The sequence below is a fragment of the Flavobacterium sp. KMS genome (assembly GCF_000813005.1).
Taxonomy (GTDB): Bacteria; Bacteroidota; Bacteroidia; order Flavobacteriales; family Flavobacteriaceae; genus Flavobacterium.
Genome location: NZ_JSYP01000008.1, coordinates 1 through 115,343 on the forward strand (window position 1 = coordinate 1; position 115,343 = coordinate 115,343).

At 32.5% G+C, this 115,343-nt stretch carries 102 protein-coding genes; 56 read left to right on the forward strand and 46 right to left on the reverse strand.

Going from position 1 to position 115,343, the window contains the following annotated elements:
* The 3 genes from OA93_RS09485 to dnaK form a co-directional block, all read right to left on the reverse strand.
* On the reverse strand, positions 1-410 hold a 410-nt coding region (locus OA93_RS09485; RefSeq protein ID WP_039112952.1), incomplete at its 3' end, for a zeta toxin family protein.
* A gap of 100 nt (positions 411-510) precedes the next feature.
* Entirely contained in the window at positions 511-1,176 is a 666-nt protein-coding gene (locus OA93_RS09490; RefSeq protein WP_039112953.1) for an IS6 family transposase, read from the reverse strand.
* A gap of 376 nt (positions 1,177-1,552) precedes the next feature.
* The gene (gene dnaK / locus OA93_RS09495; protein WP_039112954.1) at positions 1,553-3,436 is read right to left on the reverse strand and encodes a molecular chaperone DnaK; all 1,884 of its coding nucleotides are present in this window, start codon (positions 3,434-3,436) and stop codon (positions 1,553-1,555) included.
* Positions 3,437-4,086: 650 nt separating this feature from the next.
* On the opposite strand from dnaK, the gene OA93_RS09500 reads away from it, so the two are divergent.
* The 11 genes from OA93_RS09500 (at position 4,087) to OA93_RS09550 (ending at position 13,019) form a co-directional block, all read left to right on the forward strand.
* Positions 4,087-4,824, forward strand: a complete 738-nt coding sequence (locus OA93_RS09500; RefSeq protein WP_039112955.1) for an ATP-grasp domain-containing protein — start codon at positions 4,087-4,089, stop codon at positions 4,822-4,824.
* Positions 4,825-4,871: 47 nt separating this feature from the next.
* Complete coding sequence (locus OA93_RS09505) at positions 4,872-5,495, forward strand: hypothetical protein (RefSeq protein WP_131474471.1); 624 nt, start codon at positions 4,872-4,874, stop codon at positions 5,493-5,495.
* 56 nt (positions 5,496-5,551) lie between these two features.
* Positions 5,552-6,811 carry a Na+/H+ antiporter gene (locus OA93_RS09510; RefSeq protein ID WP_039112957.1) on the forward strand — a complete coding sequence of 420 codons (1,260 nt, stop codon included), beginning with the start codon at positions 5,552-5,554 and terminating at the stop codon, positions 6,809-6,811.
* A gap of 184 nt (positions 6,812-6,995) precedes the next feature.
* On the forward strand, positions 6,996-7,637 hold the full coding sequence (locus OA93_RS09515; protein WP_039112958.1) for a hypothetical protein: 642 nt from the start codon (positions 6,996-6,998) through the stop codon (positions 7,635-7,637).
* A gap of 36 nt (positions 7,638-7,673) precedes the next feature.
* Complete coding sequence (locus OA93_RS09520; RefSeq protein WP_039112959.1) at positions 7,674-8,387, forward strand: hypothetical protein; 714 nt, start codon at positions 7,674-7,676, stop codon at positions 8,385-8,387.
* A 56-nt stretch (positions 8,388-8,443) separates the two neighbouring features.
* Entirely contained in the window at positions 8,444-9,241 is a 798-nt protein-coding gene (locus OA93_RS24085; protein WP_052259419.1) for a hypothetical protein, read from the forward strand.
* Between the two features lie 153 nt (positions 9,242-9,394).
* Positions 9,395-9,997: a hypothetical protein gene (locus tag OA93_RS09530; RefSeq protein WP_039112960.1), complete on the forward strand. Its 603-nt coding sequence runs from the start codon at positions 9,395-9,397 to the stop codon at positions 9,995-9,997.
* 255 nt (positions 9,998-10,252) lie between these two features.
* On the forward strand, positions 10,253-10,690 hold the full coding sequence (locus OA93_RS09535) for an acyl-CoA thioesterase (protein ID WP_039112961.1): 438 nt from the start codon (positions 10,253-10,255) through the stop codon (positions 10,688-10,690).
* 104 nt (positions 10,691-10,794) lie between these two features.
* A complete protein-coding gene (locus tag OA93_RS09540; protein WP_039112962.1) occupies positions 10,795-11,244 on the forward strand; it encodes a nuclear transport factor 2 family protein in 450 nt (149 codons plus the stop codon).
* Between the two features lie 190 nt (positions 11,245-11,434).
* The gene (locus OA93_RS09545) at positions 11,435-11,824 is read left to right on the forward strand and encodes a GxxExxY protein (protein WP_039112963.1); all 390 of its coding nucleotides are present in this window, start codon (positions 11,435-11,437) and stop codon (positions 11,822-11,824) included.
* 352 nt (positions 11,825-12,176) lie between these two features.
* A complete protein-coding gene (locus OA93_RS09550) occupies positions 12,177-13,019 on the forward strand; it encodes a mechanosensitive ion channel family protein (protein WP_039112964.1) in 843 nt (280 codons plus the stop codon).
* Positions 13,020-13,022: 3 nt separating this feature from the next.
* Here OA93_RS09550 and OA93_RS09555 read toward each other — a convergent pair whose 3' ends face one another.
* The gene (locus tag OA93_RS09555; RefSeq protein WP_039112965.1) at positions 13,023-13,715 is read right to left on the reverse strand and encodes a hypothetical protein; all 693 of its coding nucleotides are present in this window, start codon (positions 13,713-13,715) and stop codon (positions 13,023-13,025) included.
* Between the two features lie 321 nt (positions 13,716-14,036).
* On the opposite strand from OA93_RS09555, the gene OA93_RS09560 reads away from it, so the two are divergent.
* The 4 genes from OA93_RS09560 to OA93_RS09575 are packed head-to-tail and all read left to right on the forward strand — an operon-like array spanning position 14,037 to position 17,462.
* The gene (locus OA93_RS09560) at positions 14,037-14,426 is read left to right on the forward strand and encodes a DUF1398 family protein (protein WP_039112966.1); all 390 of its coding nucleotides are present in this window, start codon (positions 14,037-14,039) and stop codon (positions 14,424-14,426) included.
* 32 nt (positions 14,427-14,458) lie between these two features.
* Complete coding sequence (locus OA93_RS09565; protein WP_205625776.1) at positions 14,459-15,319, forward strand: ThuA domain-containing protein; 861 nt, start codon at positions 14,459-14,461, stop codon at positions 15,317-15,319.
* A gap of 28 nt (positions 15,320-15,347) precedes the next feature.
* Positions 15,348-16,202 (forward strand): sulfurtransferase, encoded by an 855-nt coding sequence (locus OA93_RS09570; RefSeq protein ID WP_039112967.1) that lies wholly within the window; start codon positions 15,348-15,350, stop codon positions 16,200-16,202.
* Between the two features lie 18 nt (positions 16,203-16,220).
* Positions 16,221-17,462 (forward strand): ATP-binding cassette domain-containing protein, encoded by a 1,242-nt coding sequence (locus OA93_RS09575; RefSeq protein ID WP_240474715.1) that lies wholly within the window; start codon positions 16,221-16,223, stop codon positions 17,460-17,462.
* Between the two features lie 43 nt (positions 17,463-17,505).
* Here OA93_RS09575 and OA93_RS09580 read toward each other — a convergent pair whose 3' ends face one another.
* The gene (locus OA93_RS09580) at positions 17,506-19,032 is read right to left on the reverse strand and encodes a SulP family inorganic anion transporter (protein WP_039112968.1); all 1,527 of its coding nucleotides are present in this window, start codon (positions 19,030-19,032) and stop codon (positions 17,506-17,508) included.
* Between the two features lie 277 nt (positions 19,033-19,309).
* On the opposite strand from OA93_RS09580, the gene OA93_RS09585 reads away from it, so the two are divergent.
* Positions 19,310-20,515 (forward strand): sodium:proton antiporter, encoded by a 1,206-nt coding sequence (locus OA93_RS09585; protein ID WP_039112969.1) that lies wholly within the window; start codon positions 19,310-19,312, stop codon positions 20,513-20,515.
* A 362-nt stretch (positions 20,516-20,877) separates the two neighbouring features.
* Here OA93_RS09585 and OA93_RS09590 read toward each other — a convergent pair whose 3' ends face one another.
* Together OA93_RS09590 and OA93_RS09595 are read right to left on the reverse strand one after the other, a co-directional pair.
* Positions 20,878-21,924, reverse strand: a complete 1,047-nt coding sequence (locus OA93_RS09590; protein ID WP_039112970.1) for an RluA family pseudouridine synthase — start codon at positions 21,922-21,924, stop codon at positions 20,878-20,880.
* The gene (locus tag OA93_RS09595; protein ID WP_039112971.1) at positions 21,914-22,537 is read right to left on the reverse strand and encodes a PASTA domain-containing protein; all 624 of its coding nucleotides are present in this window, start codon (positions 22,535-22,537) and stop codon (positions 21,914-21,916) included. Before OA93_RS09595 ends, OA93_RS09590 begins: the two co-directional genes overlap by 11 nt.
* 319 nt (positions 22,538-22,856) lie before the next feature.
* On the opposite strand from OA93_RS09595, the gene OA93_RS09600 reads away from it, so the two are divergent.
* The 3 genes from OA93_RS09600 (at position 22,857) to OA93_RS09610 (ending at position 25,196) form a co-directional block, all read left to right on the forward strand.
* Positions 22,857-23,828, forward strand: coding sequence for a D-alanine--D-alanine ligase (locus OA93_RS09600; protein WP_039112972.1), 972 nt, complete (start codon positions 22,857-22,859; stop codon positions 23,826-23,828).
* 111 nt (positions 23,829-23,939) lie between these two features.
* Positions 23,940-24,398, forward strand: a complete 459-nt coding sequence (gene coaD, locus OA93_RS09605; protein WP_035622952.1) for a pantetheine-phosphate adenylyltransferase — start codon at positions 23,940-23,942, stop codon at positions 24,396-24,398.
* Between the two features lie 219 nt (positions 24,399-24,617).
* Positions 24,618-25,196, forward strand: a complete 579-nt coding sequence (locus OA93_RS09610; protein ID WP_039112973.1) for an alkylphosphonate utilization protein — start codon at positions 24,618-24,620, stop codon at positions 25,194-25,196.
* A gap of 128 nt (positions 25,197-25,324) precedes the next feature.
* Here the strand turns inward: OA93_RS09610 and OA93_RS09615 are convergent, their stop codons facing one another.
* The 4 genes from OA93_RS09615 to OA93_RS09630 all read right to left on the reverse strand — a co-directional run bounded on the left by OA93_RS09615 (position 25,325) and on the right by OA93_RS09630 (position 28,846).
* Positions 25,325-25,759, reverse strand: a complete 435-nt coding sequence (locus OA93_RS09615; protein ID WP_039112974.1) for a hypothetical protein — start codon at positions 25,757-25,759, stop codon at positions 25,325-25,327.
* A 161-nt stretch (positions 25,760-25,920) separates the two neighbouring features.
* On the reverse strand, positions 25,921-27,267 hold the full coding sequence (locus OA93_RS09620; protein ID WP_039113086.1) for a DEAD/DEAH box helicase: 1,347 nt from the start codon (positions 27,265-27,267) through the stop codon (positions 25,921-25,923).
* Between the two features lie 214 nt (positions 27,268-27,481).
* Positions 27,482-28,366 (reverse strand): dihydrodipicolinate synthase family protein, encoded by an 885-nt coding sequence (locus OA93_RS09625; RefSeq protein WP_039112975.1) that lies wholly within the window; start codon positions 28,364-28,366, stop codon positions 27,482-27,484.
* 15 nt (positions 28,367-28,381) lie between these two features.
* Positions 28,382-28,846 carry a cupin domain-containing protein gene (locus tag OA93_RS09630; protein WP_205625777.1) on the reverse strand — a complete coding sequence of 155 codons (465 nt, stop codon included), beginning with the start codon at positions 28,844-28,846 and terminating at the stop codon, positions 28,382-28,384.
* Positions 28,847-28,939: 93 nt separating this feature from the next.
* Here OA93_RS09630 and OA93_RS09635 point away from each other — a divergent pair, with 93 nt between their 5' ends.
* On the forward strand, positions 28,940-30,352 hold the full coding sequence (locus OA93_RS09635; RefSeq protein ID WP_039112976.1) for a PLP-dependent aminotransferase family protein: 1,413 nt from the start codon (positions 28,940-28,942) through the stop codon (positions 30,350-30,352).
* A gap of 222 nt (positions 30,353-30,574) precedes the next feature.
* On the opposite strand, the gene OA93_RS09640 is transcribed toward OA93_RS09635, so the two are convergent.
* On the reverse strand, positions 30,575-31,801 hold the full coding sequence (locus OA93_RS09640) for a PQQ-dependent sugar dehydrogenase (protein WP_039112977.1): 1,227 nt from the start codon (positions 31,799-31,801) through the stop codon (positions 30,575-30,577).
* A gap of 368 nt (positions 31,802-32,169) precedes the next feature.
* Here OA93_RS09640 and OA93_RS09645 point away from each other — a divergent pair, with 368 nt between their 5' ends.
* The 4 genes from OA93_RS09645 to OA93_RS09660 all read left to right on the forward strand — a co-directional run bounded on the left by OA93_RS09645 (position 32,170) and on the right by OA93_RS09660 (position 36,459).
* Positions 32,170-33,897: a M14 family metallopeptidase gene (locus tag OA93_RS09645; protein ID WP_039112978.1), complete on the forward strand. Its 1,728-nt coding sequence runs from the start codon at positions 32,170-32,172 to the stop codon at positions 33,895-33,897.
* A 155-nt stretch (positions 33,898-34,052) separates the two neighbouring features.
* Entirely contained in the window at positions 34,053-34,397 is a 345-nt protein-coding gene (locus tag OA93_RS09650; RefSeq protein WP_039112979.1) for a cyclic-phosphate processing receiver domain-containing protein, read from the forward strand.
* Positions 34,398-34,573: 176 nt separating this feature from the next.
* Complete coding sequence (locus tag OA93_RS09655) at positions 34,574-35,698, forward strand: DUF4236 domain-containing protein (protein WP_039112980.1); 1,125 nt, start codon at positions 34,574-34,576, stop codon at positions 35,696-35,698.
* 311 nt (positions 35,699-36,009) lie between these two features.
* Complete coding sequence (locus OA93_RS09660; protein ID WP_039112981.1) at positions 36,010-36,459, forward strand: hypothetical protein; 450 nt, start codon at positions 36,010-36,012, stop codon at positions 36,457-36,459.
* A gap of 265 nt (positions 36,460-36,724) precedes the next feature.
* On the opposite strand, the gene OA93_RS09665 is transcribed toward OA93_RS09660, so the two are convergent.
* A complete protein-coding gene (locus tag OA93_RS09665; protein ID WP_039112982.1) occupies positions 36,725-37,327 on the reverse strand; it encodes an NUDIX domain-containing protein in 603 nt (200 codons plus the stop codon).
* A gap of 7 nt (positions 37,328-37,334) precedes the next feature.
* On the opposite strand from OA93_RS09665, the gene pyrE reads away from it, so the two are divergent.
* From pyrE to OA93_RS09680, 3 genes are all read left to right on the forward strand, one after another.
* Positions 37,335-37,982, forward strand: coding sequence for an orotate phosphoribosyltransferase (gene pyrE, locus OA93_RS09670; protein ID WP_039112983.1), 648 nt, complete (start codon positions 37,335-37,337; stop codon positions 37,980-37,982).
* A gap of 133 nt (positions 37,983-38,115) precedes the next feature.
* Positions 38,116-38,508 (forward strand): SRPBCC family protein, encoded by a 393-nt coding sequence (locus tag OA93_RS09675; protein WP_039112984.1) that lies wholly within the window; start codon positions 38,116-38,118, stop codon positions 38,506-38,508.
* Positions 38,509-38,743: 235 nt separating this feature from the next.
* Positions 38,744-39,406, forward strand: coding sequence for a hypothetical protein (locus OA93_RS09680; RefSeq protein ID WP_039112985.1), 663 nt, complete (start codon positions 38,744-38,746; stop codon positions 39,404-39,406).
* Positions 39,407-39,543: 137 nt separating this feature from the next.
* On the opposite strand, the gene OA93_RS09685 is transcribed toward OA93_RS09680, so the two are convergent.
* On the reverse strand, positions 39,544-40,272 hold the full coding sequence (locus OA93_RS09685; protein ID WP_039112986.1) for a biotin--[acetyl-CoA-carboxylase] ligase: 729 nt from the start codon (positions 40,270-40,272) through the stop codon (positions 39,544-39,546).
* A gap of 93 nt (positions 40,273-40,365) precedes the next feature.
* On the opposite strand from OA93_RS09685, the gene rsfS reads away from it, so the two are divergent.
* The 7 genes from rsfS (at position 40,366) to OA93_RS09720 (ending at position 45,994) form a co-directional block, all read left to right on the forward strand.
* Complete coding sequence (rsfS, locus tag OA93_RS09690; protein WP_039112987.1) at positions 40,366-40,737, forward strand: ribosome silencing factor; 372 nt, start codon at positions 40,366-40,368, stop codon at positions 40,735-40,737.
* A gap of 15 nt (positions 40,738-40,752) precedes the next feature.
* Positions 40,753-42,678 (forward strand): ATP-dependent zinc metalloprotease FtsH, encoded by a 1,926-nt coding sequence (gene ftsH, locus OA93_RS09695; protein ID WP_039112988.1) that lies wholly within the window; start codon positions 40,753-40,755, stop codon positions 42,676-42,678.
* A gap of 113 nt (positions 42,679-42,791) precedes the next feature.
* Entirely contained in the window at positions 42,792-43,394 is a 603-nt protein-coding gene (locus OA93_RS09700) for a lactate utilization protein B/C (RefSeq protein ID WP_039112989.1), read from the forward strand.
* Between the two features lies 1 nt (position 43,395).
* Positions 43,396-44,283, forward strand: coding sequence for a phosphatidate cytidylyltransferase (locus OA93_RS09705; protein ID WP_039112990.1), 888 nt, complete (start codon positions 43,396-43,398; stop codon positions 44,281-44,283).
* Entirely contained in the window at positions 44,273-44,926 is a 654-nt protein-coding gene (locus OA93_RS09710; RefSeq protein ID WP_039112991.1) for a phosphatidylserine decarboxylase family protein, read from the forward strand. The genes OA93_RS09705 and OA93_RS09710 overlap by 11 nt, the downstream gene beginning before the upstream one ends.
* Positions 44,926-45,195, forward strand: a complete 270-nt coding sequence (locus OA93_RS09715) for an acyl-CoA-binding protein (protein ID WP_039112992.1) — start codon at positions 44,926-44,928, stop codon at positions 45,193-45,195. The genes OA93_RS09710 and OA93_RS09715 overlap by 1 nt, the downstream gene beginning before the upstream one ends.
* A 7-nt stretch (positions 45,196-45,202) precedes the next feature.
* Complete coding sequence (locus OA93_RS09720) at positions 45,203-45,994, forward strand: superoxide dismutase (RefSeq protein WP_039112993.1); 792 nt, start codon at positions 45,203-45,205, stop codon at positions 45,992-45,994.
* Positions 45,995-46,050: 56 nt separating this feature from the next.
* Here the strand turns inward: OA93_RS09720 and OA93_RS09725 are convergent, their stop codons facing one another.
* The gene (locus OA93_RS09725; RefSeq protein ID WP_039112994.1) at positions 46,051-47,922 is read right to left on the reverse strand and encodes an alpha-amylase family glycosyl hydrolase; all 1,872 of its coding nucleotides are present in this window, start codon (positions 47,920-47,922) and stop codon (positions 46,051-46,053) included.
* 860 nt (positions 47,923-48,782) lie between these two features.
* Between OA93_RS09725 and OA93_RS09730 the strand changes: the two genes are divergently transcribed.
* The 6 genes from OA93_RS09730 (at position 48,783) to OA93_RS09755 (ending at position 58,129) form a co-directional block, all read left to right on the forward strand.
* Positions 48,783-50,384, forward strand: coding sequence for an OstA-like protein (locus OA93_RS09730; protein ID WP_052259422.1), 1,602 nt, complete (start codon positions 48,783-48,785; stop codon positions 50,382-50,384).
* A gap of 156 nt (positions 50,385-50,540) precedes the next feature.
* Positions 50,541-51,731 (forward strand): aspartate aminotransferase family protein, encoded by a 1,191-nt coding sequence (locus OA93_RS09735; protein WP_039112996.1) that lies wholly within the window; start codon positions 50,541-50,543, stop codon positions 51,729-51,731.
* Between the two features lie 271 nt (positions 51,732-52,002).
* Positions 52,003-53,400, forward strand: a complete 1,398-nt coding sequence (locus OA93_RS09740) for a tetratricopeptide repeat protein (protein ID WP_039112997.1) — start codon at positions 52,003-52,005, stop codon at positions 53,398-53,400.
* Positions 53,400-54,149 (forward strand): shikimate dehydrogenase, encoded by a 750-nt coding sequence (locus tag OA93_RS09745; RefSeq protein WP_039112998.1) that lies wholly within the window; start codon positions 53,400-53,402, stop codon positions 54,147-54,149. Before OA93_RS09740 ends, OA93_RS09745 begins: the two co-directional genes overlap by 1 nt.
* Before the next feature lie 355 nt (positions 54,150-54,504).
* Positions 54,505-55,908: a glycoside hydrolase family 1 protein gene (locus OA93_RS09750; RefSeq protein WP_052259420.1), complete on the forward strand. Its 1,404-nt coding sequence runs from the start codon at positions 54,505-54,507 to the stop codon at positions 55,906-55,908.
* 205 nt (positions 55,909-56,113) lie between these two features.
* A complete protein-coding gene (locus OA93_RS09755; RefSeq protein WP_039112999.1) occupies positions 56,114-58,129 on the forward strand; it encodes a DUF349 domain-containing protein in 2,016 nt (671 codons plus the stop codon).
* A 202-nt stretch (positions 58,130-58,331) separates the two neighbouring features.
* Here the strand turns inward: OA93_RS09755 and OA93_RS09760 are convergent, their stop codons facing one another.
* Both OA93_RS09760 and OA93_RS09765 read right to left on the reverse strand, forming a co-directional pair.
* On the reverse strand, positions 58,332-60,677 hold the full coding sequence (locus OA93_RS09760) for a hypothetical protein (protein ID WP_039113000.1): 2,346 nt from the start codon (positions 60,675-60,677) through the stop codon (positions 58,332-58,334).
* On the reverse strand, positions 60,634-61,776 hold the full coding sequence (locus OA93_RS09765; protein WP_039113001.1) for a hypothetical protein: 1,143 nt from the start codon (positions 61,774-61,776) through the stop codon (positions 60,634-60,636). Before OA93_RS09765 ends, OA93_RS09760 begins: the two co-directional genes overlap by 44 nt.
* A 113-nt stretch (positions 61,777-61,889) precedes the next feature.
* Between OA93_RS09765 and prmA the strand changes: the two genes are divergently transcribed.
* The 13 genes from prmA to creD all read left to right on the forward strand — a co-directional run bounded on the left by prmA (position 61,890) and on the right by creD (position 72,529).
* Positions 61,890-62,726, forward strand: coding sequence for a 50S ribosomal protein L11 methyltransferase (gene prmA, locus OA93_RS09770; RefSeq protein WP_039113002.1), 837 nt, complete (start codon positions 61,890-61,892; stop codon positions 62,724-62,726).
* Between the two features lie 35 nt (positions 62,727-62,761).
* The gene (locus tag OA93_RS09775; protein WP_035625878.1) at positions 62,762-63,037 is read left to right on the forward strand and encodes an ATP-dependent Clp protease adaptor ClpS; all 276 of its coding nucleotides are present in this window, start codon (positions 62,762-62,764) and stop codon (positions 63,035-63,037) included.
* Between the two features lie 69 nt (positions 63,038-63,106).
* Positions 63,107-64,378 carry a sterol desaturase family protein gene (locus OA93_RS09780; protein WP_039113003.1) on the forward strand — a complete coding sequence of 424 codons (1,272 nt, stop codon included), beginning with the start codon at positions 63,107-63,109 and terminating at the stop codon, positions 64,376-64,378.
* 10 nt (positions 64,379-64,388) lie between these two features.
* The gene (locus OA93_RS09785; RefSeq protein WP_039113004.1) at positions 64,389-65,066 is read left to right on the forward strand and encodes a lysoplasmalogenase; all 678 of its coding nucleotides are present in this window, start codon (positions 64,389-64,391) and stop codon (positions 65,064-65,066) included.
* Between the two features lie 135 nt (positions 65,067-65,201).
* Positions 65,202-65,651 (forward strand): hypothetical protein, encoded by a 450-nt coding sequence (locus tag OA93_RS09790; RefSeq protein WP_039113005.1) that lies wholly within the window; start codon positions 65,202-65,204, stop codon positions 65,649-65,651.
* Positions 65,652-66,862: 1,211 nt separating this feature from the next.
* On the forward strand, positions 66,863-67,681 hold the full coding sequence (kdsA, locus tag OA93_RS09805; RefSeq protein WP_039113008.1) for a 3-deoxy-8-phosphooctulonate synthase: 819 nt from the start codon (positions 66,863-66,865) through the stop codon (positions 67,679-67,681).
* Between the two features lie 18 nt (positions 67,682-67,699).
* A complete protein-coding gene (locus OA93_RS09810; RefSeq protein ID WP_039113009.1) occupies positions 67,700-68,605 on the forward strand; it encodes a hypothetical protein in 906 nt (301 codons plus the stop codon).
* Positions 68,606-68,688: 83 nt separating this feature from the next.
* A complete protein-coding gene (locus tag OA93_RS09815; protein ID WP_039113010.1) occupies positions 68,689-69,294 on the forward strand; it encodes a hypothetical protein in 606 nt (201 codons plus the stop codon).
* Between the two features lie 32 nt (positions 69,295-69,326).
* A complete protein-coding gene (locus OA93_RS09820; protein WP_039113011.1) occupies positions 69,327-70,016 on the forward strand; it encodes a YiiX family permuted papain-like enzyme in 690 nt (229 codons plus the stop codon).
* 3 nt (positions 70,017-70,019) lie between these two features.
* Positions 70,020-70,316 (forward strand): transcriptional regulator, encoded by a 297-nt coding sequence (locus OA93_RS09825; RefSeq protein WP_039113012.1) that lies wholly within the window; start codon positions 70,020-70,022, stop codon positions 70,314-70,316.
* A 62-nt stretch (positions 70,317-70,378) separates the two neighbouring features.
* A complete protein-coding gene (locus OA93_RS09830; protein WP_039113089.1) occupies positions 70,379-70,831 on the forward strand; it encodes a hypothetical protein in 453 nt (150 codons plus the stop codon).
* 4 nt (positions 70,832-70,835) lie between these two features.
* Entirely contained in the window at positions 70,836-71,156 is a 321-nt protein-coding gene (locus tag OA93_RS09835; protein WP_039113013.1) for a hypothetical protein, read from the forward strand.
* Positions 71,157-71,176: 20 nt separating this feature from the next.
* Positions 71,177-72,529, forward strand: coding sequence for a cell envelope integrity protein CreD (creD, locus tag OA93_RS09840; RefSeq protein ID WP_039113014.1), 1,353 nt, complete (start codon positions 71,177-71,179; stop codon positions 72,527-72,529).
* Positions 72,530-72,600: 71 nt separating this feature from the next.
* Here creD and OA93_RS09845 read toward each other — a convergent pair whose 3' ends face one another.
* From OA93_RS09845 to glyA, 15 genes are all read right to left on the reverse strand, one after another.
* Positions 72,601-73,983 carry a M20/M25/M40 family metallo-hydrolase gene (locus tag OA93_RS09845; RefSeq protein WP_039113015.1) on the reverse strand — a complete coding sequence of 461 codons (1,383 nt, stop codon included), beginning with the start codon at positions 73,981-73,983 and terminating at the stop codon, positions 72,601-72,603.
* Positions 73,984-74,112: 129 nt separating this feature from the next.
* Positions 74,113-76,050, reverse strand: a complete 1,938-nt coding sequence (locus tag OA93_RS09850) for a discoidin domain-containing protein (RefSeq protein WP_240474720.1) — start codon at positions 76,048-76,050, stop codon at positions 74,113-74,115.
* 51 nt (positions 76,051-76,101) lie between these two features.
* Positions 76,102-76,884 (reverse strand): glycerophosphodiester phosphodiesterase family protein, encoded by a 783-nt coding sequence (locus OA93_RS09855; RefSeq protein ID WP_039113017.1) that lies wholly within the window; start codon positions 76,882-76,884, stop codon positions 76,102-76,104.
* Between the two features lie 133 nt (positions 76,885-77,017).
* Positions 77,018-79,318: a beta-glucosidase BglX gene (gene bglX / locus OA93_RS09860; protein ID WP_039113018.1), complete on the reverse strand. Its 2,301-nt coding sequence runs from the start codon at positions 79,316-79,318 to the stop codon at positions 77,018-77,020.
* Between the two features lie 10 nt (positions 79,319-79,328).
* The gene (locus OA93_RS09865; protein WP_039113019.1) at positions 79,329-80,030 is read right to left on the reverse strand and encodes a prolyl oligopeptidase family serine peptidase; all 702 of its coding nucleotides are present in this window, start codon (positions 80,028-80,030) and stop codon (positions 79,329-79,331) included.
* A 14-nt stretch (positions 80,031-80,044) separates the two neighbouring features.
* On the reverse strand, positions 80,045-81,415 hold the full coding sequence (locus tag OA93_RS09870) for a glucoamylase family protein (RefSeq protein WP_039113020.1): 1,371 nt from the start codon (positions 81,413-81,415) through the stop codon (positions 80,045-80,047).
* Positions 81,416-81,483: 68 nt separating this feature from the next.
* Positions 81,484-82,965, reverse strand: a complete 1,482-nt coding sequence (locus OA93_RS09875) for a RagB/SusD family nutrient uptake outer membrane protein (protein ID WP_039113021.1) — start codon at positions 82,963-82,965, stop codon at positions 81,484-81,486.
* Positions 82,966-82,969: 4 nt separating this feature from the next.
* Positions 82,970-85,966 (reverse strand): SusC/RagA family TonB-linked outer membrane protein, encoded by a 2,997-nt coding sequence (locus OA93_RS09880; RefSeq protein ID WP_039113022.1) that lies wholly within the window; start codon positions 85,964-85,966, stop codon positions 82,970-82,972.
* 243 nt (positions 85,967-86,209) lie between these two features.
* Complete coding sequence (locus OA93_RS09885; RefSeq protein WP_039113090.1) at positions 86,210-88,954, reverse strand: histidine kinase; 2,745 nt, start codon at positions 88,952-88,954, stop codon at positions 86,210-86,212.
* 101 nt (positions 88,955-89,055) lie between these two features.
* Positions 89,056-90,255 carry an acetate kinase gene (locus OA93_RS09890; RefSeq protein WP_039113023.1) on the reverse strand — a complete coding sequence of 400 codons (1,200 nt, stop codon included), beginning with the start codon at positions 90,253-90,255 and terminating at the stop codon, positions 89,056-89,058.
* Between the two features lie 83 nt (positions 90,256-90,338).
* Positions 90,339-92,432, reverse strand: a complete 2,094-nt coding sequence (pta, locus tag OA93_RS09895; protein WP_039113024.1) for a phosphate acetyltransferase — start codon at positions 92,430-92,432, stop codon at positions 90,339-90,341.
* Between the two features lie 246 nt (positions 92,433-92,678).
* Positions 92,679-93,749, reverse strand: a complete 1,071-nt coding sequence (corA, locus tag OA93_RS09900) for a magnesium/cobalt transporter CorA (protein WP_039113025.1) — start codon at positions 93,747-93,749, stop codon at positions 92,679-92,681.
* 121 nt (positions 93,750-93,870) lie between these two features.
* Positions 93,871-94,368 carry a GNAT family N-acetyltransferase gene (locus tag OA93_RS09905; protein WP_039113026.1) on the reverse strand — a complete coding sequence of 166 codons (498 nt, stop codon included), beginning with the start codon at positions 94,366-94,368 and terminating at the stop codon, positions 93,871-93,873.
* A 247-nt stretch (positions 94,369-94,615) separates the two neighbouring features.
* A complete protein-coding gene (locus OA93_RS09910; protein ID WP_039113027.1) occupies positions 94,616-95,209 on the reverse strand; it encodes a tRNA-(ms[2]io[6]A)-hydroxylase in 594 nt (197 codons plus the stop codon).
* Between the two features lie 142 nt (positions 95,210-95,351).
* Complete coding sequence (gene glyA / locus OA93_RS09915) at positions 95,352-96,626, reverse strand: serine hydroxymethyltransferase (protein WP_039113028.1); 1,275 nt, start codon at positions 96,624-96,626, stop codon at positions 95,352-95,354.
* A gap of 108 nt (positions 96,627-96,734) precedes the next feature.
* Between glyA and fahA the strand changes: the two genes are divergently transcribed.
* Entirely contained in the window at positions 96,735-98,018 is a 1,284-nt protein-coding gene (gene fahA, locus OA93_RS09920) for a fumarylacetoacetase (protein WP_039113091.1), read from the forward strand.
* Positions 98,019-98,093: 75 nt separating this feature from the next.
* Here fahA and OA93_RS09925 read toward each other — a convergent pair whose 3' ends face one another.
* Positions 98,094-98,465, reverse strand: a complete 372-nt coding sequence (locus OA93_RS09925) for a hypothetical protein (protein ID WP_131474472.1) — start codon at positions 98,463-98,465, stop codon at positions 98,094-98,096.
* Positions 98,466-98,543: 78 nt separating this feature from the next.
* Positions 98,544-99,584 carry an agmatine deiminase family protein gene (locus tag OA93_RS09930; protein ID WP_039113030.1) on the reverse strand — a complete coding sequence of 347 codons (1,041 nt, stop codon included), beginning with the start codon at positions 99,582-99,584 and terminating at the stop codon, positions 98,544-98,546.
* A gap of 266 nt (positions 99,585-99,850) precedes the next feature.
* On the opposite strand from OA93_RS09930, the gene OA93_RS09935 reads away from it, so the two are divergent.
* On the forward strand, positions 99,851-101,113 hold the full coding sequence (locus OA93_RS09935; RefSeq protein ID WP_039113031.1) for an OmpA family protein: 1,263 nt from the start codon (positions 99,851-99,853) through the stop codon (positions 101,111-101,113).
* A 78-nt stretch (positions 101,114-101,191) separates the two neighbouring features.
* Here the strand turns inward: OA93_RS09935 and OA93_RS09940 are convergent, their stop codons facing one another.
* From OA93_RS09940 to clpB, 6 genes are all read right to left on the reverse strand, one after another.
* A complete protein-coding gene (locus tag OA93_RS09940; RefSeq protein ID WP_035620980.1) occupies positions 101,192-102,079 on the reverse strand; it encodes a carbon-nitrogen hydrolase in 888 nt (295 codons plus the stop codon).
* 108 nt (positions 102,080-102,187) lie between these two features.
* A complete protein-coding gene (locus OA93_RS09945; protein WP_039113032.1) occupies positions 102,188-102,472 on the reverse strand; it encodes a type II toxin-antitoxin system RelE/ParE family toxin in 285 nt (94 codons plus the stop codon).
* Positions 102,473-102,718: a hypothetical protein gene (locus OA93_RS09950; protein WP_052250026.1), complete on the reverse strand. Its 246-nt coding sequence runs from the start codon at positions 102,716-102,718 to the stop codon at positions 102,473-102,475.
* A 250-nt stretch (positions 102,719-102,968) separates the two neighbouring features.
* The gene (locus tag OA93_RS09955; RefSeq protein ID WP_039113034.1) at positions 102,969-103,394 is read right to left on the reverse strand and encodes a hypothetical protein; all 426 of its coding nucleotides are present in this window, start codon (positions 103,392-103,394) and stop codon (positions 102,969-102,971) included.
* A gap of 193 nt (positions 103,395-103,587) precedes the next feature.
* The gene (locus OA93_RS09960) at positions 103,588-104,469 is read right to left on the reverse strand and encodes a DUF808 domain-containing protein (RefSeq protein WP_039113035.1); all 882 of its coding nucleotides are present in this window, start codon (positions 104,467-104,469) and stop codon (positions 103,588-103,590) included.
* A gap of 453 nt (positions 104,470-104,922) precedes the next feature.
* Positions 104,923-107,529 (reverse strand): ATP-dependent chaperone ClpB, encoded by a 2,607-nt coding sequence (clpB, locus tag OA93_RS09965; protein ID WP_039113036.1) that lies wholly within the window; start codon positions 107,527-107,529, stop codon positions 104,923-104,925.
* A gap of 156 nt (positions 107,530-107,685) precedes the next feature.
* Here clpB and ytxJ point away from each other — a divergent pair, with 156 nt between their 5' ends.
* Positions 107,686-108,075 carry a bacillithiol system redox-active protein YtxJ gene (ytxJ, locus tag OA93_RS09970; protein ID WP_039113037.1) on the forward strand — a complete coding sequence of 130 codons (390 nt, stop codon included), beginning with the start codon at positions 107,686-107,688 and terminating at the stop codon, positions 108,073-108,075.
* 138 nt (positions 108,076-108,213) lie between these two features.
* Here the strand turns inward: ytxJ and OA93_RS09975 are convergent, their stop codons facing one another.
* The 6 genes from OA93_RS09975 to OA93_RS10000 form a co-directional block, all read right to left on the reverse strand.
* Complete coding sequence (locus OA93_RS09975) at positions 108,214-109,404, reverse strand: hypothetical protein (RefSeq protein WP_039113038.1); 1,191 nt, start codon at positions 109,402-109,404, stop codon at positions 108,214-108,216.
* On the reverse strand, positions 109,388-110,386 hold the full coding sequence (locus OA93_RS09980; RefSeq protein ID WP_039113039.1) for a DUF2157 domain-containing protein: 999 nt from the start codon (positions 110,384-110,386) through the stop codon (positions 109,388-109,390). The genes OA93_RS09975 and OA93_RS09980 overlap by 17 nt, the downstream gene beginning before the upstream one ends.
* Before the next feature lie 119 nt (positions 110,387-110,505).
* Positions 110,506-111,786: an argininosuccinate lyase gene (gene argH, locus OA93_RS09985; RefSeq protein WP_039113040.1), complete on the reverse strand. Its 1,281-nt coding sequence runs from the start codon at positions 111,784-111,786 to the stop codon at positions 110,506-110,508.
* Positions 111,787-112,004: 218 nt separating this feature from the next.
* A complete protein-coding gene (locus OA93_RS09990; RefSeq protein WP_039113041.1) occupies positions 112,005-113,075 on the reverse strand; it encodes a M20 family metallo-hydrolase in 1,071 nt (356 codons plus the stop codon).
* 97 nt (positions 113,076-113,172) lie between these two features.
* On the reverse strand, positions 113,173-113,946 hold the full coding sequence (gene argB / locus OA93_RS09995) for an acetylglutamate kinase (protein WP_039113042.1): 774 nt from the start codon (positions 113,944-113,946) through the stop codon (positions 113,173-113,175).
* Positions 113,947-114,028: 82 nt separating this feature from the next.
* Positions 114,029-114,976: an N-acetylornithine carbamoyltransferase gene (locus tag OA93_RS10000; protein ID WP_039113043.1), complete on the reverse strand. Its 948-nt coding sequence runs from the start codon at positions 114,974-114,976 to the stop codon at positions 114,029-114,031.
* Positions 114,977-115,343 lie beyond the last annotated feature (367 nt).

The window sequence follows — 115,343 nt, forward strand, 5'->3', positions numbered from 1 at the left end:
TTGGCATATCGGCGTCTGATAACATCATTTTCAATATTATGACCACCTTCCTGGACTCTGGTTCTTACTCGTTCAATAGCCAGATTAACATCTTGAAGCCAAAAAAACAAAAGTATAACCTTATATCCTTTTTCCTGCGCCAGAATTACTTTTGATTTATAACTTTTTGTGGCTAATGTTGTCTCAAAAGCAAATACTTCATTGTTAGATAATAGCTCATTTATCCTATGTAACATTATTCTGCCAGCTTCAAAAGCAACTTTTTCTGGCTGAAAGGGTGATAGACCTTTCGCAATCTCATCTGCATTTACAAACTCCTTACAATTTAATATTTCTGGAAGTATTGTAAATGAAGCGGTTGTTTTACCTGCTCCATTACACCCTGCTATTATATAAAGATTTTTACTCATTTGAGCAAAGATAAGCAATTTCACATTTAATATAAATAGTTTATATTAGGTTCTGTCGCATCTATCAGAATCAAATATAAGAATTTAAGTGATTTAAAATTTAGCATGCCAGTTTACAGAATGATTTAAACATAGATTTCCCTGGTTTGACCATCTGATTCTTTCTAAGCATATGCACAACTTCAATTCCACTCAATGTTCGCCTAGCCGATTCAAAACTTTTAAAACCTAACCCGTTTTGTATTCGCCATTTTATAAATCGATGGTCCTGTTCTACAATATTGTTGAGATATTTACACTGCCGGATTTTAATCTTTGAGCATAAACGCTTGTTATAGACTTTGATAGGGGCAGTATTAGAACCACTTTTATCAATGTTTATTACTCTTGGCCTGTAGTTATCACTAATTGCTTTAATTAGAAATGACTGCGCACTCATTCTCTGTCTTTTTCTGGTCAAAAGAAAGTCTACTGTATTGCCTAATTTATCTACTGCTCTATATAAATAACACCAAATACCATTTACTTTGATATAGGTCTCATCTAATCTCCAGCTCCCTCCCACGCTACCTTTTCTCTTCTTCATCGCTGACTCAAGCAAAGGTGTAAACTTATAAACCCAGCGCTGAATCGTAGCATGATCCACAAGCACTCCTCTAATTTTCATTATTTCCTCAACATCACGGTAACTAAGTGTAAATCTTAGCTTGAAATATACTGCCTGAAGAATTATATATTTTGGATAACAATGACCTTTAGTATTCATCTTTTGATCGGTTTAAAATTCTAAAGATAAAAGTTATTCCCAGATGCGACAGAACCGTATCTTCTGTTTGTATGCTTTTTTACTGCATAAATGTGAGCAGTAAACAGAAGCCACAGTTTTAGGCAGAAATTCCTCCCCGCAGTTAAGACATTGTTTATTTATTCTTTTCATCATCTTTGTCTCCTCATTAAGGTACCATAAGTAGACATAAGTGCCACTTCGTCTCCTTTTAAGTGCCGGTACAAATATGGTACAAATATATGATAAAAAACGATTAAAAAAGAGCAGAAACAAAAATGCATAAAAAAGAAAAACCGCTGTAAACTTTACGTTTACAGCGGTTTAACACTTATTATTAACTGATGTTAATCAGTAATTATTTGACTTCTTCGAATTCAACGTCTTCAACATTGTCTCCTTGAGCTTGCTCTTGTTGTGGAGCAGCTTGTTGACCTTGTTCACCTTGAGCGTACATTGCTTCTGTAGCTGTTTTCCAAGCTGCATTAATGTTGTCAAGAGCAGTTTGAATAGCTGGAATGTCTTGAGATTGGTGAGCCATTCTCAATTCAGTTAAAGCGTACTCAACAGCAACTTTATGATCGTCAGCTAATTTGCTTCCTAACTCTTTTAATTGAGTTTCAGTTTGGAAAATCATGCTGTCAGCTTCGTTTAATTTCTCAGCTCTTTCTTTTGCTATTTTATCAGCGTCAGCGTTAGCTTCAGCATCTTTTTTCATTTTTTCGATTTCTTCAGCTGTTAATCCAGAAGAAGCTTCGATACGGATATCATGAGATTTTCCTGTTCCTTTATCAGTTGCAGAAACTTTGATGATACCATTAGCATCGATATCAAAAGTAACCTCGATTTGAGGAACTCCTCTTGGTGCTGGTGGAATACCATCTAAGTGAAAACGACCGATAGTTTTGTTATCAGCAGCCATCGCTCTTTCTCCTTGCAATACATGAATTTCAACAGATGGTTGAGAATCAGCAGCAGTAGAGAAAACTTGAGATTTTTTAGTTGGAATAGTAGTATTAGACTCAATTAATTTAGTCAATACACCACCCATAGTTTCGATACCTAAAGATAAAGGTGTAACGTCAAGTAACAATACATCTTTTACATCTCCAGATAAAACTCCACCTTGAATAGCTGCTCCAATTGCAACAACCTCATCAGGGTTAACACCTTTAGATGCTTTTTTACCAAAGAATTTTTCAACTTCGTCAGCGATTCTTGGCATACGAGTAGAACCTCCTACAAGAATAACTTCGTCGATATCAGCAGTAGTTAAACCTGCATCTTTTAATGCTTTAGCAACTGGCTCCATAGAACGTTTAACTAATGAATCAGTTAATTTTTCGAACTGAGCTCTAGACAATTTTTTCACTAAGTGTTTTGGTCCAGAAGCCGTAGCAGTTACGTATGGCAAGTTGATTTCAGTTTCAGAAGAAGAAGACAATTCAATTTTTGCTTTCTCAGCAGCTTCTTTCAAACGCTGTAATGACATTGGGTCAAGACGTAAGTCAATACCTTCTTCAGCTTTAAATTCGTCAGCTAACCAGTCAATAATTTCGTGGTCAAAATCATCTCCACCTAAGTGAGTATCACCGTTTGTAGATAATACTTCAAAAACTCCGTCTCCTAATTCAAGAACAGAGATATCAAATGTACCTCCACCTAAATCGTAAACAGCAATTTTTTGATCAGTTCCTTTTTTATCTAATCCGTAAGCCAAAGCTGCTGCTGTAGGCTCATTGATGATACGCATAACTTTAAGACCTGCAATTTCACCAGCTTCTTTCGTAGCTTGACGTTGTGCATCATTAAAGTAAGCAGGAACAGTAATAACCGCTTCAGTTACAGTTTGACCTAAATAGTCTTCAGCAGTTTTTTTCATTTTTTGAAGAGTCATTGCAGACAATTCTTGAGCAGTATATAAACGACCATCAATATCCACACGTGGAGTATTGTTGTCACCTTTTACTACTTTGTAAGATACTCTTTTTGCTTCGTTTGTAGTCTCAGCAAAAGTGTGTCCCATAAAACGTTTAATAGAAGCAATCGTTTTTGTAGGATTCGTTACCGCTTGTCTTTTTGCAGGATCACCCACTTTAATTTCTCCACCTTCAACAAAAGCGATGATAGATGGCGTTGTTCTTTTTCCTTCTGCGTTAGGAATAACAACTGCTTCGTTACCTTCCATTACAGAAACACAAGAGTTCGTAGTCCCTAAATCAATTCCGATTATTTTACCCATTTTTTTATATATTTAATTTTGATGTATACTTATTTTAACAACTCATGGTGCTTAAGTCAATCTTTGTGCCAATACAAAAAAACCATATAAATTGTCAGTTTTCCATACTGGCACACCAAATATTATATGACAACATGACATTTTTTCCTACTGACATTTACGTCACAACCCAATATACAATGTCATTATCAGGAGCTATTCCTGCTGTACACTATATCTTTTTCTGTCTAAAGGAGCCAGAAAAAGGATGCCGTTTCCATCAGGGCTAGAACAACCATTACGCTACCCTACTTTAATACTTCCCTAAAAATATAAAATTACAAATCTTATATAAAATACTATATTTCAAAAAGTTATTAAAAACATAAATTTAAACATAAATATCCAAAAGACAATGAATTTTAAGGTCACGATAAAAAAACATAACCGATACGAAACTTAATCTTAACTTTATTATCAAAAAAAAATTAGCATAATCTAATAGCATAATACCCTACAGGATTTAAATAATTTTAAGGAAATAGCTACATTAGCACCATTTTTAAATTACTTATATTCACAGGAACAGCAACAAAACAAATAGAATTGATGAACAACTGCTGTTCTAGATTAAAAATACTTTCCAAAATAGTAACAGATAAGAACATTCAATGAAAGCATACATTCAAACAGACAAATCCGGAAACTACTACAATGTAAACGCTTATGTTGCCAATGAAGGCTTTCAATCTTTAGGTTGGGAAACAAAAAAATACTTTTTAATAGATGACATCACAGACAACAACCCCGAAAGTTTAGTTGTTGGCGGTATTGGAAACGTGAGAAAACGATTGGAAAAATTCGGAATAGAGCGCCCTACAAATGAAATAGATTATCCTCAAGAATTAGAAAAATATTTAGGCAGGAAGGTTTGGGTTTCTACAATTGAAGAAATATTTGCAGACGAAAAAAATTGGAATGTTTTTATAAAACCAAAAAAAGACACCAAAAAGTTTGCAGGAAAAGTCGTTAAGGATTATAAAGACTTTATTGGAATTGTTGACAACGACAATCCAACGCAAATTTGGTGTTCTGAAATAGTAAATTTTAAAACTGAATGGAGATGTTTTATAAGATACGGTCAAATTTTAGATATTAGACAGTATAAAGGTGCTTGGGATTCTAAACTCGACTTGTCTATAATTGAAAATGCTGTTAAAGATTTTAAAAGTGCTCCAGCTTCATACGCTTTAGATTTTGGTATAGATGAAAATGACACTATGAAATTAGTCGAAATAAATGATGGACATTCGTTGGGAACTTATGGAATAAGCCCTACAAATTATGCTAAGTTTTTATCTGCAAGATGGTCAGAGTTAACAAAAACAAAAGATTATACTCGATTTTAAAAATACGATTACCAACAAGTAGATTCGGAATATTAACCCACAAAAAAATGAAACTAAAACTAACTTTACTCTTTTTGACTTTGTCTATTTCGGCATTTGCACAAACCAATTTAGGAATTGGTTTAATTGCTATTAAATTTAATGACAAAACAGTTTTGCCCTTTTATTCTTCAATTAATGATAAACAACCTATAAAAACAATTCGTTTTTTTAATGATGAAACGATCAACAGCTGGAACATTCAAGATCTCAAAAATCAACAAAAATGGTTAAAACCAGAAATACTATGGTTAGATTATAACTTCTTTATTTTCCGCTGCGAGAAACAAGAAAAAGACTGGTTTAAGATAATTGTAGACAATGAGTCTGGAAAATCACTCTGGATTAAGAAAAGTAAAAATACCGAATTTAGAGATTGGGAAAAGTACCTTCAGGATATGTTTAGAATTTCAAGAAAATCGAAAGCTGACAAAATTTATAAATTGCCAAATACAAATTCCGGAACAATTAAATATTTAGGAGAAGAGTGTTTTCAGGTTAAATCGATGAAAGGCGATTGGATTCAGATTTTCACATCTGAATGTGATGACGTAAGAAGTGAAATAAAATCAGGATGGATAAAATGGAAGAATGGAAACACTTTACTAATAGAATGTTTTCCAACAAGTTAAAATAATCAAAAAACAAATACAGCAATATTACATTAGCATTTTTCAAAATTACGTAAATGGAAAATTACAGCATCATCATATTTATACTCGCAATAGTAATAGGGCTTTCGGTACTTGCAGAACAAATAAAATTGCCCTACCCTATCTTACTGGTAATCGTAGGTATAGCCATAGGATTTATTCCCGGAATTCCTGAGATAGAAATTAATCCCGAGATAATCTTCCTACTCTTCCTGCCACCATTATTATACGACGCCTCATTTAATATTTCCCCAAAAGATTTTAAGACCAATCTTAGTACAATAGGCACACTAGCAATACCTTTAGTATTTCTTACCACGTTTTGGATAGCCGTAGTAGCGCGTTATATGATACCAGGAATGACATGGCCACTAGCATTTGTATTAGGCTCCATACTCTCTGCAACCGATGCTGTTGCTGCCATGAGCATTACCAAAGGATTAGGACTATCACACAAAACCATAACAATCCTAGAAGGCGAAAGCCTTATTAACGATGCTTCAGCATTAGTAGCATATCGCTTTGCAGTTGCAGCAGCATTAGGATATTCATTTGTAATATGGGAAGCAACATTACAATTTATACTATTATTAGGAGGTGGATTTCTGGTAGGTTTTACAATGGGAAAAATTTTAGCGTTTGTACTCCAGAGAGTACATAAAAACCCAATAGTCACAATAAGCTTCATGCTCCTTATGCCTTTTGTAACCTATTTGGTTGCCGAACACCTGCATGTTTCAGGAGTTATCGCCGTAGTAATATTAGGACTAGCAATAGCACGTTTTAGCAACAAGATTTTCCCCGAAAGTTTAAAGAACCAATCCAAAGGATTATGGGATATTATTATCTTCCTCCTAAACGGATTAATCTTTATCCTAATCGGACTCAATTTTCCGTACATCCTAAAAAATATCGACAACAGTCTTATACTACCTTATATTGGTTATGCAGTAATAATAACAATTGTAGCATTATTGATACGAATGACAAGGGTATTTCTTCAGAAAATAAAACTTCAGAAAGCATTTCAAAAAAATGACACGAAAAAAAGAAAAGTTAGCGAGCACACACTTCTGGATTCCAAGAATAGTTTCATAATAAGTTGGTCTGGAATGCGCGGTATTGTTTCGCTAGCCATTGCCATGGGATTACCCAAAACACTCGAAGACGGAAGTCCATTTCCCCAACGAAGCGCAATAATATTCATATCCGTTGCAGTAGTATTACTAACTCTCATCGGGCAAGGACTTACATTACCGTGGATAGTTAAAAAACTTAATCCAAAAAAGGAATAATTATTTTCAGGAGCTAATCCTGCTCCCGAAACTTCGGGACGCTATATCTTTTCCTGTCTAAAAAAGCCAGAAAAAGGATGTCGCTATTATCAGGTCTAAGAATTTTGTGACAGCTTATATATTTTAATTAATTTAGATAAAGCATTTAAATTTGTAAACAACTACCTTAGCAATAAAATAATAAATGGTAAAACTTAACTATAAAAATTATCAAATCGAAGTCATAAACGACAGCAATTACACGATAAACTCGGCTGATAATTTAAAAGTTTACGATACAGTTTTCTTTCCTGGAAAAAATAATGAAGATCGGTTTTACCCAACAAGTAAATGCGGAATTATTATTAAAGAATCCGATAATGAAATTGCAAGTGCCATAATTTGCGAAAGCGGTGGAGCAACAGCAATAACCGAAAAATCATTTGTAATCGAAGAAGACAAAATCTGGATTTGCGTTTGCAACAAAGTATATTGTCTTGAAATTCCAACATTAGATTTAATATGGCGCAAAGAAATAGATTTTATAACCAATTTTTCAATTCATAAAGTCGAAGATGATTTTATTATCCACGGAGAACTCGACATCAAAAGAATAACCAAGAGCGGAGAGATAATATGGAGTTTTGGAGGGAGAAATATCTGGGTAAATCAAGAAGGGAAAACAGAATTTAGTATAGAAAATAATCAAATTCATTTATTCGACTTCGAATCAAATGAATACATTTTAGACTTTAACGGAGAAACTATTTTAGACAATCCAAAACCAAGCTCTGAGAAAAAATGGTGGGACATTCTTAAAATAGCCCAAGAAATCAAGAAAAAATAAAACAATAGTCATTTTATAAAAAACATTGATAAAACAATGAAAAATACCGCATACCTCCTACTAGCATCAATATTACTTTTCTCTTGCAATCACGCCACAAAAGAAAAAACAATCGATAAGTTAGAGAATAACACTGACTCTATTCAAAAAGAAGAAATTAAATCCGATTCGATAGAAAAGCATCAAACTTTTAATGACTCCATTGATAGTTTAGATCAAGATTTAAAAGCTTTTGTGCCAAAAGAATATAGTGTTATAAGCATAGAATCAGGAAATCTTAATTTTGACCCATATACCGATGCTATCTTAGTCTTACGCAAAACCAGCGAAGCATCTACATCTAACTATGCCGAAAACAAACCCGATAAAAGACCATTACTTATCTTGTTAGGTCAAAAAGACGGTACTTACAAACTAGCGTATCAAAATGATAATGCCGTGTATTGCATAGATTGCGGCGGACTTTTTGGAGATCCATTTACAGGAATAACAATAAAAAATGGTTATTTCTCTATAGAACATGGCGTTTCAGGAGGACATCATTGGGAAAATGTTACTACATTTAAATATAATAAAGTCAAAAACAATTGGTTTCTGTACAAAGACCATTATATAAACTACAAACTTAATGACGGTAATGATAAAAATGCCGAAGCCTTAGTTGTTGATTATGAGAAACTAAAAACAGTAAAAGACTTTGGAGAAGTTTCGTTTGAAAAATTCAATATCTATAATGATAAAGGATATTAAAAATAGTATTAAATTCGAATTATTAAAAGCCAAGTTTTATATTTAATTATTACCCAATGAAACAAACCCTATTATTATTCTTAAGTTCAATACTCTTATTATCTTGCTCCGATAAGCAAAAAAAACAAACAGAAGAAACAGAACAAGAAACCACAACCTCTACTACAGAAAACAGTACCACTAGCGGCAAAACTGCCGTTTTTAAATGGGATACCGAACTATGTGCCAATACAGGAACATATGACTCAGAAAAATACACCGAAGAAGAATTAAAGAACACCTACGATTTATGGTTTTCTAATTCAGGCGGCAGTTTAAGTACCAATTCAAGCCCGAGTTCTCAAGCCGAAATCGATAAACTAAGCCTTTCTGATTTAACCGCAGAATACAATGAGAAAAAAGCTTTTTATAACAAAAAAATGATTTCATCACCGTATTGGGAAAAAATAAAAGCGGAGAAGTTACATGAATTAAAGGACACATACGAACTAACAAGAATAGCTATCGAGGCCTATTCCAATCCTTCAGTCTTACTTAACAATCGATTCTCTAAAAATTGTACAGAATATACAAAAGCATTAACTTCTAATGATTCCATTTTAATGCTGAAAACCTGGAATAATTTGGCTGAAAAGCAAAAAAAGAATAATGGTAGTCCAGAAGATTTTATGAAAAGACATCTGGAGAAATACAATTCTAAAGACAGAGTTCTAAATGCTAAAATAGAATTAATGACCTATGGCTGGTGGAATTGCGCTAATGCCGCAACATTCAAGATAAATGATGATGGTACTATGGCAAAAGAATTTGCCAAACTGTTTATAAAAGTAACTTCAGAGTGTGACGAACCATAAATAATTCGAGAACATTTTTACTATAAACCGTTGAGTATAACTCGCAAAAATGACATTTACAAATAGAAACATAGATAAATATTTATGTTTCTATTTGTTTAAACTAATCTCAACCAACAGGTTATTACAATAAAACCATTCTACAAAAACACTATGAACAAAATAGTATTACTTCTTTTTATTTTCATTTCATCATCATTGATAGCTCAAAAAAGGAGTCAAAAAGATAACTATGTTGTTCAAATAAAAAAAGTAAAAGGAGATTTAAACAAAGATAATTTACCCGATTTGGTTGTAGTTACTCAAGATACCATAAACCCAAAAGCTCCTTATAAACTAAGCATATTCTTTGCTCAACCCAACGGTACTTTTAAGTTAATAGTTTCAACAATAAAAGCCATTGACCCACAATATCCAGAAGGCAAAAATGGATATTACAATGGGAATTCTTTTTATGATATCACTATCGAAAAAGGAATCTTAACTATTAAAAACGAGCTAACAAGAGGCAATTTCGAACATAAATTTCGCTATCAGAATACTAATTTCGAATTAATCGGTTTTTCAGAAGTATATTCAGATGGACAAGGAACAATGGGAATGGTCGATTTTAATTTATCAACCGGAATACGAGTAAGCACAAACGAGCGTTACGATGATAGCAATGAAAAACCTACCAAAAGCCAAAAGAAAATCCTAATACGCCCTTTGCCAAAATTACAGGATTTCAAACCATTTACTACCGAATTTTACTAAAAACAGAATACTACATTAATAAAATTAATTCGTAGAAATTCGTACAATTTGTGACAAAAAACTGTTTAGTATTAGCAATAAACAGCTCTTAAAATAATATCACAAAATCATTTTCCTTTAATTATACTTTAACTACCATAGCAATAGCTATTCAATTTTTATTCGTATTTTCGATTCTCAAAAAAATTGTATTTCCTCAAATAATCGATTGATTATTAGCAATACATCGTAAATAACTATAAATATAGAATTAAAATGGTTTCATTTAGCAAAGAATTGTCTTTCCGTTGGTCTGATCTAGACCCTAATTTTCACTTACGCCATAGTGCTTATTATGATTTTGGAGCACAACACCGTATCGAAATTTTAGAACAACTAGGCTTGACTTTAAAAGTAATGCAACAACAAAGCTTTGGTCCTGTGCTTTTTAGAGAAGAATGTATTTTTAGAAAAGAAATAAAACTTTCGGATAAAATATTCATCCATACCAAAACATCAAAGATGAAACCTGATGGATCACGCTGGTCAATTATACATGAATTTATCAATGAAGAAGGAAAACTTTGTGCAACCATTACTGTCGATGGTGCATGGATGGACACCAAACTAAGAAAACTAGCTTCTCCTACTCCATCAATCGCAATAGAAGCATTGAGTATCTTCCCGAAAAGTGAAGACTTTGTAGGGCTTTAAACTCCCTAATAATACCTCATCAATACGCATAGGTAAGTCCATATTTTGTGTGGAATTATTATAAGGTTCTTTGTAAAATAATAACAATTTAAAAAAACATAATTATGAAAAAAGTAATCATAGTTCTAATAACAATTGTATCATTAATATCATGTAACAACCAAAACCCACAAAATATGGATTCTAAAAACACCGAATTAGTCAAACAGTATTTTACCCATTTCAACAATCACGATTGGAAAAAAATGTCCGAAATGTATATTCCAACCGCCGAGTTTAAAGACCCGTCTTTAGGGCCTGGAATTGTAAAACAAACTCGTGCAGAGATAGAAAAAAAATACAGCGAGTTAAACCAGATTTTTCCAGACTTAAAAGATAAAGTGATTCAAGTATATCCATCAGGAGAAAAACACGTAATCATAGAATTTGTTTCTAGCGGAACAGCTGAAGATGATTCGACTTTCGAATTACCAATTTGTACCATCTTTACCATCGAAAACGGACTAATAACCAAGGATTTCACGTACTACGACAACTTCGAAGATCAAGAATAAAGATTGTCTAAAAAAGTAACGCGGATGATGCGGATTTGCTGAAGCAAAAACGCGGATAAAAACAGATTTTATATGAATATGATTGTTATATAAAACTTACATAATCTCTTTTTAAAAATTTCATTTTTAAATCTTACAATTAATAAATTCGTACTATATTTCATTCAAATAATAGCGAATTTATTAAAACATGAAATTACTGCATCAACAGTTAACAGATTCCATAATTAAAACTTTTTATGAAGTTTATAATGAATTGGGACATGGCTTTTTGGAGAAAGTTTATCAAAATTCTTTGTATTTAGAATTAAAAAACAAAGGATTTAAAGTTGAAGCTCAGAAGAAAATTAGTGTTTATTACAAAGGAATAGAAGTTGGAGAATATTATGCTGACTTAATTGTAGAAGATTTAATTATATTAGAACTAAAAGCTGCTGATTGTTTAGTAAAAGATTTTGAAAATCAAGTTCTAAATTATTTAAGAGGCACAAACTGCGAGGTAGGATTACTTTTAAACTTTGGAAAAAAACCTGAATTTAAAAGAAAAATTTTCGAAAATACCAGAAAAGCAAAACAATAAAATCCATTTTATTCATCTTTTAACACGCATCAAAATAATAAATCCGTTTTTATCCGCGTCTTCGCTTTAGCAAATCCGTATAATCCGCGTCCAAACACGCTATCAAACATAAAAAAGAAGGTGTTTTTCGAAATAATTATATCGATGCTGACGGAAAAAGCAAAGACGATGTTTATTATAGCATTATTAAAGAAGATTGGAGCGAATTAAAAGCTTCCAATTTCTCTGAATTTAATTAAATTTGTGTTTCCATTAGAAACATACAATAAAACTTTAGCCATTCAGATATCAAGAAAATTAAGCTTTCACTACTTAATGACACTTAATACCTTAGTGGTAAAAAAATCAACCAATGATAAACCTTTTAAAAGACTTTAGATTAATTGTTGCTATAGTAATAATACTGATTATAACAATCCTATTGGCTACTATTATCGATAAGCTTTTTATTCGTTTTATTCGCCGCCGATTAGGCGTTAACGATTTTGATAGTACAGGATATAAATTCTTGAAACATTTAGTAATCACTATAGTTTATATTCTAGGGATTGCATTTGCATTAATACAAATTCCAGAATTTAAACTCATAGGACATTCATTACTTGCTGGTGCAGGAGTACTTTCGGTTATTGCAGGACTTGCTTCGCAACAAGCTTTAAGTAATATTATGAGCGGGATATTCTTAGTGATTTTTAAACCTTTCAAGATAAATGATAAAATAACAATCAATAATTTTAGCGGTGTAGTCGAAGATATCAATTTAAGACAAGTGGTTTTAAAAGACATGGAAAACAACCGTATTATTATTCCAAACTCCGTTATAAGCAATCAGATTATTCTAAACACAAATATGAATGATTCTAAATGCTGCAAAATAATCGAAATAGGAATAGGTTACGACTCAGATATTGATAAAGCCTTAGCGATAATGAAAGATGAAGTTGCTAAACATCCTCTTTTTATAGATACACGAACTGCTGCAAACAAAAAAAATAATGCTCCACTAGTTGTAGCAAGAGTTGTGGCGCTTAACGATTCGAGCGTAAACTTAAAAGTTTGGGCTTGGGCCAAAGATGCGACCGATGGTTTTGTTATGTATTGCGATTTATTACACAGTATAAAAAATCGTTTTGATGCCGATAAAATAGAAATTCCATTCCCACAACAAGTTGTTACGCTAAAAAAAGAACTCTAGTTATTACTGAAACTTCAGTCCGAAATTTACTTTATCAAAAGTTGTACTGCATGAAAGAGCAAATCTCCCAATATTTAAGGTTCCAAAAATACCCTCAACTCCATGACCCGAGTAAAATCCTCCAAGAGAAAAACGGTCAATCTGATATTTTAATGCAATATCATTAACCCGACTGCTCAATTGCCCGAAGGCTATTATTCTAGGAACAATTTCGTAGCTTGCAAATACTTTTGGAGCCATTTTTTGATAATAATCAAAACTTTCATCTGTTTCATAGTCAACACTTGTAGAATGCAAATTTTCTAAACTTCCACCAATAAAAGTATTATTTTTTGGATGCCAGGAAATATTAAGCCCAGTAAATGTTCCATCATAACCACTGCGCGATTCTACATAACCAACACCAATTGTTGCTCTGAAATTCTCAAATATTTTACCAACATAACCTATGTAAGTTCGGTCAATTTCTGATTTATCAATTCCAGCTCCAAGAATGATATCATCCGAACGCATTCCAAAAGCATATTGAAAATAAGTTGAATATTCGTTGTTATTCCCCGCAACAACGCTTCGCCCTTTATCAAGATCGATATTTGGCGATATTAAAGTCGAGTTTATAACTGCAAAATCAAATGTATTGACTTCTTGAGCAAATGTGGGCATAACAAATAAGAGTAAAAGTATAGTTATTTTCATAATTCCAGTTTTAGCTTACAACATTATATATCTAATTTACATATATTTTTCTTGTTAATAAAAGAAGTCCTATGAAGTGCATCATTATTCGTCAAAATGCAATATTTTTACAATTATATCTTACAAAATATTAACAATCAAACACATACTTACATATTCTCAAAACGAGGATATTCTTAAAGTAACATCTTAACCATAAATTATAAAACAATTATCTCTGCACATCTGCTATGCAATTTTTTGTTTTCATAAAAAGAAAACGTATTGCCATTAATCGTATTTTTGAAACAATAAATAATTCTAACATCAATACAAATTAATATGTTTACAATAGAGCAAATTAAAGAAGCACACTCAAAAGTGAAAACTGGAGCTGATTTTCCTAATTATATTCAAGATTTAATAATCTTAGGAGTAAAAGGATATGACACCAATGTAAATGATGGTACTGTAGAATATTATGGTGTAAACAATTATAGAGTTGCCACTGATGATAAATACGATGAAATTAAAGTAACATCAAATGTTAATAAAGAACGTTTTTTAGAATTCTTATTACAACACCAAGACGGACAAACAGATTATATAACATTTTGCAAACAAGCAGGAGAATGTGGAATTGCTAAATGGAGAGTAGATATTATCGAAATGACTTGTACGTACTACGATAAATCTGGAAATGAAATATTAATAGAAAAGATTCCTGATTAATTAAATAAAATCATCAATTCAAAATTTATTCAATGCTATTTTCTGGTCAAAAAATCTATTCGATTGCCCAAAAAAGTATGTTGTTATTACTTTTTATAACTGCTTTTTCAGGATTTTCTCAAAACAGTAAAAGCAATTCAAAATTTAAGGTAATTGCATTTTATACTGCCAAAAATGACCAAGCTCATATCAGTTTTGTGCATGAAGCCAACAAATGGTTTCCTAAGATGGCAGAGAAATATAATTTTGAATATGATTCAACCAATAATTGGGATAATCTAAATGCTAAGTTCTTAGCAAAATATCAGGTCGTTATATTCTTGGATACTCGTCCCGAAGAAACCAAGCAAAGAGAAGCGTTTAAAAAGTATATGGAAAATGGTGGTGCATGGATTGGGTTTCACTTTGCTGCATTTGCCTTAAACGATTCTCAATACCCACAAAACTGGGATTGGTACCACAATCAATTTTTAGGATCTGGCGAATACGGAAGCAATACATGGAAACCAACATCGGCAATACTACGACTTGAAAGCAAATTTATTATAACCAAAGATGTTCCTCAAACATTTAAATCATCGTCAAACGAATGGTACAAATGGCAAAATGACCTTAGGGATAATCCTGATATCAATATACTCTTAGCAATAGATGATACTAGTTTTCCTTTAGGTACTGGACCAAAACCAAGCGAGATATGGCATAGTGGTTATTATCCCGTAGTTTGGACAAATAAGAAGTATAAAATGGTCTATTTTAATATGGGACATAATGATATAGATTATGAGAATAACACCAATAAAACGCTTTCGTACACATTCGAAAACGAACCACAAAGTCAGCTGGTTATAAACACGTTATTGTGGCTAAAAAGCAATACAGGAAATCTTTAATTTTTTTTAATTTTTAATTCATAAAAAAATGTCAGAACAAGTATCACCCATCATAAATACAGAAGATTTAATAGCTTTACAAAAATCAGATATTGTAATTGTTGATGCCAGAACAGGAATCAATGCCAAAGAAAACTATAAAGCATCTCATTTACAAAATGCTCGTTATGTTGATTTAAATCTCGATTTGGCAACTGTTCCTACTGATGCGGCAAATGGCGGCAGACATCCATTACCTTCATTATCAAAATTTTCCGAAGTGTTATCAAAACTCGGAATATCGCCATCAAGTCATATAATTATATATGATGATAAAAATAGTTCGAATGCTGCAGCACGTTTCTGGTGGATGCTTAGAGCAATTGGACACAAAAAAGTACAGGTTATAAATGGTGGCTTACAAGCAGCTGTAAAAGCAGGTTTTCCTGTAAGTTCTGGAATTGAAACTTTTGCCGAAGCAGCATTATATCCAATCTCTAACTGGGAATTATCTCAGGCAGATATTACCGAAATTGACAAAGCAAGCAAGAACCAAGATACCATAATCATTGATGTTCGGGATAAAGACCGTTTTGATGGCTTAACAGAACCTATCGATTTAATTGCAGGACATATTCCCGGAGCAACAAATGTTCCTTTTACGAGCAATTTAAACGAAGATGGTACTTATTTATCTCCAGAAGTTTTAAAAGCTAAATATCAAGATATAATAGGCAATACAAAACCTGAAAACGTAATTGTACATTGCGGTTCGGGCGTAACAGCATGTCATACGCTACTTGCAATAGATTATGCGGGGTTACCAATTCCTAAACTTTATGTTGGTTCCTGGAGCGAATGGTCAAGAAATAATCGCCCAATGATTACTGCCGAAACAAAATAGAATTCTTAAATTGCGCAAATGAACACTATAGAACATTGGGATATCCTTTTATCTAATACAGTTAATAAAAAAGCTTTTATTGAAACGGTACTTGACGGAAATGCCGAAGGAGAATTAGCGGCTTTTAATTCCCTAAACGGAATTCTATTTTCGGACATTGCAATTGATAAATTTATAGAAAAAGAATACCAATATGATCTGATTGAAGCTGCTGCAGAATCAAATAGAAAACTACGAACATTCTCCTCGGGCGAACGTAAAAAAGAGTTTTTAAACTATTGCGTAAAGCAAAATCCAGATTATATTATTTTTGATAATCCGCTAGACCATTTAGATCATGCCTCACGTATTACATTGGCGAATTCTCTGGAACAATTGGCGAAATCAGTTCGAATTATTCAATTGGTAAATCGTGCTGCCGATTTGTTTCCTTTTATACAGAATAAAGCTCAGATTACAGATAATTCTTTTGTTTTAAACGAAATAAAAACTACCGAAAATAGTTCAAATTCAGTAAAAGTCTCTATTCCTAAACCTGCAGAACCTACAGATTACGATGAAGAAGTATTGATACACATGAATGCCGTTTCTGTAAGTTACGACGAAAGAAAAATCGTTGATGCTATTACGTGGACAATTAAAAAGAATGAATTTTGGCAACTTATTGGACCTAACGGTTCTGGAAAAAGTACAATCCTATCCTTAATTTCTGGTGATAACCCAAAAGGTTACGGACAAGATTTATTCCTTTTTGGAAAGAAGAAAGGAAGCGGAGAAAGTGTTTGGGATATCAAGAAGAGAATTGGTTATTTTTCGACTTCCATGACTGATTTATTTCAGAAAAAACACAGCTTAGAACACATGATTCTATCTGGTTTTTTTGATTCAATTGGATTATATACGGAACCAACATCTTTACAAAGACAAATTGTATCGCAATGGCTTGATGTGATTAAAATGAGCCATTTAAAGAATAAAACATTTACACAACTTTCTATCGGACAGCAAAGAGTTGCATTAATCGTTAGAGCCGTATTAAAACATCCTCCATTAGTAATTTTAGACGAACCTGTAGAAGGTTTGGATGATGAAAATGTAGCTTTAGTAATTGAACTAGTTAATCTTTTGGTCAAAGAAACTAGTATGACAATCTTATACGTTTCTCATCGCATAGAACCAGGTCTAACACCTACATCTATATTCGAATTAATTCCATCAGAAACTGGGTCAATTGGAAATATCAAATCAAAATCCCTATAATTAAAAAGAGCCTGAAAATATTTTCAGGCTCTTTTTAATATTCTTAATCAGCAGTAACTTTATAAGTAGGATCTTCGAGAATATCTACAATAATATTAGCATTTTTAAGTAGCAATCGGCAATCGTCACTTAAATGATATAACCGAACCGTTTTATTGATTTTTGCATACCGTTCTGTAATTTTATTTACAGCATCAATGGCGCTCATATCTACTATTTTACTTTCTTTAAAATCGATTATTATTTCTTTCGGATCATCCTGAACATCAAATTTCTCCATAAACCCCATTGTAGAACCAAAAAAGAGCGGTCCAAATATCTCATAATGCTTTACTCCATTATCATCAATATATTTTCTGGCACGAATACGTTTGGCACTTTCCCAAGCAAAAACCAAAGCCGAAATAATAACGCCTATTAAAACTGCCAAAGCCAGATTATGCATAAAAACAGTAATCACCGCAACGATAATTCCAACAAAAATATCGTGTTTAGGCATTTTATTAATAATCCTGAAACTAGCCCACTCAAACGTTCCTATTGCAACCATAAACATAACGCCAACCAAAGCTGCCATAGGTAATTTTTCGATTACAGGTGCTCCAAACAAGATAATAACAAGAATAGTTAGTGATGCAATAATACCCGATAAACGAGCTCTGGAACCAGCCGAGATATTTACCAGCGTTTGAGCAATCATTGGGCAACCACCCATCCCAAAGAAAAATCCATTTACAATATTGGCACTTCCCTGAGCAATACATTCCCGATTTCCGTTTCCTTTAGTTCCTGTAAGTTCATCGACCAAGTTTAATGTTAGTAACCCCTCCGTTAACCCTACAGAAGCCATAATTAAAGAATACGGAAAAATTAATTGCAGCGTTTCGAGATTCCAATTAATATTAGGCAAATGAAAAGGAGGAAAACCACCACTTATTGAGGCGATATCGGCAACAGTTTTTGTCTGAATACCTAAACCAAGAACCAAACCAAAAACAACAATAATCGCTACTAACGAAGCCGGAATTGCTTTAGTAATTTTAGGAAACAAAATTACTATTGCTATTGTTAAAGCAACCAAACCTAACATAATAAACATAGGATTTCCCGATAACCAAACTAACTCGCCATTAACAACCGTTTTAAATTGCTTTAATTGCGACATAAAAATTACAATTGCCAAACCATTTACAAAACCAAACATTACAGGTTGAGGAACTAATCGAATAAATTTACCCCATTTAAACAAACCTACCAGAATTTGCAAAACACCAGCCAAAGCCACAGCAGCAAAAACATATTCTAAACCGTGCGATTTCATTAAAGCAATCAATACAATCACTGTTGCTCCTGCTCCACCCGATACCATACCTGGGCGACCACCAAAAACAGCCGTAATTAATCCCATGATAAATGCAGCATATAAACCAACCAAAGGCGGAAAACCGGCAAGAATGGCAAACGAAAGCGATTCGGGAATCATAGTCATAGCCACCGTAAAACCTGCTAGAATTTCGGTTTTATAATCTACTTTTTGTGTGAAATCAAATAAGTTAAAATATTGCTTCATTATTTAAATATAAATCTGAAAAGATGAGAACTAATAAAAAACAGTTTTTTCCTACTATTAATATTTCAACAATAGCAAAATAACTTTTTTATAAGCGCAACAAAAGTAACTATTTTACAGCGTATATCGTTACAAATCCAACTTTACAAATGAGATAAAAGTCATTATTTCTTTAACAAAATCTATGATTTATTAGCGATATTTGGTAAATTACATCAATATTCCCTTTCGTTCCGTATAATAACAATAGCTAAGAGTAATTAAAAAAGAATCAAAAATGACAATAATAATTACATTTTGTGTCTTATTGCTTATCGCCTACTTATTCGATTTAACCTCATCGAAAACAAGAATTCCATCCGTAATATTATTACTCCTTTTGGGCTGGACAGTAAGGCAAATAACTAAATTCCTTGATATCGAGCTTCCTAAATTCACCCATCTTCTTCCTATTTTAGGAACCATAGGACTTATATTAATTGTACTCGAGGGAGCACTAGAACTCGAACTTGACAAATCCAAGTTGCCATTAATAAAAAAATCAGCAATAGGTGCATTTCTTTCCTTTATAGCATTTGCCTTTGTACTGGCTTATTTATTCCATTATTATGGAGGATACCCGCTTCAAGCCTGCTTAATAAATGCAATACCATTTTGTGTAATTAGTAGTGCCATTGCAATTCCAAGTGTTCAAAATCTAAACCTGAGCCAACGAGAATTTGTAACTTACGAGAGTAGCTTATCGGATATCTTTGGCGTAGTATTTTTCAATTTCATATATTATAATACCACTTTTGGATTCTCAACTTTTAGCTACTTTTTTCTGCAGATTTTAATTATGATAGTAATCTCCTTTTTAGCAACCATGCTATTATCATTAATCCTTAATAGAATTGAACATCATATTAAGTTTGTGCCTATTATTTTATTAATGATTTTAATTTATGAAATTTCAAAAAAACACCATTTACCAGCACTACTTTTCATCTTGATATTTGGTCTCTCAATTAATAATTTTAATCAGTTAAAAAACTATAAATGGAGTGAACGCCTTCGCTCAGAATCACTAGCTAAAGAGGTCCAGAAATTTAAAGAACTCACCGCCGAAGGTGCTTTTATAGTAAGAGCATTATTTTTTCTGTTATTTGGCTATTCACTCAGAAGAGCCGAAATACTTAACCCAGACACTATCTTTTGGGCAATTGGAATTGTAATACTTATTTTTATAATTAGAACGATTCAATTACATCTATCTAAAGTTCCCTTATTACCCTTACTTTTCGTAGCACCACGCGGACTAATAACCATATTATTATTCATTGGTATAACTGTCGAAAATCAAATCGGTTTAGTAAACGAATCCCTTATTATTCAAGTAATCTTAATCTGTGCCTTCTTGATGATGTTTGGTGTAATGATAACTTCCAAAAAAGAAGAACCCAAAGTCGTGAAAGAAGAAAAGCTAGATTCTGGCTTACAATAAAGTTTTTCACCATTAAGAGATTAAGGCAAATTAAGAAAAAAAAATCAGCCCCAGATTTTTTTTTCTTTTTAATTTGATCTAACTCTTTGCGAAAGGAACGCGGATAATACGGATTCGCTAAGGCGAAAACACGGATAAACACGGATTTTCTCTCATTCCGAAGCTTCGGAATTTATGATTGTTTTAAAAAATCCGTTTTTATCCGCGTCTTTACTTTTTGTAAATCCGCATCATCCGCGTTCCTTTATAGACAATCTAACAGCAAATAAAAAGTAAAACCTTAATTAATCTTAATCTCTTAATGGTTCAAAATTTTATTCCAGATAAAGCATAAAAAAGCCCCAAATTGGGGCTTTATATTTTTAACTTTCTTCTTCGTCAGTATTATGCGATTTCGAGTAATTGCGCCATTTATCGATACAATCAAGAAAATCCTGTGGAAGTTCAGTATCAAAACGCATCATTTCACCTGTTGTAGGATGAACGAAACCTAATGTTTTAGCATGCAAAGCTTGTCTTGGCAAAGCTTTAAAACAATTATCTATAAACTGTTTGTATTTTGTAAACGTAGTTCCCTTTAAAATCAAGTGACCACCATAACGCTCATCATTAAAAAGCGGATGACCAATATGTTTCATGTGCGCACGAATCTGGTGTGTTCTACCTGTTTCAAGCTGGCAAGAAATCAAAGTAACATAACCAAACCGTTCTAAAACTTTATAATGCGTTACAGCAGGTTTTCCTATTTCTGGATCAGCAAAAACAGCCATTTGCATTCTGTCTTTCAAGTGTCTTGCTAGATTCCCTTCGATAGTTCCTTGCTCCTCAACAACATTTCCCCAAACAAGAGCAATATATTCTCTTTCAGAAGTTTTAGCTTCAAATTGTTTGGCAAGATGCGTCATAGCAGCTTCTGTTTTGGCAATAACCAAAAGTCCTGAAGTATCCTTATCGATTCTATGAACCAATCCCGGACGCTCGCTACTATTCATTGGCAAATTATCAAAATGATGTGCCAAAGCATGAACAAGTGTTCCTGTATAATTACCATGTCCCGGATGCACAACCATTCCTGGCTCCTTATTGATCAACAATAAAGCGTCATCTTCGTAAACAATGTTTAACGGAATATCTTCTGGAATAATATGATTTTCATACGGAGGGTGTGATAACATCACCGTAACAACATCAAACGCTTTTACTTTGTAATTCGACTTTACAATAACGTCATTTACAAAGATATTACCCTCTGTTGCAGCATTCTGAATCTTATTTCTTGTAGCATTTTGTATTAAACCCATTAAGTATTTGTCGATTCTTAAAGGCGCTTGACCCTTAGGAACTTCAAATCTAAAATGCTCATATAACTCTTCTTCTAAATCTAAACTATCGGTATTATTATTGTTCATTTGCTGTTTTTTCGTCTCCTGGCACTGCTAGAGAATCTGCTGGTTGACTTTCGTCTAAATAACTTGCTTTTCCATCGCCCAAAACCAAATCAATTTTTGATGATTTCAGTACGCGATCTCCCACTTTTAAGTTTCTTCCTTTTAAACGCATCTCCAAAACCATATCTTTTCCAAGATTAGGAATATACGTAATTGTACCTTCTTCAAGCCCTAAAGCCTTCAATGTTGGTATAGCCTCACGATATGTTTTCTCTATCAAATCCGGAATACGAACTGATGAAAAACCAGATGCATTTATCTTAATATAAATCTTTCTACCCACTTTTACCTTCGTTCCTGGCAAAGGATCTTGCTCAACAACGCTAAATTTCGGGAATCCACTTCTATAATCCACACTATCCAAAAGTACGTAATCCAGATCCAGTCCGTCCAGTTTTGCCTCCACTTGTTCTTCGGTCAATTTTCTTAAATCTGGTACTTCGATTTCATGTCCGTGATCAGTTGTAAATGTTAACCAATGCATAAACAAATAACCTAAAACTGCAATAATTGCAACAGCAATTAGTATTTGCGTAAAAAATACTCGGCTAGTTAGATACTTACGTAAACTCATAAATTTATTTTTATTTGTGGCAAAGATAAAGATTTCGTTCCAAAAAAAATGATAATTTTGTTTAATACAAGAAAGCAGCTTTATAGTCGCCCTGAGCGGAGTGTAATAGTGTTATTAGATCAGTAAATCATACATTTCCTCACCCAGAGCCAAGCCTAAGATTTAGGAGCTATTTCCCGCTATACGCTATATCTTTTTCCATGCAAAAAAAGCATGAAAAAAGGATACCGCTACTATCGGGGCTAGAAACACAAAACGTTTTCATAATAACATTGACGATTAAACAAATAAACGATTAAACATAAAAACATATAGATCGATGAAAAACATTGCCATCATCATGGGAGGATATTCTAGCGAATATCAAATATCACTAATCAGCGGAAATGTAGTATACCAATACCTTGATAAAACCAAATATAATGGTTTCCGAATTCATATTTTTAAAGAAAAATGGGTTTATGTAGATGAAAAAGATGCCGAATTCCCGATAGATAAAAATGATTTTTCAGTAACCGTAGATGGAACAAAAATCACTTTTGATTGCGTGTTCAATGCCATTCACGGAACTCCGGGCGAAGACGGATTAATGCAAGCCTATTTTGAGTTATTGCACATACCGCAAACTTCATGCGATTATTACCAAGCCGCACTTACCTTCAACAAACGTGATTTACTTTCAGTTCTAAAACCATACGGAATAAAAACTGCTATCTCTTACTACCTAAATAAAGGAGATATTATCAATACCGACGAGATTGTAAAAAAAGTAGGTTTGCCATGTTTCGTAAAACCGAATAAAGCAGGTTCTAGCTTCGGAATCTCAAAAGTAAAAACTGCAGCCGAACTTCCTATTGCAATAGAAATTGCTTATAAAGAAGATAACGAAATCATCATCGAAAGCTTCCTTGACGGAACCGAAGTTTCTGTTGGTGTAATCAATTACCAAGGAAAAGTTATCGTATTACCAATTACTGAAATTGTTTCCGATAATGATTTCTTCGATTACGAAGCAAAATATGAAGGAAAATCACAAGAAATCACACCAGCGAGAATAACCGACGAAATGACTCAAAAAGTAAGCGAAGTTGCAAAACGTGCTTACGAAGTCTTAAAAATGAAAGGATTCTCAAGAAGCGAATTCATCATTGTAGACAACGAACCATATATGCTCGAAATGAACACAATCCCTGGCTTAACAACCGAAAGTTTGATTCCACAACAAGCAAAAGCAGCAGGAATTTCACTAGAAGATTTGTTTACAAATTCAATTGAGTTGGCTCTTTCATAAAGATGCTAAGAAACTAAGGTGCTAAGAATCTAAGATTTTAGCACCTTAATTTTTAAAACTCAAAAAACCGTTGAACCTTTGCCTCTCTGAACCTTTTGAACCTTAAAAAAAATGAGAAAAGCCATATTCCCAGGATCCTTTGATCCAATTACACTTGGACACGAAGATATCATCAAACGAGGAATTTCACTATTTGATGAAATCGTAATTGCAATAGGTGTAAATGCCGAAAAAAAATACATGTTTTCGCTCGAAGAAAGAAAGCGATTTATCGAAGAAACTTTCAAAGACGAGCCCAAAGTAACCGTAATAACCTATGAAGGTCTTACGATAGATTTATGCCATAAATTAAAGGCACATTTTATATTAAGAGGATTGCGCAACCCAGCCGATTTTGAATTCGAAAAAGCAATCGCACATACCAACAGACGTTTATCCAAAATCGAAACTGTATTTTTATTAACAGCAGCAAGAACATCATATATAAGTTCAAGCATCGTTCGTGATGTATTACGAAATGGCGGAGAATACGAAATGCTGGTTCCAGACGCGGTTAGGGTGAAAAAGTAAATATTTTGCGTAAGTCATTGCGAGGAACGAAGCAAACACACTAAAATGATAAATCACTGGAACGAACATACTAAATAAGATTGCTTCGTTCCTCGCAAAAACAAAACGAAAAAATCCTTTTTAATCTTTTTAATCTGTGGCAAAAAACCATCAAAAATATAAATTTGTCCCCCTCCTAAATTATAAGTAAATTCGCATTTTCAAATAAACTATTAAAAAATGAGCATAGAAAGAGAATTAAACAAACGTAGCGGATCTAAATGTGAACTTTGTGGCGCAACCGAAAACCTAAAAGTATATCAAGTTTTACCAACTCAAAAAGGCGGAATTGATGAAAGCGTAATGGCTTGTAGCACATGTGTAGATCAGATAGAAAATCCAGATAACGTAGATTTAAATCATTGGAGATGTTTAAACGACAGTATGTGGAACGAGAATGTTGCTGTACAAGTTGTTGCCTGGAGAATGTTGAGCAGAATGCGTGCTGCAGGATGGCCACAAGAATTGCTAGACATGATGTATCTAGACGAAGATACTCTAGCATGGGCACAAGCAACTGGAGAAGGTGAAGAAGACGAAAACAAAATTATTCACCGTGATAGTAATGGCGTAATTTTAGAACACGGAGATTCTGTAGTTTTAATTAAAGACTTAAAAGTAAAAGGATCTAGTATGGTTGCCAAACAAGGAACTGCTGTGCGTAACATTCGTTTAGACCATGAAAACGCCGAATACATAGAAGGAAAAGTAGATGGTCAGCAAATTGTAATTATCACACAATACGTGAAGAAAATATAGTTTTTTTTAGTCTCAGTTTTCAGTCACAGTATTCAATACTGAAATGAAAACTGAGACTGAAACTGAAAACTAAAAAAGGAGGCTATTCAAATCATGAATAGCCTCCTTTTTTATAGTAGATAATCTAATTATTTTTGAAACAATTTACTCACTTGATCTTTTGTTAAAGCCTCAGAAACATTGTTTGCATTACCTTCTTTGTTCGAAACCATAAATTGAACAGTCGGTTTATCAACACTTGCCGTATAATGCAACCAAACATAATTGTTAGGTAATTCTAGTTTGATATCATACAAAGGAGTTGCTGTAAATCCGTTTACGATAATATTGTAAAGATTTAGGTAATCGTTATCAATATTCTTGAAAGTGAATTTTCTTAAAGTATTGTTTTCATCATCACTTTGAATACAGTTATAAAATACAGTGTATTCGTCTCCAATTTTTTGGATATAATTATTATTCACTTTACCTAATTTCTCAACTGGCACAGTTTCAATAACTTTAATTTGAGCAAAAGATGCAAAACTTAAAAACAAAACAGCAATAGTAATAATTTTTTTCATAATATTCTTTGGGGTTTATTTATTTTATGGGGCAAACATAATAATAAAAAAAATTAACTCCTTTCTTAGACAGTTAATTTATTGACATTAAATATAATTTATTGTTTATAATTACTTGTCACCACAAACAATAACACAGTAACTAATTGTGTATAAATAAATTACTCCTCTTCCTTCTTAATTACTTTTCTAGCTACTTCTATTTTAAATTTTTTGCCTTTCATCTTCTCTTCTTTGATGTTTTGAAGCAAATCTTTTACTTTATTGAATTTTACTGCAGCAAACGAAATAAAATCTTTCACCTCAATTAATCCCAAGTCACCTTTTTCTAGTTTTCCTTTTTGAGAAAAGAACCCTACTATATCAATTTTATTAAGTTTGTTTTTCTTTCCACCACTTATATATATAGTCTGAAATTCTGGAGGTTTAGGCAAAGTCGTAGCATTATCGACCTTTAAAACATCCATATCATAATTAATATAATCCAGTTTCTTTTCACTTTCATGAACTAGGATATAAGCCGTTCCCGATGCAAGCATACGAGCAGTACGTCCGTTACGGTGCGTAAACTCATCTTCTTTAGATGGCAAATGATAATGAATAACATGATTCATCTCAGGAATATCAAGACCACGAGCAGCAAGATCCGTTGTGATTAAATAACTCACACTTCCGTTTCTAAACTGAATCAAAGCACGTTCACGCTCATCCTGATCCATTCCTCCATGATAATAAGTAGCGTAGATCCCTTTTTCATTTAGCGTATCACTAATACGTTCAGCAGCATCACGATGGTTACAGAAAATAATAGCCGATTGCGATTTTAAAGAACAAATAAGATTAAATAAACTTCCTATTTTATCCTTAGATGGAGAAACCACCATTTTCATCGAAAGATTCGATTTATCTTCCTCCTCAGGTATAAAATCCAAAATCGTTGGATTAATTACTCTGGTATATTTTGGAATCTCAATATCCGATGTAGCCGAAACCAACACACGTTTATTCAATTTTGGTAGTTTACCAATGATAAAAGACATTTGCTCATGGAAACCCAATTGCAATGATTTATCAAATTCATCAAGGATTAAAGTCTGAACTTTATCTAAACGGAAAGTACCTCTGTCGATATGGTCAGCAATTCTTCCCGGAGTTCCTATTAAAACTGCTGGCGGATTACTTAGATTCTTAATTTCTGTATCGATAGAATGGCCTCCGTAACAAATATTAACTTTGTAATCGGTTCCCATTTTTTTCCAAACCTGCTCTATTTGCAATCCTAATTCTCTCGAAGGAACAAGGATTAAACATTGTACAGAAAGGATTTCGGGTTGTAATAATTCTAAAACTGGCAGTAAAAAAGCTAGAGTTTTTCCTGATCCAGTTGGAGAAAGTAGTAAAACATTATTATCATTCAGGATTGCGTCCTGAGCAACTTCTTGCATTTCGTTTAGGCTTTCGATACCTAAATTCAAAAGTATATTATTCGAATGGTGTTTCTTATTCATTTTGCAAAAGTAGTCAAAATACTGTTTGTTTAAAGTTTCAGGCTTGAAATGAGAACAGAAATACATGAAATTTAACCGCAAAGCACGCAAAGTTTTTAATAAGCCGGATTTATTAAAATCGCAAAGTTCGCAAAGCTACATGTTTTATAAACCTTACGAACTTTGCGAAAATCTTTGCGCTCCTTGCGGTTAAATACTTAAAAGACTCAATACCCTACTGTTCTAATTCTTTAAAAATCAACTCCAATTCAGCTATTTCATCTTCTGTTAATGGTTTCAACGGACTTCTTAAAAAACCTCCGTCTATTCCCTTAATTTTCAAACCAGCTTTAATAGTTCTTGGCAAACCTTTGTTTACAATAAATTTTAAAAGATTTAATTGCTTGTAAAACACTTTTTGAGCTTCCTGCAAATCATTTTTCTGAATAGCATTATATAAATCAACATTCAGTTCGGGAATTAAGTTTGGCGCAGCTGTGCACCATCCCGTTGCTCCTGCAGAAAATGCTGCCAATGCCAACGGATTTGATCCATTAAAAAATGCAACATCATCACCAAGTTCTCTTTTCAAATAATGCATTCTTTGTACATCTCCACTACTTTCCTTAATCATAGTAACATTAGGGATCTCCAAAAGCCTTTTTAACAATGCTGGCGACATATCTACTCCACCCGTTGCAGGATTGTTATACGCCATTATTGGTATCGAAATTTGCTTCGCAACAGCATCATAATGTTGTACAATTTCATCATCAGTAAGTTTCCAATAACTCATCGGAATAATCATGACTGCATCTGCACCCGCTTTTTCAGCAAACTTCGCGTGGTAAATTGTTTTTTCGGTTGTTAAATTTGATACACCTACCAAAACTGGAACTCTACCATTAACTTGTTCTATTGTAGCTTCGGTAATTGCTTCTTTTTCTTCATCAGTCAAATACGGCATAACTCCCGTACTTCCTAACGGAGCAACGCCATGAGAGCCAGAAACAATCAATCTTTCTAATAGCTTTTTATACAATACAATATCTACTTTTTCGTCTTTGTCAAACGGAGTAATCGGATAGGCAATTATACCTTTAAACAATGTGTTTTTCATTTACTTTTTTTTAAATTAAAGATCTCTTCCTTCTTCTTCACGTAATGCAACACCTAAATTTTGTAGCTGAGGTGCATTTTCACAAGCTATATATTTAGCCGAAACTACATTACTTAAATTCTTGTGTCTGTGCCAAGCCCAACTCGGTATATAAACAGCGTCGCCTGCCTTCCACTCTACTTTTACATCTTCAACTTCAGTATATCCGTGCCCTTCAATTACGTACAATACTGTTTCATAAGTATGCCTGTGTCTGTTTGTCATTTGGTCAGGTAATAATCCTCCAATAGTCATACTCACGTTTTTACTCGGAAGATCAATAAAGAAAACAGGATGCTTTCTTTCAGTAGAAAATTGATTGTGAACTCCGGCTTGTTCAACATCTCTGTGTATTAATTTTTCTGGCATCACAAAAGTTGGTCGTGCAAATGTTTCGTGAAAGTCTTTTGATGAAAATTGTTTCTTAGTTTCCATAATCATATAATTTATTTGTTTTTGCATTATTGCGTTACAAAATTACCGTAACTTTGGACTACCCATATAACACAGTTTAAACACAAATACCTAGTCCAGATGTTAAGACCTTGGCAATTAGAGATTCAGATAAATAACAATTCCGATAAAGCAATTTATCTACAAATTGCCGATGCTATTATCGATGCCATTAAAACAGGAATCCTTAATAGCGGAAACGCTTTACCAGGAAGCAGGCAACTTGCGGGACTACTTAAAGTGAACAGAAATACAGTTATTGAAGCGCTAGATGTACTCATAGCCGAAGGTTGGCTTATTACAATGGAACGAAAAGGAACTTTTGTTGCCGATGTTTTACCTATTATTTCTGAATCTACAAATCATAAAAGGAAAACTGAATCTACAACTAAAGAAGTAAAACCTCTTTTAGTTTTTGATGATGGTATTCCCGACAGCCGAATTGCTCCAATGAATGAACTCGCAAGAGCATACAGACAGATTTTTAATCGAAAATCGCGCTGGCAAATAATGGGTTATAGCAACGGACTTGGAAATTTAGAATTTAGAAAAGCCATTGTTCAAATGCTAAATTTTAAAAGAGGAATGAATATTACTCCAGATGAAATATGCATTACCCGAGGAAGCCAAATGGCAATGTATCTTGCCTCTCATTGTTTATTTACCAAGGGAGATTACATAATGATTGAAAATCCTGGATATAAACCCGCTTGGGATACATTTGAAAATGCAGGAGCTCAATTACTCCCAATATCTGTTGACAAAGACGGATTAGTAGTTGATGAGGTTGAGGAATACGTAAAGAAATACGAGAATATTAAAGCTATTTACGTTACACCGCACCATCAATTCCCAACGACAGTAACACTGAGTTTAAAAAGAAGATTAAAGCTCGTAGAATTATCCAATACTTACGGTTTTACCATTATTGAAGATGATTATGACAATGAATTCCATTTCGGACAAAGACCAATCCTGCCAATTTCGAGTTATAGCAATGCCAAAAATACGATTTACATAGGCACATTAAGTAAAATAGTCGCGCCAGCATTAAGAATTGGCTACCTAGTAACCAATACAGAAACCATAGAAAAAGTAGCCAAACACAGGAAAATAATCGATGTGCAAGGCGATAATATTATGGAAGAAGCAGTTTTACAACTTATAAATGAAGGCGTAATAAAAAGACATATCAAAAGAACTACAATCATTTACAAAGCCAAAAGAGATTACTTTGAAACCATTTGTAATAAATACCTAAAAGACAAAACAACATTCGTAAAACCCGAAGGCGGTTTAGCATTTTGGATTATACCAAATTCACCTGTAAACATCTCTGAAATTGCAGATAAACTTCTTTTAAAAGGGATAAAAATTATGACTCCCGAGAAGTTTAGTTTTAACAAACCAATATCAGGATTCAGACTTGGCTATGCCTCCCTTACTGAACAACAAATAGAAGAAGGAATTATAGAATTAGCAAAATATTTGTAATGGGTAATTTGTTTCAGGTTTCAAGTTAATACTGTGTGTGTGTGTTTATTTAACCGCAAAGAGAGCGCAAAGTTTTTTATATTGAATGTGTTGACAAACGTAAAGTTCGCAAAGCTATGTGAATATAGCTTTGCGAACTTTGTGAAAATCTTTACTCTCTTTGCGGTTAATCCTCACAGGATATTAGACTTCGAAAAATAGGATATACAAAGAAATTGATTGTTATTTTTTGTCAATCTTATAAAGTCTTCCTCCATCAGTAATAGCGTATAATGCTCCGTCTTTTCCTTGAGTTACATCTCTAAAACGTTGGTTTTCTGAAACCAAAAGTCTTTCCTCTCCAACAACTTTATTGTCTTTTATAGCAAGACGTACGATATGCATTCCGCTTAAAGCCCCTATGAAAAGATTATTTTGCCATTCTGGAACACGATTTCCTGTATAGAAAGTCATTCCGCTTGGTGAAACCACTGGATCCCAATAGTAAACCGGCTGCTCCAAACCATCTTGTTGCTGAATTCCCGCTCCAATTTTTTCACCGCTGTATTCTATTCCGTATGTAATGGTTGGCCATCCATAATTTGCACCTGCCTTTATACGATTGATTTCATCTCCTCCACGTGGCCCGTGCTCAGCAACCCAAATTTCATTAGTAACAGGATTAAGTGCTAGACCCTGTGGATTTCTATGACCAATACTATATAATTCTGGCAAAGCTCCAGTTTGCGTAAAAGTGGGATTTCCAGTTGCGGGTTGCCCTTCTTTTGTTATTCTAACTACTTTACCCAAACCTGTTGCAACTGATTGTGCTAATGATCTGGTTTCAAGCACAGATCTTTCTCCGGTAGTTACAACAAGAAAACCTGTTTTATCGAAAAGAATACGTCCGCCATAATGAAGTGTACTTGCATTGGCTGGTTTGGCTCTGTAAATAACGGTTGCGCCTTCGATTGTTTTTTCATCAACTGATAATTTCCCTTTGGCTACTGCTGTATTGTTTCCACCAGTTGTAGCTTCTGCAAAAACCCAGTAAATCATACGATTAGTTGCAAATTCAGGGTCAATACATAGTCCTAATAAACCACCCTGTCCGGCAGAATTAACGGCAGGAATACCTGTAATTGTACTACTTACAACTCCTGTAGTCGTAGCGATACGCATCGTTCCTGTTTTTTCGGTGATTAATAATCTACCATCAGGAAGACTTGTAATTCCCCATGGGCTTGTTAATGTTGTAGCAATAACAACTCCCTCATAAGGTGTATTGGTTTGCACACCACTAATTCGGGTCTGTCCTTCAAATGCTGGTTTGTAAGTTGTATTGGCAGCATTTCCTTCTACAGGATTTGTTATTGTACCTGGATTTACATCGACATCTTTATCACTAGAGCAGCTCAATAAACTTATTAGCATACTCGAAACAATAGCAATTTGGTTAATATTTCTCATAGTTTTGGGGTTTTATAATTAAAACATAACGAAAGTCATAATTATAAAATAAAAAAAGTTATATAATTTATGAGAAAAGTTATATGATTATAAGTTTCAAAATGATGGCTTTATTTTAACGCCAAGTTATTTTACCATAAAGTTCGCAAAGCTTCTTGGCACTTTTATCTACCTTGCACTCTTTGCGTAAAACCGTGCCTCTTTTGCGGTTAATCTTTACTATAGTCAAAACAAAACTTTGTATTCTTTATAGTTAATCGTTGCATAATATTAGACAATCAAGCAACCTTTGCAACTTAGTCCCGAAGCTTCGGGATAGTACCTTAAAAGAAAATAATTATATTTGATTTCTATTAAAAAACCAAACCATGAGAATTTTTACTTTATGCTTTTTATTGTTAAGCTTCACAGCATTTGCTCAGAAAAACAATAAATACGAGACTTATTTCGAAAAAGGAAACGGAAACCAATCGGCTAATTATCAGGAAACCATAAAATACTACACGCTTCTTGCACATGATTTTCCGACTATCAAAATGGAAGAAATGGGACTCACAGATAGTGGATATCCTCTACACATGATTACTTTTAATTCTGACAAACAATTTGATTTTGAGGCAATCAAAAAGAATAAAGCTGTAATACTTCTTAATAATGGAATCCATGCTGGCGAACCTGACGGAATTGACGCAACTATGCAACTGTTTAGAGATTTGGCTTTAGGAAAGATAAAAGCACCAAAAAACACCGTAATAGTAACAATTCCTGTTTATAATATTGGCGGTGCTTTAAACAGAAACTCCACAACAAGAGCCAATCAGGATGGACCAGAAGAATATGGCTTTCGCGGAAATGCAAGAAACTATGACTTAAACCGTGATTTAATTAAATCGGATACTCGCAACACGAAAAGCTTTGTGGAGATTTTCCATAAAACAAACCCAGATGTGTTTATCGATAACCATGTAAGCAACGGGTCTGATTATCAATATAAGCTGACTTATATTATGACACAACATAATAAACTAGGAACTGTTTTAGGAGATTATCTAAATCAGGAAATGATGCCAGCATTGGTAAAAGATTTACAGAAAAAAAATCTGGAAACAACACCTTATGTCAATGCATTTGAAGAAACTCCTGATAATGGTTTTATACAATTTTCGGATAGTCCACGTTACACAACTGGCTATACTTCTCTTTTTAATACAATCGGTTTTGTGGTCGAAACACATATGCTTAAAAACTATGCCGATCGTGTAAAAGCTACTTACGAATACATGACATCTACAATTGATTTTACAGATGCTAATTATAAAAAAATAAAGGAAATGCGTTTAAAAAACGAAGCGCAATATGCACCTAAAAAACCTTATACCATTAAGTGGGAAATTGATAGCACAAAAATGACAACCTTTTCATTTTTAGGATATGAAGCAACTCATAAAAAGAGCGAAGTTACAACTGGTAATAGATTATTTTATGACAGAACTAAACCATACAAAAAAGACATTCCTTATATAAAAGAATTCAAATCGGTTAAGGATATTATTGTTCCTACGGCGTATATTATTCCTAAAGGATTTTGGAATGTTATCGATTTACTCAAAAGTAATGGCGTAACTTATACGCAACTAAAAAAAGATACAATTATAGAAGTTGAAAGTTATAAAATTGCTGATTTTAAAACGACAAATTCGGCTTACGAAGGACATTATTTGCACCGAAATACTAAAGTAACTTCTCAGTTAACAAAAGTACCTTTTTATAAAGGCGATTATGTATTCTCGACCCAACAAAAGGCAATTAAATACCTATTAGAAACATTAGAACCCGAAGGCGTTGATTCATTTTTTAACTGGAATTTCTTCGATACTATGTTACAACAAAAAGAAGGTTACTCAGAGTATGTTTTTGAAGATACTGCGTCTAAACTTCTAAGAGACAACCCAAAATTAAAAGCAGATTTGGAACAAGCAAAACTCAACGATCCGAAACTTGCCAAAGATCCCGAAGCGCAACTGGATTGGGTTTACAAACATTCTGCTTATTATGAAAAGGCGCATATGCAATATCCGATATATCGTGTTTTGTGAATTTAACCGCAATCCCGAGGCTTCGGGAGCAAAGGTTTTTTATATTGATTCTCTTGTAAAATGTTAAGGTCGCAAGGCTGTTTCGCTAATCCTTTGTCAAAGTTTTTCAACTTTGACAAAGGTAAATAGCACATTAATTCACAAAAACTAAATAAATGCCGTACAAACTTTTTCTTGACGATATTAGAGATGTAAAAATGGTTTACAAAAACTTAACTGATGCTGATTTTGTAATAGTTAGAAATTTTCACGATTTTAAAAAAGTAATAATCGAAAACGGACTTCCAGAATTAATTAGTTTTGATAATGATTTAGGATTAGATGAAAACGATAATGTTGCCGAAGATGGTTATGCTGCTGCAAAATGGTTAGTTTATGAATCTGGGCTTGATTTACTAAATTTAAAATTTAATGTTCATTCTGCCAATCCTGTAGCATCAATACAAATTCAAAGCTTACTTGATAATTATATTAAACATTTGAAAAATCAAAATAACTGACGCGAAAACAAATTCAGCCCAATAGCACAGATTGCGAATGCCTATTGGATATCGGACACAGTTCGTAAAGCAGGCAAAACTCGTGTTTAATAAATTTTAAGTAGATTATGGATTTCCGTAATATTCTATTTACTTATGCTCATATTTTTGATAAACAATAATTTAAAAATAAAAATATGGCTTGGAGTTTTCGCAAACGAATTAAAATTATCCCAGGTGTTCATTTGAATTTTAGCAAGAGTGGTATAACTACTTCTATAGGTGTCAAAGGAGCAAATATGACTTTTGGAAAATCTGGAAGTTATTTAAATACAAGTGTACCTATTTTAGGTATCCACAATCGACAAAAAATCTTTAATTCAAATAATAATTCAGAATCCGAGATTTATAATGAGCAACCAATTATAGAAATCTCTGATAATATTTTCAGTTCCGATATTCAAGAAATCACAAGTCAGAATATGCAAGGAATAAAAGAAGCGATTATTTTGGCTAATGAACAAAGAAAAGACTTAAAAAAAGATGTTTTAAAAATACAAACTACCTTAAGTTCATCGAAATTAAAATTAGGTTTGAGTTATTTTTTAATTTATGGATTAGTAAAGAAAACTATTCCTGAAAATATCAAAATTGATATTGAAGCACAGAAAGAAGCAATAGCCCAAACTAAAAAACAAATAGAAAATTGCTTTGTCAAACTTGATGTTGATTTTGAATTAGAAATAAAAGAAAAATACGAAACACTTGTAGAAACATTTAAAAAGTTATCCTCTTCGCAAAAAATTTGGGATGTAACAAGTGCACATTATCAAGATAGAGTTGCAGCTAGATCGTCAGCAAGTACTTTAGTGCAAAAAAGAGATGTTCGATTTGCTTTAAAGTCTCTTCCTGATATCAAATCAGAATTTAATGCTCTTTATTTCCAGAATGCAAATGGTGCAGACTTATATTTTTATCCAAGTTTTATTGTTATGTATTCAAATAATACAAATTTTGCTTTAATTGGAATCGATGAAATAATTTTAAATCAGAGTTTTGTAAGGTTTACAGAAACAGGATCTATTCCTAAAGATTCAAAAATAATAGATAGAACTTGGGCAAAGGTTAACAAAAATGGTTCTCCAGACAAAAGATTTAAAGGCAATTATCAAATTCCAGTTGTTCGTTATGGTGAAATTAGTTTAAAGACAAATACTGGTCTAAATGAAGAATATGAATTTAGTAATTATGAATTTACTGAAGAATTTGGAAAGGCATTTAGAGAATACCAAACCATAATTAAATCATTAAAAAAATTATAAAATCTAACCTTCTGTCTCAACGAAGTGTTCACATGTGTGTGGAGAAGTCTCCCGACTTCTTACCCGCTCTAATAATCTACAAAGAGAATCAAAAAAATAAATTTGGAACAGCATATTGGAGCGGGGATTTCTCCTTCGTCGAAATAAAATGATTGCGGTTACTTTGTGTAAAACCAAAGTTGCTTACGCCCTTGATTGTAATCTTAGACTAAAGACGAATCCTTTTCTGCATTCAGCCAATTATGATTTTCCGTAATATTACTATGTTCTAAATTTTTATTTTTGAAAAACAAACTTAAAACCTAACTATAATGAATAAAATAATTCTTTTACTATTAATTTTAATTGTTTCAATCTCATGTCAAAAAAGCAAAATTGAAAATCTACAAAATGAAATAGAAAGCATCATTAAACCAAATCTAAATGATCCTAGTAGCTATGAATTCAATTCTATGCATTTAGATTCTGTGGAATACCTTACAAGTAAACTAGAAATACAAACGATTTTAAAAGACATTCGCAACTTACAAAAAGAAAATAATAAAATTTCTCAAGAACAAATCAGTTTTCTTAAAAGAAAAATCCATTTTTATTCATCTCTAGATAAATATAAATTTAAAGGAAATTTCTCATTTAGGGGAAATAATAAATTTGGAGCAAAAATTCTAGCAGAATATATTTTTGAAGCAGATAGTACTTACAAACTTATATATATAAGAGATAATAATGGAGACACAATTTATAAGAATATAAGAATGTAGAACTAATAATAAGCTGATTAAAAAAACTGAAAAACTTATTAATAACTTACTAGACTTTTTTTTTATGCCTTTCCATAATTTTACACTTTTGTGTAAACCTATTTCAGGACAAGACAACCATTTAACCACAAACAGAATCCCGCGTGAGGGATAGAAGCTAGCTACCAAAGTAGCGCGTATAGCCCGACAGCATATAAAAAAAGACCCAATGAACGTAATGCTCATTGGGTCTTTTTTTATATGGTGGCACGCCCAAATGTTTATTCTAAGCGATTTTACTTTCTTCTTCGAATAGTAATTTGATGTTTTCGTAGGAGTTTTTAAGTGCTTCTTTTATTTGTACGGGACTTAACCAGGCTACTTTTTCGATTCCTTCTTCTAATTGTCCTTGTGGCGTTCCTTTAAAATCGGATTGCATTTCGAACCAATGCGTTATTTTTAATTTGTATTTTCCGTTGCGTTTAAAAACGTGATATGTCTTTTGTAATTTATTGATAATTCGTAATTTACCAACTCCTGTTTCCTCTTCTACCTCACGCATGGCGGTGTCTTCGATCTCCTCCCCTTTTTCTATTCCGCCTTTTGGTAAGTCCCATTTTCCATTTCTGAAGATGAATAACACCTCTCCTTTTTTATTATAAACTAGTCCTCCTCCCGCTTTATTTACAGGAATTTTTGACTTTAACGTTTTCATAATTTCCTTTTCGTCAGGATGATATAAATACGCCGCTTGAATTTTATTTTGGAACATTTTGACTATAATTTGCTCTATGTCAATACTTTCTAACAAGAACAATTGAAAATTAGTCTCTTTGGAGATTTCATTTGTCAAAAAAAGTGGTTTGTCGTTCACAAAAACTTTATACATTTGTACTATGATTTTTAATAAAGATACTGCCGAAAAAACAGCCGAATTGCTTTTGCAAATAAATGCAATTAAATTGAATCCAGGAAATCCTTTTACATGGGCTTCGGGATGGAAATCACCTATTTATTGTGATAACAGGCTAATTCTCTCATTTCCAAGCATCAGAAATTATGTTAGAGATGAGTTTGCTAAGAACATTGAAAAACAATTTGGTAAGCCAGATGTAATCGCTGGAGTTGCAACAGGAGCCATAGGTATTGGTATTCTTGTTGCCGAAAGCTTAGGATTGCCATTTGTATATGTTAGACCAGAACCTAAAAAACACGGAAGACAAAATCAAGTTGAAGGTTTTTTACAAAAGGGACAAAATGTTGTTGTTGTCGAAGATTTAATAAGCACAGGAAATAGTAGTTTGCTTGCTGTTGAGGCTTTACGTAATGCTGGAGCCAATATTAAGGGTATGGCTGCTATATTTACTTATGGCTTTGATGTTGCTGAGAAAAACTTTCAGGATGCAAAAATCGACTTATACACACTAAGTAACTATTCGAATTTATTAAATCTTGCTGTCGCTAAAAAATATATTCCTGAAGAAGATTTGGTTACCTTGCAGGAATGGAGCGTAAATCCTTCGGTTTGGAGACAAGAAGAATAATTTTAAATTCTAGATTTTAGAAATTTAGTTCCGACACAGCTTTGAAACCTGGACTTTATAAAGTTTAATAACATAAAGAACTTATGTACTTTGCTGCAAAAATTTACGATATTATTTAAATAAAATATAAAACATGAACTTAGAAAGTCCAAAAGTTACCGTTCAGAAATCGGCTCAAGAATTATTTGATTTATTGAGTGATGTGAAAAATTTTGAAAAATTAATGCCAGATAACATTGCTAAATTTGAAGTAATTGGCGAAGATGCTTTTATTTTTGGATTAAAAGGTATGCCGGAAATAAAATTAAAAATGAAAGAAAAAACAGCTCCAAGCAAAATTGTTTTGGGTGCTGCAAGCGATAAATTACCATTTACATTGGTTTCTAACATCGAAACTGTTTCAGACACTTCTAGTGCTGTAAAGCTTGATTTTGAAGGAGAATTCAACCCAATGATGGCAATGATGATAAAAGGACCTATTGGTAAATTTATTGAAACTCTAGCCAATAATATGACTAAACTATAATTAACAATGGATAATTGTTAATTCATAATTATAAAATTCAAAAGTCCGATTTAGCTTTGCTAAATCGGACTTTTTGTTTGAATACGTCGCTAAAAGCCTCTGAACCTTTGTCGCTTAAAACCTTAGTACCTTAAAAAAACCAATTCATCATTAAAAAGAAACAGTTCGGTAATGTATTTTATGTAATACATAAATATTGTTAGAAGTTTGAATCATCAAACTAAATAACATCAAAATGGAACTAACTATCAAGATTTTAATTTATATCCACGCTTTTTTCGGAGGAATTGGATTAATTACCGGAATTGGAAGCGTAATTGTAAAAAAAGGAAAGCCTTTACATCGAAAAATGGGAAAACTATTCTCTATCGGAATGCTAACTAGTTCGATTCTTTCACTTATAGTTTGTTGTTTTCCAAAACACCACAATATTTTTTTATTCTTAATTGGTTTATTTACAATATACCTTGTTATTTCAGGAAATAGAGCTTTGACTTTTAAAAACAAGGCAAAAGCTGATTTAACTGATAAGATAACTTCGGGAACTATGCTATTTTTCTCTGTAATAATGATTTCACTTGGAATATATTGTCAATTAAACAGCATTGAAAACGGAATCTTATTTACTTTCTTTGGTGGATTTGGGTTTTATATGACTGTGAAAGATTTTATTTATTTTAGAAATCTTTCGGAGAAAAATAAAGGTTGGTTATCCAAACATATCGGAAAGATGATTGGTGCTCTGATCGCTTCAATAACAGCTTTTATCGTTGCTGGATTGGGTATCGGAAATATAATTACATGGATAACACCATCAATCATAGGAACGCTCTATATAATATACTGGAATAGAAAATTAAAATCTAAAACCGTAAAAACAATAAAAGTTCAAGTTTAAAAACTTTTGAACTTTATTTAAGTCTATGATTAAAAAAATCAAAGTGATTTTATTTTTTCACAGAGTTACTAAGAGCTATGAAAAACAATAAAAATAAAACCTTTGAGCCTTTGCCTCTCAGAACCTTAGTACCTCTTTTAATAAAGCATCTTAATCTCTTTAATCTCAAATTCCGAAACTGAATCATCTTCTAGTAAAACTTGCAATTTTCCTATTGGAGAAACTCCCTGAATAATCCCCATGAAATTTTTATTATTTACATTTTTAAAGGGCATTGGAACTCCTTTTCTAAATAACTTATTAAAATATTCTCCCCAAAAGAAGCTAGATTGTTTGTTCCAAAGGAGAATATTCTCTTTCATTATCTCTACAATCGAAACAACTAGATTTTCTTTGTTAAATTGGGCGTTACAAATCACTGCTAGTGAAGATGCTTTTGGCAGATTTTCGAAATTTGTCTGATTTACATTTAAGCCTAAGCCAACTACTGACACGATAGTGCCATCACTTTTGAGCGTATTTTCTATCAAAATACCACCAATCTTTTTATTATATGACATAATGTCGTTTGGCCATTTTATACTTAAATCAGGAATATTTAATTCTTCTAAAGCTTTTATTACTGATAATGAAAAGATAATATTTAAATTAAAAAACTGCTCGCTATCAAGCAAGAAATCCTTAACCAACACACTCATTATTAAATTCTTACCTATGTCAGAACGCCAAACCTCCCCCATTTGTCCTTTCCCTTTTGTTTGGTTTTCGGCAGTAACAACGGTAAAATTCTCCGACTCCTGTTGGCTACTTAATAATTTTAAGAACTCATTTGTTGAATCTATGGCATCGAGTTTGATTAGTTTCATCTAAATAATTTATATAACTTAATTTAATATTTTGTTAAGGTTCAAAAATAATCACAAAAATTGGTAACTTTACAAACTCATATAAAATAATTCATGGCGAAAAAGACTGTTAATAATGATGTTCTGTTAGCGAACATAATCAAAGGAATCGAAGAAGTAAAAGGAAATGATATTAGTATCCTAGACCTAAGGGAAATAGACGCAGCAGTTTGCGATTATTTTATCGTTTGCAACGGAAATTCGAATACCCAAGTTAACGCCATCGTAGGCTCAATACAAAAAACTGTATCAAAAGAATTAAAAGACAAACCATGGCATATAGAAGGAACCGATAACGCAGAGTGGGTTCTTATGGATTATGTGCACATTGTTGTTCACGTATTTCAAAAACACATTCGAGAATATTATAATATCGAGAGTCTTTGGGGAGATGCCAAAATAACTACAATCGAAAACAAATACTAAAGAAACATTCTTCAAATGGCTAAAGATAATAATCCAACCCCGAGTAAATTTAAAATAAGTCCTTGGTTAATTTATACCGCAATACTTTTAATATTTTTATTTATCAGTTTTGCAACCGGAGGATCAAGTTTACAAGAGCCTGCCCAATTAACCTCTTCTAAATTCAATGATTTTTTAGAAAAAGGACAAATTGATAAAGTAATTGTATACAATAAAGCTGAAGCTGAAGTGTATCTTAATGCTGCTGCACTTAAGGATCCAGCGCAAAAAAAAGTATCTAAAGACATTTTTGACAGACCTAACAAAGGTCCTCACTATACTTTAGAAATTGGTAACGATCAAATTTTTCAAACTAAATTAGAAAAAGCAGTTAGCGAAGGCAAACTGAAAGATTTTAATTTCCTTCAAAAAAATAACTGGAGTGACATATTAATTAGTTTACTTCCTATTATTATTATTATTGGAGTTTGGATTTTCATTATGAGAAAAATGTCAGGCGGCGCTGGTGGCGGTGGCGGACAAATTTTCAACATTGGAAAATCAAAAGCTAAACTTTTTGACGAGAAAACTGATATCAAAACTACATTTAAAGATGTAGCTGGTTTAGAAGGTGCTAAAGAAGAAATACAAGAAATTGTAGAATTCTTGAAAAACCCAGAAAAATACACCAACTTAGGAGGTAAGATACCAAAAGGTGCCTTACTTGTAGGACCTCCTGGAACTGGTAAAACATTATTAGCAAAAGCTGTAGCTGGCGAAGCACAAGTACCATTCTTCTCATTATCAGGTTCTGATTTTGTTGAAATGTTTGTAGGTGTTGGAGCTTCACGTGTACGTGATTTGTTTAAACAAGCAAAAGAAAAATCTCCTGCAATCATTTTTATTGATGAAATTGATGCTGTAGGTAGAGCTCGTGGAAAAAGCAATATGTCTGGCGGTAATGACGAAAGAGAAAATACACTGAACCAATTACTTACAGAAATGGACGGTTTTGGAACAAACTCTAACGTAATTGTATTAGCTGCAACAAATAGAGCCGATGTTCTTGACAAAGCTTTAATGCGTGCTGGTCGTTTTGACAGACAGATTTTTGTAGACTTACCAGACATTCGTGAAAGAGCAGAAATTTTTCAAGTACACTTAGCTCCTTTGAAAAAAGTAGAAGGTCTTGATTTAGATTTCCTTGCAAAACAAACTCCAGGATTCTCTGGAGCAGATATTGCTAACGTATGTAACGAAGCTGCATTAATTGCTGCAAGAAACAACAAAACTGCTGTAGATAGACAAGATTTCCTTGATGCTGTAGACAGAATTGTAGGTGGTCTAGAAAAGAAAAACAAAATTATTACTCCAGACGAGAAAAAAGCAATTGCAATTCACGAAGCTGGACACGCAACTGTAAGCTGGATGCTGGAACATGCTGCACCACTTATTAAGGTAACTATTGTACCTCGTGGACAAAGTTTAGGAGCTGCATGGTACTTACCAGAAGAGAGACAAATCGTAAGAACAGACCAAATGTTAGACGAAATGTGTGCAACTATGGGTGGAAGAGCTGCTGAAAAAGTAACTTTTGACAGAATTTCGACTGGTGCATTAAGCGATTTAGAAAAAGTTACACGTCAAGCTCGTGCTATGGTAACGATTTACGGACTGAATGACAAAATCGGAAATGTTACATATTACGATTCAACAGGACAAAGCGAATACAACTTTTCAAAACCGTATTCTGATGAAACTGCAAAAGTTATCGACCGAGAAATTTCAGAATTAATTGAAGGTCAATACCAAAGAGCAATAAAAATATTAGAAGACAACAAAGATAAGTTAAATCAACTTGCTGAAATCTTAATTGAAAAAGAGGTTATTTTTAAAGATGACCTAGAAGCAATTTTCGGAAAACGTACTTTTGATAAAAACCTAGAAGAAGTTGTTTCGTAATACTATTCAAATAATTTAATTATTTTTAAAATCTTAATTCAAAAGCCACTTTTGAATTAAGATTTTTTTATCTTTGAACGTTTTCAATTAACACGTAAAGCATTTCAACAATAATGAGCTTTTTTAAAAAATTATTTGGTTCAAGCCATGACGCATCTGATGAAGAGAATCAAAGTGAATATAGCAATTCACTTTCTGAGAATCCTCTTTCTATAGATGAACAATTCATTTTCAATTTTAAAAAAAATGGAGGTAAATTTTTATACTGCGAAAATATTCAGGAAGTAACTGAACAGTTTGAAAATATCCTAGAAGAAAATGATTGGTTTGAAAGTGAAGCCGCATGTTATGAGCCCGCCTTATTTCATTTGCTAGAAGAGAATAAATTAATTTACCAAAGACCAACTAATCCTAAATTCTTATTAGCTAGTTGTGAAAATCTAATTGCAGAAGAAGGTTCTATATTGTTTTCATCAAAACAAATTAAACAGAACAAACCTAACGAGTTGCCTATAAATATTGTTATTCTTGCAACTACAAGTCAAATTCTTACTGCTAAAAGTGATGGTCTTAGTGCCATAAAACGTAAGTACGAAAGAGATTACCCTACCAATATTACCACTATAAAATATTTCGAAAAAGCAAAAGAAGAAGACTTTACGCAATACGGAAGTGTAGCGAAGAACTTGTATTTATTGCTCTTAGAAGACCTGTAAGATGAATGAAACCCTCAAGAGAGCTCTATCTGGTGCCGTTTATATAGTATTACTACTAACGTCTATCCTATATTCAACGGAAAGTTTTATTTTACTTTTCGGTGTTTTTCTAATTATTGCAACTTACGAATTTTGTAATCTGGCTCACATTAATAAAATATTTTCAATTTTATTTGTTTCTGTATTTTACTCAACCATATCACTCCTAAGTTTTTATAAAAGCGAAACTGAAAATTACATCAATAAATTTTTAAAAGAAGATATTAAATTCACCATTAATGTTGATCAATTAAACACTGTATTATTAGTAATCACTTTATTGATATCAGTAAAATGCATTGTATTTTTATTTGATGATACTCAAACAATAAGTCGAGCATCTAAATATCTTTACTTATTAGGATACATTACATTGCCTTTTATTTTTATTACCAAAATTTCGTTTGGAATAAAAGATTATAATCCAAAAATCATTATTGGATTATTTATTCTTATCTGGACAAACGACACCTTTGCCTACTTGGTAGGAAAATCTATTGGGAAAAATAAATTATTTGAACGTATTTCACCAAAAAAAACCATCGAAGGGTTTCTTGGCGGAGTTGTTTTTGCCTGTTTTGCAGGTTATTTAATTTCAAAATTATATATCAAACCTAACGCTAACTTTAGTGATATGTCTATTTTAATATGGACAATCATCGCTTTAATCGTTGGTGTTTTTGGTACTATCGGCGATTTAATTGAATCAAAATTTAAAAGAATAGCCGGAGTCAAAGATAGCGGAACAATAATGCCTGGACACGGAGGCGTTCTAGATCGATTAGATAGTGTTATATTTGTAGCACCAATTGTATTTTTATTTTACCAAATTTTAAATTATGTTTCATAAAGAAGGAACCCAATCCATTTTATTAGGCACTATATTCGTTAGTGTTGTACTTTTATTAACTGATCATTTTATTGATATCAATTGGCTTAAAATGTTGATTCAGATTAGTGCTTTATTATTGTTAATCATAATATTGCAATTTTTTAGAAATCCAAAAAGAACAGTTATCAAAGATATCAATCAGATTCTTGCTCCTGTTGATGGTAAAGTTGTTGTTATTGAAGAAGTTTACGAAGGTGAATATTTTAAAGACAAACGCCTACAAATTTCAATTTTTATGTCGCCTATTAATGTACACGTAACTCGTTATGCATTAGACGGAATTATAAAATTTAGCAAATACCACCCAGGTAAATTTTTGGTTGCATGGCATCCAAAAGCAAGTGAAGAAAACGAAAGAACAACTGTTGTAATCGAAAATAAAACTTTCGGAGAAGTTTTATACAGACAAATTGCAGGTGCATTAGCACGCCGAATTGTGAATTATGCACAAGAAGGAATGCAAGTTGTACAAGGAACAGATGCAGGTTTTATTAAATTTGGTTCGAGAGTAGATATTTTCTTACCTTTGGGCACACCTATTAATGTTGTATTAGACCAAAAAGCAATTGGGGGTAAAACCATTATTGCTACAAAAGGGTAATGACTGAAAAAGATTTAGATACACGATTTTTAGAGGCTGTTGAAATTGCTTCCAAAATGACACAAGCCTCACTGCCACAAGATGTGCAATTGAGGCTGTATGCTTTTTATAAACAAGCAACTTTTGGTACTGCAAAATATAGCCAATCTGAAAATTTTGACTTGAGAAATGCTTTTAAAACAAATGCGTGGATTCAAATTAGTCATTTAAGTGTAGACGAAGCCAAAGAAAATTATATAGAAATCATTAATTCACTAATAACAAAATAGATATTTTATGAAAAAATATAGTATTCAATTTTCGTTTTTTATCTTGATTTCACTTACGATTCTCTCTTGTAATGATAACAATAAACTAACTGAAGTCGTTGAAGTTCCTCTACCATCAAAGGATGAAAAAATAATAATTGGGAGTCCAGATGAAGTTAAAGCAAATCCAGGAGCTTTTCTACTAGAAAAACTTCCGTATGCATATAACGCATTAGCTCCAAATATTAGATCATTAACTCTGGAGACACATTACTCCAAACATTATTTAACTTATACTAATAACCTAAATAAAGCAATTGCCAATACAGATTATGTAAATATGACGATTGAGCAAATTCTAGGCAAGTTAGATTTAAATGATGCAAATCTTCGTAATAATGCTGGTGGATATTATAACCATTCCCTTTATTGGAAATGTATGACTCCAAAACCAGAAGCTGAACAAGCTACAGATACACTGGCTGGTGCAATGAATAAAGAATTTGGCTCATATAATAATTTTAAAAATTTATTTAAAGCTGAAGCAACAAAACAATTCGGATCAGGATGGGTTTGGTTAGTTGTAGATAAAGCTGGGAAATTACAAATTACAACAACCCAAAATCAAGATAATCCTTTAATGAAAAATGCATTAATCTCTGGAACTCCAATTCTAGCTCTGGACTTATGGGAACATGCTTATTATCTGGATTACCAAAACAGAAAAAATAGTTATGTCGATGCTTTTTTCAATATCATTAATTGGGAAAAGATAAACGAAAATTATAAAACTGCTTTAACCAAGGTTAGAAAAGTCTAAAAAAAAGCTGATACAAAATGTATCAGCTTTTTTTTGGTTTTAACAAAAATATTAATCTACTTCACTTCATAAATAAACGACTCCGATGGCGCTAATTTAACTTTAGCTTTTCCTTCACCATTTTTCACAACCAAACTAGTTTTACCTTTTAAATACAATTGATCCGTAAGCGTATATTCTCCATCTTTCAAATTCCATTTAGCAATAACATCCACAGGAACTTTCAATTCAAATTCACTTGTTTTATCCGCAGAAAAATTAACTACAATAATTAGTTTTTGATTATTTGACCAACGCACATAAGAATAAATACCTGCATCATATCCTGAAGTATTCTTTCTATTTACAGTTTGAATTTCTTGAAAACTACCCATTAATGCAGAACTCTTTATCGATAAATTTAATAATCGCTTATAAAAATCTCTCAAATCCTTTTCAGATTGCGTAAGTTGTCCTCCATCAAATTTGCCATTGTTCATCCATCGCTGATGATTTGGTACACCAATATAATCAAAAATCGAAGTTCTCGTAGGTTTTCCAAATCCAGCATTTTCATTTCCAGCTTCTCCTACTTCCTGTCCAAAATAAACCATCGTTGGCGAAGTACTTATTGTTGTAGAAACTACCATCAAAGGTTTTCCTTTTTCCGGAGTTCCTGCAAACTCAGAACTTGCCAAACGTTGTTCGTCATGATTATCTAGAAAATGCAACATATTATGCTCAATATCTGCCATATTAAGCTGAATACCTGAAAGCTCGTCAGGCGAAGATTTCCCCTTTACAATATCTTTTAGTTTATCATACGTTTCTACTTTATCATATAAATAATCCATTTTACCCAAGTGAATATAATTACGATATTCTTTAGGGTTATACACCTCTGCTAATAAGAAAGCATTTGGGTTCTTAACCTTAATCGCTGAGTTCATATAACTCCAAAATTCATAAGGAACCATTTCGGCCATATCAAAACGGAAACCATCAACACCTTTATCTGTCCAATACAAAGCAATTGATTTAAATTTCTTCCAAGAATCAGGAACATCTTTATCATTCCAAAAATTATAATGCTCTTGGTATGATTTTTTATCAAAATCAGCAGGAAGTTCAGGAAAATCTTTAGAACCATCAGGGCGAATTCCGTAGTTTACTTTAACTGTTTCATACCAGTCATTTTGATCAGGTTTGGCTTTACGCGAACCATTTCCTGTCCATTTTGCTGGATTTTCATCAAATTTCCCATCTACAAGCACATTTTTCTCACCGTTTAACGGAAGATCATTATCTGGAATTTGAAATGGGGTATTCGGTATATAATAAAAATTGTTATTACGCTTGTATTCAACCGTTACATCATCATTGGCACCAAAATCTTTTTCGCCTACAGGATCGTTTTTACCTTCATACTTTCTCGCAATATGATTCGGAACAATATCTATAATTACCTTTAAGCCTGCTTTATGCGTACGTGCAATCAAAGCTTCAAATTCTTGTAAGCGATTGGCCGGATTAACTGCCAAATCTGGATTTACATTATAATAATCCTTTACGGCATACGGCGATCCTGCTCTACCTTTTATCACTTCGGGATCATCATTAGAAATTCCAAATGCAGTATAATCGCGAACCAAAGCGTGATGAGGAACACCAGTATACCAAATATAAGTAACACCTAAATCTTTAATTTCGTGAAGTGCTTTATCGCTAAAATCGTTGAACTTCCCTACTCCATTCTCTTCAATAGTTCCCCAAGGTTTATTTGTGGTATTAGTATTTCCGAACAAACGGGTGAAAACCTGATATACAACAACTTTATTTCCTGAAACTACCTCCCTCTTGTCCGTATTTAATTTTATATCTTTTGTTTTACATGCAGTAACTAATACCATTGCGGTAATACCTGCTATAAGAATACGTGCTTTTATCATGTTTATATAGTGTGCTTTTATTAATTTTAATACCAAAATGTATTAACCAGTTTTTAAATTTAATCTATTTTTTAAGACATAAAATGGCAGAATAAAATTTAACTAAAAAAACGGTTTTGCTACTAACACTACAACGTGTTAGTGCATCCATTTGTTGATAACTTAAACTTTTTATTAAAGGTGCAAAGGTTCATAGCTACAAAGGTTCAAAGGATTGAAACTTTACTCCCGACGCTTCGGGATTGCATAAACAATTATTTTGCTATTAATTTTTGCCACAGATTAAAATGATTAAACAGATTAAAAGCTTTTTTTACCATTAAGAAATTAAGAAAAGTTAAGTTTAATCCTTAATAAAACTTAATACCTTAATAGTTAAACTTTTTATACCACAGATTAAAAAATCTGTTTTTATCCGCATTTTCGCTTAAGCTAATCTGTTTTATCCGCGTTCCTTTTCGCCACAGATTAAATGATTAAATAGATTCAAATCTTTGCGAACCTTACGTAAACCTTTTCGCCCTTTGCGGTTAAACTTTTTCTGCCACAGATTAAAAAATCCGTGTTTATCCGTGTTTTCGCTTGAGCGAATCAGTTTTATCCGCGTTTCTTTTCTCGTCAGTTATTCTAAGAAAATGTGTTTAGGACTTTTAATAGAATTAAAACAAATCAATTCGCAAAAATTCGTATAGTTCGTGGTAAAAAAAGTTTAGCCCTATCAAATAATATCAGTTATAAATAAATCCTAATATCTGTTAAGGTTGTTTCCTTTTTCATAAATTTGACAAAAATTTAATCAATTGAAGAAATCACTCTTTTTCATATATAGCTGCTTGCTAATTTTAAGTGTTAATTTAGGAATGGCACAAGCTCCAAAAATTATTAACATCGAGCATTCTGACTTTGTCGACAGAAATGAAATCGAAATGCCAGGTGCCATTTTACTTACCGGAAACGTAAAAGTAAATCACGATGGTGTGGTTTTAACCTGTAATAAAGCCTATTTATTTCAAGGAGAAAATTACCTAAAAGCCTTTGGAAATGTACAGATAGTACAAGGAGACACCTTATTCTTAAATAGTAAATACGCAGAATATAGCGGAAACTCAAAAAAAGCATTTGCAACAGGAAATGCAGTTATGAGCTCGCCAGATGCAACATTACAAACAGACACGATAAACTTTGACAGAAACATTCAGGAAGTATTCTATAATTCTAAAGGAACTATTATCAACAAAGACAATACTTTAGAAAGTAAATCAGGAAGATATTATGCCGAACAAAAAAAGTTTGTATTCCTAACCGCAGTTACGGTTACCAATCCTAAATGTGTTATAAAATCAAACCACTTAGATTATTACAGTAATTCTGGACATTCCTATCTCTTTGGACCATCTACAATTACCAGTAAAACCGATTATATCTATACCGAAAAAGGTTTTTATGATACTAAAAAAAATCTGGCACATTTTCTCCGGAAATCATACATTCGCTATGATACCCGCCTAATAGAAGGCGATAGTTTATACTATGACCGAAATAAAGATTTTGCATCGGCAACTAGAAATGTAAAAATTACAGACTCAATAAATCGCGGAATAGTAAAAGGACATTATGCCGAAATATACAAACAAAAAGATTCCATGTTTGTTACTAAGAGAGCTGTTGCAATAAACTTTGTCGATAACGATTCCGTTTACATACACGGAAAAAGGCTAATGATTACAGGAAAAGAAGGAGATCGAATCATTCGTGCTTTTAACAATGTTCGTTTTTTTAAAACCGATATGAGTGGAAAATGCGATTCGATACATTCTAATAGCAGAACAGCCTTAACAAAACTAATAGGAAACCCAATACTCTGGAACGGCGAAAGCCAGATTACAGGCGATATTATGCATCTTATTGGCGATAATAATACCAAGAAACTCGACTCGCTCAAAGTCCTCAATAACACCTTTATAATCTCCAAGGACACCTTAGGAACTGGCTATAATCAAGTCAAGGGATTAAATTTATTCGGAAAATTTAGGGACGGAAAACTACACGATGTTGATGTCATAAAAAATACCGAAGTAATTTACTATATGCGGAATGATGCCAATGAACTTATCGGAATCAATAAAAATGTAAGTAGCAAAATCAATCTTATTTTAGAAAACAATGCTATCGAAACCATTACATTCTTCAATCAAGTAGATGGAGATATATTCCCCGAAGCCGAATTACCCGAAAATGCTCGAAAACTTCGAGGCATGGTTTGGCGAGGAGACGAAAAGATAAAGTCTAAAGATGATATTTTCACAAAAGAAGAAAACGACGAAAACGACAAATTAGTCCAAGAAGGAAAAGACGAAAATGCCAAAGAAAATGTCCCTATGAAAGTAAGGAAAGAAACACTCGATTACGACAAAAAGAAACCAGCAGCAAAACCTGCTAAGACAACTAAGACCAAGAAATAGTATATACTCTCAATTTTTAGTATACAGTCGCAGTGACAGTTTTCAATCACCGTTTTTAATAACAATAATAACAGTTTAAAACATTAAACTAGAAAACCTCTGTCCCTTTGAGCCTTAGCGCCTCAGTAACTTAGAACCTTAGTACCTTAAAAAGAAATGAACCCAGATTTTATAAAATACCAAGCACAAACATCACCATATCCGTTAGGAATGGAAGTTTCGCACGCCATAGGATCCTACATATACGACACCAATAATAAAAAATATTTAGACTTCGTAGCAGGTGTTTCAGCCTGTACATTAGGTCACCAGCATCCAAGAGTAAATCAAGCAATAAAAGATCAGTTAGACAAATATTCGCATGTAATGGTCTACGGAGAATATTCGCAAAGTCCAGCCGTAGAGTATTGCAAACTAATGGCTTCCCTCCTTCCCGAATCACTAAATAAAACCTATTTAGTAAACTCAGGAACCGAAGCAATTGAAGGCGCACTAAAACTAGCCCGAAGAACAACAGGACGTAGCCAGTTAATATCGTGTCATAACGCTTACCATGGTAATACAATGGGATCAATGAGTGTTATGGGATTCGAAGAGCGCAAACAAGCTTTTAGACCCTTAATTCCCGATGTAGATTTCATTACGTTTAACAACGAAGAAGATTTACAAAAGATTACCACAAAAACGGCCGGAATAATACTCGAAACAATACAAGGAGGAGCAGGATTTATAGAGCCACATGATAACTTTCTTCAAAAAGTACGCAAACGCTGCGACGAAGTTGGAGCCATGATGATAGTCGACGAGATTCAGCCAGGATTTGGTCGAACAGGAAAACTATTTGGCTTTCAGAATTACGATGTCGTTCCCGATATTGTAGTTATGGGAAAAGGTATGGGAGGCGGAATGCCAGTAGGCGCATTTACAGCATCTGCAGAAAAAATGGATCTACTTACCGAAAATCCAAAACTCGGACACATAACCACTTTTGGAGGCCACCCTGTCATTGCGTCAGCCTGTTTGGCAACTTTGAAAGAAATTACTGAGACAAACCTAATGCCCGAAACATTAGAAAAAGAAAAACTCATCAGAACACTTTTGGTACATCCTTTGATTAAGGAAGTTAGAGGAAGAGGATTAATGCTTGCCGCCATGACAGAAAGTGCCGAAATAACAAACGAAGTTATTTTAACCTGTCAGGACAAAGGGCTTATTTTATTCTGGTTGCTGTTTGAAGGATGTGCCATACGTATTACACCTCCGTTAACAATTTCTGAAGAAGAAATAAGAGAAGGTTGCGCCATCATCCTAAATGTAATGGATGAAATAATGAAGCAAAAAGAATAATTAGGAGCTATTTCCAGCTATCCGCTTATATCTTTTGTTTTTTAAAGAAAAAAACAAAAGGATACCGCTTTTATCTGGGCTAAAACATATTGTTGACTACAAAGCAGTTAAAAATTAAAATACTTTCAGTTTTATAAAAAACTCACCTAAAAACTGATTGCAGGCACTGCAAATATTGTTAATTAAATTGTTCACAACAATTCCCTCCTTCCCCACATAACAAAAACATGTTGCCTAAATTTATAATAGGCTAATATCAAAAAAATAAAGTATGCAATTAAGCAACGAAGAAGAAGATTATAACCTATCCCTATCCAAATTTGAGTCTATGTTAAAAACTAACAAAGTACTCTTTTTTGATTCAGAAGAATTTGAAGAGATTATCCTTCATTATCTGGACATAGGCAAGGCTAATTTAGCAAAAAAGGCCTTAAAACTAGCACTAGATCAACATCCTAAATCTACAGGCTTAAAATTAGTACAAGTAGAGATGCTGGTGTATGACGACAAACTCGAAATAGCCGAAAAGCTTTTGAACGAGTTGTACGCAATCGAACCTAACAACGAAGAAATTTACATCCAGAAAGCAAACATCTATTCTAAAAGAGATCAACACGAAAAAGCAGTCGAATTACTTAAAATTGCTTTAGAATACACAGATGATTTTGCCGACGTGTACAATTTAATCGGTATGGAATATCTTTTTATGGATAATCTTGAAATGGCAAAAGATAGCTTTATCAAATGTCTGGAAGAAGATTTAGAAGACCAATCGGCCTTATACAACGTAGTATATTGTTTTGAGTTTTTAGATCAAAATCAAGAAGCAATTACCTATTTAAATCAATACATAAACAAAAATCCTTATAGCGAAATCGCTTGGCATCAGCTAGGACGCTTGCATTATGGCGTAAAAGAATATGAAAGCGCCATCCGTGCGTTTGATTATGCAACCTTAATCGACGATGAGTTTCTTGGTGCATTCATGGAAAGAGCCAAAGCTTACGAACGTTTAAAACAATATGCCGAAGCAATAGAAAGCTACAACCGTACCATCGAACTAGATGATGCAACATCGTATGCATTATTAAGAATAGGAAAATGTTACGAGAAACTAGGCAATAAAGCTTTAGCGCTAAAATATTACAATAAAACTGTACATGAAGATCCACTTTTAGACAAAGGATGGATTGCCATAACCGACTTTTATGTACGCCAAAAAAACTTCCAGAAAGCATTGTTCTTTGTTAATAAAGCATTAGCAATCGACAATCAAAACCGTTTGTATTGGAAACGCTATGCGATGATAAACAAACAAATGAACTTTTTTGAAGAAGCAGAATTTGGTTACCGAAAAGCAGTCGAATTTGGTGATCATGCACTAGACACCTGGTTGTTCTGGACAGATATCCTTCAGTTTTTGGGCGAATTCGAAAGCGCAATTCAAACATTATTGCAAGCAACTGAATATTTCCCAGAAGAAAATGAAATCGAATACCGTTTAGCAGGATTGTATTTTATGATACAAGACAATACTAAAGCCAAATTTCACTTAAGTAATGGATTACGATTAAATTTTGACAATTATATTTTAATCGAAGACCTATTTCCAGTGGTTTGGACTAAAAAAACGGTGCAAAATTATATTACAAAACATAAAAAACAATAATGATTCATATTTTAAAAAGGCGTTTTGGCTTATTAGGAAAAAATATTAGTTACTCTTTTTCAAAAGGTTATTTTACCGAAAAATTCAACGACGAACATTTTAAAGGATGTAGTTATGAGAATTTTGATATTCCGGAAATTAACTTTTTTACAGCATTAATAAAAAACAATCCCGATTTAAAAGGATTGAATGTAACGATTCCTTACAAAGAACAAATACTACCTTTTTTAGATAAACTATCAAAAAAAGCCACATTAATCGGTGCTGTAAATACAGTGAAATTTACCAAAACAGGAAAATTAAAAGGATACAACACCGATTATTATGGTTTTAAAAAATCATTAAAACCTTTATTGCAACCACATCACAAAAAAGCATTGATTTTAGGTACAGGTGGCGCTTCTAAAGGAGTTGCTTTTGCATTAGACGAATTAGGGATTTTATACACCTTTGTTTCTCGCGAAGCCAAAGAAAACATCATAGATTATAATTTAATCAACGCTACAACTTTTGATAATTACCAAATTATAATCAATAGTACACCCGTTGGTACAAGCCCAAATATTGAAGCTTATCCAGCAATTCCGTACGAGTTTTTTACAAAAAAACACATCGCTTACGATTTAATCTATAATCCTGAAGAAACTACATTTCTTAAAAAAGCAAAAGAAAACGGAGCCGTAATAAAAAACGGATACGATATGCTTATTTTTCAAGCCGAAAAAGCCTGGAAAATATGGAATAAATAAAATACTTACAGAAATAATATTAAAGACTACAATTGCAAGATTGTGGTCTTTTTTGTTTTACGACTATTCCGAAGCCTCTCGCTTAATTGAACGCTGATTTTGAACGCGGATGACACGGATTCGCTTAGGCGAAGACGCGGATAAAAACGGATTTTAAGAATAACAAGTAGAATCCGTTTTTATCCGCGTTTTTACTTTTGTAAATCCGTGTCATCCGCGTTCCTTTTTTCTAGACTATAGCGAAACATAACAACACAACCATTAATTGCCGTTTTTTAATACTAACATAACACCATAAAATAATCACTTAACCTTAATACTCTAGCTTTGTTTCTGTTAAACAGATAAATAAAGTATGAATATATTTTTAAAAGTACTCGTTGTAATAGCAATACTATATCTTCTTATAACTATTTATCTTTCTATAAAATACCCCGTTATAAGTTGGGATTGGACTAAGAAAAATACAAATGATTTAAACTTCCCTAAAGATTTTCATTGGGGAACGGCAACAGCCGCTCATCAGGTCGAAGGTGGACATACGAATAGTAATTGGTCTTGGTGGGAAAATCAAAAAAATAAAGATGGTAAACCCCGCATAGATAATGGTGACAAAGCTGGACTTGCCACAGATCATTGGAACTTATATCCCAAAGATATCGAACTCATGCAGGAACTAGGCGTTAACTCCTATCGTTTCTCCTTATCATGGAGCAAAATAAACCCCGAAGAAGACAAATTTGACGAAAAAGCAATTCAGCATTATTCAGATGTAATTGATAGCTTATTAGCCAAGAAAATCATCCCAAACATCACATTACACCATTTTGAAGAACCGCTTTGGTTTATGAATAAAGGAGGATTTGAAAAAGAAGAAAATAACAGTTATTTTTTATTATTTGTAAAAACTGTTTTTAATAGATATAGTAATCGGGTTACTTTTTGGACAACATTTAATGAAATTAATGTGTACACCAATTTGGCTTTTATGTCAGATATATTTCCTCCAGGCAAAAAGAACTCTAAAATTGCTGGGCAAGTTTTAAAAAACATCCTAATTGCGCATACTCAAGCTTACAAAATACTGAAAGCTTTACCAAATGGCAAGGAATCTCAAATAGGTATTGTAAAAGACATTTTCTTTTTTGAGCCTAAAAACAGATGGAATTTACTCGATTGGATTGGAGCTTTGGTTGCCAATGATAATTTTAACAATTCATCATTGAACTTTTTTGAAACTGGGAAATATCATTTTGGCGTTCCGTTTGAAGCCAATGTAAATTACATTGATAGAGATGCTCCCAATACAATCGACTTTATGGGGCTTAATTACTATTCTCATTATGCTACAACTTTCAAATTTATAGAACACGAAAAAATGTTTTCGCCAGTAGCAGGCGAAGAAATGACCGACATGGATTATACTGTTTATCCCGAAGGAATTTACAGAGCCATAAAACGAATGTCACAAATCAAGAAGCCAATTATTATTACCGAAACAGGTATTGCCGATGCCAAAGATAACAGGAGAAGTTTATTTATAGAAAGAGAATTATATGCCATATCCGAAGCTATAAAAGATGGTTATGATGTAAGAGGATATTACTACTGGTCACTAATCGATAATTTTGAATGGAGTTTAGGATATGACAAAAAATTTGGATTATTCACGGTAAATCTTGAAACGCAAGAAAGAAAATTAAAAAATGGAGGCAAAACTTATCAGACAATTGCAAAACGTTTTTCGAACATAAAATAGCTCTAAAACCAACTTTAGACAAAAAAATTCAAAATATTTTAAATATTCTACACTAATCTCAATCTCTTTTATCTCCTCAAAAACAACCCATTAGTAAGAATTTTAAACATAAACACACTATAAATAAGGGATTTATTTTGTAGTTCCGAACACCTTTACTATCTTTCGCTCTAGATTTAAAGTAAAAACCTTATACATTGACAAGATGTTAGAAGAAAAGAATGATAACCTGCAAGATGCAGATGGAAAATTAGAAAATGGATCTGCAAATTCTGCTGAAAACAGTGAGACAACTTCGGTTGAAATTATTGAAAATGAAGCAGAGAACATTGTGCCTGAATCTGAAAATACAATAACTCTTTCTGAGGAAGAATTATCGAATACAGAAGCTGTTGCTGAAACTCAAAATCAGACAGCACTAGATGCAATAACCAATTCTAATGCTGAAGAAAGTGAAGACGAAACTCTAAAAGAGCGTCACGACCTTCCGATGCAAGATTATAATACTTTTTCGCTTGACGAACTTGTTGCTGAACTAAAAAAATTAGTTTCTTCAGACAAAGTTATGTCTGTAAAAGAGCATATTGAAGAAATAAAGAAATCGTTTTTACTACAGTATAATCATCTTATCGAAGAAAAAAGAGAAGAATTTAATGCTGAGAATCAAGATCCAAATGAAGAATTTCAATATCATTCTCCATTAAAAACGAAGTTCGATGAATATTACAATATATTCAGAAATCATCGAAATGCACATTTTAAAAATCTACAAACCAATCTAAAATCAAATTTAGAAAATAGACTGGCTATTGTTGAGGAATTAAAAGAGCTTATTAATCCGCAAGAAAACATAAAAGATACTCTTAAACATTTTAATGAATTAAGAGAAAGATGGAAAAATGCTGGTTCTATCCCAAAAGACAAGTACAATCACGTATGGAATAACTACCATTTTCATGTAGAGAATTTTTATGATTATTTGCATTTAGATCGTGAAGCCAGAGATTTAGATTTTAAACACAATCTTGAACAAAAACAAAAAATTGTAGCTCGCGTAGAAGAATTAGTTAATGAAGCTGATGTAAGCAAAGCGTTTAGAGAATTACAAGATTTACATAGAATCTGGAAAGAAGATATCGGTCCAGTTTCTAAAGAACACCGTGATGAGATATGGAATAAGTTTAGTGAATTAACTAAAAAAATCCATGATAAACGCGAAGTTTTGTTTGAGAACATTAGAGGTTCAGAACTTGAAAATCTAGAAGTTAAGAAAAATATTATTGCACAAATCGAAGTTCTTGCTACCGAAAAGGTAAATACACACGCGCTTTGGTTGTTACAAATAGAAAAAGTAGAAGCTTTACGCTCTGCATTCTTCGCAGCAGGAAAAGTTCCTTCGGATGTAAACGAAGCTACTTGGACTGCATTTAAAACTGCCGTTAGAAACTTTAATACTTTTAAAAATTCATTTTATAAAGACATTAAGAAGGATCAAAACGACAACTTAAATAAAAAAATGGCTCTTGTTGCCAAAGCCAAAGAATTACAAGAAAGCACCGATTACGAATCGACTACTCCTGTAATGAAAAAGATTCAGGAAGAGTGGAAACAAATTGGTCATGTTCCTAGAAAATACTCTGATAAAATCTGGAAAGAATTTAAAGATGCTTGTAATAGTTATTTTGATAAATTAAAAGAGCACAAAAACGAAGAAAATGGTGATGAAGTAGCTGCATTTGATAATAAAAAAGCTTACTTAGAAACTATTCGTGAATTCCAACTTACTGGAGATCACAAAACAGATCTTGATGCTATAAAATTACATATCGAGACATGGAAAAACTTCGGAAAAGTACCATTTCCTAGACGTCATATCGAAGGTAAATTCAATAAGATACTAGATGCGCTTTTTGAAAAATTAAGCTTAAGCAAAAAAGAAACAGAAATGATTCGATTTGCTAATAGAATCGATAATTTATCAGAAAGTAATGATACTAGAAAATTAGACAATGAGAAAATTTTCTTAATGCGTAAAATTGAAGAAGTTCAAAATGAAATTTTCCAATTAGAAAACAACATTCAGTTCTTTACTAATACTAAAAATGCCAAGAAAGAAAACTCAATAGTTCTGGAAGTTCGCAAAAACATTGCGCTTCACAAAGAAAGTCTTGATGTTTGGAAAGAAAAATTACACCAATTAAGAAATTTAGACAACCACTAAATCTATTAAAAGTTTATAAATAAAAAGAGCGATAAAATTAATTATCGCTCTTTTTTTGTTTTATATTTTAATGTTTAACCGCAAAGGGCGCTAAGGTTTCTCTACATAATGTCGAAAAACCGCAAAGTTCGCTAAGCCTTGTATTCTTTGCGAACTTTGCGTAAATCTTAGCGTGCTTTGCGGTTAAATTTATATCCAAATCCTAATTTATAAATGCTTTTAAAAGTGGGCAATTATATTGCTTGAATGTTTTTGTTGTACTATACACAGAATAAAAATCTGTAATTTCTTTTCCTGATTTAAAAGCTGTAAGATTAGCGGATGAAATATCAGAATTTCGATAATAATCATAATAATTACATTCGAAAATCATTAAACTAGCCACTGCCTTTTCTTCTTTATTTTTAGACAATTTCAATGCCTTTTCATAATACATTTTAGCCAGCGTACATCGATAATAATTTGAATTTTGATACATCATCTCAGCATCATAATTATTTCCTCCATATATATAATCAGAATCCGTTTCTCCAATTCTAGAAGACCAGTCATAAGCAAGCATCATCCAAGAATTACCCCAATAAGAAACATTAAAATAAGCATGCGCTAATAGTAAATTGCTTGTGGCAGTATTCTCTTTTTTTAACTCAATTAATCTAGCTACAAATTCAGCTTTATTAAAACGATAACTAAACTTTCTTTCCTTAGCTTTTTGCAACACCTTCGGAACAAATGGATCTTCATTAAGATTATTTTTATACTCGTAGTTTTTCTGCCAGAAATTAGCGGGCATACTAGCAAAAACCTGATAGGCTATTGCTAAATTATTTTTCCTGAAAGCAATCGTTCCTTTTACATCTCTATAAAAATTTACATCTGGTGCCGTTGTTCCTGCACAAATGTATTTCTCAAACGGTGTTTTATCCTCTTTTTGATACAATTCAATCAGGTTATCCATATCCTCTAGAGTTGCATATCGCTCAAAGTAGCCAGTATATTCATAAAAAGATGGTGCATAATAATACCAAGAATCAGATGCTTCTTTTTTAAGATTAGATTTTAAAAATAATAAACCTGCTATCGCTTTATCTCCTTGTTTAGAAAACTCATCACTTGCAATCCGATACAAACTATATAAGTTTTTAAGTAAACTAACATCCTCTTCAACCAAATCCTCTATTACATTAAAATATTTAAAGAGATTATTTTGGGTGTTTTTATCTTGTAAATTATCTTGTTTTAATGCCACAAGAGCCAACTGAATATTTTTTTGTAATTGGATTGAAACATTAGCATTAACAGAAATCATGTTGACATATTTTTTTCCCAAGTCTATTTCATCATCTATAAAACATAATTGAGCAATTGCCGACGCAATAAAATCTTTCTGCTCTCCTGAAACTTCGTCATGAACATCAATTAAAAACTGTTTTAACTCTCTTAGATAAAAAATGTCTTTATTAAAATTATCTGCTTTGGCTTTTTCATAATTATCATACCAACTCATTTTATCAAAACTTACTGCCGGAATTTTATTAACGGAATATTTGGGAGTAAAAATCCAATCTTCAAGTTTGTTTATCTCTCTTTGAACTAAAAAACTAAAATAAATACTATTAGGGTCGAATTTATAGATTTGTTTTATAGTATTTAAGTCTGGAGCAGGATTACGCAAACTTTCGATAATCAAAATCATGTTTCGTTCATCTTCATTCTTTGCCAATCTTAGTGTAGCCGCAGTTTGCTTAAAATTGTAATGCTGCATTACTGCAAATGATTTATCATCACAAGAAGCAAAAACTTTACTCAGTAAATAATTTTGAAGAGGAAAATCATCAATACATAAAGCTTTATAATACAATGCCCAAGATGCTAAAATTGTATTATTATTGTTAGCAAAATAAGTATCGTATAAACGGATTACTTCGGCTTTGTCTGAGCTATAAAAACGATCTCTAAGAATAAGAAATGCATAACGTTGTTTTAAAAAAGGATCTTTGGCAGACAAAATCTTTTTATTATAATCACCTATTGCAACAGTGTTTACGTTTTCCGGATAACTGTTTATTCCGCTCCAAGATTCCCATTTAGAACTTGGAACATTATTATATTCTAATTTTTTAGCTAATACTAAATAGTCTAAGAAGGGTTTGTTTTTAAAACGCAACAAAGTTGCGATAAAAGTATTCTTTGCAAAAACTTGCTTTAATGTATTGGTTTGATAAGCTGCTTGGAATTTATCTGAATCTGTTTCGTATAAAATTGCATAAATATCTGATGTAGAAACGTTTGCTCCTATTTTTTTCTGCCACTCAATACAATTTAATCCCTGATCTTTATTAGAAACCTGGCTAACCTCATGATAACTATTGGCTGAGTAACAAAAATAATGCAGTTTTAAGAACCCATCTCTTTCTGATTTAAACAAGGCTAAACGACTCGTTTCTGCCGATTCATACCATCCGCAAGCAAACGAAGCCTGAAAAATAAACAGTAAAACTAAACTACTGAAAACGCGCATAATACCCGGATATGTTTTTGATGCCATAATCGTGGATGTATTTTTTATCAAAAGAAAAGAAAGTAACCTTTGTATGATTATCAAATGGTATTCTGTTTTTTATAATCGAAATCATTTTATTTATCTCCTCATCTGAAATTTTTTCAATTCTTATCTCATCCCCATTTCGCAAATACGTCTGCCCTATCAAAACATCATCTTGAAGTTGATATTTATTCTCTGCTACTTTTTTAAACCGTGTAGAATCTTTAACAAACTCTTCATAATCAGAAACGATACCTTTAAATTCATTTCCTCTAAAAACAACCGACCAGCTATATAAAGGTAATGCAATATCTAAATCCAGATCATAATCACTATGTGTTATGTATTTTTCCAATTCATCACTTGTACCAATTGAGTTCTTCGTTTTATAATCATTAGGACTTGATAAATTGTAACACATTAATAACCCACGATCTACAGGGGGAGTTCCTGCTTTTTCACAATATTTATATTGCCATAATCTTATGGTTGCAGATAATTGGGAACTTTTAAATTCTTTTTTAACTTGTTGCAATAAATAAAAATAATTGTCCTTGGATTTTTCTGTCCAATCACAATCAATTAAAATCTCTTCAAAATTGGGTTTTAACTTAGCTAATTCAATTGCTTTTATGGAATCTAAATCTAATGCTTTTTTAATCTGCCCATTTTGCTTCCCATAATCTGAATATACAATAGTACTGGCTCTCTTATATGCCTTTTCTTTATTATAATTGAGTCCAATTTCTGTTATCCTTTTCTGGATTCTTCTGGCTAAACTATCTAATTGTACTTTATTTGCCTTCAAAACAACTTCATTAGTAATAAAAACACTTGGCGTAATTTCTGGATTACTTTCATTCAGATCTATTCGGCTTATCGTTGCAACAGGAAGAGGTTCATTGGTATATGGATTCCAATCCACATCAAAAAACCGAACATACATGTGTTTTACATTTAAATTCTTACAAATAGAATCTTCTTCTTTATCAAAATAAGCACTTGTTTTCCAATAACAAAAAGAACGAACGACTTCTTTCTTTTCATCGCATCCAGAGCTATTTATTACCACAAACAACAGTATAATAATTAAGCTTTTCATTTTTTAATAATACTTACAATTTTAAAGCTAAAGTAATGCATAAAAGAATAAGGTTCTTTATTTTTTTTAAACAATTTTAAGTTTCGATTGCTACCTTTGCAAAAAAAATAAACATGTCAAACATTTATATCGGGTATCACTTTACAATTGAGCCTAAAGAGTTAGGATCAGAAATACTAATTGCCGAATTAGGCGAGAAAGCATTTGAGAGTTTTACTGAAACCGAAACTGGGATTTCTGCATTTGTTCAAAAGGATTTATGGGACGAAGCTATCCTGGAAGATATTCATATTTTACAATCGGATGAATTTAAAATTGAATATACATTCGAAGAAATCGAGCAAGTAAACTGGAACGAAGAATGGGAAAAAAACTTCGAACCTATCGATGTTGATGGAAATTGCCATGTACGTGCTCCTTTTCATCCAAAAACTGATGCCGAGTTTGATATTGTAATTGAACCAAAAATGAGCTTTGGAACTGGTCATCACGAAACAACTCACATGATGATTCAGCATTTATTAGAAATGGATGTTAACGGAATGAAAACGCTTGATATGGGTTGTGGAACTGCTATTCTTGCTATTCTTGCCGAAATGAAAGGCGCGCAACCAATCGATGCTATTGATATCGATAACTGGTGTTATTTAAACTCTATAGAAAACGCTGAACGCAATAATTGCAAGCATATCACCGTTTACGAAGGTGATGCAGCTTTATTAGCAGGTAAAAAATATGATTTGATTATTGCTAATATCAACCGTAACATATTACTGAATGATATGCAAAGTTATGTTGACTGTCTGAATCCAAAAGGGACTTTATTATTAAGTGGTTTTTATGAAGAAGACATCCCTTACATCGATGCATCATGCACTGAAAGAGGATTAGAATATGTTAAAAAATTTCAAAGAAATAATTGGGTTTCTTTAAAATATGTAAATTTGTAATTTAAGGAATTACAACAGTACAAAAAGCTGAAAAAATGAGTACTAAAGAAAAAGTAAGAGAAAAAGTTCGGGAAAAAGAAGCAATATCGTTTAACAACGAAATTATTGTGTATAACGATGATGTAAATACTTTTGATCATGTAATCGAAACTTTAATTCGCGTATGTAATCATACACCTGAACAAGCAGAACAATGTTCCCTTATTGTACATTATAACGGAAAATGTACTGTAAAAACGGGATCGATGGATAAATTAAAACCACAATGCACCCAACTTTTAGAAGCTGGACTGAGCGCTGAGATTATTTAATTTAATTACCAATAATTTAAAAAATAGTGTAATTTATTCTATATTTGAATAAATTACACTATTTTTTTTATGGAAGAGTACGGGAAAATACTAATTATTGCAATGCCGATTTTTTTATTATTAATTATAATCGAGAAATCTTATGGTTTATATATAAAACAAGACCACGTTCCTCTAATCGATAGTGTCTCTAGCATAAGTTCAGGAATTACAAATTCGGTTAAGGACGTTCTCGGGCTTACAATTACCTTTATTTCTTATGAATGGCTGGTTTCTAAAATCGCCATTTATCATATCGAAACTACTGTCCTCACCTATCTTATCGGATTTTTTGTAATAGATTTTTATGGCTACTGGAGTCATCGTTTATCACATCAAATTAATTTTCTCTGGAACAAACATGCCATTCATCATAGTAGTGAAGAATTTAATCTGGCTTGTGCATTAAGACAACCTATTGCTAGTTTTGTAAATCTATTTACATTCTTGCTTATTCCCGCTGCATTACTTGGAATTCCTGCTAGTGTTATCGCTATAACATTGCCCCTTCATTTGTTTTTACAGTTTTGGTATCACACTAAATATATCAAGAAAATGGGAGTTTTGGAGCATATATTGGTAACACCTTCTCATCACAGGGTTCACCATGCTATAAACCCTGAATATCTGGACAAAAACCATTCGCAGATTTTTATATTCTGGGATAAACTTTTTGGCACTTTTCAAGAAGAACTAGATACAGTTCCGCCTGTTTTTGGTATTACAAGACCCGCAAATACATGGAATCCGATCCGAATAAATTTTCAGCATTTGGCATTGATGATTAGTGATGCCTGGCGAGCCGAAAACTGGAAAGATAAATTCACAATTTGGTTTAAACCAACAGGTTGGCGTCCTGAAAATTTTGAAGAAAAATATCCTGTCAACAAAATCACCGATGTATATAACTACGCCAAGTACGGAACCGATAACTCTAACAAACTCATTTTTTGGTCGATTACCCAAGTTATGATAACATTGCTGTTTGTAAGTTACTTGTTTAGTAATATTGCCAAGATTGGTTTCCCAAATATCTTTTATTATGGCTTTTTTATTTTTATAACTATTTATAGTTATACTGAACTAATGGATAAAAACCGTTTTGCTATTCTATGGGAAAGCCTACGTTTACTAACTGTTCTTGCAATTATTCTTTATTTTGGAGATTGGTTTGGGCTTAATTCTGTTTTCCCCTTTGGTAATATCGTTGTTATCGGGTATCATATTATCTCTTTACTAGTCACGATTTATTTTGTAAAAGTCGATTTTAAAAACATAAAACCAGTTCTGGTAAACTCTTAAAAAACAAATTATGAAAAGCCCCTTTCTTTTAAAATTCTATATTGGTTTTAGTTTTTTTTATCTTTTAATTCTTCTTTATAATCTTGAAAATATTGCTTGGTACTTAAAGGGATTACTCATCCCTATTTTATGGCTTGCTGTTTATCTTTCTGAAGACTTTCCTTCAAAAAAAATACTTCTTGGAGCTTTATTATTCTCATGGATTGGTGATGTAATTTTATTATTTGCCGATAAGGCCGAAATCTATTTTATATTAGGTTTGGTCGCTTTCCTGATATCTCACGTTATTTATATTATTCTGTTTAACAAACAAAACAAGCCAGATGTTCCTAAAAACAAAGGTGTTTTCTTTATTGGCTTTGGATTTATTTTAGTTTATTTAGCAACAATGCTTACCGTTTTATTACCAAAACTTGGCGACTTGCAACTTCCTGTTATTGTTTATGCATTAACTATTTCTACCATGCTTTTGTACGCTTTTAGCGGATATTTAATTTGGAAAAAACCTGCAAACACATACATTCTTGTTGGTGCTATTATTTTTGTGCTTTCGGATAGCATCCTTGCAATGGATAAATTTTATGAACCTATTTATAAAAATTCCTTTTTTATAATGCTTACTTATCTTATGGCACAATATCTGATTGTAATTGGTATTTTAAAACTGAATTCAGTAAAAACAAAATAAAGTACTGATTACGCAGATTAAACAGATTTAAGCTTTTTTTGCACGCAGATTTAGCAGATTTTCTTTTAATCACTTTTAATCTGTGGCTTAATTTTATCAAAACCTTTTACATTTGCATCATAAAACTGTCAAAACATGAAAAAAATAGCTCTTTTTATCATTTTACTTATTACAGCCACATCTTGTGTGAGTACAAAATCTACTTTAAAAAATGTAGATGATAATGCGCCAAACTTAACTTTAAGCAAAGACAATACTTTTATAATCACTGAATATAGCAAAGACAAGAAATATGGTTATGATAAAGATTACCCTGTAAATATATTTTACAGAACATCTAAAGATGAAGTAATTAACCAACAACGCTTTTTAAACGCTCTGGCTGGACCAAATGGAGAAAAGATAACTTATACTAAACTTGAAAGTTGCTGCCCTTTCCCTAGCAAAAGAAGCGATATGGGAGCTGGTTTTCTAGATGTTTATGAATTAAAATGGGAAGGACAAAAAAAACCAATCAATTTATATCTTAATATCTACGAAAAAGGAGTTTTAATGGTTCCACTTGGATTGACTTTAAAGAAATAGAAGAAAGACTTGTTTGTAGAAGCAAGACTAAAAGAGGAAAGATTTTATAGAACAATCTGAAAGCAAACAAACATAATTTAAACTAATAGTAATGTTCGGGATAGCATGTTTAATTTTGGTTATTTTACCAATACTATTTCAATTAATAGTTGGTTCGAAAACTATATTCTTCAAAAATTCTACTAAACTTAAATTTGGAAAAATAAGCCTAATAAGCTTTATCTCGCAAATAATATTTTCTATTGCTGCTATTTACATCGCCAATTATAATCTTTCAAAATATTTTGATGAGCATCCGAATTCAACAAGATGTGGAATGCCCTTTTTTGGAGTTTTAATGTCTATTATCTTTTTTATTATAGTCCTATGTATTCTAATACTTCTTCAGTTTTTTATTAAAATTTTAAAAGAAAGAAAGAAAAGCTAAATAAGATACTATATTTAAAACAAAAACTGCTTTCATAGTTTTCATAGCTTTATCAGTAATTGGTATTTCCGCATTATATTTTCTATCCAAATTCTGATTTTTGTCTTCGTTGCTTTCGGGTTTAATTGCTATCGATTTTGCGAGAGTTGGTTCAGTATTGATTAAATTTATTGTTTTATCTGTGGTAACGTTTTATTATTGGAAGCTTTCGAGAATTACTGATGAAATAAACTTCAAAAAAATTCGCACTTCATCTTTTGCTAACCATTCCAGAGGTTTTGCTTACTAAAGTTAAAATATAACACCTACTCGGTTTCCATTATCTTTATTTTGATTTTTTTATATCTAGAATTCAAATACTAATTGGCATTTAAACACTTATAAATATTCTTTTTTTACTTACACAAATTCTGTTTGGGATTTTCTATATAAAACTTAGGAAGAAACTACTTGTTGGCAACAAGTAATACCAAAAACTTTTAGACGTACAAATACACCAAAGAAAAACATAAAGAACCAGATAGGCTATATATGATAAATGTCATTGATTAGTTTATTTCAATGCCTTAATATTGCCCCGATAAAAGTGGAAATCATTTTTTAAGAAAGCTGGTTTTCATGAATTTAAAGAGCGCCCAATGGAAGCTCCTGAAAATCCATGAAAAAGCATTTTAAACAAAAAATAGTACATCAATAGTGCAAAGAGGCTTCTTAAAAAAAACTTAATTCTTAATCTGTAAATCGCAAATCCTAACTACCTTTGCACTTTCAAAAATTACAAACTATGAACATACAACATATTCCACAAATTAAGCATACAGATAGCGGTAACTTCTTTTTACTTGCAGGGCCTTGCGCCATAGAAGGTGAAGAAATGGCAATGCGTATTGCTGAAAAATTAATCGGTATTACCGACAAACTTCAGATTCCTTATGTTTTTAAGGGGTCATTTAAAAAAGCCAACCGTTCTAGAATCGATAGTTTCTCTGGAATCGGTGACGAAAAAGCATTAAAAATCTTAAGAAAAGTTTCTGAAACATTTCATGTTCCTACTGTAACTGACATTCATACTAATGAGGATGCAGATATGGCCGCTCAATATGTAGATGTTTTACAAATTCCTGCATTCTTAGTACGTCAAACTGATCTTGTTGTGGCTGCAGCCAATACTGGAAAAGTAGTAAACTTGAAAAAAGGACAATTTATGAGCCCTGAAAGCATGAAACATGCCGTACAGAAGGTATTAGATTGTAACAACCAAAACGTAATGGTTACTGATCGTGGTACTATGTTTGGTTACCAAGACATGATTGTAGATTATAGAGGGATCCCAACAATGCAACAATATGCTACTACGGTTCTTGATGTAACACATTCGCTTCAGCAACCTAACCAAACTGTAGGTGTAACTGGCGGAAGACCTGATATGATCGAAACTGTTGCAAAAGCGGGTATTGCTGTAGGTGTTGATGGAATTTTTATCGAAACTCATTTTGATCCGGCTAACGCCAAAAGTGATGGTGCAAACATGTTACATTTAGACTATTTTGAAGATTTAATGACCAAACTAGTTGCCATCAGAAAAACTATTAATCAATTTTAATTTTTTATACTTAATACTTTGAAAACTAATTTTATATTATTTTTCTTGTTGTGTTTTTCAATAAACACATTTGCACAAGAAGAAATGCCGTTACAAGAAAAATACACTGCACATAATAAAGGTAAGTTCTTTGTTTCCTGGGGTGGTAACAGAGAAAGTTACAGCAAATCAGATGTTAACTTTAGAGGGAAAGATTACAACTTTACAGTTGAGAATATGTCTGCTCATGACAAACCAAAAGGGTGGCACATGGATTATGTTAATCCTGCAAGAATGACCATTCCTCAAACTAATTTACGCTTGGGTTATTTTTTTAGCGACCATTATAGTGTAACCATTGGTGTAGACCACATGAAATATGTAATGAGTCAAAATCAAACAGCTAATGTTAATGGATATATTGATTTACCTACAGATCAAGCTGGATCTTTTTACAACGGCATTTACAATAATACACCTGTAGATATGTCTTTATATGGTGCTCAGGAAGGTGGTGTTGATAAAGGTACTATTCAAAATCCTCCTCCTTTTTTAATGTACGAACATACAGATGGTTTGAACTATGTTAATACAGAGGTTTCAAGACATGATGATATTTCGTCTTTGTTCAATCTTCCTAATACAGATAAAGTTCAAATTAACTTAACCGAAGGTTTAGGTGTCGGTCTTTTATTTCCTAAAACAAATACAACACTTCTAGGAAAAGAGCGTCATGATGATTTTCATGTTTCAGGTTATGGATTATCGGCTAAAGCTGGTTTAAATATTACTTTCTTTAAACACTTTTATATTCAAGGGGAGTTAAAAGGTGGCTATATTAATATGCAAGACATTAGAACTACACAAAGTAGCGATGATAGTGCTTCTCAAGACTTTTTCTTTTTCCAAAGAATTATTGCTTTCGGAGGTATCTTCAGAATATAATTTACAAATTCATAAAAAATAGTCATCATTTTATTTGGTGACTATTTTTTTTATTATTTACTTTGTAATTCAAAGTACTTTATATGGAAGATAAATATTTACAGGATATTACTGAAATAAAAAACATGATGAATAAATCTTCGCAGTTTATTTCATTAAGTGGCTTATCAGGAATTATGGCAGGAATATATGCTCTTATTGGCGCTCACATCGCCAATGGTCTTATTGAAAGCCATTCGAGTTATTATGTAACTCTGGAAAGTAAAACTTTTAAGTTAATTGTACTAACTGCTTTTTTGGTACTATTATTTTCTGTTATAACTGCTGCGATATTAACTGTTAGCAAAGCCAAAAAGCAGGGAGAAAAAATATGGAATTCTACTTCTAAAAGAGTATTAATCAATTTTTTGATTCCGCTTGTTACTGGTGGTATTTTCGGCTTACTTTTGCTTCGAAATGGTTATTATGGTTTAATCGGTCCAGTCACTCTCCTATTTTACGGATTAGCTTGTGTAAATGCAAGTAAATATACTTTGAGAGATGTGCGTTATTTAGGAATTACCATAATTATCCTTGGATTAATTTCAACTGAATTCTCTGGTTACGCTTTGGAATTCTGGGCATTAGGCTTTGGAGTTTGCCATATTATATACGGAAGCGTTATGTACTTTAAATACGATAGGAAATAATCTTTATTTGTCATAACTCTAAAAAGTAAAACATGAAAAATTTTAAATATATTTTCGCAGGGGTTACCTTGATAATTAGCTTTTGCTTTGCTTTATACATTACAAAGCAGTTTTTTCCGAACAATCCTTTTTCGAAACCAACAGCTGAAAATCCAAAGTTAAAGATTAATTTGTTAGACAAAATCCAGGCAGGTGATTTAATTTTTCAAACTTCAGAATCTAGTCAGTGTGAAGCGGTAAGAATTGCTACAAAATCTAAATTCTCACATTGCGGAATCGTTTATATTTTAGACGGTAAACGTTTTGTTTTTGAAGCTGTACAACCCGTAAAACTAACTCCTCTGGACGAATGGATTGAGCATGGAAAAAATCAAAGTTATCTTGTAAAGAGGTTAAAAGATACAACTGCGTTAACTCCTACTACTATTGAAAAAATGGAGATATATAGTCGTAATTTCCTTAATAGAGATTATGATGCTCATTTTAGTTGGTCGGATGCTAAAATTTATTGTTCTGAATTAATTTGGAAGATTTATAAAAATGGAGCAGGTATTGAGTTATGTCCGTTACAGAAATTAAAAGACTTTAACCTAGAAGATCCTAGAGTTAAAGCAATATTAAAAGAACGATATGGTAATAATATCCCGCTTGAGGAAGATGTTGTTGCACCTTCGAACATTGTGGATTCGAAATTATTAAAAACCGTAATTGATACCTATTAAAAATTGAAAAGCATCATTCAAAATATAAATAAAGCCTTTGATCATCGAATTAGACTTGGAATCATGTCTGTATTGATGGTCAATGAATCGGCTGATTTTAGTACTCTGAAAGAGCTTTTGGGCGTTACGGATGGTAATCTTGCGAGCCATGCTAAAGCATTAGAACTAGAAAACTATATTGAGATACAAAAACAATTTATTGGCAAAAAGCCCAACACTAGTTATAGGGCAACCAAAGACGGAAAACTTGCATTTGTTGCACACATTGATGCTCTTGAAAAATTGATACAGAAGAAGTGAGCCTTTTTTTACCTATTAACTTTGAAATACAAAGTACTTTTAAAAAAACTAACCGAAAAAATATGAAGGATTTATTAATAGAAAAAATGTACGAGTGGTCTCGAAAACCATATCAGAAATACATGAAGAAAAATGCGCCTTGGGAAATTAACAAGGATGAATTACTTGCCTTCCCCGAAGGAAGTTTAGGATATGGTTTGGGAGATTTTCTTCGTAGAAACAATTTTGATATTCAAGCCAAATTAGAAGATCATGACATCATTCATGTATTGACCAATACCGGAATTACTGTTATAGACGAAATCGGAATGCAATATTATCTTTTGGGTAATAGCAAAAAGAGTTTGTATTTGTTTATGGTAATTCTATCAGGGACTATCTTCTATCCTACTCAACTTGGTTATTTCTTAGAGCAATATAAAAGAGGAAAAAAAGCAATGCCTTTTTATTATTTGGATTTCTCCAAAATGTTACTCACTCCTATTCAATCCATTAAAAAAACTTTTAAAATTTAAAACGATGAAAGATGATTTAATTAACCATGAAAAATTTGAATGTAGAGCATCAACTGAACTCACCATTGGTAGTCTTATAATTTGTTCGCTCTTTTTTGCACTGTTTGTACTTGTAGAAGACAACTCTTATATCTTGATTGTTGGCTTTCTTTTTACCGTTGCCGCTTTATTTCTTAATGCCATAATGTTATTTCATTTAGTAGAGAGTTTCATTTCTATACCAAGTCAAAGGGAATACATAGGTCGTAAGATTTTAATTCTATTATCAAACATCCCTATTGCGCTTTTGTACTATACAATCATTATCAAACTTAATTTATTATAAAACCTTAAAACAACTTTACAATGGAAACAAACGAAACTCCAAAACCGACCTCTATTTTTCAGTCTAATACTGCCAAAATGATTATGGTAGGCTTACTTACTCTATTTTTATTAATTCCTCTGGAATATGTAAAAAATTTAATCTCGGAACGCTCTTACAGACAAAACGATGTTATTAGTGAAATCAATGATAAATGGGGAGAAAGTGTCTATATCTATGGACCTATATTAAAGATTCCCTATACTTCTTATCAGGAAACAGTAACTATAAACGAAAAAACGAAAGAAACGGTAAAGCAAAAAGTGGCATCTACAAGATATGCCTATTTTTTCCCTCAAGAACTAAATATCAATTCGAATATTGACACGAAAATACTGAATAGAAATAATTATGAATCGGCTGTATTTACAACTAATATGCAATTTAACGGTAATTATATTCAACCCGATTTTAGTAGCAAAAATATTGCTCCAGAAACCATTCAATGGGACAAAGCAACTATATTAATTAAAACTACAAATTTAAAAAGTATAAAAGAGGAAGTTAAAATTAAAATTGGAACTACTAACTATGTTTTTGAACCTGTATATAATTCGTCTAAATCGGATACTACTGAGGCTCTTGAAACAGGTTACATCGATTTAACAAAAATACTATCGTCTCCTAAAACCGATTATAGCTTTGGTATTACTTACAATGGTAGTAAACAAATTAAGATTGTCCCGATTGGGAAAACTACCAATGTTGGAATGAAATCTAATTGGGCTTCTCCTAGTTTTACTGGTAATTTCCTGCCTGATGATAAAACCAAAAAGATAAGTGAAACTGGCTTTACAGCAAATTGGAAAATTTTACATATTAACAGAGCATTCTCTCAACAAGCTTTTGATATTCTGCCTGATTTAAGTATGTATAGTTTTGGGGTTGACTTTGTGATTCCTGTAGATCAATACCAACAAAATGAGCGTGCATCTAAATATGGTTTTCTTGTTATCGGACTTACATTCTTGATTTTCTTTTTGATCCAGAATATGAGCAAGATCAGTATCCATATTTTCCAATACTCAATGATTGGTTTGGCTCTAATTATGTTTTATACTTTATTAATTTCGATAACTGAACATAGTAATTTTACCAAAGCGTATATATTATCTGGAATAGCCGTTATATCGCTTATTACTGCTTATTCATTTTCGATTTTAAAGAATAAAAAATTCCCCATATTCATCGGATTTTCACTCACCGGATTATACACTTTTATTTATGTTATTATCCAATTAGAGAATTACGCATTATTGGTGGGAAGTGTAGGTTTATTTTTAATTCTTGCAGCTGTAATGTACTTTTCAAGAAAAATAGATTGGGGTAAATAATATAATCTATATAAAAAACAAAAGCCACTTATATAATTAAGTGGCTTTGCTTTTATTTATAAATAGTGAGACTATTTAGTCAAGATTCCGTTTTGATCAATTAGATACACTAATGATGCCATTGTCGCAGCTCCAAGTTCTAATTCTCTTTTGTTTATTGCATCAAATTTATCATTGGCTGCATGGTGATAATCAAAGTAACGTTGTGAATCTGGTTTTAATCCAGCTTTTACAAGTGGTTTAGCCGATGTTAAATGTCCGATATCTGAACCACTATGTCCTTTTACAAAACTATGTATTAAATAAGGCTCAAATAAACCTTTGTAGCTTTCGATTTTCTTAAAGTTTTCATCGTCTGTCTCAAAAGAGAATCCTCTTGGACTAAATCCTCCTGAATCACTCTCTAAAGCAAAAATATGATTCTCTTTATTTTTTTGTGCCATCTCTTCGTACATAGCTCCACCTTTACCTCCGTTTTCCTCGTTCATAAACAATACTACACGAATTGTGTTTTTAGGTTTATATCCTAAGTTTTTAAGGATACGAACTACTTCCATACTTTGCACTACTCCTGCTCCATCGTCATGAGAACCATCGGCTAAATCCCAAGAATCAAGATGTCCACCAACAATCATAATGTTTTCTGGATGTTCTGTTCCTTTTATTTCTCCAATTACGTTATGTGACAATACATCTGGTAATTGCTCGCAAGATTGTTTAAAGTAAAATTTTAAAGTTGGATTTTTCTTTAAAGACTTACTCAATAATTCTGCTCCATTTGTACTAATTGCAGCCGTTGGTATGTATTCTGATTTTGGTAAATCGCCATAACTTTGTGCTCCTGTATGAGGAAAATCATCTAATCTTAAATTCATCGAACGAACAATTGTTCCTACTGCTCCAAATTTAGCAGCTTCTTTTGCTCCTGCATATCTTTGATCTACACAACCTCCGTATGATTTAAATGTTTCTATATTTTCAGGATCCATTGGTCTGTTAAAGAATACAATTTTTCCTTTTACTTTATCTCCTAGTTCGTTTAGCTCTTTAATTCCCTTTACTTCGATTACCTCTGCGGTAATTCCAGTTTTTGGTGTAGCTATAGAACCTCCCAAAGCTGTAATTGGTACTACAGTTTTTGTTTTATTGTCTAAAATGTAAGCTGTTTCTTTTTCTCCACGAACCCAATGTGGCACCATTACTTCTTGAAGATATACTCTGTCTAGTCCAATACTTTCTAATTGATTTTTAGTGTATTGTACTGCTTCTGCAGCATTTGTTGTACCAGATAGTCTCCCTCCAATATCGTTAGATAAATATTCTAACCAAGTGTAACATTTCGCTTGGGTTAGCGCAGCTTTGTAAATTGATTTAATGTTCTTTTCATCTGGTGTTTGTGCAAACGACACCAATCCTGTTAAAAGAAAAACAGTTAATAAAGATGTTTTTTTCATTGGTTATATAGCATTTTGTATGGTTAATTATTCTGATTTTAACTTTATTCAAATCAGTTTCACAAAGGAACAAAATTCTTTACAACTCCGTGAAATTTTCCAGAACCTTTTCTGAAGATTAAATCTAAATTATTTTACTTCTATAATCTGATTTTTTTCTGCAATACCATTTTCATTAAAAGCTTCAATAGTAAAATAATACTTTGTTCCTTTATCTAAGCCTCTAAAGTCGTATGAACCTTCATCATAAACCATTATACTGTTGTATAATTTATCAGGAGCAATTCCGTAATAAATATTATATCCTATTGCATCTGATTGCTTTTTCCAAGAAATCATAGCATTACGAGAATCTGTAGCACTTCTGTCTACTTTAAATTCAGAAACTGACTTTGGTTTTTCTAACAATCCGTTTCCAAAAACTCTAAAATCTGATACTGCAAATAATCCTGAAGCATGATGAATATTCACCATTTTTATGTAACGTGCCTTGATTGGTTTTGTTAGTTCGACATAATCATGTGGTACATCTTTGTCATTTCTAGACTTATCTACAACCAAAGTCCAATTTACAGCATCATCAGACATAAAAATTTTATACTGATAATAAATATCCATTGCCTTATTGTATTGCGTTGCTTTATGATCGGCATAATTTATTTGCAGTGCATTTATTTGCATCTTTCTACCTAAATCTAGCTGTAACCATTCGCCTGGATTACTTGTTTTTGCCGACCAATAGGTCTGAATATCTTCATCGGTTAAATTACTAGCTCCGTAACAAAATTTCTCAAATACTTTTTTCCCTCCGTTATCAACTCTATGTGTTTGAACTTCCATACATTCTTCTGAAGAAGAAACCGTTACTGGCTTTTTATATGATAATAACATCCAACCTGCAGAAGCTCCTTTTGTCTGATCACGTTGTTTTGTCGGTAAGACTATCGGAAAATCACCATAAGATGTAATAGAGTACATTACATCATCTTTGTCAAATCCTGCCGGAAACATATCGATACGACGCTCAAAACGGTCTTTTATGGAGATTTTACATGTTCCTGTATTCCAATAATTCCCATAATTATCTGCAAAAGTATTTCCGTGTCCTGCTCCTATTACAAAACCTCCTGGTTTATATGACATCGGATTGTGTTTTTGATAAACAAATGGCCCTAACGGATTATCTCCCACATGTACTCCATTGGCATAACCTTTAAACTCGGTAGCTGGCGCTCCGTATTGCATATAATATTTTCCGTTGTGTTTGGTCATCCAAGCTCCCTCGATAAAATTCCCCCACGGCGCAGGTTCCATATCATTATTAGGTCCAAAACGTTCCCAACCATGATTTGCAGGATCTAAACCTACTACTTCTTTTATTTCGCCATATGGATGCTGAATATCCTCTACTTCGGTTGCTGCATATAGTTTGGCATACTCTGCCTGATTTCCTACTGGCAACCATGTTTTATAATCTACTTCGGTACCCACAAGTGGTAATTTTCCACTTGAACCATAGTACATATATACTTTTTTATCATCGTCCTGAAAAATTGCCGGATCCCAAGTTGGTAACATAGCTGTATCAACATGTCTTGTCCAACGTCCGGATTTTGGGTTAGCTGTTTTCCAAATAGGATGGTCTTTTTTCCAGGTTGAACCTACATAAAACATAGTGTCGTTTACAACCCAAGCTGCTGGCGCACACTGATCATCATCGGCGGGACGTCTCTGAAAACTACCGTAAACAAATTCCCAATTGGACATATCTTTACTCCAAAAGAATCCTGCCTGATTGGTGCCAAATAAATAGTATTCATTTTTATAGGTAATAATCACAGGATCTGCGCTCGAACGGCGTGATTCGGGGATTCCGTTATGGTTTTCGGTCGTGTAATTGTATCCAATATTTACTGGATTACAATATGTTGATGCTGGTTTATTTGGATCAAACCATTCCGTTTTTCCAAGAAGGTTTGTTTTAGGTTCTGATGTATGAATTTTACATCCTACCAAAAGCAACAAAAGTGCTGCTAATGAATATAGTTTATAGTTAATTTTCATCATATCTTTTATATTTTACACATAATCTGGCTGAATCTTATTCTCTCAAAAAATCTATTTTTTAGTCTTTATTCTTTCGGCTAATAATTCTGGTTCGTTGGTTGTGATGTAGTCAAATTTATTTTCAATAATCCAATCCATATCATCAACTTCATTAACAGTCCAAACATTTAAGCTTATCTTATTATCTTTTGCTTCTTTTATCCAATCCGGATGTTTTTTAAAAACTGAATAATGATAATCTACACCTGTAATATTATCTAGTTTTACTTCTTTAGGAGATTTATTTCCTTCTAGATATTGTAATGTAGTTTTTGAATCTACTTCTCTAATTTGTTTCAGGATTTCGTAATCAAAACTGATATATGTAGTTACTTTTTCAGCTTTAAGCTTCTTTACTGTTTCCACCACTTTTAAGGCAATTTTCTTCCCTCTTTCCTTGCTTACTCCCGACGGTTTTATTTCGCAAACTAAAGTTGTGTGTTTATTATTTTTTTGTCCTTCCAGAATATACTCTCGTAAGGTTGGTAGCTTTTCTCCATTAGAGAGTTTAAACTTTATTAAGTCGGCATATTTTGTTTCTTCAACAATTAGTTTGTTATAATGTGGGTCGTGATTTATAACAAGAGAATCATCGACTGTCATGACTACATCAAATTCTGACCCTACCGCTTTTAAATCGATAGCATGCCTAAGTGCAGCTATAGAGTTTTCTGGTAAATTATTTTTTTTCCAAGCTCCTCGATGTGCAACAATTCCGTTTTTTGTAACATTACAAGAAGTGAAAACAAATATTGTTAGCATAAAAAATGCGCTTAATATTTTACTAGCATTCATTGTATAATTTTTTAAGGTTTAAAATAGTTAATAGGTAGCGAGTTTACTTAAAAACTACGCCATTTTAAGTTAAAAAAAAGGCCCTTCGAAACCAATAACGAAGGGCCAAACACGAATCAATCAAACCAACCAATTACTTGATTAACTCAAAACTAACTTTCTTCTCTGCATTTGAGTCAGTTCCAACAAATATGTCGAATTGTCCTGGCTCTGCAATAAATTTTAAGTCTGAATTGTAAAATTTCAAGTCTTCAACAGTAATTTCAAAATTCACAGTTCTTTTTTCTCCTTTTTTAAGGTCTATCTTTTGGAAACCTTTAAGTTCTCTTACTGGTCTTGTAACAGATCCTACTAAATCTCTTATGTATAATTGAACTACTTCTTTACCGTCATAATTTCCTGTATTTGTAACATCAACAGTAACATTTAGTTTTCCTGTGAAGTTCATTTTATCAGATGAAATTTTCAAGTTTGAATAGTCAAAAGTTGTATAACTTAATCCGTAACCAAAAGCGTATAAAGGCTCATTTCTTTCATCAATAAAGTTTGATCTGAATTTCTCAAATTTTCCTTCTTTGTTTACAAGTGGTCTTCCTGTATTTTTTTGGTTGTAATAAATAGGCACTTGTCCTACGCTTCTTGGGAATGTAGATGTTAATTTTCCTGAAGGATTCTCATCTCCAAACAAAACATCTGCAATTGCATGTCCTGCTTCACTTCCTGCAAACCAAACATTAAGGATAGCTGGAACTGTTTCGCTTTCTTCTTTTATTACTAACGGACGACCATCAAATAAAACTACAACAACAGGTTTTCCTGTTTTTAATAATGCTTGTAATAAATCTTTTTGTGCTTGTGGAATTTCTAAGTTAGTTCTACTACTACTTTCTCCGCTCATCTCTGCAGATTCTCCAATTGCAGCTACAATTACATCTGATTGTGAAGCAACTTTTAAAGCTTCTGCAAGTAATTCTTCCTTAGTTCTGTTATCACGGTGTAATGTTTTTCCAAACATTGTTGCTTTCTCTTCAAATTCAGCATCATAATCAAGATTACTTCCTTTTGCATAAAGTACGTTTGTTGATTTTCCTGCAACATCTTTAATTCCTGCTAATAATGATATAGCAGTTTTCATATTTGTAGCAACACTCCAAGTACCTGGCATATTTTCTTTGGCATCAGCCAATGGTCCAATTACTGCAATTGTTCCTGATTTTTTTAAAGGCAATAATTGATTTTCATTTTTTAATAAAACCAATGATTGTGAAGATATTTTTCTAGCTTCGGCTCTATGGCTTGCAGTAAAAATTTCTGTTTTAGCTCTTTTTGGATCACAGTATTTATAAGGATCTTCAAACAATCCTAAATCGTATTTTGCTTCAAGAATAAGACGCACAGCATTATCTAATTGTTCTATGCTTACTTTATTCTCTGCCAATGATTTTTTTAATGTAGTAAGGAATCCTTCTCCTACCATATCCATCTCTACACCTGCATTTAATGCTAATGCTGATACAGTTTGTAAATCACCCATTCCGTGATCGATCATTTCTGGAATTCCAGTATAATCTGTAACTACAAATCCTTTAAAACCCCATTCTTTTCTTAAAACATCGGTCATTAACCATTTATTTCCAGTTGCTGGAATTCCGTCAATTTCATTGAAAGATGCCATAACCGAACCTACTCCTGCATCAATAGCAGCTTTGTATGGTGGGAAATATTCATTATACATTCTTATTTTACTCATATCTACCGTGTTGTAATCACGTCCTGCTTCTGGCGCACCATATAAAGCAAAATGTTTTACACATGATAAAATAGTATTCTTTTTTGAAAGATCGTGTTGTTGGTATCCATTAACCATTGCTTTTGCAATTTCACTACCTAAATACGGATCTTCTCCTGAACCTTCAGAAACTCTACCCCAACGTGGATCACGAGAGATATCTACCATTGGTGAGAATGTCCAGTTAATACCATCTGCACTAGCTTCTTGTGCTGCAATTTGAGCACTTCTTTCTATTGCTTTCATATCCCAAATACAAGATAATCCTAGCGGAATTGGGAATGTAGTTTCATAACCATGAATAACGTCCATACCAAAAAGCAAAGGAATTTTCAATCGGCTTTTTTCGACTGCAATCTTTTGTACTTCTTTTATCTTTTGAACTGATTTAATATTGAATAGTCCACCTACTTTTCCTTCTTCAATATTTTTAGCAACATTAGAACTATTAGCCTGACCAGTTGTTATATCTCCAGAAGTTGGTAAATTTAACTGTCCGATTTTTTCATCTACTGTCATTTTTGACATCAACTCTGAAACGAACTCTGATCTTGGCTTAATTTTTACAGTTTTTTTGGCTTCTTTTTTTTGAGCATAACTCAAAAAAGCACATCCTAAAAAGAGTATTACTAATTTGTTTTTCATTCTATGGGTTTTATTTATTTCTTACTTGTTTAAACATCCAATCATAAATTTCCTGGTTGTCATATACTCTTGACCAACTATCATGACCTGCATCATCAAAAATGGTCAACTCTACATTGCTATTACATTTTTTTAATTCTTTATAAATTGCAATCGCATAATCTATATTCACGACATCATCCATTAATCCATGGAAAATACGTGTTGGAATCTTTGCTATTTTACAGGTTTGCTCTAATTGAATTAAATCTACAAACCCCGAAATAGGAACTATTGCTGCAAACATATCCGGATGTGCAAAAGCTAAATTCCATGTTCCCCAACCTCCTAAACTTAATCCTGTAACATAAATTCTATCTGAATCTATATTGTTTTCTTTCTGGATTTTTAAGATCAATCGGTATAAAACTTCTGCATCCCATTCTTCGCCTTCTGGACATTGTGGAGCAAGAACATAAGCATCGAGTTTGTGATCTTTTAAATACTTAAATGGACCGTGAATTTTTACTTTCTCAATATCGGTTCCTTTTTCGCCTGAACCATGAAGAAAAATTAGCAATGGTTTCTTCTCTTTTATATCCGCTGGAATATGCAATGCGTACCCTAGTTCATGTTTTTGAATGATTTCGGTTTTGATCTTCCCATTTACAGTTGTTTGAGCAAAAGAAATGAACGAAAATAATAGAGCTACTACTGCTAATTTATACTTCATATTAAAACTGTTTTCTAGAATCCGTATTTACCTGAGTGAAAACCTAATCCTATCAATCCTTGTTTAACTTCTGGAGCATTCATAAATAATTTCCATAATAAACCCGAACGATAGTTCTCTAGCATAACCACTTCTGGGCCTTGGTCTATCGCCAAATAGCGTTGAGCAGTCCAACCGTATTGTAAACTACTAGCATCGTAAAATCCTGCTACTCCCCAAGTATCTTTTTTATGATTTTCGTATAAATTACGCATCACTGCAATAGATTCTTTTGGTGTGTAAACAATTGAGCTAATTGCAGCTGTTGGCGCAATAACTCCTACATCGTTACTTGGCATATGCGCATTGTAACCTGTAGTTCCGTCAGGATTTCTAGAATAAGATGCTGTTAATCCCCAATAATCAGAACCGTATCCTTTAAATTTCTTAGGATTTTCTACACAATACTCATAATCGATCTTTACGTGATTTACATTAAGATCCCAATAGTTTGCATATTTATCAGTTAATTGGTTTGGATCAAGTCCAACATATGAATAATGTGCCCAAAATAAAGGACCTCCAAACTCTTCAGCTCCATTATGTTTTAGAATTAGGGGAATATTATATTTGGTTTTATCCGTAACTATTCCCCCATTTCTTGCCCAACCTTCGTGGTATTCTTTCGGCGTAATTGGGTGTGTTGGCGAAGCTGCCGCCAATATGTAAGTAATTAAACATTCGTTATATCCTTCTAAAGGAAAATTCATTTGCCAATCGTAAGTAGGCGACCAATGCCAATACAAGAAATTCTTGTTATTGGTGTACCATTTCCAGTCTACCCCTTTCCAAAGTGCATCGTATTTTTTTGCAACCGCTTTTTCTGCATCAGAACCATTTTTTAGGTATTCACGAACCGTAATCATTCCGCTAACTAAAAATGAAGTTTCTACTAAATCTCCTCCATTATCTTTAGTTCCAAATGGTTTTACTTTTCCTGTATTTCCATCAATCCAATGTGACCAAGCTCCGTGAAAACGGTCGGCTTGAGCCAAGAAATCAGCTATTTTATTAAGTCTCTCTGTACCTTCTTTTTTTGTAATGTAACCTCTTGACATTCCAGACACAATTGCCATTAACCCAAAACCAGAACCTCCGGTCGTAACAACATTAGCATCATTTTCGGGATAAACCCCATCAGGATGATAGCGCTCTCTCGCCAATCCCGAGTTTGGTTCAGCATAGTCCCAGAAATACTTAAAAGTTTGTTTTTGCACTACATCCATAAGCTCTTCATCCGATAGTTTTACAACTGTGGGAGCTACAGTACTCTCTTTAGATTTGTCCATTTTTGATCCACAACCTAAAAAAACAAAAGCCATCAATAAAACTGAAATTCTAATCATTATAAAAATTTATGCAATTAATAAATACCACTTCCTCCAGAATATGGAGGAAGTGATTATTTGGTATTTTAGTAACCAGGGTTTTGATTTGAGTATCCTACAGATTCTCTTATGAAAGTTGTTGGAAGTGGAAACAATTCATGTCTACCCACAATAAAATTTTTCCCGTTAGGGAAAGCAGGGCTTACGTCTGCTTTCATCGCAGCTTCTGCTTGACCAGTTCTAATAATGTCAAACCATCTGTCATGTTCAAAAGCTAGTTCTACTCTTCTTTCTTTCCAGATTGCTTTTCTAACATCATCTTGAGAAGAAAAAGGTGTATCTCCTAATTTTGCTCTTTTACGAACTTGATTTAAGAAAGGAATAGCTGCTGATGTTTGTCCTAATTCATTTAAAGCTTCCGCTTTCATTAACAATACTTCAGCATATCTTAAATATCTAAGATTTGTATCTGTAAATTCTTGATTATAAAAAGCAGATGAATATGCTTTATAATTATACCTTGGGTTATCTACTGTCGAAGGTACTTCTCTACCATCGTATAAAGTAGATCCTTTAAAAATAATGGTAGCACTTCTTCTAACATCTCCCGCTTCATAAGCATTTGCTAAACCTTCAGAAGGTATGTTGAACCCCCAACCCCAGCCTCCAGCTCCACGTGGTGCTTGAGAAGCTGTATAATTTCCAATCCCAAATCCTGGGGAAGAAGTTGAACCTACTCCGTTAATTTCAAAAATAGATTCAGGACCAAATTCTCCATCTAATTTATACATAGAAGCATAATCTGAAACTAGAACATATCCAGTTACTTTATCACAATTGTCAATTACTTTTTGCCAATTTTTTTGGTATAAATTTACTTTTGCTAATAAAGCAAATGCAGCACCTTTAGAAACACGCATTCTATCAGCACCTGAATAAGCTGATTTTTCAGGTAAATTTGCTATAGCATCATTTAAATCACTTTCAATAAAAGCATAAACTTCTGCTGTAGTCTTGCGGGTCAATTGCATTTTTCTATCATCTTCCGTAATTGGAACACTAGCCAAATGATCTACAATAGGAACTCCTCCATATCCTTTTACTAAAGTAAAGTACATAAAAGCTCTCATAAACTTGGCTTCCCCCTCTAATCTCACTTTCAAACTAGGTGTTACCTTATCTAACTTAGGAAACATTGCCAATGCCTGATTGCATCTGTTTATACCTGCATAATTAGCATCCCAAGTAGATTGAAAAGATGGAGTCGAAGCATTATAAGTTAAAGCATCAATAATACCTTTATCAACACCATCATCCCCAGAGTCAGCACCTTTATCGGCATCGTCAGAAATAATACTTGTAACTGCGTTCCAACCAAAAGAAGACATGTCCCAATTTAAAAACTGATTGTAAATCGCCGTTACAAAACCTGAAGCTCCCGCATCACTATTCACTAACGCTGGATCGGCCGGAACAGCTTGTGTTGGATCTACATCTAAAAATTCATTTGAACATCCAGAAAAGAATAATCCAGAAAGAACAAACATTGATATATATAATCTTTTCATAATATTAAAATTTTAAATTAGCACCAATAACAAATGATCTCAATGATGGGTAAGCATCTAGCTCAACTCCCTGAGTACCTTCAACTAATTTACCATCACCTGTGACATCAGGTGAAAACCCTGAGAATTTTTGTGTAATGAATGGATTAATTGCGTTTACATATATTCGGCAAAAACTAATAAACTGATCTTCTCTAAGAGGAAGTTTATATCCTACAGTAATATTATTGATTCTGAAAAAATCTGCAGATTCTAAATAAAAAGTTGAAGCAAAAGGAGTTTTATTAAAAGGTGCAGGAGTTGAAGCTGTTCCGTAATTACCAACTAAAGAAGCTTCTATATTTTCTCCTCCAAAACGTTGTGCTTTTTTACCGTTGTATACTTTTGCTCCTCCTGTTCCGTAACCGTCAACAGAAAAATCAAAGTTTTTGTAGTTCGCTCCTAAAGTAATCCCATAAGTAGAAGTTGGTAAAAGTGAACCTACATACTTTTTATCATTAAGTTCATCTAAACCTTCCTGAACAACTTTAGTACCATTTGCTTTGTAATACAACATTTCGCCATTATCTGGATCTACACCTGCATATTGAAACATATAAAAACTACCTAAAGGCTGACCTATAGCAGTATTGTCAAGCAATTTAACATTTTGTCCATTTGATAAACTACCACCAATTACAGGAGATAATTGAACATTTTTAAGACTAGTAAGTTCATTTTTATTATAAGAGTAATTACCTCCTACCCAATAACTAAAATTGTCGTTTATTCTATCATCCCAACGTAATGCAACTTCATATCCTTTATTAGATACTTCACCAACATGTGCAGGTGTAGGTAGAGTAATTCCTGAAGCTGAATATGGCTTAACATTCAAAATTGTATTTGTTGTGTTTTTGCTATACGCATCAAAAGATCCTTTTAATCTATTATTCAACAATTCAAAATCAAAACCTCCTGAAAGTTCCTCTACAATCTCCCAACCTAAACTAGGATCTATTTGAGAATTGATAGTTGTACCTGAACCAAAACCAGGGTAATCTAATCCTGAAGTTAATATCTGAGTATTAAGTGGTACATTTTGATTTCCTAATCTACCCCAAGAACCTCTTAATTTTAATAAGTCTAATCCTTTAATATCAGCTAAGAAACTTTCTTTTGTCATAATCCATCCTAAACCAACAGATGGAAATGTTCCCCAACGTTGATCATCAGAAAATTGTGATGAACCATCACGTCTTACAGTACCTGTAAGTAAATATCTATCCATTAATTTATATTGAAAACGACCAAAATAAGATGCTAATCTTCTTTGATTAAGAGCTTCATCTTTGTAACCTGTTACTGAACCAGCAACATTTACATTTTCTAAAGACCAGTAATTAGAGTCTGGATATACGTTCTTTCTATCAATTGTTAATTTCTGTCTGGTACCATTTACATTAGATTCCATACCTACTGTAACTTCAATATCATGAATATCACCAAAAACTTTATTATATGTTAGGTAGTTAGATAAATTCCAATTGAAATATTCATCTCTTCCTCTTGTTAATGTATTTATATTTAACTCCTTAGGATAATCTCCTTGTATACGATTAGGATCTGCTGCTAACCAAAGAGCAACATTATCTACATAATTATATTGCTTGTAAGTGTAATACTCTGCATTAAACTGTGAGGTAAACTTTAATGATTTACTAATCTCGTAATCTAATTTTAACCCACCTTGCAAAATAACACTTTGTTGTTGCTCATTAGTATAATCTAACTGAGCTACTGGATTTCCAACATTATTAAACGATTTATTACCATTTTCAGCAATAATTCCTGTTGCTTCATTTATAAATGGCACTCCGTATTTTCCGCTAGGAAAACGTACAGGAACTAATGGAGATTGTCTGTAAGCAGCAGAAAATGCACCTAAAGGCATTGGTCTGTTTTTTATAGTAGTCACACTTAAATTTTGAGACAATTTAAGCTTGTCTGAGATTTTATACTCGTTATTATTTCTAATAGTTGTACGACCATAATTTGATCCATTCAAAATTCCTTTTTCTTCATAATTACCTACACTAAAAAAGTATTTAACCGTTTCTGTAGATCCAGAAATAGCAAGATTATTTTGAGAATAAGTTCCCGTTCTTGTTATTTCATCCATCCAATTTGTATTATATGGCTGATCTTTAGAAAATCTTCCTTGTGGGTATTTATCACTAGAAGCTAAGTTATTATAGCTAACAAATTCATCATTATTAGCCATTTTCACTTTTTTCAAAGGAGTTCTAAAACCGGTAAAACTCTCCAATTCAACGGTAAGTTTACCTTTTCCAGCTTTAGTAGTAATCATTATTACACCATTAGCACCTCTTGTCCCGTAGATTGCAAGTGCAGAAGCGTCTTTTAAGATTTCATACGAAGTAATATCATTAGCATTAATGTTATTGATATTCTCTGTAGGCATACCATCTACCACATATAATGGGTTTCTTCCTCCTAATGCAGTACCAGCTCCTCTAATTACTATCGAAGGAGTACTTCCTGGAGCATCAGAAGATGATACCTGAACCCCTGCAGCTTTACCTTGTATTGCCTGAGAAGCATTCATTACTTTCATTCTTGTGATTTCCTCTGACTTAATTGAGTTAACTGCCGAAGTATTATCTATTTTCTTTCTTGTTCCGTATCCTATAACAACAACTTCTTTTAAAGCTGTATCTTCTGATTCTTTTAAAACAATACTCATAGGAGTTGAAGTTGCTTTAATAGTCGAAGCTTCAAAACCAACCATGCTAATTTTTAATGTCTCGCCTACTTTGGCTTTAATTTCAAAATTACCATCAAAATCTGTGTCTGTTGAAGTTCTAGATTCTGTGGCAACGACCATTGTTCCTGGAATTGCCATACCCTGTGAATCCAAAACCTTACCTTTAATTACTTGACCAGACATATATGCTGGAAGTAGAATGAGCGCTAATAAGCTAAAAATAAGATTTCTCATATATTAATAAATTGTTAAAGTTAGTTTGTCAAACTTAGATAATTACAACGTTATAGTGCGTTAAATAGAAATACTACATGACTACATCAAAACAGCAAAAAAACACATTAAGTCAATGGTTTTTAATAAATTACAAAAACACAAAAACACCATCATACATCATGTTGATGTAGTAATGATGTATTGTTATATGATAAAATTTAAAGTTAAATAATATATTATCCCTAAAAAAATAGGGTGTTTTTATATATTTAATAGAAAATTAGAAAGGTTTTCGTCCTGTACAAGGTTCAATTTCTTCCTTAATCGATAACGATGTAGTTCTACTCCTCTAAATGAGATGTTCATTAGAGGTGCAATCTCTTTTGAGGAAAGATTCATTTTTAGGTAAATGCAAAGCTTAATATCCTTTGAAGTCAGGTTAGGATATTTTTGAGAAAGAGTTGTGATAAACTCGTTGTGTATCTGATTCAGATTATTTTCAAAAGTTTCCCACTCATGTTTATTAACAGCATTTATTTTAATCGCTTTCTTTATTTCACTTTTGAGTTTATTAAAATCTGCTTCAGAATCTAGAATGCCTTGTATCTTTTCAATCATTTCGCTTTGCTTGGCAATAGAAAGTGATTTACCTGCTACCTCTGATGATTTAGTTTGTAACTCTAGTTCAAGAATATGTTTTTGGTACTCTTGACTATTTAAATCATTCTCGGCTTTCAATTCCATTTCCAGAATTTTCTTTTGATGTCTTAGCTCTTCTTCTCTTAATTCAAGTTTTTGTAAGTAGCGTATGTTATTCCATTTATAATAGATATACAAAACAACACCTATAATAGACAAATACAACAAAAGCATCCAAGCAGAAAGATACCATGGTTTTGCAACTACAAATTCAAAATTTGCAATCTTACTATAACTTAAACCATCATGATTAAATATTTCGACATCGTGAGAACCGCTATTTAAATTGTTCAAAACAATTAAACCGTCTTTTATGGGAATAAATTTATTTTCTCCATTAATTTTATAAGACAAATTTGGTTTTGATGCCCCAAATATTCCTGAGATTACATTTATTTTTAATTCGGTATTATAATTTATACTCGAATTATTCTCTATCAAGTTTTCGTTATTGAACGCCTCAACCTCTAAATTTAGTTTTTCTTTATTGATGTCTTTTAATTGAAAAGAAATAAAACCATCATCCAGATTTAATAAATAGTTATTGTTATTTTTAAAAATATTCAGATTGTCATTAATTATTTTACCCTTATAATATTTCTCTTGAATACTGTTCCAGATAAATTTATTACCATTTGCATAAATGTGATACAAAAACCCGTCTTGTAGCAATATAAAATGACTTTCGTCAATAGCAGCTACATCAGAAATATTACTAAAATTCGAATTAAAAAGTTCGTTTCTCTCTAATTGATTCGCTATCGAATTATAAGTGTACCACGTTTTATTTATTAAAAAGAGTATTTCCTTTCTAAACTCAAATATTTTTACACCAAAATCATTTTTAATTTTACTGTGTTGCGTAACGTTTTCTACCTTTTTTGTCTCGTAATCGTCGTTATATAAAATTCTATATAAACCTCTATAATTATCAGCTGCCCAAACTTCATTTTTTTTGTTTTGAGCTACATATTTTATAGGTTTCTTTAATCCGTTTAAGATAACTTTTTCATCTAAGTTATTAATGTCTTTATACACAACAACTCCGCTGTATGTTGCTTGAAAATAAGAATTACCAATACTACTCTTAGTCAAATTCCAACCTCCATTTGTTGTATTTAATTTAGAAAACTGTCCATTTTCATACAAGAATGTTCCTTCGTTATGACCAGTAAAGTATTTAGAACCTATTTTACTTATATTCCAAGCCTGACCTTGACTATTAGGAATCAATGAGAGCTTTTTATCTACATATTTAAAAACACCATGGTTAGATGCCATTAAATATCCCTTCTCGATGTTTACAACTGAATATACTGATCCTAAAACTCCCGAATTATCATAAAAAATAGATACTGGCGAAGTAACTTCAATATGCGCTATTCCGTTATCGAGTCCCAACCATAAATCATTTTCTTTATCCAGCCCTATACTTAAGATAGAATTGTTCATCAATACATTTTTTCTATTGATGTTTTTAAAAGAATTATCATTAAAGTCAAACATATAAATCCCGTCTCCGGCGGTACCAATTATAAGCTTGTTATTTTTTAAAAATCGGGCAACATTTATATTGGCACTTTTTAGGATTCCATTTAATGGATTATTCCAGGCAATTAAAGTTCCTTTATCTTCTACAAAAATTCCGTTTTTATGTGTAAAAATGTATGTCTTATTCTTATACTTTTCGATCGCATGAATAACATTATTTCTTAAGGTATTCCATCCTTTTACTGGGCTTAATTTATCCCCTTTTAAAACATAAACACCATGTTCTACAGAAGCTACAAGCAACTGATTATTGATAATAAAGCAATAGGATATTAAAAACGGTAGTTTAGTTTTCTTGATTCTTTTTCCATCATAAGCAAAAACTTGATTAAATGATTGAAAGTATATTACATCATTAAATTTAAAAATCTTCCATACTTCTTCATTTTCATTTTCATCAAATACTCCCCTATTTTTAGAGATAGAAACATACTTCATTTTTCCATCTTCTCTATACCAATAACCAAACTCTTTATAGGAACCTGAATAAATCTTATCTCCTTCGACCATTATCGAGCGAATGATAGTCTTGTTTGGCAAAGTATATTTTTCCCAAACTACTCCATTATAACGCACCAAATAATGATTATTTGCAAAATACATCGCATTATCATTTCCTTGCGCAACACTCCATATCTGATTATCACCTTCGTAATTAGATTTATTATAGTTTTCTACAAAAGGGAGTAACTCTTGAGCATGAACTTGTAACGCTATAAAAATAAGGAAAAGTGATTTAAGAAGATTTGATTTCAAAATATTGGTATTTATCATCAAATATAATCACATTTATTCAAATTTTCATATAAAAAAAGCCTCTCGATGAGAAGCTTTTTTTATAAAATAATGTGTTATATCTAGTTTTTAAGCAAATGATGAACTTGATTTGCAATTTCAAATTCTTCATCTGTAGGGATTACCAAAATTTTGGTTCTAGACGCTTCTGTATTGATTTCGCGATTAGATTTAGAACGAATTTCATTTTTCTCATTATCTAATTCAATTCCAAAAAACTCCATATCAGTACAAACTAATTTTCGCATATAAGATGAATTCTCCCCTATTCCTGCTGTAAAAACAATAGCATCTAAACCATTTAAAACGGCTGTATAGGAACCTATATATTTTTTTATTCGATAAGCATTCATTGCCAATGCCAATTGGCATTCTTTATTACCTTTTTCTGCCTGAGCCTCAATATCTCTTAAGTCACTAAAACCTGTAAGACCAAGCATTCCGCTTTGTTTTTGGAGTATTGTATTAATCTCTTCTAATGAATAATTTAAGGTATTTTTCATATAGAAAATTATCGAATGATCAATATCACCAGCACGTGTTCCCATTATTAAACCATTAGCAGGTGCAAATCCCATTGTGTGGTCAATACTCTTACCATCTTTAACCGCTGTCATACTACAACCGTTACCTAAATGTATTGTAATGATATTTTTACCTTTTGTATCAGTATGTTTCTTCAAGTATTTAATAGCATTCTCCGAAACATATTTATGACTTGTTCCATGAAAACCATACATACGTATTTTATTCTCTGTCAAAAGCTTGTCAGGAATAGCATATTTGTGAGCTACAACTGGTATTGTTTGATGAAAAGCAGTATCAAAAACTGCAATTTGTTCCGCTGTATCAAAAATTTCTTCAGCAACATTTATTCCTTCAAGATTTGCAGGATTGTGTAATGGTGCTAATTCGAAAAGTTGCTTGATTTTGGCTTTTATTTTTTCATCAATCTTAACTGTTTTGGTAAATTCACTTCCGCCATGAACCACACGATGTCCAACAGCATTAATCTCTGAAGTACTTTTTATAACACCTGTTTCTCCATTTAAAAGTAAGCTGGCTACCTTTTGTAATCCTATTTTATGTGTTGCAATTGGCAAAATTTCTTCAAAAGAAACATCTTTTGTTTTATATGTTACATTCGAACTTTCTAAACCAATTCTGTCAATCATACCAGAACAAATCACTTCATTTGCTGGCATTTTCATTAATTGATATTTTATAGAAGAGCTTCCTGAATTTAAAATTAATATTTTCATTGTTATTTTTTTAGGTGCTAAGGCACTAAGTTTCTAAGTTCCTTTTTTTTATAAGCTTAGTTTTTTTACAGATTTTTAATTAATTACAATCCTTGCGCCTGAATTGCTGTAATAACAACTGTATTTATAATATCATCTACGGTACAACCTCGGCTTAAATCATTTACAGGCTTATTTAATCCTTGCAACATTGGCCCAATTGCCAGTGCTCCTGTTTCTCGCTGTACTGCTTTATAGGTATTGTTTCCTGTATTTAAATCAGGGAAAATAAGTACGCTTGCTTGTCCTGCAACTTCAGAATCTGGCATTTTACTTTTTCCAACACTTCTATCTACGGCTGCATCATATTGAATTGGCCCTTCAATTTTTAAATCAGGACGTTTTTGTTTAACAATTTCCGTAGCAGCTCTTACTTTCTCAACCTCATCTCCTTTTCCAGAAGTTCCGGAAGAATAAGATAACATTGCAATTTTTGGTTCTATCCCAAAAGCCGCGCTGGAATCTGCTGATGAAATAGCGATTTCAGCCAATTGTTCTGCCGTTGGGTTAGGATTTATAGCACAATCTCCAAACACCGAAACACGGTCTTCTAAACACATAAAAAACACCGATGAAACTACAGATGAGTTTGGTTTGGTTTTAATAAACTGTAAAGCTGGTAATATTGTATGTTGGGTTGTATGTGCAGCACCAGAAACCATTCCGTCAGCATGCCCTTTATAAACCATCATGGTTCCAAAATAAGAAACATCCTCCATTAAATCTCTTGCCATAGTAATGGTCACATTCTTATTTTTTCTAAGCTCATAATAAGTATTCGCATAGTCTTCATAAAATGGAGATTCTATTGGATTTATAATTTTAATTTTCGAAAAGTCAAAAGTAATTCCTAATTCAGCCACCTTACTTTCTATTTGTTTTTTATCTCCAATTATCGAAATATCAACCACATCCATTGCCAATAATCTCGACGCCGCTATAATAATACGCTCATCGCTTCCTTCTGGCAAAATAATATGTTTACGATGCTTTTTGGCTCTGGTTACCAAGTTATACTGGAACATTTTTGGTGTCATTCCTTCTGCCACAAAAGTGATTAGTTTCTCAGATAAACTATCTAAATCAACATATTTTTCAAATGTATTAATTGAAGTTTCTATTTTATGCTCATTATTTGCATAAATTTTCGATTTAACAGCACCAATTTGGTTCGTAATATTATACGTTCCACCCTCTACCGAAATAATTGGAACAATAGGCGAAAGTCCTTCTATTAACTTCAAAATACTCTCTTCGGGAATAATATTTCCTGTAAGTACAATTCCTGATATCGTAGGATAATTGGCCGATTCATTAGCCTGTAAAGCACCTAAAATAATATCGGCACGATCACCAGGAGTAATAACTAAACTATTTTCTTTTAAATGCATTAGATAATTATGCAATTGCATCGCTCCTACACTAAAATGTCCCGTTTGATTATTTAAATGTGCTGCTCCAAATAAAACCTTAGCATCTAGTTCATTTACAATTTCCTGAACTGTTGGATTATTCAAGCTCGAAATAACCGGGATAGCATTAACCAAAACACTTTCTGGAAGGCTTTTTTTCAATCCTGAAGTTACCAATTCAACATTCTCAATTTGAACTTTATTTGCAATAACCGCTAGAACTTCTACCTCTTTTATTTTAAAAGAATTATATACAAGAGAAAGGTTATCTACCAATTCATCTAATGTTTTACCAATTCCTGAACCAAGGATAATAGTTGGAATTCCTAAATTCTTAGCAATTAATACATTTGTATCCAGTTCTATTACTGTTCCTTCTCCTGTAAAGCTAGTTCCTTCGACTAATACAAAATCAAAACGCTCTTCGAGACGTTTGTATTTTTCGATTATTAAGTCTAATACTTCTCCTATTTTGCCTTTATTCTTCTTCTTGATTAATTTACTTTTTGTGATAGCAAATGCATCTTCAAATTTAATGTCTAGATTAAAATGTGTAATCACAGTTTCGATATGATTATCCAATTCTCCGTCGATAAAATCCTCAACAATGGGTCTAAAATAGCCCACTTTGGCAGTTTTCCCCATCAACATACTCATTAACCCTAAAGTAATAATCGACTTACCACTATTCTGCTCGCTTGTTGCTATATATACTGCTTTACTCATAATTTTATTGTTTAAAAAACATCTAAAAATAGTCTAGATCCTATATTTTATTTATTAAAAATAGTTTTAATTAAATCGGTATTCATCTTATAAATCCTTTCAATTAAAAAGAAGTAAAATTAGAGAAATTGCCCCTTACTACAACTGACATTTGTCATATCAAGGACAATATTGTCCACTATTAATTTTATCCGTAATTACAGACCAATTAAGGAACGACAGTTAATTCACTATCAGCTATTACCCCTAAAACCATCGTCTTTTCTTAAAATAAATGATCAATGCAATCACTAATAAAAACATTCCAATCATAACAGAATAATATCCGTATTGATATTTAAGTTCTGGTATATTTTCGAAGTTCATCCCATATACTCCAACTATAAAAGTAAGCGGAATAAATATTGCCGAAATTATGGTCAATGTCTTCATAATTTCATTCATTTTATGGCTTTGTGCCGAAAAATAAAAATTAGAAGCGCTTTCTAATGAACTCATATCCGACTCTATTTGCTCTAAAAGTTCTAAGCTTTTTTGATGCAATCGAGAAAAGAAACTAAAGTTTACTTTTTCGATTCCATTAAATGTATCATCATCTTTTATACTTTTTATATCATATAATGAATCTCGGAGTGGTATAATAGAACGTTTTAAGAAGTTGAAATTATCGCGGTGCTTTTCTATCTTTTCAAGAATAATAGGATTAGTATCTCCTTTGGTAATATTAATCAACTCTTCTACTTTATTTTCTTCGTCTTCGAGCGTGATATAAAAATTCTCCATCACCGCATCTAACAATAAATAAAGCAAATAATCTACTTTTTTGGTTCGAACGATTCCTGCGTGTTGCCTAATACGTTCGCGTATGTGTGTAAAGAAATCACTTCGTTTTTCCTGAAAAGAGATTAAAACCCCATCCTTGATAATAAAACTAATTTGCTCTACACTAATATTATCTGAATCTTCAGAAGGCAAAAGTGATTTTATATTAAAAAAGAGAATTTCTTGTTGTTCTTGTAACTTAGTCCTTTTAGTAGTATTAAGTATATCCGCAAGCATGAATCCATCTACACCAAAATATTCTCCAATAGTTTTAATAAGTTCTATATTATTTAAACCATGAATGTTTAGCCAATTATTTTTAGTATAATCAATACACGTATTTAAGGCTAATATATTGAAATTCTCATATTCGGTGATTTCTAAATCATCGTAAACAAAAAGTTGCATTTCCGACTGAGTGTCTTTATGCCGACCTGTATATTCTAAAGAATAGGGTTGTAGTTTTCGGCCTTTTTTGTATTTTATTTTTCTCATTCAATATAATGATTTATATAGTAATATTACAAAAAAGTTTTTTAAAACATGGCTACATTACCAATTTTGGCATTACTAAAGTAAAATTCTAATTTATTTAAGAATTGAATAAAGTAGGTTATTACTTTACTTTCATTTCCATAATAAAGTCTTCCATTAAATACCCGTGATCTAGCTCAATATCAGCTTCGGCTACAATTTCGAATCCCATTTTTTTATAAAAAGAAGCTGCTTTATTAAATCTATTTACATTCAGAGTAACGATATCTGCTTCTTTTTCTTTGGCTGCAGCCACGACAACATCAATTAATATTTTCCCCATACCTTTTCCTTGTGCTTCTGGAAGCAAATACAGTTTATTTAAGCGTGTAGCATTCTTGTCTTGGTAATTATGTTGATATCCTGCATAACCAAGACAAAAATCATCCTCGTAAGCCATAGTAAAAATATGTCCGTTACGAATGCTTTCTTCTAAAAGAGCTGGCTCATAAAATTTGTCCAGCATATAATCAAGTTGTTCTTGAGGTAGGATTTCGCCATAAGTATTAGGCCAAGTTTTAAATGCAATTTCTCTTATTGTAGGTACATCGGTTGCTGATGCTATTTTAAGTGTAATCATTTTTTTAGACTTCTTAGATTGTTAGACTGACTTAGATTGTTAGACTGACTTAGATTATTAGACTGACTTAGATTGTTAGACTTCTTAGATTGTTAGACTTCTTAGATTGTTAGACTTCTTAGATTTTTAGACTATATGGATAATTGGAATGTCCTTCGACTCCGCTCAGGATGACACTAAACTCTGTTACTGAAACTGAGCGCCGCCACTGAACACTGAGGCTGAATACTGCCACTGAACACTAATCTTACCCGTGAATCGTCTCTCCTTTTCCGTAATTGGTAATTATTGATTCTTCGTAAGCAAGCCACTCTCTCCAACGTTTCTCTACATCAATCCCAACTCCGTATTTTCTGGCATAAGTAATAAAAGTGGTATAATGCCCTGCTTCACTTTCCATCAAATCTCTATAAAAAATAGATAATTCTTCGTCATTGATATTTTCCGAAAGCACTTTAAAACGTTCGCAACTTCTTGCCTCAATCATTGCTGAGAATAATAATCTTTCTACCAAGCTAGAAACACGACTTCCGTCACCGCTTTTCTTCATATATAAATACAATTCATTTACATAATCGTCTTTGCGCTCACGACCAAGTTTTAATCCTCTTTTGATGATGATATTATGTACTTGCTCAAAATGGTCAATTTCTTCTTTGGCTAGAGCCAATAAATCCTTAACTAAATCTTGATGTTCTGAGTTATTCGTAATTATCGTGATAGCGTTTGTTGCAGCTTTTTGTTCGCACCAAGCATGATCCGTTAATATCTCTTCAATATTTTTCTCTACTATATTTACCCATCTTGGGTCAGTTGGCAACTGTAATCTTAATACACCCATTTTTCTTTTTGTTTAATGTTTAAAAAAGTATTTAAAGTTAGGGCTGGAAGTAAAAAAGTTTAAAGTTTAAAACTTTTGTGATAGCTTTCGATATCAACAAAACCTTAAACTTTAAACCTTAATCTTTTTAAATAAAATATTCTTAATAAACGAAGATTGCTCTTTCGCTCATCATTTCATTTACTTCGTTAGCAACCTCTTCGATAACTTCTTCACTTGTGTGATTTGTTAATACTCTATCGATTAATGCAACGATAGTTTCCATGTCGTCTTCAACAAGACCACGAGTTGTGATTGCTGCTGTTCCTACACGAATTCCTGAAGTTACAAATGGTGATTTATCATCAAATGGAACCATATTTTTATTTACAGTAATTTCAGCTTTTACCAATGCATTTTCAGCTTCTTTACCTGAAATCCCTTTATTTCTAAGGTCAATTAACATCATGTGATTGTCAGTTCCTCCAGAAATAATATCGTATCCTCTTTTTACGAACGCTTCTGCCATAGCATTTGCATTCTTTTTTAATTGCATTGCATAAGTAAAGAACTCATCTTGTAATGCTTCTCCAAAAGCAACCGCTTTTGCAGCAATAATATGCATTAAAGGACCTCCTTGATTACCAGGGAATACAGCTAAGTCTAATAATGCAGACATCATTCTGATTTCTCCTTTTGGATTTGTTAATCCTAGTGGGTTTTCAAAATCTTTACCCATCAAGATTAACCCTCCGCGTGGTCCACGTAATGTTTTATGTGTTGTAGTAGAAACGATATGACAATGAGGAATTGGGTCATTCATTAATCCTTTAGCGATAAGTCCTGCTGGATGTGAAATGTCAGCAAATAAGATTGCTCCTACGCTATCTGCAATTACTCTAAAACGCTCAAAATCCATATCACGAGAATAAGCCGAAGCTCCTGCGATGATTAATTTTGGTTGCTCTTTAGTAGCAATTTCTTGAATTTTATCATAATCTAAACGTCCTGTCTCTTTATCTACACCATAAAAAACCGGAGTATATAAACGTCCCGAAAAGTTTACTGGAGACCCGTGAGTTAAGTGACCCCCGTGAGATAAATCAAATCCTAAAATTTTATCTCCTGGCTTTAAACATGCATGATAAACAGCAGTATTTGCTTGTGATCCTGAATGTGGTTGTACGTTTGCGTAAGTAGCTCCAAATAACTCTTTAGCTCTATCGATAGCAATTTGCTCAATAACGTCAACTACTTCACAACCTCCGTAGTATCTTTTGCCTGGATAACCTTCTGCATATTTATTTGTTAAAACAGAACCAGCTGCTTCCATTACCTCATCACTTACAAAATTTTCTGAAGCGATTAGTTCTAATCCGTGAATTTGTCTCTCTTGTTCTTCAAGAATAAGATCAAAAATTTGTTCGTCGCGTTGCATTTTTTAGTTTTTCGTTAATTTGATGCAAAAATACAAAAAAACGTTTGTCAAACTGTTAGATTATGATATATTTGACATAGAATTTTTCAACAAATAATTAACATGCACATGCCGATAACTGCCAACGATACTAAACGAAAATCATGGTTAGATGTACCAGAGAATAGTGACTTTCCTATTCAAAACATTCCCTTCGGTGTTTTTCTTACCAAAGAAAATATAGTAACGGTTGGAACAAGAATTGGCGACTACGCCATAGATTTAGGTGCTTTGCAACAATTAAGCTATTTCTCAGGAATTGATTTAACTGATGATATGTTTATGCAAGACACTCTAAATGATTTCATTTCTGATGGAAAAAAAACTTGGAGATTGGTTAGAAACCGTATTGCCGATATATTTGACATCAACAATCCACAATTAAGAGATTCTACAAAAGATAGAGATATAGTCATTTTTAAAATTGATGATGTCGAAATGCAATTACCTGTTTTAATTGGTGATTATACCGATTTTTACTCAAGCAGAGAGCATGCTACCAATGTAGGTAAATTGTTCCGTGATCCGGAAAATGCTTTGTTTCCAAACTGGTTACACATTCCTGTAGGATACCACGGAAGAAGTTCTACCATTATTCCTTCTGGAATTCCTGTACACAGACCAATGGGACAAACGCTTCCTAATGGAGAGAACTCTCCTGTTTTTGGTCCATCAAGATCTATTGATTTTGAACTAGAAACAGCATTTATTACAACTGATGCTAACATAATGGGAGAACCTATTCCTGCTTATGAAGCTGAAGAATATATTTTCGGAATGGTTTTATTGAATGACTGGAGTGCACGCGATATCCAAAAATGGGAGTATGTGCCTCTAGGACCTTTCTTGGCTAAGAACTTTGCTTCTTCTATTTCTCCTTGGATTGTTACCATGGATGCTTTAGAACCATTTAGAACCAAAGGACCTAAACAAGACCCATCTCCGCTTCCTTACTTACAAACTAAAGGAAAGAAAGCTTTTGATATCAATTTAGAAGTTTCTATTAAACCATTAGATAAAGAAGAAACTGTAGTTTCCAAATCGAATTTTAAATATATGTATTGGTCAATGAGTCAACAATTAGCACATCATACCTCTAATGGTTGTCGTGTTAATTCTGGCGACATGATGGGTTCTGGAACAATATCCGGACCTACTCCAGACAGTTGTGGATCTATGCTGGAACTAACTTGGGGAGGAAAAAATCCTTTAAAGTTAAATGATGGTAGCGAACGTAAATTTATCGAAGATAACGATACTGTAATTATGAGAGGATATTGCGAGAGCAATGAAGTTCGTATTGGTTTTGGAGAAGTTTCAAGCCAATTACTTGCTCCTTTCGTGAGACAATGAAGAGATCTTGATTCAGAATAATAAAAAAGAGGCGATTTTAAATTTAAAATCGCCTCTTTTTAGTTTTACTCTATTTTATAATTTTACTGGAATTTCAAACTCAAATGTCTTAAATTCATTATTACTTCTATAAGAAACAAATATCTTTAATTTTCCGTTTTCTAAATCTTCTTTTTTGGGCGACATTTCTACCAGTAATTCATTTTCATCATTTCCTTTTAGAATCCGAATTGTCTTCCCTGAAAGATTTACATTTTTTGGATTAATATTTTCAAACTTAAATTTAGTTTTCGTTAAAACATTCGATTCTAAATATTTATTTCCAGTCGAAATTCCAAAAATTACTTTTTCATTGCCACTAACAAATTCAAAATTTTCATTTGTTAAGTTATTCTTTTTTGAGACACAGCTTACTAAAACCAAAAACACAATTAAAACTGAAAACATTTTAAATTTCATTCCTTTCATCTTTCTGTAACTTAACCTTTTACATTCTCAAACTTCATATTAACTCATCAAAACCAATTATACAGGTATTTGCTGGCTCAAACAATGTAATGTTCCGAATCCCCAAATAAAATCAACACAACTAATTCCGATTACTTCTCTATCAGGAAAACATTCCGAAAGAATATTTAGTGCTATGCGATCATTACTATCATTAAAAGTAGGAACCAAAACACAATTATTCAGAATTAAGAAATTAGCATAACTTGCTGGCAATCTTAAATCTTCAAAGTCTATTCGCTTAGGCATTGGCAAAGCAACAATTATTGGAGATTTTCCGTTCTCTAGCTTTGCATTTTGCAACCTTTTTAAGTTATCCTGCAAAGGTTCGTAGTTTGCATCATTTTTATCTGTTTCTACAATCGTAACAATTGTATCTTCGTTTACAAAACGACACAAATCATCAATATGTCCATGTGTATCATCCCCTTCTATTCCATCTCCTAACCAAATAACATTGGTTATTCCAAGATATTCTTTAAAAACAGCTTCGTAATCTTCTTTTGTAAAATTTGGGTTTCGAACTTGGATACTTGGGTGCATCAAACATTCTTCTGATGTTAATAAGGTACCTCTTCCGTTACTATCAATCGCACCACCTTCTACAATAACTGGTTTCCCTTTATACATTACTTGTGTAAGCGGAATATCTAAAACATCAGCAACTTTAGCTGGAACAAATTTATCTAATTGATAATTTTTATATTTAGCCCAACCATTAAAATTAAAGTTTAATGCTTCTCTTTTATCTCCATTTTTAACCACAATTGGTCCAGAATCACGCATCCAACTTCTGTTAGTCTTATGAACAATATAAGTAACATTGTTTAAATCTACACGTGCTCTTTCGAGCATATCATTCACTTTAGCTTTTAAAACTTCATCGGCAACTACCAAGAAAACTGTTTCATAAGTAGCTACTTTTTTTATAAACTCTACAAAAGCCCATTGAACTGCCTCGTATTTCCCTGGCCAATCTTTACCATTATGAGGAAAACACAATACAATACCTTGTTGTTTTTCCCATTCAGCAGGAAATCTTCTATTATTCGTTGTCATAAAAAGGTTCTAAATTAAAAAAAGCAAAGATAATCATTCGTAACTTTTATCATTGTCCAATATTCATTTTTTCCTCTCCTTATAATATATATATTCTCTAAAATAATTAAAAATACAATACTAATAAAGCAATCTTACTCTAGCCAAAGCCCTAAAACATGGGAATTATATAATACCAATAGAACACTCTTTTAAAATCATTACTCTAATTTTATGTTGAGTTTAAAAAATAGAGCTCACAAAAATCAAATTAAACAAATGATATCATGAAAAAGAAATTAGCTTCCGTATCGCTTTTATTACTATCCGTGGCAGCAGGTGCCCAAAACATGGCAACAACTTCTGCCCAACCTTCAGTTGAAAAAAATCCGTATAATAAATGGTCTATCGAATTAAATGGTGGTATAAACAAACCAACCAGAACAATGACCGAAGGGTATTCGACTGCTACACTTAGCCCATTTCATGCAGATTTAGGGGTAAGATACATGTTTAATCCAAAGTTTGGTTTGAAATTCGATTTTGGATATGATCAGTTTAAAGAACGTGATGATACTCCCGACTTTGAAGGCAGACAATTAAGAACAAGTTTGCAAGGGGTTATTAACCTTGGTAGAGCTTTAAACTTTGAAACCTGGACTAATACTTTTGGTCTGTTAGCTCATGGTGGATTTGGAGTTTCTCAATTAAGTTCTGACACAGGTTTTGATGGAAAAGATTACACAGGTCACGGAATTCTTGGTCTTACTGGACAAGTTAGACTTAGTAATAGAATTGCTTTAACTGGAGATCTTACCGGAATCGTTAATGGAAGACAAAATTACAATTTCGACGGGATGGGCCCAACAACAAGTGGTAGCTTTGACGGCGTATTATTAAATGCTTCTGTAGGTCTAACCTTCTACTTAGGTAAAAACGAAAAACATGCCGATTGGTATTCTGAAGACAACGACAAGTATAACAAATTAGAAGAAAGAGTTGGTCTTATCGAAACAGGTCTTATCGATAGCGATAAAGATGGTGTAGCCGATTTATATGACTTAGAACCAAATTCTATTGCCGGAGTTGCCGTAAATACCAAAGGACAATCTATTGACAACAATCAAAATGGTGTTCCAGATGAATTAGAAAGTTACTTAGATAAAACCTACGGGCAAAAAAATACTACCGCTACAAACAATACTGTTGAGGAGTTAATTAACGGAGGATATGTAAACGTTTATTTTGACTTTAACTCATCAAAACCAACAAATGCGTCTTTATCTGGTGTTGACTTTTTAGTTAAATACTTAAAAAACAATCCATCAAAAAGTGCAGATATCGTAGGTTATGCTGACGAAATTGGAAGCTCTAGCTATAACACTGAGCTATCTAGAAAAAGAGCTGAAGCTGTGAAAAAAGTAGCTTTAAATGCTGGAATCGATGGATCTAGATTAAATGTTATTGCTAACGGTGAAGATACTTCTGTGAATAAAAATTCTAAAGAAGCTCGTCAAATCGTAAGAAGAGTTACTTTCCAGGTAAAATAAATTTAATTTTACTTTTACAAACAAAAAAAGGACAAAATGTAAATTTTGTCCTTTTTGCTTTTATATAAATCAACTCAATTAGTCGATTGCTCTTTTAGTAATATCTCCAAAAGCATCAATTCTTCTGTCTCTGAAAAACGGCCAGTTCTGACGTACGTTTTCTTGTAAATCTAAATCAACTTCAGCAATAAGAATTTCTTCTTTATCATGTGAGGCTTGCGCTAAAATTTCACCTTGTGGACCTGCAATGAATGAAGCTCCCCAAAACTGAATTCCGTCTGTACCATCTATATATTGCTCTAAACCAATTCTATTAGCAGCAGCAACAAATACACCATTTGCAACAGCATGTCCTTTCATCACGTTCATCCAAGCTCCATATTGGTTTTCACCATATTGCTCTTTCTCTTTTGGATGCCATCCAATTGCTGTTGGATAAAATAATACTTCAGCACCTTTTAAAGCTGTAATACGAGCAGCTTCCGGATACCATTGATCCCAACAAATTAATGTTCCTATTTTTCCTTTTTTTGTTTCAATAGCTTGAAAACCTAAATCCCCAGGTGTAAAATAGAATTTTTCGTAAAAATGTGGATCATCTGGAATATGCATTTTACGGTATAATCCAGCTTCAGATCCGTCTGTATCGATAATATAAGCACTGTTGTGGTATATTCCTGCCATTCTTTTTTCGAAGAAAGGAACAATTATAACTACACCTAATTCTTTGGCTAAAGCACTAAATGCAATAAATGAAGTACTATATAATGGTTCTGCTAAAGCAAAATTATCAACATCTTCACTTTGGCAAAAATAATGACTGCTATATAATTCTGGCAATAATATAACTTCGGCACCTTTATTTGCAGCGTCTTTTACCCAACTGATACACTTTTTCAAGTTGTTTTCGGCAACATCATTAAGGTTCAATTGAATAACAGCAATTTTATATTTCTTATTCGGCATGACTTAAAATTTTTAGACTGCAAAAATAGTAATTTTTAGAGGAATGACAAAGCATGTTTAATTTACTTGGCTTCATAAAAAAAGAGCTAATTAAGCTCTTTTTTATAATTATTGTATAGAATTCCGTTTTGTTGAAAATATTCTAATAATAAAAACAACTTCATTTTCTTCTAAATATAAGATTTTATAATCTCTAATAATAATTCTTCGATATTCAGGTTCAACCTCATCCTTTTGGAACTGCTCAACAAAATGAATATTTTTTGTACTATTTAAAATATCATTTTTTACATTATCTGCCCCTTGCACTGATTTCTCTTTGTAATAAGCGTAAATTCCTTTTAATTGATTTTTGGCTGTATTAGTCCAAACTACTTTTTTTATTGTACTCATCTACCAATTCTCAGATTCTTTTTCTAAATCCTCTTGTGAAATCACATTCCCATTCTTAATATCTAATTCTGCTTTTGCTAATTCTACTTTATAAGCAGCCCTAGTAATTGGATTCCCATCAACTGAAAAAGCTACAATTTCTTCTTCCTGATAACTTTCAATAACTGCTTTAACAACTTTTAGAAGACGTTCATCTGCAGTATTTATATATTCTAAAATACTATCTCTTAACTCTAAAGCTCCCATAACTATATTCTTTTTAATCATCCAAAGGTAATAATTTTGAGCCTCATTTTTTTATTATGCTAATTATAAAATTATTATAAACTAAATCTAATTCTCACTTCCTAAAAACTAAATCTCATAAAAACAGAAAACCGTTTTATAAATATTTCTTTTCAATGGTTTTTGATAAAAGAAATAAAAATAAAACGGTTTTTAAATTAGCTATATAAAACATTACGCTTTTAACAGCTATTTACTTTTATTGAATAAACTATTCAATAACAACTTTCTGTATCACGAATTCTGTCTCTGATTTTTTGAATTTTATTTCAAAAGTTCCAGCAGTAGCCGATTTAAATTTATAGATCGTTTTTTTAGGATCCGGAACTTGTGTAGTACAAACTCCTGTTGGATATTTAACCTCAACTTGTAATCCTTTGTCTTTACCAATTGTTACATCAGAAATTTTACTGAATTCTCCACAAGTATTATCTACTATATAAGTTACATCATAACTAAGTTCCTCATTTAATTTTCCAGTTGTAGGACCTTTTACTTCTGTTGCCAAAGCACCTTTTATTACAAACTCAGGAGTTGGTGGTTTTTCTTCCTCTTTATCATCATCATTGCTGCATGCAATAAATGCTGTTGACAAGAATAATACGACTAAAACTGTTTTTAATTTAAAATTTTTCATATAAATAATTATTGTTGTTAATTATAACATAGATGCAAATAGATTACTATGGTTGCTTCATAAAAATGTTAAAAAAACCAAACAAAACAACAAATGCTTAAAAATCAACAAATTAATAATTTTAAAATTTTCATTTTTGGCATAAAAAAACACCAGCCGTTAGACTGATGTTCCTTAATAATTGCTTTTTTATTTATTCTGCTACTTCTTTTTTAGGAAGTATTTTTTTGATTAGGGTTACAATCGCTAAAACCACAAAACCAATTACAAGTCCAATAGTAAACTCTTTTACGATAGAAGGTAATTGTGGAACTAAATGATGGAAAAAATCAATATTATGTACAAATATACCTCCTGCTACCAGGATTAAAGCGATTGTGCCAATTACTGATAAACTCTGAATCACTTTTGGAAGTGCTTGCACTAAAAAATTCCCTATGGTTTTTGATATACTACGTTCTTTTTTAGTAAGCTGAATAAGTTTTAAACCTAATTCGTCCATTCTTACAATAAGCGCAACAATGCCATACACTCCAATTGTTGCTACTACTGCAATTATCGAAACAACCATAATTTGCGTTAGAATAGGTTTTTCTATTACAGTTCCTAATGCTATAATTACTATCTCGACAGATAATATAAAATCGGTTACTATTGCTGATTTTATTTTTTCTTTTTCGGCAGCTAAAATTTCTTCTTCTGAAAAAGTTTGTGCTGTAACCTCTATTTTTGCGTGTTTATGCGGAAAGAAAAATTCAAATATTTTTTCGGCTCCTTCATAAGCTAAAAAAGCCCCACCAAGTACCAAGATTACAATAATTGCTACTGGAAAAAAGGCACTTAATAAAAATGCTATTGGCAAAATGATAAGTTTATTAATAAACGAACCTTTACCAATCGCCCATAATACAGGTAATTCTCTTGAAGAAACAAATCCTGAAGCTTTTTCGGCATTAACCGCCAAATCATCTCCTAATATACCTGCTGTTTTTTTTACTGCAACTTTACTCATTACCGCAACATCATCCATAATTGCTGCAATATCATCTAATAGAACGAAAAAACCTGATGCCATATCTTTGTTTTAAAAATTGCGCTAATCTCTTTGTGTAGGGCACAAAAAAATAATTGACGCATTTTGTTATTTTGTGCGAATCTAATACTTTTTGTTTAAATCTCTTTCTTCTGATTTAATCAAATATTTTCAATCTGACTTTCTTTAACTACATTGTCCTAACAGCAACCAGATGATTACAAAAACGAAAATAGTACCAAAACATCCGCTACCTAGCTTTTTGGCTCCATAACCTGCTATTAACCCTCTAAATATGTTGTTCATAATATTTATTTTTAAGTTTTTATATCGTGTTAATTCTAGTTTAACTCTGCTTACGTAAAGGTGAGAACTTAATTAGATTTTTTTTTATAATAATTTAAAAAAAAGTTTCATGATTTACTGATTTTTAGTTTTTACAAAAAAAAGCACCAGTCTTTCGACTGGTGCTTTCAAACTACTAAAAATTAAACATTAATTAGCCAATTCTGGCGTTTGGTTTCTAAAAACCAATTTACCATCAAAAGCATCTAATAAAATAATACTATCGGTTGTAATCTTTCCTGCCAAAATTTCTTTTGACAATTGATTTAAAACATCTCTTTGTATAACACGTTTTACTGGTCTTGCACCAAATTGCGGATCAAATCCTTTATCTGATAAATAAGCAACTGCTTCTGGAGTTGCATCCATTGTAATTCCTTGCAAAGCCAACATTTTTGTAACACTTTTTAATTGTAAACCAACAATTTGTTTAATATTGTCCACTGTTAAAGGTGGGAACAATACAATCTCATCAATACGGTTTATAAATTCCGGACGTACTGTTTGTTTTAATAAAGCAAGCACTTCGACTTTTGCAGCCTCTGTAGCAGCTTCGATTCCACCTTTTAGGTTTTCAAATTTTTCTTGTATAATCTGGCTTCCCATATTCGAAGTCATGATGATAATCGTATTTTTAAAATCAGCCAAACGTCCTTTATTATCAGTCAATCGTCCTTCATCTAATACTTGTAATAAAATATTAAATGTATCTGGGTGCGCTTTCTCAATCTCATCTAACAAAATTACTGAATACGGTTTTCTACGTACAGCTTCAGTTAATTGTCCTCCTTCATCATATCCTACGTATCCTGGAGGTGCACCTACTAATCTACTCACACTATGACGTTCTTGATATTCACTCATATCAATTCTGGTCATGGCATTTTCATCATCAAAAAGATACTCTGCCAAAGCTTTTGCAAGCTCTGTTTTACCAACTCCTGTAGTTCCTAAGAACAGGAATGTACCCACAGGTTTTTTCATGTCTTGTAAACCAGCTCTGCTTCGTCTTACAGCATCACTTACTGCTTCGATTGCTTCTTCCTGACCAACTACACGTCTGTGTAACTCATCTTCCAGATGCAATAGTTTTTCTCTTTCTGTTTGAAGCATTTTCATTACTGGAATACCAGTCCATTTTGCCACAACTTCGGCAATATCCTCTCTGGTAACTTCTTCTTTTATCAAAGAATTTCCAGATTGGTATTCATGCATTTGTTTCAATAAAACATCCAGTCTTTCTTGAGCTTCCTTAATTTTACCATAACGAATCTCGGCTACTTTTCCGTAATCACCATCACGTTCTGCACGATCTGCTTCATGTTTAAAGTTTTCAAGCTCTAATTTTACAGCCTGAATACCATCTACTACATCTTTTTCAGATTTCCATTTAGCGTAGATTTCATTACGTTCTTCTTTCAGGTTCGCCAATTCCATTCGTAAAGCTTTAAGCTTGCTTTCTTCTTTCTCCCGTTTTATAGCCTCAATCTCAATTTCTAACTGCATTATTTTTCTATCCAAAACATCTAATTCCTCAGGTTTTGAATTGATTTCCATACGCAATTTAGACGCAGCTTCGTCCATTAAGTCAATCGCTTTATCTGGTAGGAAACGATTGGTAATATAACGTTGAGAAAGCTCTACAGCAGCAATAATTGCTTCGTCTTTTATCTGAACTTTATGATGTGTTTCATACTTTTCTTTGATTCCACGTAAAATTGAAATCGCACTTTCTGTATCTGGCTCTTCAATAATAATTTTTTGGAAACGACGCTCAAGCGCTTTATCTTTTTCAAAATATTTTTGGTATTCATCCAAAGTTGTTGCACCAATCGCTCTTAATTCTCCACGAGCCAATGCTGGTTTTAGGATATTAGCCGCATCCATTGCGCCTTCTCCTCCACCTGCTCCTACAAGTGTATGAATCTCATCTATAAACAAGACGATATCACCTTCGGCTGCAGTAACTTCTTTTACTACCGATTTTAATCGCTCTTCGAATTCACCTTTATATTTTGCCCCAGCAATTAATGCTCCCATATCTAGCGAAAACACAATTTTATCCTTTAAGTTTTCTGGCACGTCACCATTAACGATTCTTCGTGCTAAACCTTCGGCAATTGCAGTTTTACCAACTCCAGGCTCACCAATTAACATTGGGTTATTTTTAGTTCGACGTGTTAAAATTTGTAATACACGTCTAATTTCTTCATCTCGTCCGATAACAGGATCTAATTTTCCTGTACGTGCTAATTCATTTAAGTTTTTAGCATATTTGTTCAAAGAATTATATGTTTCTTCGGCAGATGCTGAAGTTACACGTTCTCCTTTACGTAATTCTTCAATAGCAGCTTTTAAGCCTTTACCTGTTACTCCTTGATCTTTTAAGATTTGAGCAACTTTACTTTTTGAATCAAAAATTGCAAGCATTAAATGTTCGATTGAAACATATTCATCGTTCATTTTTTGTGCAATAATTTCCGCTTCGTTCAATGCTTTATTCGCATCTCTGGAAAGCATTACATCTCCTCCCGAAACTTTTGGGAAGCTTTGTATGGTGCTATCTAGAATTTGAAGAAATAAAGGCACATTTACATTGAGTTTTTTCAAAATAAATGGCGCCACATTTTCATCAACTTCAAAAATAGCCTTGAAGATATGTTCATTCTCTATTTGCTGTTGACCATTTTTTTGGGCCAATTGCTGAGAGAGCTGAATTGCTTCTTGCGATTTGATTGTAAATTTATTTATGTTCATCTTTATTTGATTTATGATTTATGATTCTATTTTAATAAGTAACTTTGTTTATTATTTCTCAAATTATATTCCACAACAATAAAACAGACAAAATGACGCTTAAAATTTGATTTTTATCATTTTTAAACGACAAAAAGTCATAAATAACGACAAAATATGAGTTTTTTATCATCACTATTCGGAGATTCTGATCAAAATAAATCATCAGAAACCAAAATAAATTGGATTCCCTTAACAAGTTTGGAGCAATTAGACGAAATCGAAACGGCATCTAAAGATAAGCAAATTCTTATATTCAAACATAGTACAAGATGTAGTATTAGCCGAATGGCACTAAAACAATTTGAAAAAGAGTTCGATTTAGACAATAAAGTTAATGCTTATTTTCTTGATTTAATAGCGTATCGTGATGTTTCGAACGAAATAGCTTCTCGTTTTAACGTTGTTCACCAATCTCCTCAATTATTACTTATCAAAGACGGAAAGTCAATATATAATGCTTCTCATAGCGATATTGATGCTGAAGTATTGAAAAGTAAAGTGTAGCAAAGTGAGATGTTTTATGTAAGAAATTAGATGAAAGATGTGAGAAGAAAGATTTTTAGATGTAGAATTTAAATCAAAAAAAATCAGTACTTTATTTTTCTCAAAATCTTTCCTCTAAAATCTTCCTTCTTCACAGCATTAAAAACTCCCTCCTGAGCCTCCTCCACTAAAATCTCCTCCTCCAAACTCCATTGGAGATTCTTCTGGTTTCATTTCTGGTTTTAAATTAAAAGTAGAAGCTATAATCAACGCTTCGGCATTTAGTAATGAATTTGAGCTATCCATACGATCTGGTTTAAATGTTATTCCTTTTTCATTGTCCCTTATCTTTCTTATCACAAAATAAGTAAAGGCAAAAAGCAATAAACCTCCAAAAGTCAAGGCAACTTCTACTGGCAAAACATGATGATAGGTTCTAAAAGTAAAAATTGAAAAACAAAAGGCTAAAAAACCTATCCAAAGTAAGATTCTGTCTTTATTGCGTAATCCAAAAAACAAATAAAGAACTGGAACTATAAACGTGAAAGCCCAAAAGAATAACGAAAAAGGAACATCTGGACTTAACTCATAATACATCCCTGATAAAAAAGCCGAAAACTCTCTTACAACCATATAATTCCCTGAAAAATATAATATAATTAAACTAAAATTTTTCATCAAAAGTATGCCGTTGTAATAAAAAGGCTCTGCTAAATCCTTAAGAAGCTTTTTACTAACAAAATACATTCCGATTGCATAAATCATTAATACAAACGGTAAGAAAAGACTCCCCAGCTCGATATACTTAAAGACAAAAAATCCTAATGTTGTGGTTAGTGCTAAACAAAAAATTAATGCTGAAGATAAATGTATATAACGCAGATATAATAGTAAAGAAACTACGGTTACTGTAAGCATACAAGATAGCACATCTAGGTCTGTAACTCGAGATATACTCATTACAAAAGACATTATAACTGCTGCCGCCAAAGTTAATTGTGCTCCTAGTACAAAAGCATCATCTAAGCCATATCCATAATATTTTTGCTTTGCTAAAAATTCAGTTCCTGCAAATCCTATTATTGCATATACATAAAGTAAGACCGCTAAATAATCATCATTATAAGTAAGTCCAAAAATAGATAATAACCCACAAATAGACGAATATAAGAAAGCTCCTAACAGAAAAAATCCTATACGGATTAATATATTATCCTGACTTTTAAGAACTGGTAATTCTTTAGAAACTGTATCTAATTGTTCTTTAGTAATAAAATTACCTTTTTGTAATTTCTCGGCCTCATTGACCAAAAAAATATTCTTCAATAAATCCTTATTGTATACTATCATTTGCTTTTTGTTTATTGAAATTTTTAATTAATTTAATGAACAATATAATAGAACCTATAATATATAAAGGAGTTCCAAATATCAACAATCCATAAAATTCGTAAGCATTTATAAAGTTTAAGATTTTAAAAACTACAATATTTGTACCGATATACCCGTATAAAATTGTAAACACAAATAACGAAATTGCAGGAATTTGATAACTTACATTGTAAAAATAATAGGTAGAAGCTCCTAAAATAATTACAAAAATTAACCAATAACCATTAAATAAATTATTGATTGAAGCAATACTTATTAAATGCAAAGCATAGGTAAGGTAGATAAAATTGAAGTGTGTTTTTAAATTAATCTTTGTGCTATAAATAGTCCAAAGGATTAATAAACCTCCTAATATAATTGCCGAATAACTTAAGGTATCTGTAGTATAAAAATCATTATGTAGCAATGTTTGCGGACTTACTGACAATCCTATATAGGCAGCTAGACCTGTTACTGCAATTGTTAGGGCACTTTTGTTATCAAAATAATACGCACAAAAGAAACTTATAATAGTAGGAACTAATGTTGCTAAACCGTAGTGGGTACCGAATAGCTGATATTGAAACTGAATATAACCTACAAAAATACAACTGAGGATTGTTGCTGTAAGGACTAAATATTGTAAAACGGGGTTCTCAAAACTAGAATCTTCTTTTTGAAATCCTTTTGATTTTTTAAAGCAAAAGTAAAAACAAATTACTGTTACGATTAATAATAAAGATAAAATAGCTACATGCCCTATTGTATCGATGTTTTGATAAATTAAGATTCCGATTCCTGTTGTAAATAATAAAACCGACAGGTACAGAAATAACTTTAATTCGTTATGCAGCGAAAAAATCCCTAAACTACGATATGCTTTTACCTGTATAAATTGTTCTTCGGTAATTAAATTGTTCTCAAAAAGTTTTTGAGTTGCCTGTTCATCAAATTGTGTCATACTATTACTTTAAGATAACTATGTATCAAATATATGTATTTAGTATGAATTTTCTGTTTTCAATAAAAAAGGTTTTAACCAAAAAAAAACGCTATGATATCATAGCGCATTTTCCTGAATTAATAAGAACTTTTCATCTTATCTTTTATGGCATCTAAACATAAGTTATTGATGCTTCCTTCATGTGTATGTTTAGTTTCTTTTGGCGACTTAAACGTGCCGTTTTCTAGTTGTTCGGCTACTTCTTTGTAAGCATCTCTAAACGGCATTCCTGCTACAACCATTTCATTTAATGTATCTACTGTAAATAGGTAATCGTATTTTTTATCGTCTAAGATATGGTCTTTTACTGTGATATCTTTTATAGAAAAAATCGCAATATCTAAACAGGCTTTAAGATTTTGAATTGCTGGAAACAATCCTTCTTTTAAAAGCTGCAAATCTCTGTGATATCCGCTTGGTAAATTGTTTGTGATCAACGTGATTTCATATGGTAATGCTTGGATTTTATTGCATTTCCCACGTATCAATTCAAATACATCTGGATTCTTTTTATGTGGCATTATGCTTGAACCTGTTGTAAGGTGTGATGGCAAACTGATAAAATCAAAGTTCTGACTCATATACAAGCAAACGTCCATTGCAAATTTAGACAACGTTGCTGCAACGCTGCTCATAGCAAAAGCTACAGTTTTCTCAGCTTTACCACGGCTCATTTGTGCTGCTACGGCATTATATTTTAAAGTTTCGAAACCTAGTTCTTGTGTTGTAAATGTTCTGTTTATAGGAAATGAGCTTCCATATCCTGCAGCAGATCCTAGTGGGTTTTGATCTACAATTTTGGCTGCTGCGTTTAGCATCGTAATATCGTCAATAAGGCTTTCGGCATACGCAGAGAACCACATCCCGAATGAGGACGGCATTGCTATTTGTAAATGTGTATATCCTGGCAATAATACATTTTGATGTTTCTCGGCAGATTCCATTAGCAAATCAAAAAGACTTTTTACTTGTTCTTTTAATGCTTTTACTTCATCTTTTAGGTATAAATGCACATCGACTAAAACTTGGTCGTTACGTGAACGTGCCGTATGGATTTTCTTTCCTGCATCTCCTAGTTTTACTGTTAGCAAATATTCGATTTTGGAATGTACGTCTTCAAAACTATCTTCGATTACGAAATTTCCTTTTTCGACATCGACAATGATTTCGTTTAATGCATCTACTAACGAATTGGTTTCATCGGCAGTTAAAAGTCCGATTTGTCCCAGCATTTTTGCATGAGCTATTGAACCTAATGCATCGTATTTTGCCAGAACCAAATCTAGTTCTCTATCGTTTCCAACAGTGAAATGTTCGATTTGTTTGTCTGTTGCAATTCCTTTTTCCCAAAGTTTCATAAGCTGTATGTTGTTTTGTTTCACAGAGTTTCTCAAAGAAAAACTCAAAGATTCACAAAGTTTAATTTTATTACTATGTTTCTTTATTTCCTAAATGCCTTAGCCCCGATAGCAGTGAAAATCCTTTTTCTGGCTTCTTTAGCCAGGAAAAGATTGTAACGAATAGCGGGAAATAGCTCCTTATCCTTCGACTCCGCTCAGGATGAGAAAAGATGCTACTATAATTTAAAGAAATCGGTTAGTATTTTAATATACAATTCGATTCCTTCTTCGATTTCGTTGATAAAAATAAATTCGTCTGCCGAGTGTGAACGTAATGTTTCTCCTGGTCCTAGTTTTAATGACTGGCAACTTAAAACGGATTGATCGGAAAGTGTTGGCGAACCGTAAGTTGTTCTACCTAAAGCAATTCCGGCTTGTACTAAAGCGTGTGCAATTGGAATAGACGAAGCATTAAGATGCATAGACCGTGGCGTTACTTCGGCTTTTACATTAGCTTTTACCTCTTCTAGAATTTCGGTATTGGAGTAACAATCGGTTACACGAATATCAACAACCAAGTCACATTCTGATGGCACTACATTATGTTGTTTTCCAGCGTTTATTTGGGTTACGGTCATTTTTACCGGCCCTAAAACATCGGATATTTTATCGTATTTATAGTTTCTAAACCACTCCATTACAGGAATAGCGTTGTATAATGAGTTGTCGTCGTTTTGGTGTGCAGCGTGGCTTGCTGTTCCTTTTACTTTTACATCAAGAACTAACAATCCTTTTTCGGCTACTGCCAATTGCATTAATGTAGGCTCTCCTACTATGGCGCAATCTAGTTCTGGTAAATGTTGTAAAACGCTGTTTAATCCGTTTTTTCCGCTGCTTTCTTCTTCTGCCGAAGCTACGATTACCAGATTATAAGGTAAGTTTTCATTATTGTAAAAATGTACAAACGTCGCCAATAACGAAACCAAACAACCTCCTGCGTCGTTGCTTCCTAAACCGAATAATTTGCCGTCTTTTACAATTGCTTTAAACGGATCGTTGGTATATGCTTGATTGGGTTTTACTGTATCGTGGTGCGAGTTCAGTAATAGTGTTGGTTTATTTTTGTCGAAATGTTTATTGAAAGCCCACACATTATTGTTCTCTCTTTTAAAAGGAATCTCGTTTTGATTGAACCAATTTTCGATTAAAAGTGCCGTTTGATCTTCTTCACTTGAAAAAGATGGGGTTTCGATCAAACTTTTTAATAATGCTATTGCTTCTTGAGTAAGCGTTTCTATATTTTTCATTTTTTGATAGGTACTGAAGTCTATCCCGAAGCTTCGGGGCTGAGTTTCTAAGATTACAAAAGTCTTGGTTTCTTAGAAACTTAGCAACTTTTTTCTTTTATAATTTAATAGTTGTATGCAATATATTGGAATTTTGCAACATACTATGATGTCCAATTTTTATGGTCTGAACTCCCTTAGACAGGCTATTAAAACAATTGTCTAGTTTTGGAATCATTCCGGAATGAATTACTTTTTCGGTTTTTAGTTTTTCGTATAATTCGGCGTTTATTTCAGTAATTACCGAATCATCGTCTTCTGAATCTGATAAAACTCCTTGTTTTTCAAAACAATAGGTAAGCGTAACATCAAAATCTTCAGACAAGGCAATCGCTAACTCGCTTGCAATTGTATCGGCATTAGTATTTAGCAATTGTCCGTTTTTATCGTGTGTAATGGCGCAAAAAACTGGAACAATATTGTTTTCTAGCAATGTAGCCAATAAACTTGTATTTACTTGTTTTACATCGCCTACAAATCCATAATCGATTGTTGGGTGGTTTCTTTTTGTCGATTGGATTAAATTCCCATCGGCTCCCGAAAATCCAATCGCATTATTGTTTTTTGCCTGCAATTGTGCTACAATATTCTTATTGATTTGTCCTGCATAAATCATCACGACAACATCCAGCATTGCTGCATCGGTTATACGACGACCATCTATCATCTGTGGAACTAAACCAATACTTTCAGCCATTTTTGTAGCCGATTTTCCACCTCCGTGAATCAATATTTTATGTCCTTCTATCTTAGAGAAATCAGTTAAGAATTTCTCTAATTCTGATGGATTATCGATTATATTACCGCCAATTTTTATTAATGTAACTTTCATTTTTTTGAGGTTCTAAGACGCTAAGGTTCTGAGGTTCTAAGTGACTTAGCATCTTAGTAACTCAGAACCTTAGCAACTTAATTTATAACTTCTTAAGAATCTTCTGTAATACCAATTGTGCTGCGTACGTTCTGTTATTGGCTTGCTCGATTACAATTGAATTTTCGCCATCTAAAACTTCATCGCTTACAATTACGTTACGACGAACAGGAAGACAATGCATGAATTTTCCGTTGTTGGTCAATGCCATTTTTTCGGCAGTAACTGTCCAATTTGGATCTGAATTAGTTACTTTTCCGTAATCATTAAAATTACTCCAGTTTTTTACATACACAAAATCGGCATTTTCAAATGCTTTGTCCTGATCGTATTCTATTTTCGAATCCTTGGTAATTTCTGGACTTAGTTCATATCCTTCGGGATGTGTAATTACAAAGTCGACATTTTTTTTCATTTGCATCATTTCTACAAATGAGTTAGCAACTGCTTGTGGCAAAGCCTTAGGATGTGGCGCCCAAGAAAGTACTACTTTTGGCTTGTGCTTAGTCTTAAACTCTTCCATTGTAATAGCATCTGCCAAAGATTGCATTGGATGACGAACAGCACTTTCCATATTTACGATTGGAACTGTAGCGTATTTTAAGAATCCCGAGATAACGGTTTCTGCATAGTCTTTTTCTTTATCTAATAATCCTGCAAAGGCTCTAATAGCAATAATATCGCAGTATTGAGAAACTACTTCGGCAGCTTCTTTGATATGTTCTGAAGCTCCTGAGTTCATAATCGCTCCATCCTCAAACTCTAGCGTCCAGCCTTCGTTGGTAAAGTTCATTACCATTACGTTCATCCCTAAGTTTATAGCTGCTTTTTGAGTACTTAAACGTGTTCTTAAACTCGGATTAAAGAATAACATTCCTAAGGTTTTATTCTTACCCAGGTGTTGGTTTTTTAGTGGTTTTTTCTTGATTTTTAACGCACTCTTAACCCATTTTGATAATGAGTTGATATCTTGAATTGAAATATAGTTCATAATATATTGTTTAATCGTTTTTTGTCTAATTGTTTAACCGAATGACCGATTAAGCAAATCAACATTTTTTAAGAATAGTATCTGTTTTTATCTGTGTCTTTGCCTTAGCAAATCCGCATCATCCGCGTTCTTCTTTTGATAATCATCATAATTTGAATTAAAAATATAGTTTATGTTTTCTTTATTTATTGTTGTGTTTTTTGGACGCTGATTAAACTGATTCGCAATTGCGAAAACGCTGATAAAAACAGATTTCTTTTCTTTCTTATTATAATTTCTAAAAATCCGTATCATCCGTGTTCCTTTTTAATAATCATAATTCGAATTAAATAGATAGTTTGTCATTTAAACGAATAAACGATTAAAC

Excerpts from the sequence above, each read along its gene's own strand:
- OA93_RS09490 (WP_039112953.1), bottom strand. The coding sequence starts at position 1,176 with ATGAATACTAAAGGTCATTGTTATCCAAAATATATAATTCTTCAGGCA.
- dnaK (WP_039112954.1), bottom strand. The coding sequence starts at position 3,436 with ATGGGTAAAATAATCGGAATTGATTTAGGGACTACGAACTCTTGTGTT.
- OA93_RS09500 (WP_039112955.1), top strand. The coding sequence starts at position 4,087 with ATGAAAGCATACATTCAAACAGACAAATCCGGAAACTACTACAATGTA.
- OA93_RS09505 (WP_131474471.1), top strand. The coding sequence starts at position 4,872 with ATGAAACTAAAACTAACTTTACTCTTTTTGACTTTGTCTATTTCGGCA.
- OA93_RS09510 (WP_039112957.1), top strand. The coding sequence starts at position 5,552 with ATGGAAAATTACAGCATCATCATATTTATACTCGCAATAGTAATAGGG.
- OA93_RS09515 (WP_039112958.1), top strand. The coding sequence starts at position 6,996 with ATGGTAAAACTTAACTATAAAAATTATCAAATCGAAGTCATAAACGAC.
- OA93_RS09520 (WP_039112959.1), top strand. The coding sequence starts at position 7,674 with ATGAAAAATACCGCATACCTCCTACTAGCATCAATATTACTTTTCTCT.
- OA93_RS24085 (WP_052259419.1), top strand. The coding sequence starts at position 8,444 with ATGAAACAAACCCTATTATTATTCTTAAGTTCAATACTCTTATTATCT.
- OA93_RS09530 (WP_039112960.1), top strand. The coding sequence starts at position 9,395 with ATGAACAAAATAGTATTACTTCTTTTTATTTTCATTTCATCATCATTG.
- OA93_RS09535 (WP_039112961.1), top strand. The coding sequence starts at position 10,253 with ATGGTTTCATTTAGCAAAGAATTGTCTTTCCGTTGGTCTGATCTAGAC.
- OA93_RS09540 (WP_039112962.1), top strand. The coding sequence starts at position 10,795 with ATGAAAAAAGTAATCATAGTTCTAATAACAATTGTATCATTAATATCA.
- OA93_RS09545 (WP_039112963.1), top strand. The coding sequence starts at position 11,435 with ATGAAATTACTGCATCAACAGTTAACAGATTCCATAATTAAAACTTTT.
- OA93_RS09550 (WP_039112964.1), top strand. The coding sequence starts at position 12,177 with ATGATAAACCTTTTAAAAGACTTTAGATTAATTGTTGCTATAGTAATA.
- OA93_RS09555 (WP_039112965.1), bottom strand. The coding sequence starts at position 13,715 with ATGAAAATAACTATACTTTTACTCTTATTTGTTATGCCCACATTTGCT.
- OA93_RS09560 (WP_039112966.1), top strand. The coding sequence starts at position 14,037 with ATGTTTACAATAGAGCAAATTAAAGAAGCACACTCAAAAGTGAAAACT.
- OA93_RS09565 (WP_205625776.1), top strand. The coding sequence starts at position 14,459 with ATGCTATTTTCTGGTCAAAAAATCTATTCGATTGCCCAAAAAAGTATG.
- OA93_RS09570 (WP_039112967.1), top strand. The coding sequence starts at position 15,348 with ATGTCAGAACAAGTATCACCCATCATAAATACAGAAGATTTAATAGCT.
- OA93_RS09575 (WP_240474715.1), top strand. The coding sequence starts at position 16,221 with ATGAACACTATAGAACATTGGGATATCCTTTTATCTAATACAGTTAAT.
- OA93_RS09580 (WP_039112968.1), bottom strand. The coding sequence starts at position 19,032 with ATGAAGCAATATTTTAACTTATTTGATTTCACACAAAAAGTAGATTAT.
- OA93_RS09585 (WP_039112969.1), top strand. The coding sequence starts at position 19,310 with ATGACAATAATAATTACATTTTGTGTCTTATTGCTTATCGCCTACTTA.
- OA93_RS09590 (WP_039112970.1), bottom strand. The coding sequence starts at position 21,924 with ATGAACAATAATAATACCGATAGTTTAGATTTAGAAGAAGAGTTATAT.
- OA93_RS09595 (WP_039112971.1), bottom strand. The coding sequence starts at position 22,537 with ATGAGTTTACGTAAGTATCTAACTAGCCGAGTATTTTTTACGCAAATA.
- OA93_RS09600 (WP_039112972.1), top strand. The coding sequence starts at position 22,857 with ATGAAAAACATTGCCATCATCATGGGAGGATATTCTAGCGAATATCAA.
- coaD (WP_035622952.1), top strand. The coding sequence starts at position 23,940 with ATGAGAAAAGCCATATTCCCAGGATCCTTTGATCCAATTACACTTGGA.
- OA93_RS09610 (WP_039112973.1), top strand. The coding sequence starts at position 24,618 with ATGAGCATAGAAAGAGAATTAAACAAACGTAGCGGATCTAAATGTGAA.
- OA93_RS09615 (WP_039112974.1), bottom strand. The coding sequence starts at position 25,759 with ATGAAAAAAATTATTACTATTGCTGTTTTGTTTTTAAGTTTTGCATCT.
- OA93_RS09620 (WP_039113086.1), bottom strand. The coding sequence starts at position 27,267 with ATGAATAAGAAACACCATTCGAATAATATACTTTTGAATTTAGGTATC.
- OA93_RS09625 (WP_039112975.1), bottom strand. The coding sequence starts at position 28,366 with ATGAAAAACACATTGTTTAAAGGTATAATTGCCTATCCGATTACTCCG.
- OA93_RS09630 (WP_205625777.1), bottom strand. The coding sequence starts at position 28,846 with ATGATTATGGAAACTAAGAAACAATTTTCATCAAAAGACTTTCACGAA.
- OA93_RS09635 (WP_039112976.1), top strand. The coding sequence starts at position 28,940 with ATGTTAAGACCTTGGCAATTAGAGATTCAGATAAATAACAATTCCGAT.
- OA93_RS09640 (WP_039112977.1), bottom strand. The coding sequence starts at position 31,801 with ATGAGAAATATTAACCAAATTGCTATTGTTTCGAGTATGCTAATAAGT.
- OA93_RS09645 (WP_039112978.1), top strand. The coding sequence starts at position 32,170 with ATGAGAATTTTTACTTTATGCTTTTTATTGTTAAGCTTCACAGCATTT.
- OA93_RS09650 (WP_039112979.1), top strand. The coding sequence starts at position 34,053 with ATGCCGTACAAACTTTTTCTTGACGATATTAGAGATGTAAAAATGGTT.
- OA93_RS09655 (WP_039112980.1), top strand. The coding sequence starts at position 34,574 with ATGGCTTGGAGTTTTCGCAAACGAATTAAAATTATCCCAGGTGTTCAT.
- OA93_RS09660 (WP_039112981.1), top strand. The coding sequence starts at position 36,010 with ATGAATAAAATAATTCTTTTACTATTAATTTTAATTGTTTCAATCTCA.
- OA93_RS09665 (WP_039112982.1), bottom strand. The coding sequence starts at position 37,327 with ATGTATAAAGTTTTTGTGAACGACAAACCACTTTTTTTGACAAATGAA.
- pyrE (WP_039112983.1), top strand. The coding sequence starts at position 37,335 with ATGATTTTTAATAAAGATACTGCCGAAAAAACAGCCGAATTGCTTTTG.
- OA93_RS09675 (WP_039112984.1), top strand. The coding sequence starts at position 38,116 with ATGAACTTAGAAAGTCCAAAAGTTACCGTTCAGAAATCGGCTCAAGAA.
- OA93_RS09680 (WP_039112985.1), top strand. The coding sequence starts at position 38,744 with ATGGAACTAACTATCAAGATTTTAATTTATATCCACGCTTTTTTCGGA.
- OA93_RS09685 (WP_039112986.1), bottom strand. The coding sequence starts at position 40,272 with ATGAAACTAATCAAACTCGATGCCATAGATTCAACAAATGAGTTCTTA.
- rsfS (WP_039112987.1), top strand. The coding sequence starts at position 40,366 with ATGGCGAAAAAGACTGTTAATAATGATGTTCTGTTAGCGAACATAATC.
- ftsH (WP_039112988.1), top strand. The coding sequence starts at position 40,753 with ATGGCTAAAGATAATAATCCAACCCCGAGTAAATTTAAAATAAGTCCT.
- OA93_RS09700 (WP_039112989.1), top strand. The coding sequence starts at position 42,792 with ATGAGCTTTTTTAAAAAATTATTTGGTTCAAGCCATGACGCATCTGAT.
- OA93_RS09705 (WP_039112990.1), top strand. The coding sequence starts at position 43,396 with ATGAATGAAACCCTCAAGAGAGCTCTATCTGGTGCCGTTTATATAGTA.
- OA93_RS09710 (WP_039112991.1), top strand. The coding sequence starts at position 44,273 with ATGTTTCATAAAGAAGGAACCCAATCCATTTTATTAGGCACTATATTC.
- OA93_RS09715 (WP_039112992.1), top strand. The coding sequence starts at position 44,926 with ATGACTGAAAAAGATTTAGATACACGATTTTTAGAGGCTGTTGAAATT.
- OA93_RS09720 (WP_039112993.1), top strand. The coding sequence starts at position 45,203 with ATGAAAAAATATAGTATTCAATTTTCGTTTTTTATCTTGATTTCACTT.
- OA93_RS09725 (WP_039112994.1), bottom strand. The coding sequence starts at position 47,922 with ATGATAAAAGCACGTATTCTTATAGCAGGTATTACCGCAATGGTATTA.
- OA93_RS09730 (WP_052259422.1), top strand. The coding sequence starts at position 48,783 with ATGGCACAAGCTCCAAAAATTATTAACATCGAGCATTCTGACTTTGTC.
- OA93_RS09735 (WP_039112996.1), top strand. The coding sequence starts at position 50,541 with ATGAACCCAGATTTTATAAAATACCAAGCACAAACATCACCATATCCG.
- OA93_RS09740 (WP_039112997.1), top strand. The coding sequence starts at position 52,003 with ATGCAATTAAGCAACGAAGAAGAAGATTATAACCTATCCCTATCCAAA.
- OA93_RS09745 (WP_039112998.1), top strand. The coding sequence starts at position 53,400 with ATGATTCATATTTTAAAAAGGCGTTTTGGCTTATTAGGAAAAAATATT.
- OA93_RS09750 (WP_052259420.1), top strand. The coding sequence starts at position 54,505 with ATGAATATATTTTTAAAAGTACTCGTTGTAATAGCAATACTATATCTT.
- OA93_RS09755 (WP_039112999.1), top strand. The coding sequence starts at position 56,114 with ATGTTAGAAGAAAAGAATGATAACCTGCAAGATGCAGATGGAAAATTA.
- OA93_RS09760 (WP_039113000.1), bottom strand. The coding sequence starts at position 60,677 with ATGGCATCAAAAACATATCCGGGTATTATGCGCGTTTTCAGTAGTTTA.
- OA93_RS09765 (WP_039113001.1), bottom strand. The coding sequence starts at position 61,776 with ATGAAAAGCTTAATTATTATACTGTTGTTTGTGGTAATAAATAGCTCT.
- prmA (WP_039113002.1), top strand. The coding sequence starts at position 61,890 with ATGTCAAACATTTATATCGGGTATCACTTTACAATTGAGCCTAAAGAG.
- OA93_RS09775 (WP_035625878.1), top strand. The coding sequence starts at position 62,762 with ATGAGTACTAAAGAAAAAGTAAGAGAAAAAGTTCGGGAAAAAGAAGCA.
- OA93_RS09780 (WP_039113003.1), top strand. The coding sequence starts at position 63,107 with ATGGAAGAGTACGGGAAAATACTAATTATTGCAATGCCGATTTTTTTA.
- OA93_RS09785 (WP_039113004.1), top strand. The coding sequence starts at position 64,389 with ATGAAAAGCCCCTTTCTTTTAAAATTCTATATTGGTTTTAGTTTTTTT.
- OA93_RS09790 (WP_039113005.1), top strand. The coding sequence starts at position 65,202 with ATGAAAAAAATAGCTCTTTTTATCATTTTACTTATTACAGCCACATCT.
- kdsA (WP_039113008.1), top strand. The coding sequence starts at position 66,863 with ATGAACATACAACATATTCCACAAATTAAGCATACAGATAGCGGTAAC.
- OA93_RS09815 (WP_039113010.1), top strand. The coding sequence starts at position 68,689 with ATGGAAGATAAATATTTACAGGATATTACTGAAATAAAAAACATGATG.
- OA93_RS09820 (WP_039113011.1), top strand. The coding sequence starts at position 69,327 with ATGAAAAATTTTAAATATATTTTCGCAGGGGTTACCTTGATAATTAGC.
- OA93_RS09830 (WP_039113089.1), top strand. The coding sequence starts at position 70,379 with ATGAAGGATTTATTAATAGAAAAAATGTACGAGTGGTCTCGAAAACCA.
- OA93_RS09835 (WP_039113013.1), top strand. The coding sequence starts at position 70,836 with ATGAAAGATGATTTAATTAACCATGAAAAATTTGAATGTAGAGCATCA.
- creD (WP_039113014.1), top strand. The coding sequence starts at position 71,177 with ATGGAAACAAACGAAACTCCAAAACCGACCTCTATTTTTCAGTCTAAT.
- OA93_RS09845 (WP_039113015.1), bottom strand. The coding sequence starts at position 73,983 with ATGAAAAAAACATCTTTATTAACTGTTTTTCTTTTAACAGGATTGGTG.
- OA93_RS09850 (WP_240474720.1), bottom strand. The coding sequence starts at position 76,050 with ATGATGAAAATTAACTATAAACTATATTCATTAGCAGCACTTTTGTTG.
- OA93_RS09855 (WP_039113017.1), bottom strand. The coding sequence starts at position 76,884 with ATGAATGCTAGTAAAATATTAAGCGCATTTTTTATGCTAACAATATTT.
- bglX (WP_039113018.1), bottom strand. The coding sequence starts at position 79,318 with ATGAAAAACAAATTAGTAATACTCTTTTTAGGATGTGCTTTTTTGAGT.
- OA93_RS09865 (WP_039113019.1), bottom strand. The coding sequence starts at position 80,030 with ATGAAGTATAAATTAGCAGTAGTAGCTCTATTATTTTCGTTCATTTCT.
- OA93_RS09870 (WP_039113020.1), bottom strand. The coding sequence starts at position 81,415 with ATGATTAGAATTTCAGTTTTATTGATGGCTTTTGTTTTTTTAGGTTGT.
- OA93_RS09875 (WP_039113021.1), bottom strand. The coding sequence starts at position 82,965 with ATGAAAAGATTATATATATCAATGTTTGTTCTTTCTGGATTATTCTTT.
- OA93_RS09880 (WP_039113022.1), bottom strand. The coding sequence starts at position 85,966 with ATGAGAAATCTTATTTTTAGCTTATTAGCGCTCATTCTACTTCCAGCA.
- OA93_RS09890 (WP_039113023.1), bottom strand. The coding sequence starts at position 90,255 with ATGAAAATATTAATTTTAAATTCAGGAAGCTCTTCTATAAAATATCAA.
- pta (WP_039113024.1), bottom strand. The coding sequence starts at position 92,432 with ATGAGTAAAGCAGTATATATAGCAACAAGCGAGCAGAATAGTGGTAAG.
- corA (WP_039113025.1), bottom strand. The coding sequence starts at position 93,749 with ATGAGAAAAATAAAATACAAAAAAGGCCGAAAACTACAACCCTATTCT.
- OA93_RS09905 (WP_039113026.1), bottom strand. The coding sequence starts at position 94,368 with ATGATTACACTTAAAATAGCATCAGCAACCGATGTACCTACAATAAGA.
- OA93_RS09910 (WP_039113027.1), bottom strand. The coding sequence starts at position 95,209 with ATGGGTGTATTAAGATTACAGTTGCCAACTGACCCAAGATGGGTAAAT.
- glyA (WP_039113028.1), bottom strand. The coding sequence starts at position 96,626 with ATGCAACGCGACGAACAAATTTTTGATCTTATTCTTGAAGAACAAGAG.
- fahA (WP_039113091.1), top strand. The coding sequence starts at position 96,735 with ATGCCGATAACTGCCAACGATACTAAACGAAAATCATGGTTAGATGTA.
- OA93_RS09925 (WP_131474472.1), bottom strand. The coding sequence starts at position 98,465 with ATGTTTTCAGTTTTAATTGTGTTTTTGGTTTTAGTAAGCTGTGTCTCA.
- OA93_RS09930 (WP_039113030.1), bottom strand. The coding sequence starts at position 99,584 with ATGACAACGAATAATAGAAGATTTCCTGCTGAATGGGAAAAACAACAA.
- OA93_RS09935 (WP_039113031.1), top strand. The coding sequence starts at position 99,851 with ATGAAAAAGAAATTAGCTTCCGTATCGCTTTTATTACTATCCGTGGCA.
- OA93_RS09940 (WP_035620980.1), bottom strand. The coding sequence starts at position 102,079 with ATGCCGAATAAGAAATATAAAATTGCTGTTATTCAATTGAACCTTAAT.
- OA93_RS09945 (WP_039113032.1), bottom strand. The coding sequence starts at position 102,472 with ATGAGTACAATAAAAAAAGTAGTTTGGACTAATACAGCCAAAAATCAA.
- OA93_RS09950 (WP_052250026.1), bottom strand. The coding sequence starts at position 102,718 with ATGGGAGCTTTAGAGTTAAGAGATAGTATTTTAGAATATATAAATACT.
- OA93_RS09955 (WP_039113034.1), bottom strand. The coding sequence starts at position 103,394 with ATGAAAAATTTTAAATTAAAAACAGTTTTAGTCGTATTATTCTTGTCA.
- OA93_RS09960 (WP_039113035.1), bottom strand. The coding sequence starts at position 104,469 with ATGGCATCAGGTTTTTTCGTTCTATTAGATGATATTGCAGCAATTATG.
- clpB (WP_039113036.1), bottom strand. The coding sequence starts at position 107,529 with ATGAACATAAATAAATTTACAATCAAATCGCAAGAAGCAATTCAGCTC.
- ytxJ (WP_039113037.1), top strand. The coding sequence starts at position 107,686 with ATGAGTTTTTTATCATCACTATTCGGAGATTCTGATCAAAATAAATCA.
- OA93_RS09975 (WP_039113038.1), bottom strand. The coding sequence starts at position 109,404 with ATGATAGTATACAATAAGGATTTATTGAAGAATATTTTTTTGGTCAAT.
- OA93_RS09980 (WP_039113039.1), bottom strand. The coding sequence starts at position 110,386 with ATGACACAATTTGATGAACAGGCAACTCAAAAACTTTTTGAGAACAAT.
- argH (WP_039113040.1), bottom strand. The coding sequence starts at position 111,786 with ATGAAACTTTGGGAAAAAGGAATTGCAACAGACAAACAAATCGAACAT.
- OA93_RS09990 (WP_039113041.1), bottom strand. The coding sequence starts at position 113,075 with ATGAAAAATATAGAAACGCTTACTCAAGAAGCAATAGCATTATTAAAA.
- argB (WP_039113042.1), bottom strand. The coding sequence starts at position 113,946 with ATGAAAGTTACATTAATAAAAATTGGCGGTAATATAATCGATAATCCA.
- OA93_RS10000 (WP_039113043.1), bottom strand. The coding sequence starts at position 114,976 with ATGAACTATATTTCAATTCAAGATATCAACTCATTATCAAAATGGGTT.